The sequence below is a fragment of the Mycobacterium sp. M23085 genome (assembly GCF_045343915.1).
Lineage (GTDB): Bacteria > Actinomycetota > Actinomycetes > Mycobacteriales > Mycobacteriaceae > Mycobacterium.
The window spans coordinates 3,873,744-3,986,433 of sequence record NZ_CP174280.1 but is presented as its reverse complement, the minus strand read 5'-3'; the positions used below and the strand labels follow the sequence as shown (position 1 = coordinate 3,986,433).

Annotated in this window: 115 protein-coding genes, 4 tRNA genes and 3 pseudogenes (2 of these 122 only partly in view); 57 read left to right on the top strand and 65 right to left on the bottom strand. The window is 66.8% G+C overall.

Annotated features, from left to right (window positions below; genetic code table 11):
- Both ACIUM1_RS18765 and ACIUM1_RS18760 read right to left on the bottom strand, forming a co-directional pair.
- A protein-coding gene (locus ACIUM1_RS18765; RefSeq protein ID WP_406814112.1) for a TetR/AcrR family transcriptional regulator crosses the window boundary here: on the bottom strand, nt 1-301 show its beginning. The gene continues 365 nt to the left of window position 1, outside the view; the window shows 301 of its 666 coding nt (coding positions 1-301); its start codon is at nt 299-301; the stop codon falls past the left edge of the window.
- A gap of 91 nt (nt 302-392) precedes the next feature.
- Entirely contained in the window at nt 393-1,199 is an 807-nt protein-coding gene (locus ACIUM1_RS18760) for an SDR family NAD(P)-dependent oxidoreductase (RefSeq protein ID WP_406814111.1), read from the bottom strand.
- 171 nt (nt 1,200-1,370) lie between these two features.
- On the opposite strand from ACIUM1_RS18760, the pseudogene ACIUM1_RS18755 reads away from it, so the two are divergent.
- Nucleotides 1,371-2,137: pseudogene (locus ACIUM1_RS18755) on the top strand (SDR family oxidoreductase).
- Nucleotides 2,138-2,345: 208 nt separating this feature from the next.
- Nucleotides 2,346-3,968 carry a multicopper oxidase family protein gene (locus ACIUM1_RS18750; RefSeq protein ID WP_406814110.1) on the top strand — a complete coding sequence of 541 codons (1,623 nt, stop codon included), beginning with the start codon at nt 2,346-2,348 and terminating at the stop codon, nt 3,966-3,968.
- Between the two features lie 3 nt (nt 3,969-3,971).
- Here ACIUM1_RS18750 and ACIUM1_RS18745 read toward each other — a convergent pair whose 3' ends face one another.
- Genes ACIUM1_RS18745 through ACIUM1_RS18710 form a run of 8 tightly spaced genes read right to left on the bottom strand, consistent with a single transcriptional unit; the run spans nt 3,972 to nt 13,125 of the window.
- A complete protein-coding gene (locus ACIUM1_RS18745) occupies nt 3,972-4,790 on the bottom strand; it encodes an alpha/beta fold hydrolase (RefSeq protein ID WP_406814109.1) in 819 nt (272 codons plus the stop codon).
- On the bottom strand, nt 4,787-5,776 hold the full coding sequence (locus tag ACIUM1_RS18740; RefSeq protein ID WP_406814108.1) for a cyclase family protein: 990 nt from the start codon (nt 5,774-5,776) through the stop codon (nt 4,787-4,789). The genes ACIUM1_RS18745 and ACIUM1_RS18740 overlap by 4 nt, the downstream gene beginning before the upstream one ends.
- Nucleotides 5,764-6,591: a coniferyl-alcohol dehydrogenase gene (locus tag ACIUM1_RS18735; RefSeq protein WP_406814107.1), complete on the bottom strand. Its 828-nt coding sequence runs from the start codon at nt 6,589-6,591 to the stop codon at nt 5,764-5,766. Before ACIUM1_RS18735 ends, ACIUM1_RS18740 begins: the two co-directional genes overlap by 13 nt.
- Before the next feature lie 41 nt (nt 6,592-6,632).
- Nucleotides 6,633-7,934, bottom strand: a complete 1,302-nt coding sequence (locus ACIUM1_RS18730; protein ID WP_406814106.1) for an LLM class flavin-dependent oxidoreductase — start codon at nt 7,932-7,934, stop codon at nt 6,633-6,635.
- 2 nt (nt 7,935-7,936) lie between these two features.
- Nucleotides 7,937-9,664 (bottom strand): FAD-binding protein, encoded by a 1,728-nt coding sequence (locus ACIUM1_RS18725; RefSeq protein ID WP_406817742.1) that lies wholly within the window; start codon nt 9,662-9,664, stop codon nt 7,937-7,939.
- 8 nt (nt 9,665-9,672) lie between these two features.
- Nucleotides 9,673-10,590 (bottom strand): 3-carboxyethylcatechol 2,3-dioxygenase, encoded by a 918-nt coding sequence (locus ACIUM1_RS18720; protein WP_406814105.1) that lies wholly within the window; start codon nt 10,588-10,590, stop codon nt 9,673-9,675.
- On the bottom strand, nt 10,538-12,262 hold the full coding sequence (locus ACIUM1_RS18715; RefSeq protein WP_406814104.1) for a bifunctional 3-(3-hydroxy-phenyl)propionate/3-hydroxycinnamic acid hydroxylase: 1,725 nt from the start codon (nt 12,260-12,262) through the stop codon (nt 10,538-10,540). The genes ACIUM1_RS18720 and ACIUM1_RS18715 overlap by 53 nt, the downstream gene beginning before the upstream one ends.
- A complete protein-coding gene (locus ACIUM1_RS18710) occupies nt 12,262-13,125 on the bottom strand; it encodes an alpha/beta fold hydrolase (RefSeq protein WP_406814103.1) in 864 nt (287 codons plus the stop codon). The genes ACIUM1_RS18715 and ACIUM1_RS18710 overlap by 1 nt, the downstream gene beginning before the upstream one ends.
- Before the next feature lie 126 nt (nt 13,126-13,251).
- On the opposite strand from ACIUM1_RS18710, the gene ACIUM1_RS18705 reads away from it, so the two are divergent.
- Entirely contained in the window at nt 13,252-13,929 is a 678-nt protein-coding gene (locus ACIUM1_RS18705; protein ID WP_406814102.1) for an IclR family transcriptional regulator, read from the top strand.
- Between the two features lie 14 nt (nt 13,930-13,943).
- Nucleotides 13,944-15,560, top strand: coding sequence for an FAD-dependent oxidoreductase (locus ACIUM1_RS18700; RefSeq protein WP_406814101.1), 1,617 nt, complete (start codon nt 13,944-13,946; stop codon nt 15,558-15,560).
- Between the two features lie 100 nt (nt 15,561-15,660).
- Here ACIUM1_RS18700 and ACIUM1_RS18695 read toward each other — a convergent pair whose 3' ends face one another.
- Entirely contained in the window at nt 15,661-16,881 is a 1,221-nt protein-coding gene (locus tag ACIUM1_RS18695) for an ATP-binding protein (RefSeq protein WP_406814100.1), read from the bottom strand.
- A 113-nt stretch (nt 16,882-16,994) separates the two neighbouring features.
- On the opposite strand from ACIUM1_RS18695, the gene ACIUM1_RS18690 reads away from it, so the two are divergent.
- Complete coding sequence (locus ACIUM1_RS18690; protein ID WP_406814099.1) at nt 16,995-17,648, top strand: response regulator; 654 nt, start codon at nt 16,995-16,997, stop codon at nt 17,646-17,648.
- Here the strand turns inward: ACIUM1_RS18690 and ACIUM1_RS18685 are convergent.
- The 4 genes from ACIUM1_RS18685 to ACIUM1_RS18670 all read right to left on the bottom strand — a co-directional run bounded on the left by ACIUM1_RS18685 (nt 17,641) and on the right by ACIUM1_RS18670 (nt 21,367).
- Nucleotides 17,641-18,534: a thiamine pyrophosphate-dependent enzyme gene (locus ACIUM1_RS18685; RefSeq protein WP_406814098.1), complete on the bottom strand. Its 894-nt coding sequence runs from the start codon at nt 18,532-18,534 to the stop codon at nt 17,641-17,643. The two genes, ACIUM1_RS18690 and ACIUM1_RS18685, sit on opposite strands and share 8 nt — an antisense overlap.
- A 146-nt stretch (nt 18,535-18,680) precedes the next feature.
- Entirely contained in the window at nt 18,681-19,565 is an 885-nt protein-coding gene (gene meaB / locus ACIUM1_RS18680; RefSeq protein ID WP_406814097.1) for a methylmalonyl Co-A mutase-associated GTPase MeaB, read from the bottom strand.
- 7 nt (nt 19,566-19,572) lie between these two features.
- Nucleotides 19,573-20,712 carry a thiolase family protein gene (locus tag ACIUM1_RS18675; protein ID WP_406814096.1) on the bottom strand — a complete coding sequence of 380 codons (1,140 nt, stop codon included), beginning with the start codon at nt 20,710-20,712 and terminating at the stop codon, nt 19,573-19,575.
- Between the two features lie 136 nt (nt 20,713-20,848).
- Nucleotides 20,849-21,367: a phenolic acid decarboxylase gene (locus tag ACIUM1_RS18670; protein WP_406814095.1), complete on the bottom strand. Its 519-nt coding sequence runs from the start codon at nt 21,365-21,367 to the stop codon at nt 20,849-20,851.
- A gap of 201 nt (nt 21,368-21,568) precedes the next feature.
- Here ACIUM1_RS18670 and ACIUM1_RS18665 point away from each other — a divergent pair, with 201 nt between their 5' ends.
- Nucleotides 21,569-22,435 carry a proline iminopeptidase-family hydrolase gene (locus ACIUM1_RS18665; protein WP_406814094.1) on the top strand — a complete coding sequence of 289 codons (867 nt, stop codon included), beginning with the start codon at nt 21,569-21,571 and terminating at the stop codon, nt 22,433-22,435.
- A gap of 21 nt (nt 22,436-22,456) precedes the next feature.
- Here the strand turns inward: ACIUM1_RS18665 and ACIUM1_RS18660 are convergent, their stop codons facing one another.
- Genes ACIUM1_RS18660 through ACIUM1_RS18640 form a run of 5 tightly spaced genes read right to left on the bottom strand, consistent with a single transcriptional unit; the run spans nt 22,457 to nt 26,883 of the window.
- Nucleotides 22,457-23,227, bottom strand: coding sequence for an enoyl-CoA hydratase/isomerase family protein (locus ACIUM1_RS18660; protein WP_406814093.1), 771 nt, complete (start codon nt 23,225-23,227; stop codon nt 22,457-22,459).
- A 1-nt stretch (nt 23,228) separates the two neighbouring features.
- Nucleotides 23,229-23,498: a hypothetical protein gene (locus ACIUM1_RS18655; protein ID WP_406814092.1), complete on the bottom strand. Its 270-nt coding sequence runs from the start codon at nt 23,496-23,498 to the stop codon at nt 23,229-23,231.
- A gap of 29 nt (nt 23,499-23,527) precedes the next feature.
- Nucleotides 23,528-24,610, bottom strand: coding sequence for an acyl-CoA dehydrogenase family protein (locus ACIUM1_RS18650; RefSeq protein ID WP_406814091.1), 1,083 nt, complete (start codon nt 24,608-24,610; stop codon nt 23,528-23,530).
- Entirely contained in the window at nt 24,597-25,502 is a 906-nt protein-coding gene (locus ACIUM1_RS18645; RefSeq protein ID WP_406814090.1) for an acyl-CoA dehydrogenase family protein, read from the bottom strand. Before ACIUM1_RS18645 ends, ACIUM1_RS18650 begins: the two co-directional genes overlap by 14 nt.
- On the bottom strand, nt 25,480-26,883 hold the full coding sequence (locus ACIUM1_RS18640; RefSeq protein ID WP_406814089.1) for a class I adenylate-forming enzyme family protein: 1,404 nt from the start codon (nt 26,881-26,883) through the stop codon (nt 25,480-25,482). Before ACIUM1_RS18640 ends, ACIUM1_RS18645 begins: the two co-directional genes overlap by 23 nt.
- Before the next feature lie 126 nt (nt 26,884-27,009).
- Between ACIUM1_RS18640 and ACIUM1_RS18635 the strand changes: the two genes are divergently transcribed.
- From ACIUM1_RS18635 to ACIUM1_RS18625, 3 genes and pseudogenes are all read left to right on the top strand, one after another.
- On the top strand, nt 27,010-27,348 hold the full coding sequence (locus ACIUM1_RS18635; RefSeq protein WP_406814088.1) for a 2Fe-2S iron-sulfur cluster-binding protein: 339 nt from the start codon (nt 27,010-27,012) through the stop codon (nt 27,346-27,348).
- Between the two features lie 20 nt (nt 27,349-27,368).
- Complete coding sequence (locus ACIUM1_RS18630) at nt 27,369-27,725, top strand: hypothetical protein (protein ID WP_406814087.1); 357 nt, start codon at nt 27,369-27,371, stop codon at nt 27,723-27,725.
- Nucleotides 27,725-28,992, top strand: a pseudogene (locus ACIUM1_RS18625) (amidohydrolase family protein). The gene ACIUM1_RS18630 and the pseudogene ACIUM1_RS18625 overlap by 1 nt, the downstream one beginning before the upstream one ends.
- A gap of 16 nt (nt 28,993-29,008) precedes the next feature.
- Here the strand turns inward: ACIUM1_RS18625 and ACIUM1_RS18620 are convergent.
- Both ACIUM1_RS18620 and ACIUM1_RS18615 read right to left on the bottom strand, forming a co-directional pair.
- The gene (locus ACIUM1_RS18620) at nt 29,009-29,896 is read right to left on the bottom strand and encodes an LLM class flavin-dependent oxidoreductase (protein WP_406817741.1); all 888 of its coding nucleotides are present in this window, start codon (nt 29,894-29,896) and stop codon (nt 29,009-29,011) included.
- A 20-nt stretch (nt 29,897-29,916) separates the two neighbouring features.
- Entirely contained in the window at nt 29,917-30,807 is an 891-nt protein-coding gene (locus tag ACIUM1_RS18615) for an SDR family oxidoreductase (RefSeq protein ID WP_406814086.1), read from the bottom strand.
- Between the two features lie 164 nt (nt 30,808-30,971).
- On the opposite strand from ACIUM1_RS18615, the gene ACIUM1_RS18610 reads away from it, so the two are divergent.
- Nucleotides 30,972-31,874: a LysR substrate-binding domain-containing protein gene (locus tag ACIUM1_RS18610; RefSeq protein ID WP_406814085.1), complete on the top strand. Its 903-nt coding sequence runs from the start codon at nt 30,972-30,974 to the stop codon at nt 31,872-31,874.
- 46 nt (nt 31,875-31,920) lie between these two features.
- Here the strand turns inward: ACIUM1_RS18610 and ACIUM1_RS18605 are convergent, their stop codons facing one another.
- The 7 genes from ACIUM1_RS18605 to ACIUM1_RS18575 all read right to left on the bottom strand — a co-directional run bounded on the left by ACIUM1_RS18605 (nt 31,921) and on the right by ACIUM1_RS18575 (nt 38,026).
- Complete coding sequence (locus ACIUM1_RS18605) at nt 31,921-32,958, bottom strand: CaiB/BaiF CoA transferase family protein (RefSeq protein ID WP_406814084.1); 1,038 nt, start codon at nt 32,956-32,958, stop codon at nt 31,921-31,923.
- On the bottom strand, nt 32,955-33,911 hold the full coding sequence (locus ACIUM1_RS18600) for an LLM class F420-dependent oxidoreductase (protein ID WP_406814083.1): 957 nt from the start codon (nt 33,909-33,911) through the stop codon (nt 32,955-32,957). The genes ACIUM1_RS18605 and ACIUM1_RS18600 overlap by 4 nt, the downstream gene beginning before the upstream one ends.
- On the bottom strand, nt 33,896-34,336 hold the full coding sequence (locus tag ACIUM1_RS18595; RefSeq protein WP_406814082.1) for a cobalamin-dependent protein: 441 nt from the start codon (nt 34,334-34,336) through the stop codon (nt 33,896-33,898). The genes ACIUM1_RS18600 and ACIUM1_RS18595 overlap by 16 nt, the downstream gene beginning before the upstream one ends.
- Complete coding sequence (locus ACIUM1_RS18590; RefSeq protein WP_406814081.1) at nt 34,337-35,914, bottom strand: methylmalonyl-CoA mutase family protein; 1,578 nt, start codon at nt 35,912-35,914, stop codon at nt 34,337-34,339.
- A 154-nt stretch (nt 35,915-36,068) separates the two neighbouring features.
- A complete protein-coding gene (locus tag ACIUM1_RS18585; protein WP_406814080.1) occupies nt 36,069-36,881 on the bottom strand; it encodes a class I SAM-dependent methyltransferase in 813 nt (270 codons plus the stop codon).
- Nucleotides 36,882-36,968: 87 nt separating this feature from the next.
- Complete coding sequence (locus ACIUM1_RS18580) at nt 36,969-37,643, bottom strand: M15 family metallopeptidase (protein WP_406817740.1); 675 nt, start codon at nt 37,641-37,643, stop codon at nt 36,969-36,971.
- Between the two features lie 179 nt (nt 37,644-37,822).
- Nucleotides 37,823-38,026 (bottom strand): cold-shock protein, encoded by a 204-nt coding sequence (locus ACIUM1_RS18575; RefSeq protein WP_406814079.1) that lies wholly within the window; start codon nt 38,024-38,026, stop codon nt 37,823-37,825.
- 387 nt (nt 38,027-38,413) lie between these two features.
- Here ACIUM1_RS18575 and ACIUM1_RS18570 point away from each other — a divergent pair, with 387 nt between their 5' ends.
- Nucleotides 38,414-38,557, top strand: a complete 144-nt coding sequence (locus ACIUM1_RS18570; protein ID WP_406814078.1) for a hypothetical protein — start codon at nt 38,414-38,416, stop codon at nt 38,555-38,557.
- 22 nt (nt 38,558-38,579) lie between these two features.
- On the opposite strand, the gene ACIUM1_RS18565 is transcribed toward ACIUM1_RS18570, so the two are convergent.
- Nucleotides 38,580-38,813 carry a hypothetical protein gene (locus ACIUM1_RS18565; protein WP_406814077.1) on the bottom strand — a complete coding sequence of 78 codons (234 nt, stop codon included), beginning with the start codon at nt 38,811-38,813 and terminating at the stop codon, nt 38,580-38,582.
- A 465-nt stretch (nt 38,814-39,278) separates the two neighbouring features.
- On the opposite strand from ACIUM1_RS18565, the gene ACIUM1_RS18560 reads away from it, so the two are divergent.
- Nucleotides 39,279-39,728, top strand: coding sequence for a DUF5994 family protein (locus ACIUM1_RS18560; RefSeq protein WP_406814076.1), 450 nt, complete (start codon nt 39,279-39,281; stop codon nt 39,726-39,728).
- Between the two features lie 101 nt (nt 39,729-39,829).
- Here ACIUM1_RS18560 and ACIUM1_RS18555 read toward each other — a convergent pair whose 3' ends face one another.
- Together ACIUM1_RS18555 and ACIUM1_RS18550 are read right to left on the bottom strand one after the other, a co-directional pair.
- Nucleotides 39,830-40,570, bottom strand: a complete 741-nt coding sequence (locus tag ACIUM1_RS18555; RefSeq protein WP_406814075.1) for a glucose 1-dehydrogenase — start codon at nt 40,568-40,570, stop codon at nt 39,830-39,832.
- Nucleotides 40,571-40,576: 6 nt separating this feature from the next.
- Nucleotides 40,577-41,101, bottom strand: a complete 525-nt coding sequence (locus ACIUM1_RS18550; protein ID WP_406814074.1) for a TetR/AcrR family transcriptional regulator — start codon at nt 41,099-41,101, stop codon at nt 40,577-40,579.
- Nucleotides 41,102-41,147: 46 nt separating this feature from the next.
- On the opposite strand from ACIUM1_RS18550, the gene ACIUM1_RS18545 reads away from it, so the two are divergent.
- Together ACIUM1_RS18545 and ACIUM1_RS18540 are read left to right on the top strand one after the other, a co-directional pair.
- Nucleotides 41,148-42,431, top strand: coding sequence for a cytochrome P450 (locus ACIUM1_RS18545; protein ID WP_406814073.1), 1,284 nt, complete (start codon nt 41,148-41,150; stop codon nt 42,429-42,431).
- A 434-nt stretch (nt 42,432-42,865) separates the two neighbouring features.
- Nucleotides 42,866-44,196, top strand: a pseudogene (locus ACIUM1_RS18540) (TIGR00366 family protein).
- 28 nt (nt 44,197-44,224) lie between these two features.
- On the opposite strand, the gene ACIUM1_RS18535 reads toward ACIUM1_RS18540, so the two are convergent.
- From ACIUM1_RS18535 to ACIUM1_RS18525, 3 genes are all read right to left on the bottom strand, one after another.
- Nucleotides 44,225-44,301 (bottom strand) — tRNA-Phe (locus ACIUM1_RS18535).
- Between the two features lie 27 nt (nt 44,302-44,328).
- A tRNA-Asp gene (locus tag ACIUM1_RS18530) sits at nt 44,329-44,405 on the bottom strand.
- A gap of 29 nt (nt 44,406-44,434) precedes the next feature.
- Nucleotides 44,435-44,507, bottom strand: a tRNA-Glu gene (locus tag ACIUM1_RS18525).
- Between the two features lie 124 nt (nt 44,508-44,631).
- On the opposite strand from ACIUM1_RS18525, the gene ACIUM1_RS18520 reads away from it, so the two are divergent.
- Nucleotides 44,632-44,707: transfer RNA gene (locus ACIUM1_RS18520), tRNA-Lys, on the top strand.
- Nucleotides 44,708-44,747: 40 nt separating this feature from the next.
- Here ACIUM1_RS18520 and ACIUM1_RS18515 read toward each other — a convergent pair.
- Nucleotides 44,748-45,647, bottom strand: coding sequence for a class I SAM-dependent methyltransferase (locus tag ACIUM1_RS18515; RefSeq protein WP_406814072.1), 900 nt, complete (start codon nt 45,645-45,647; stop codon nt 44,748-44,750).
- 121 nt (nt 45,648-45,768) lie between these two features.
- Between ACIUM1_RS18515 and ACIUM1_RS18510 the strand changes: the two genes are divergently transcribed.
- From ACIUM1_RS18510 to ACIUM1_RS18500, 3 genes are read left to right on the top strand one after another with little or no spacing between them, the layout of a single operon-like run.
- Nucleotides 45,769-46,266 carry a nucleoside deaminase gene (locus ACIUM1_RS18510; RefSeq protein WP_406814071.1) on the top strand — a complete coding sequence of 166 codons (498 nt, stop codon included), beginning with the start codon at nt 45,769-45,771 and terminating at the stop codon, nt 46,264-46,266.
- Between the two features lie 45 nt (nt 46,267-46,311).
- Complete coding sequence (locus tag ACIUM1_RS18505; protein ID WP_406814070.1) at nt 46,312-46,719, top strand: ArsR/SmtB family transcription factor; 408 nt, start codon at nt 46,312-46,314, stop codon at nt 46,717-46,719.
- Nucleotides 46,720-46,762: 43 nt separating this feature from the next.
- Complete coding sequence (locus tag ACIUM1_RS18500) at nt 46,763-46,966, top strand: zinc transporter Slc39a7 (protein WP_406814069.1); 204 nt, start codon at nt 46,763-46,765, stop codon at nt 46,964-46,966.
- 21 nt (nt 46,967-46,987) lie between these two features.
- Here ACIUM1_RS18500 and ACIUM1_RS18495 read toward each other — a convergent pair whose 3' ends face one another.
- Nucleotides 46,988-47,989, bottom strand: a complete 1,002-nt coding sequence (locus ACIUM1_RS18495) for an oxygenase MpaB family protein (protein ID WP_406814068.1) — start codon at nt 47,987-47,989, stop codon at nt 46,988-46,990.
- Nucleotides 47,990-48,057: 68 nt separating this feature from the next.
- Here ACIUM1_RS18495 and ACIUM1_RS18490 point away from each other — a divergent pair, with 68 nt between their 5' ends.
- The 5 genes from ACIUM1_RS18490 to phoU all read left to right on the top strand — a co-directional run bounded on the left by ACIUM1_RS18490 (nt 48,058) and on the right by phoU (nt 54,035).
- On the top strand, nt 48,058-48,672 hold the full coding sequence (locus ACIUM1_RS18490) for a TetR/AcrR family transcriptional regulator (protein WP_406814067.1): 615 nt from the start codon (nt 48,058-48,060) through the stop codon (nt 48,670-48,672).
- 166 nt (nt 48,673-48,838) lie between these two features.
- A complete protein-coding gene (locus ACIUM1_RS18485) occupies nt 48,839-49,861 on the top strand; it encodes an acyl-ACP desaturase (protein ID WP_406814066.1) in 1,023 nt (340 codons plus the stop codon).
- A 55-nt stretch (nt 49,862-49,916) separates the two neighbouring features.
- Nucleotides 49,917-51,002, top strand: a complete 1,086-nt coding sequence (gene dusB / locus ACIUM1_RS18480) for a tRNA dihydrouridine synthase DusB (RefSeq protein WP_406817739.1) — start codon at nt 49,917-49,919, stop codon at nt 51,000-51,002.
- 300 nt (nt 51,003-51,302) lie between these two features.
- Nucleotides 51,303-53,309, top strand: coding sequence for an LCP family protein (locus tag ACIUM1_RS18475; RefSeq protein WP_406817738.1), 2,007 nt, complete (start codon nt 51,303-51,305; stop codon nt 53,307-53,309).
- A gap of 57 nt (nt 53,310-53,366) precedes the next feature.
- On the top strand, nt 53,367-54,035 hold the full coding sequence (phoU, locus tag ACIUM1_RS18470) for a phosphate signaling complex protein PhoU (protein ID WP_406814065.1): 669 nt from the start codon (nt 53,367-53,369) through the stop codon (nt 54,033-54,035).
- A 20-nt stretch (nt 54,036-54,055) separates the two neighbouring features.
- Here the strand turns inward: phoU and pstB are convergent, their stop codons facing one another.
- From pstB to ACIUM1_RS18440, 6 genes are all read right to left on the bottom strand, one after another.
- Nucleotides 54,056-54,832, bottom strand: a complete 777-nt coding sequence (gene pstB / locus ACIUM1_RS18465) for a phosphate ABC transporter ATP-binding protein PstB (RefSeq protein WP_406814064.1) — start codon at nt 54,830-54,832, stop codon at nt 54,056-54,058.
- A 13-nt stretch (nt 54,833-54,845) separates the two neighbouring features.
- On the bottom strand, nt 54,846-55,760 hold the full coding sequence (pstA, locus tag ACIUM1_RS18460) for a phosphate ABC transporter permease PstA (protein ID WP_406814063.1): 915 nt from the start codon (nt 55,758-55,760) through the stop codon (nt 54,846-54,848).
- Nucleotides 55,757-56,800 carry a phosphate ABC transporter permease subunit PstC gene (pstC, locus tag ACIUM1_RS18455; protein WP_406814062.1) on the bottom strand — a complete coding sequence of 348 codons (1,044 nt, stop codon included), beginning with the start codon at nt 56,798-56,800 and terminating at the stop codon, nt 55,757-55,759. The genes pstA and pstC overlap by 4 nt, the downstream gene beginning before the upstream one ends.
- A gap of 50 nt (nt 56,801-56,850) precedes the next feature.
- Complete coding sequence (pstS, locus tag ACIUM1_RS18450) at nt 56,851-57,972, bottom strand: phosphate ABC transporter substrate-binding protein PstS (protein WP_406814061.1); 1,122 nt, start codon at nt 57,970-57,972, stop codon at nt 56,851-56,853.
- Between the two features lie 166 nt (nt 57,973-58,138).
- Entirely contained in the window at nt 58,139-59,086 is a 948-nt protein-coding gene (gene mshD / locus ACIUM1_RS18445) for a mycothiol synthase (protein ID WP_406814060.1), read from the bottom strand.
- Nucleotides 59,083-59,862, bottom strand: coding sequence for a winged-helix domain-containing protein (locus tag ACIUM1_RS18440; protein ID WP_406814059.1), 780 nt, complete (start codon nt 59,860-59,862; stop codon nt 59,083-59,085). The genes mshD and ACIUM1_RS18440 overlap by 4 nt, the downstream gene beginning before the upstream one ends.
- Before the next feature lie 177 nt (nt 59,863-60,039).
- Here ACIUM1_RS18440 and lmeA point away from each other — a divergent pair, with 177 nt between their 5' ends.
- From lmeA to ACIUM1_RS18405, 7 genes are all read left to right on the top strand, one after another.
- Entirely contained in the window at nt 60,040-60,852 is an 813-nt protein-coding gene (gene lmeA, locus ACIUM1_RS18435) for a mannan chain length control protein LmeA (protein ID WP_406817737.1), read from the top strand.
- Between the two features lie 91 nt (nt 60,853-60,943).
- Nucleotides 60,944-61,363: a thioredoxin family protein gene (locus tag ACIUM1_RS18430; RefSeq protein ID WP_406814058.1), complete on the top strand. Its 420-nt coding sequence runs from the start codon at nt 60,944-60,946 to the stop codon at nt 61,361-61,363.
- A 50-nt stretch (nt 61,364-61,413) separates the two neighbouring features.
- Nucleotides 61,414-61,482 (top strand): putative leader peptide, encoded by a 69-nt coding sequence (locus ACIUM1_RS18425; RefSeq protein ID WP_406817736.1) that lies wholly within the window; start codon nt 61,414-61,416, stop codon nt 61,480-61,482.
- Nucleotides 61,483-61,587: 105 nt separating this feature from the next.
- Complete coding sequence (locus ACIUM1_RS18420; RefSeq protein WP_406814057.1) at nt 61,588-62,058, top strand: DUF4395 domain-containing protein; 471 nt, start codon at nt 61,588-61,590, stop codon at nt 62,056-62,058.
- 36 nt (nt 62,059-62,094) lie between these two features.
- Entirely contained in the window at nt 62,095-62,928 is an 834-nt protein-coding gene (locus ACIUM1_RS18415) for a sulfurtransferase (protein ID WP_406814056.1), read from the top strand.
- A 1-nt stretch (nt 62,929) separates the two neighbouring features.
- The gene (locus tag ACIUM1_RS18410) at nt 62,930-63,232 is read left to right on the top strand and encodes a DUF1416 domain-containing protein (protein ID WP_406814055.1); all 303 of its coding nucleotides are present in this window, start codon (nt 62,930-62,932) and stop codon (nt 63,230-63,232) included.
- 146 nt (nt 63,233-63,378) lie between these two features.
- Entirely contained in the window at nt 63,379-64,041 is a 663-nt protein-coding gene (locus ACIUM1_RS18405; RefSeq protein WP_406814054.1) for an FABP family protein, read from the top strand.
- 268 nt (nt 64,042-64,309) lie between these two features.
- Here the strand turns inward: ACIUM1_RS18405 and ACIUM1_RS18400 are convergent, their stop codons facing one another.
- Nucleotides 64,310-65,179: an aminodeoxychorismate lyase gene (locus tag ACIUM1_RS18400; protein ID WP_406817735.1), complete on the bottom strand. Its 870-nt coding sequence runs from the start codon at nt 65,177-65,179 to the stop codon at nt 64,310-64,312.
- 109 nt (nt 65,180-65,288) lie between these two features.
- Between ACIUM1_RS18400 and ACIUM1_RS18395 the strand changes: the two genes are divergently transcribed.
- Together ACIUM1_RS18395 and ACIUM1_RS18390 are read left to right on the top strand one after the other, a co-directional pair.
- The gene (locus ACIUM1_RS18395) at nt 65,289-66,383 is read left to right on the top strand and encodes a YgfZ/GcvT domain-containing protein (protein WP_406814053.1); all 1,095 of its coding nucleotides are present in this window, start codon (nt 65,289-65,291) and stop codon (nt 66,381-66,383) included.
- A 146-nt stretch (nt 66,384-66,529) separates the two neighbouring features.
- Nucleotides 66,530-66,715: a DUF3073 domain-containing protein gene (locus tag ACIUM1_RS18390; RefSeq protein WP_406814052.1), complete on the top strand. Its 186-nt coding sequence runs from the start codon at nt 66,530-66,532 to the stop codon at nt 66,713-66,715.
- Between the two features lie 68 nt (nt 66,716-66,783).
- Here ACIUM1_RS18390 and purM read toward each other — a convergent pair whose 3' ends face one another.
- The gene (gene purM, locus ACIUM1_RS18385; RefSeq protein WP_406814051.1) at nt 66,784-67,878 is read right to left on the bottom strand and encodes a phosphoribosylformylglycinamidine cyclo-ligase; all 1,095 of its coding nucleotides are present in this window, start codon (nt 67,876-67,878) and stop codon (nt 66,784-66,786) included.
- Nucleotides 67,879-68,191: 313 nt separating this feature from the next.
- Here purM and ACIUM1_RS18380 point away from each other — a divergent pair, with 313 nt between their 5' ends.
- On the top strand, nt 68,192-69,244 hold the full coding sequence (locus ACIUM1_RS18380) for an IS30 family transposase (RefSeq protein WP_406814050.1): 1,053 nt from the start codon (nt 68,192-68,194) through the stop codon (nt 69,242-69,244).
- A gap of 23 nt (nt 69,245-69,267) precedes the next feature.
- Here ACIUM1_RS18380 and purF read toward each other — a convergent pair whose 3' ends face one another.
- Together purF and ACIUM1_RS18370 are read right to left on the bottom strand one after the other, a co-directional pair.
- A complete protein-coding gene (gene purF / locus ACIUM1_RS18375) occupies nt 69,268-70,794 on the bottom strand; it encodes an amidophosphoribosyltransferase (RefSeq protein ID WP_406814049.1) in 1,527 nt (508 codons plus the stop codon).
- A 131-nt stretch (nt 70,795-70,925) separates the two neighbouring features.
- Nucleotides 70,926-71,321: a sterol carrier family protein gene (locus ACIUM1_RS18370; protein WP_406814048.1), complete on the bottom strand. Its 396-nt coding sequence runs from the start codon at nt 71,319-71,321 to the stop codon at nt 70,926-70,928.
- 19 nt (nt 71,322-71,340) lie between these two features.
- Here ACIUM1_RS18370 and ACIUM1_RS18365 point away from each other — a divergent pair, with 19 nt between their 5' ends.
- A complete protein-coding gene (locus tag ACIUM1_RS18365; RefSeq protein WP_406814047.1) occupies nt 71,341-72,555 on the top strand; it encodes an MCE family protein in 1,215 nt (404 codons plus the stop codon).
- 6 nt (nt 72,556-72,561) lie between these two features.
- Here ACIUM1_RS18365 and ACIUM1_RS18360 read toward each other — a convergent pair whose 3' ends face one another.
- The 3 genes from ACIUM1_RS18360 to ACIUM1_RS18350 form a co-directional block, all read right to left on the bottom strand.
- Nucleotides 72,562-73,191, bottom strand: coding sequence for a CPBP family intramembrane glutamic endopeptidase (locus ACIUM1_RS18360; RefSeq protein WP_406814046.1), 630 nt, complete (start codon nt 73,189-73,191; stop codon nt 72,562-72,564).
- 19 nt (nt 73,192-73,210) lie between these two features.
- Entirely contained in the window at nt 73,211-75,508 is a 2,298-nt protein-coding gene (gene purL, locus ACIUM1_RS18355) for a phosphoribosylformylglycinamidine synthase subunit PurL (RefSeq protein ID WP_406814045.1), read from the bottom strand.
- A gap of 64 nt (nt 75,509-75,572) precedes the next feature.
- On the bottom strand, nt 75,573-76,361 hold the full coding sequence (locus ACIUM1_RS18350; protein WP_406814044.1) for a helix-turn-helix domain-containing protein: 789 nt from the start codon (nt 76,359-76,361) through the stop codon (nt 75,573-75,575).
- Between the two features lie 125 nt (nt 76,362-76,486).
- Here ACIUM1_RS18350 and ACIUM1_RS18345 point away from each other — a divergent pair, with 125 nt between their 5' ends.
- Nucleotides 76,487-76,882 carry a nuclear transport factor 2 family protein gene (locus ACIUM1_RS18345; RefSeq protein ID WP_406814043.1) on the top strand — a complete coding sequence of 132 codons (396 nt, stop codon included), beginning with the start codon at nt 76,487-76,489 and terminating at the stop codon, nt 76,880-76,882.
- A 1-nt stretch (nt 76,883) separates the two neighbouring features.
- On the opposite strand, the gene ACIUM1_RS18340 is transcribed toward ACIUM1_RS18345, so the two are convergent.
- Both ACIUM1_RS18340 and ACIUM1_RS18335 read right to left on the bottom strand, forming a co-directional pair.
- Nucleotides 76,884-77,237 carry a VOC family protein gene (locus ACIUM1_RS18340; protein ID WP_406814042.1) on the bottom strand — a complete coding sequence of 118 codons (354 nt, stop codon included), beginning with the start codon at nt 77,235-77,237 and terminating at the stop codon, nt 76,884-76,886.
- A gap of 19 nt (nt 77,238-77,256) precedes the next feature.
- Entirely contained in the window at nt 77,257-78,564 is a 1,308-nt protein-coding gene (locus ACIUM1_RS18335; RefSeq protein WP_406817734.1) for a M18 family aminopeptidase, read from the bottom strand.
- A gap of 157 nt (nt 78,565-78,721) precedes the next feature.
- Between ACIUM1_RS18335 and ACIUM1_RS18330 the strand changes: the two genes are divergently transcribed.
- From ACIUM1_RS18330 to ACIUM1_RS18320, 3 genes are all read left to right on the top strand, one after another.
- Nucleotides 78,722-79,732: a Dyp-type peroxidase gene (locus tag ACIUM1_RS18330; RefSeq protein WP_406814041.1), complete on the top strand. Its 1,011-nt coding sequence runs from the start codon at nt 78,722-78,724 to the stop codon at nt 79,730-79,732.
- Complete coding sequence (locus ACIUM1_RS18325; protein ID WP_406814040.1) at nt 79,729-80,526, top strand: family 1 encapsulin nanocompartment shell protein; 798 nt, start codon at nt 79,729-79,731, stop codon at nt 80,524-80,526. Before ACIUM1_RS18330 ends, ACIUM1_RS18325 begins: the two co-directional genes overlap by 4 nt.
- 69 nt (nt 80,527-80,595) lie before the next feature.
- On the top strand, nt 80,596-81,336 hold the full coding sequence (locus tag ACIUM1_RS18320; RefSeq protein ID WP_406814039.1) for an SDR family NAD(P)-dependent oxidoreductase: 741 nt from the start codon (nt 80,596-80,598) through the stop codon (nt 81,334-81,336).
- A gap of 4 nt (nt 81,337-81,340) precedes the next feature.
- Here the strand turns inward: ACIUM1_RS18320 and ACIUM1_RS18315 are convergent, their stop codons facing one another.
- Entirely contained in the window at nt 81,341-83,044 is a 1,704-nt protein-coding gene (locus ACIUM1_RS18315) for an MOSC domain-containing protein (RefSeq protein ID WP_406814038.1), read from the bottom strand.
- Between the two features lie 233 nt (nt 83,045-83,277).
- Between ACIUM1_RS18315 and ACIUM1_RS18310 the strand changes: the two genes are divergently transcribed.
- From ACIUM1_RS18310 to ACIUM1_RS18270, 9 genes are all read left to right on the top strand, one after another.
- Nucleotides 83,278-84,147: an alpha/beta fold hydrolase gene (locus ACIUM1_RS18310; RefSeq protein ID WP_406814037.1), complete on the top strand. Its 870-nt coding sequence runs from the start codon at nt 83,278-83,280 to the stop codon at nt 84,145-84,147.
- 58 nt (nt 84,148-84,205) lie between these two features.
- Nucleotides 84,206-84,901, top strand: a complete 696-nt coding sequence (locus tag ACIUM1_RS18305; RefSeq protein ID WP_406814036.1) for a TetR/AcrR family transcriptional regulator — start codon at nt 84,206-84,208, stop codon at nt 84,899-84,901.
- Nucleotides 84,902-84,920: 19 nt separating this feature from the next.
- Entirely contained in the window at nt 84,921-85,592 is a 672-nt protein-coding gene (locus ACIUM1_RS18300; RefSeq protein WP_406814035.1) for a TetR/AcrR family transcriptional regulator, read from the top strand.
- A gap of 141 nt (nt 85,593-85,733) precedes the next feature.
- A complete protein-coding gene (locus tag ACIUM1_RS18295; protein WP_406814034.1) occupies nt 85,734-86,780 on the top strand; it encodes a zinc-binding dehydrogenase in 1,047 nt (348 codons plus the stop codon).
- A gap of 56 nt (nt 86,781-86,836) precedes the next feature.
- Nucleotides 86,837-87,700: a DUF427 domain-containing protein gene (locus ACIUM1_RS18290; protein WP_406814033.1), complete on the top strand. Its 864-nt coding sequence runs from the start codon at nt 86,837-86,839 to the stop codon at nt 87,698-87,700.
- 1 nt (nt 87,701) lies between these two features.
- On the top strand, nt 87,702-88,295 hold the full coding sequence (locus tag ACIUM1_RS18285; RefSeq protein ID WP_406814032.1) for a TMEM175 family protein: 594 nt from the start codon (nt 87,702-87,704) through the stop codon (nt 88,293-88,295).
- 2 nt (nt 88,296-88,297) lie between these two features.
- The gene (locus ACIUM1_RS18280; protein WP_406814031.1) at nt 88,298-88,981 is read left to right on the top strand and encodes a haloacid dehalogenase type II; all 684 of its coding nucleotides are present in this window, start codon (nt 88,298-88,300) and stop codon (nt 88,979-88,981) included.
- Nucleotides 88,982-89,035: 54 nt separating this feature from the next.
- Nucleotides 89,036-90,493: a dihydrolipoyl dehydrogenase family protein gene (locus tag ACIUM1_RS18275; protein ID WP_406814030.1), complete on the top strand. Its 1,458-nt coding sequence runs from the start codon at nt 89,036-89,038 to the stop codon at nt 90,491-90,493.
- 3 nt (nt 90,494-90,496) lie between these two features.
- A complete protein-coding gene (locus tag ACIUM1_RS18270) occupies nt 90,497-90,964 on the top strand; it encodes a cupin domain-containing protein (protein WP_406814029.1) in 468 nt (155 codons plus the stop codon).
- Here ACIUM1_RS18270 and ACIUM1_RS18265 read toward each other — a convergent pair.
- Nucleotides 90,958-91,356 (bottom strand): VOC family protein, encoded by a 399-nt coding sequence (locus ACIUM1_RS18265; protein WP_406814028.1) that lies wholly within the window; start codon nt 91,354-91,356, stop codon nt 90,958-90,960. The genes ACIUM1_RS18270 and ACIUM1_RS18265 overlap by 7 nt on opposite strands.
- 204 nt (nt 91,357-91,560) lie before the next feature.
- Between ACIUM1_RS18265 and ACIUM1_RS18260 the strand changes: the two genes are divergently transcribed.
- Nucleotides 91,561-92,028, top strand: a complete 468-nt coding sequence (locus ACIUM1_RS18260) for a hypothetical protein (protein WP_406814027.1) — start codon at nt 91,561-91,563, stop codon at nt 92,026-92,028.
- Between the two features lie 12 nt (nt 92,029-92,040).
- Here the strand turns inward: ACIUM1_RS18260 and ACIUM1_RS18255 are convergent, their stop codons facing one another.
- Complete coding sequence (locus tag ACIUM1_RS18255; protein ID WP_406814026.1) at nt 92,041-93,114, bottom strand: NAD-dependent epimerase/dehydratase family protein; 1,074 nt, start codon at nt 93,112-93,114, stop codon at nt 92,041-92,043.
- A 144-nt stretch (nt 93,115-93,258) separates the two neighbouring features.
- On the opposite strand from ACIUM1_RS18255, the gene ACIUM1_RS18250 reads away from it, so the two are divergent.
- A complete protein-coding gene (locus ACIUM1_RS18250) occupies nt 93,259-94,074 on the top strand; it encodes a lysophospholipid acyltransferase family protein (RefSeq protein ID WP_406814025.1) in 816 nt (271 codons plus the stop codon).
- A gap of 28 nt (nt 94,075-94,102) precedes the next feature.
- Entirely contained in the window at nt 94,103-95,518 is a 1,416-nt protein-coding gene (locus tag ACIUM1_RS18245) for a WS/DGAT/MGAT family O-acyltransferase (RefSeq protein ID WP_406814024.1), read from the top strand.
- On the opposite strand, the gene purQ is transcribed toward ACIUM1_RS18245, so the two are convergent.
- From purQ to ACIUM1_RS18230, 3 genes are all read right to left on the bottom strand, one after another.
- Nucleotides 95,485-96,159: a phosphoribosylformylglycinamidine synthase subunit PurQ gene (gene purQ, locus ACIUM1_RS18240; RefSeq protein WP_406814023.1), complete on the bottom strand. Its 675-nt coding sequence runs from the start codon at nt 96,157-96,159 to the stop codon at nt 95,485-95,487. The genes ACIUM1_RS18245 and purQ overlap by 34 nt on opposite strands.
- A complete protein-coding gene (gene purS, locus ACIUM1_RS18235) occupies nt 96,156-96,395 on the bottom strand; it encodes a phosphoribosylformylglycinamidine synthase subunit PurS (RefSeq protein WP_067121781.1) in 240 nt (79 codons plus the stop codon). Before purS ends, purQ begins: the two co-directional genes overlap by 4 nt.
- A gap of 61 nt (nt 96,396-96,456) precedes the next feature.
- Nucleotides 96,457-97,191 carry an ATPase gene (locus ACIUM1_RS18230; protein WP_406814022.1) on the bottom strand — a complete coding sequence of 245 codons (735 nt, stop codon included), beginning with the start codon at nt 97,189-97,191 and terminating at the stop codon, nt 96,457-96,459.
- On the opposite strand from ACIUM1_RS18230, the gene ACIUM1_RS18225 reads away from it, so the two are divergent.
- Nucleotides 97,168-97,806: an MBL fold metallo-hydrolase gene (locus ACIUM1_RS18225; protein ID WP_406814021.1), complete on the top strand. Its 639-nt coding sequence runs from the start codon at nt 97,168-97,170 to the stop codon at nt 97,804-97,806. The genes ACIUM1_RS18230 and ACIUM1_RS18225 overlap by 24 nt on opposite strands.
- Before the next feature lie 27 nt (nt 97,807-97,833).
- On the opposite strand, the gene ACIUM1_RS18220 is transcribed toward ACIUM1_RS18225, so the two are convergent.
- The gene (locus ACIUM1_RS18220) at nt 97,834-99,501 is read right to left on the bottom strand and encodes an FAD-binding dehydrogenase (protein ID WP_406814020.1); all 1,668 of its coding nucleotides are present in this window, start codon (nt 99,499-99,501) and stop codon (nt 97,834-97,836) included.
- A gap of 47 nt (nt 99,502-99,548) precedes the next feature.
- Nucleotides 99,549-100,253, bottom strand: a complete 705-nt coding sequence (locus ACIUM1_RS18215; RefSeq protein WP_406814019.1) for a DUF2334 domain-containing protein — start codon at nt 100,251-100,253, stop codon at nt 99,549-99,551.
- A gap of 147 nt (nt 100,254-100,400) precedes the next feature.
- On the opposite strand from ACIUM1_RS18215, the gene ACIUM1_RS18210 reads away from it, so the two are divergent.
- Together ACIUM1_RS18210 and ACIUM1_RS18205 are read left to right on the top strand one after the other, a co-directional pair.
- Nucleotides 100,401-102,020: a DHA2 family efflux MFS transporter permease subunit gene (locus tag ACIUM1_RS18210; RefSeq protein WP_406814018.1), complete on the top strand. Its 1,620-nt coding sequence runs from the start codon at nt 100,401-100,403 to the stop codon at nt 102,018-102,020.
- 142 nt (nt 102,021-102,162) lie between these two features.
- Nucleotides 102,163-103,722, top strand: a complete 1,560-nt coding sequence (locus ACIUM1_RS18205) for a DHA2 family efflux MFS transporter permease subunit (protein WP_406817733.1) — start codon at nt 102,163-102,165, stop codon at nt 103,720-103,722.
- A gap of 54 nt (nt 103,723-103,776) precedes the next feature.
- Here ACIUM1_RS18205 and ACIUM1_RS18200 read toward each other — a convergent pair whose 3' ends face one another.
- Together ACIUM1_RS18200 and ACIUM1_RS18195 are read right to left on the bottom strand one after the other, a co-directional pair.
- Entirely contained in the window at nt 103,777-105,933 is a 2,157-nt protein-coding gene (locus tag ACIUM1_RS18200; protein WP_406814017.1) for a S9 family peptidase, read from the bottom strand.
- On the bottom strand, nt 105,930-106,820 hold the full coding sequence (locus ACIUM1_RS18195) for a phosphoribosylaminoimidazolesuccinocarboxamide synthase (protein WP_406814016.1): 891 nt from the start codon (nt 106,818-106,820) through the stop codon (nt 105,930-105,932). Before ACIUM1_RS18195 ends, ACIUM1_RS18200 begins: the two co-directional genes overlap by 4 nt.
- A gap of 52 nt (nt 106,821-106,872) precedes the next feature.
- Between ACIUM1_RS18195 and ACIUM1_RS18190 the strand changes: the two genes are divergently transcribed.
- Nucleotides 106,873-107,493, top strand: coding sequence for a hypothetical protein (locus ACIUM1_RS18190; RefSeq protein ID WP_406814015.1), 621 nt, complete (start codon nt 106,873-106,875; stop codon nt 107,491-107,493).
- A 65-nt stretch (nt 107,494-107,558) separates the two neighbouring features.
- Here the strand turns inward: ACIUM1_RS18190 and ACIUM1_RS18185 are convergent, their stop codons facing one another.
- The gene (locus ACIUM1_RS18185; protein ID WP_406814014.1) at nt 107,559-108,818 is read right to left on the bottom strand and encodes a cytochrome P450; all 1,260 of its coding nucleotides are present in this window, start codon (nt 108,816-108,818) and stop codon (nt 107,559-107,561) included.
- Nucleotides 108,815-110,233: an adenylosuccinate lyase gene (gene purB, locus ACIUM1_RS18180; RefSeq protein WP_406814013.1), complete on the bottom strand. Its 1,419-nt coding sequence runs from the start codon at nt 110,231-110,233 to the stop codon at nt 108,815-108,817. The genes ACIUM1_RS18185 and purB overlap by 4 nt, the downstream gene beginning before the upstream one ends.
- A 49-nt stretch (nt 110,234-110,282) precedes the next feature.
- Between purB and ACIUM1_RS18175 the strand changes: the two genes are divergently transcribed.
- On the top strand, nt 110,283-111,029 hold the full coding sequence (locus ACIUM1_RS18175) for a DUF429 domain-containing protein (RefSeq protein ID WP_406814012.1): 747 nt from the start codon (nt 110,283-110,285) through the stop codon (nt 111,027-111,029).
- A gap of 7 nt (nt 111,030-111,036) precedes the next feature.
- Here ACIUM1_RS18175 and ACIUM1_RS18170 read toward each other — a convergent pair whose 3' ends face one another.
- A complete protein-coding gene (locus ACIUM1_RS18170; protein WP_406814011.1) occupies nt 111,037-111,654 on the bottom strand; it encodes a TetR/AcrR family transcriptional regulator in 618 nt (205 codons plus the stop codon).
- A 61-nt stretch (nt 111,655-111,715) separates the two neighbouring features.
- Between ACIUM1_RS18170 and ACIUM1_RS18165 the strand changes: the two genes are divergently transcribed.
- Entirely contained in the window at nt 111,716-112,633 is a 918-nt protein-coding gene (locus ACIUM1_RS18165; RefSeq protein ID WP_406817732.1) for an alpha/beta hydrolase-fold protein, read from the top strand.
- Nucleotides 112,634-112,651: 18 nt separating this feature from the next.
- Nucleotides 112,652-112,690 carry the beginning of a gamma-glutamyltransferase family protein gene (locus ACIUM1_RS18160; protein WP_406814009.1) on the top strand. 1,545 nt of this gene lie beyond the right edge of the window, so 39 of the gene's 1,584 nt are visible here — the first part of the coding sequence; the start codon lies at nt 112,652-112,654; its stop codon lies off the right edge, out of view.

The following is a 112,690-nucleotide window of genomic DNA, read 5'->3' as shown; positions in this document are numbered from 1 at the left end:
AGGCCACCCAGTTGCGCATTTCGCTGGAACCACCCGTGTCGAGCAACTCGGTCACCATCTGTTCGCGTAGCTGCTCGACGGGACCGCGGTGCTTCTGCTCGATCGCCCGCACCAGGTCGGCCTTGGTGCCGAAGTGGTAACCGACGGCCGCGTTGTTGCCCTGGCCGGCGGCCTCGCTGACCTGCCGGTTGGACACCGCGAACATGCCGTGTTCGGCGTACAGGCGCTCGGCCGCCACCAGGATCGCCTCTTGGGTGGAACTGGCCCGCTCGGTGCGAACGGTCCGGCCGGCGGTGGTCATTGGATCAGTCAACCCCCTGCCCCGGTTTAAGTCAAGTGATTGATTTAAATATGGAGTGCCGGCGTTCGCCGCCGGCGGCCGTTCGGCGATATCAGTTGTGTTTTCCGGATCGCATCGGCTTGCCCGCCACCGTGCCGCCGTCGACCGGCAGCACCGTCCCGGTGACATAACGCGAGCGGTCGGTGGCGAAATAGAGCGCGGCTTCGGCGACGTCATCGGGGGTGCCCTCGCGCTTCAGCGGCCGATCCTCCCGCATCGTCTCGCGGATACGCGCTTCGAACCGCTTCAGCTGTTCGGGGTCCATGCCCGTCCCCGACTTCCCCAGGATCGGCGTCGGTATATTGCCGGGCGCAATGGCGTTGACCCGAATCTCGTGGTGCGCCAACTCGATTGCCGCGGCCTTGGTGAATTGGATGACGGCCGCTTTCGAGGCGCGATAGATCATCACGCCGCCGCCGGCCTGGATGCCGCCGATCGAGGTGATGTTGATGATCGAGCCGCCCCCGTGTTCGGCCATGTGCCGCGCGGCATCTCGGGTACCCGCCATCACACCCAGCACGTTGACCCCCATCACGCGGTGAAAATCGGCGAGGTCGTCGTCGAGCAGCTTGCGCAGCGGGCTGGAGATCCCGGCGTTGTTCACCATGACGTGCAGGCCGCCGAACTTCTCGACGGCGCCGGACACCAGTGCTCCCACCTGTTCGGGATCGGAGACGTCGGTCCGCCGGAAGACGGCGTTGGCACCGAGCGACGTCACCAGCGCCTCCCCGCGGTCGGTGTCGACGTCGGCGATGACGACCTGCGCGCCCTCGGCCACAAACCGCTCCGCGAGACCCCGGCCGATGCCGGAAGCCGCGCCGGTGACCACGGCGACCTTGCCGTCCAATTCGTTAACCACACGACGAGTTAATCGGCGCATGCCACATTAAGTCAAGCAACTGCTTTAACGCCTGCGACAGGCGTAGTCCGGTGAATCGGTATGACAGCGGGCCGTCCGGGCTTCCGGCGCGTCGGCGGCTGGGCCATGCTGAGATGGCCAGGCTCATTCGGGGAACTGAAAGGCGCCATCATGAAGGTGTTGGTAATCGGCGGCAGCGGGCTGATCGGATCACAGGTCGTCGCCAGGCTCACCGAGTTGGGACACGAAGCGGTCCCGGCCTCCCCGCGCACCGGTGTCAACTCCGTGACCGGGGAAGGCGTTGCCGAGGCCGTCGCTGGAGTCCACACCGTGGTGGACGTGTCCAACTCGCCGTCCTGGGCCGACGACGACGTGCTGAACTTCTTCACCACCTCCACCCGAAACCTGCTCGACGCGGAGCGGTCCGCGGGCGTGCAGCATCACGTCGCGGTGTCGATCGTGGGAGCCGACCGGGCGGCCGAAAGTGGCTACATGCGAGCCAAGGTCGCGCAGGAAAAGCGATCGTGGAATCGGGACAGCCGTATTCGATCGTGCGCGCGACGCAGTTCTTCGAATTCGTTGACGGCATTGCTGATTCGTTCGCCGATGGTGACACCGTCCGCGCCCCGCACGGGGCGTTCCAGCCGATTGCCGCCGCGGATGTGGCCCTGGCCGTCACCCGCGCGGCCACGGGTGCACCGGTCAACGCGGTGATCAACATCGCCGGTCCCGAAAAGCGTGGGATGGACGACTTCATCCGCACGCGGTTTGCGGCCACGGGTGATGCGCGCACTGTGATCACCGATGACGCTGCCCGCTATTACGGTGCGGTTCTCGACGACCGCAGCATCGTTCCCACCGAGGACGAAGACGTGGCCGTCTACCCCACCACATTCGGCGATTGGATGGCCGCGCAGGCGGCGAGCGTCGCCCAGTAGGGCCAGAAGTGGGCGAGTGGCGACATCGAGTATCGCCCACGGGCCCCAGATGCGTTTACGCGGAATCACATTGAAGTGATTGCGTATGATCACCGCGCTCGGCAGTACGCCTTCGCGCAATCATCGGCGGGTCTAGCGCTCGCGGTTGCGCTCCGCCTAGCATCCAAGCACGAGAACGTTGGGGCGAGCCAAGGACGAGGAGCACCGATTGACCGTGCAACCCACCAGCGGTGTCCCCTTCGACCGAACACGGCTCAGCAGGCGCGGTTTCATCACCGCGGGCATCGTCGGCGGATTGGCGCTGACGGCGTGCGGCCAATCCAAACCGGAGTCGACCGGCAATGCCCGGATGACCGCTGCCATCGCCGAAGCCGAGGCCGCCCGGCCGCATAGCGGCCGCACCGTCACCGCCGAACTCACACCCCAGCTGGTTCAGGTCGACCTGGGCGGGCCGGTCGTCCGCACGCTGGCCTTCGGCAACAGCATCCCGGGCCCGGTGATCCGTGCCAACATCGGCGACGAGGTCGTGGTGACCGTGTCGAACCGGCTCGACCATCCGACGTCGGTGCATTGGCACGGCATCGCCTTGCGCAACGACATGGACGGCGCCGAGCCGGCCACACCCGACATCGCGGCCGGCCATGACTTCACCTACCGATTCTCCGTACCCAATTCGGGCACGTACTGGGCCCACCCGCACACCGGCGTGGACGAGGACACCGGTCTGTACCTTCCCGTCATCGTCGACGACCCGACCGAGGGCAACTACGACGCTGAATGGATCGTCGTCCTGGATGATTGGACGGACGGCGTCGGAAAGAGTCCTCAGCAGCTCTACAGCGAACTGAGTAACCCCAACAAGCCCCCGCAGAACACACCCGAAACGACCACCTCGACGACGACCGAGACATCGCCCACCACGACGAGCGAGACGAGCGAGACAAGCGAGACGACGTCGACCACCCCGACAACCTCGACGAGCGCGGCAGCGCCATCTCCGGCGACCGGCGTCGGCACCAGCGACCTGCTCGGTGGTGACGCCGGGGATATCGCCTACCCGTACTACCTGATCAACGGGCGAATCCCCGGTTCGCCCACCACCTTTGATGCCAAGCCCGGCCAGCGCATCCGCATCCGCTTCATCAATACCGCCTCCGACACCACCTTCCGGGTCGCACTCGCCGGTCACACGATGACGGTGACCCACACCGACGGCTACCCGGTGGTCCCCGCCCAGGTCGACGCCCTGCTGATCGGCATGGCGGAACGCTACGACGTCGCGGTGACCGCCGCGGACGGCGTCTTCCCGCTCGTCGCGGTCGCCGAAGGCAAGAACGGCCTGGCGCGCGCGCTGCTGTCCACGGCTTCGGGCAGCGCCCCGGACCCGCAATTCCAGCCGGGCGAACTGACCAAGCTAGTGGGCACCGTCGAGATGTTCACGGCCACAACACCGGTCAACCTAGGACGTCCCGATCCCGGCCTCGACCTGCCAGTGGTCCTCGGCGGCAACATGATGCAGTACAACTGGACGATCAACGGCGAGCCCTACGACAAGACGAATCCGCTGCATGTCCGGCAGGGACAACGGCCCACCATCACGTTCGACAACACCACGATGATGTACCACCCGATTCACTTGCACGGGCACACGTTCCAGGTGATCAGGGCCGACGGCAGCCCAGGCGCGCGCAAGGACACCGTCATGGTGCTGCCCAAGCAGAAGCTGGCCGCCGTCCTCGTCGCGGACAATCCGGGCACCTGGATGATGCACTGCCACAACACCTATCACCAGGTCGCCGGAATGATGACCCGCCTGGATTACGTCTTCTGACGTTCAGAGCGCCGCCAGGAAATCCAGCAGTAATCCATTGACCACGGAGGACTGCTCGATCTGGGGGCAGTGTCCGGCCTCGTCGACCACGACCGAACGGGCCCCGTCTATCTGCTTGGCGATCTCGGCGGCCCAGCCGGCCGGAAGGAGCTTATCGCCCGCCCCCTCGACGAGAAGCGTTGGCACGCCGATGCGTTCGTAGGCTCGGGTGGTAGAGGGCGTCGCGGACGGCGTGGCGCCGGGGCGGCGGAATCTGGCCGCCGCGATGGCTTCCCAGGCTCCCGGCGCGGTGCTCGACTCGTAGCGACGGCGCACGTAGTCGTTGTCGTCGGGATAGCCGGAGTCGAAGAACAGCGCGTGGACGATCCGGCGCATCGCGGGCAGCGTCGCGTCGTAGTTCTGCAGAGCCTCGAAATGCTCGTTCTGCTGAATCTCTCCGCCGCCGCAGATGATCACCAAGCTGCGCACCGGTAGCACCGGTGTGCCCGAGGTGGCGTCGGTGAGCAGGTTGATGGCGCCCATCGAATTACCCACGAAGTGCGCAGAGTCCACGCCGAGCAGCTCACAAAACCGCGCCACATGCCGGATCCGCATGCCGCGGCCGTCGACGAAATCGATGACCTTGGCGGACTCCCCGAATCCCAACTGGTCCGGCGCCAGAACCCGGTACCGCGCCGCGAGCGCATCGATGTTGCGTTCCCAGCCGAGCTCAGCGCCGGCGCCGAATTCACCCCCGTGCAGCAACACCACCGGCTCACCCTCGCCCGCTTCCAGATAACTGGTGGCCAGCCCGTCAACCGATATGGTTTTGCGCAGCATCATTTGATCGCGATCGGATTCACCGGTGAACCCACCGCCCCAACGAATCTCAGGGGTGGTGCGATGAGCTGAAACTCGTACACGCCGTCGGCGGCGCAATCGGCCGCCAAAGCGGTCAGGTCCCAGTATTCGCCGAGCATCAGCCCCATGTCGCGCAGGGTCAGCAGATGGAACGGCAGGAAGACGCCGTCGACCCCGGATACCGGATCTTCGACTTGGAGGTTGTCGGATGCGACCGCGGCGATCTCGTGATCGTGTAGCCACTGCGCGCATCGCCAGTCCAGGCCGGAATACCTCTCGGTCTTGTTTCCGGTCTGCAGATACCGCGTCCACCAGCCGGTTTTGATGAGCAGGATGTCGCCGCGCCCGACCCTCACGCCCTGTGCGCGGACGACATCGTCCAACTCTTCCGGGGTGATCGGGTTTCCGTGCTCCAGAAAGACATCGACGCCGCGATGGCGGACCACATCCAGCAGCACACCCCGCGAGGTGATGCCCTTTCCGTCCACCTTCTCGATGCCGAGGCGGCGGGCTCCCAGGCTGGTTACCGAGCCGGCCGGGATCCCGTTGTAGAGCTGGTCGTCGTAATAGACGTGCGACAGCGCATCCCACTGGGTGGCGGCCTGCAACGGCATGATGATCATGTCATCGTTGAATCGGAACAGGTTGTCGACGAAGTACGGTCCCATCTGCGCCGCGGTCGGATTGCGGTCCCAATCCGGCCCGTACTGAGCCAACGTGCTGGCGTCGCCGCCGTCGACCGTCATCACGTGAATCGGATTGTGCCGAAAACCGAAGGCGCCCTGCGGTCCTGACGAGCCGAAGTCCACGCCGAGCGGGAAGACCTTGCCGTGCCGGACCAGGCTCGCGGCCTGGGCGATCTTCTCCTCGGTGATGAAGTTCAGCGTGCCGAGTTCGTCGTCGTCACCCCACCGGCCCCAGTTGCTGACCTCGCGGGCGACCCGGCGAAAGTCGGTCACACTGGCCACGCAGCCCGCCCTTCCTCGAGTTCGCGCGCGATCGCGGCGCCCACGTTTCCGCCGTCGACCCACAACACCTGACCCGAAATATAGCTGGCGGCATCGCTATTCAGGAACAACAGCACGGAGGCTTGCTCGGCGGGTCCGGAGACGCGGCCCAGCGGCTTGGGAATGTCGTCCAAAAACCCTTGTCCGTAGGCCGTGCGTAATTGGTCCAGGATCGGCGTCTCGGTGACCCCGGGACCGGTGCAGTTGATGCGGATCCCCCGCGCACCGAGCGGTGTGGCGTTGCGCATGGTGTAGAGGATGATCGCTTCCTTGGACAGCTGATAACCGGTGCCCAGCGCCTCGGGATGTTCGGCGCACCAGTCGATACCCTCTTGCATCGTCGCGGTATGCAGCAGCGGCGCCACCTCCCGCAGATGCTCGCGATACGCGGCCGCCGCGAGCGAGGACACGCTGACGATGGACGACCCCGCGGCCATCTTCGCAATCAGCGCCTCAGTGGCGTGGCGCATTCCCAAGAAGTTGATGGTCACGACCAGTTGCGGGTCGCCGACCCCGGAGGACACTCCCGCAACGTTGAACAGCGCGTCGACCCGACCGGTCACCGCGTTGACCGCCGATTCGATCGATGTCTGATCGGCCAGGTCGACCTGATGGAACTCGTCGATCGCGAAGGCCGGTCGCTGTTTGTCCAACCCGATGACTTCGGCGCCCAGCTCGGTGAGCTGACGTACCACGTGTTCGCCGATGCCGGAAGCACATCCGGTCACCACGGCACGGCGGCCGTCATAGCGAAACAGCTCGTCGATCTCTCCCAAGGCTCGCCTCGAAATCCTCCCGACTCAGATGCCGTCCGGCACTACTTCTGCTGTTCCTTTGCGCGCTGCGCCGCCTGCACACGGCCTTCATTGATCTCCGCCATGGCCTCGGGAATCTCGCTGGCGGTGAATTTACCGCCGCGACCAGTCGGGAGTCCACCGAACGAGTAATCCTCGTCGAATTGCGGTGCGGTCGATTCCGGCCGCCGCGACTCCACCTTTTCGATGACCGGTTCCAGCCGCTTCGCCTTTTCCGCCACGGCCTTTGCGTCCCGCTCGATGAATTCGGGGAGCACCTCTTTGCCCATCAGTTCGATGGATTCCATGGTGCCCTCGTGGCTGCGCGGGTTGAGCAGCAAGATGATCTCGTCGACGCCACTTTCCTCGTAGCCGCGCAGGAACTCGCGCACGGTGGCTGGAGAGCCGATGGCGCCCCGGCCGGGCCCGTACGCCAACGTCGGATCCTTTTCCACCTCTTCGAGATACCGCTGCCACACCCCGGTCCGCCCCGGCGTGTGCACCCCTGTCATGTAGTAGTGCATGATTCCGAACGAGAAGAAGCCACCGCCCTGTCCGAGCCGCTGCAACGCCTGCTCGTCGGTCTTGGCCACCATCATGGACAGGTCGCCACCGATGGCCAGGATGTTCGGGTTGATCCGGGGAGTGACCGGTACGCCGTTCTCCTCGAACTCCTTGTAGTAGCCGTTGACCCGCTCGGTCAGCGGCCCGGGCCCGGTGTAGGCGAAACTCAAAGCGCCGATCGCCTTTTGGGCGGCCATCTGCACGCTGGCCGGCCGGGTGCAGGCGACCCAGACCGGCGGATGCGGCTTCTGCAGCGGCTTGGGGACGACATTGCGCGCCGGCATCTGGACGTGTTCGCCGTTGAAGCCGGTGAACGGCTCCTCGATCATGCAGCGGATCGAGACCTCCAGGGATTCCTGCCACTGCGCCCGCTTGTCGGCGGGGTCGATGTTGAAGCCGCCGAGTTCACCGACCGACGACGATTCCCCGGTGCCGAATTCGACACGGCCGTTGGAGAGCAGGTCGAGGGTGGCGATCCGCTCGGCCACCCGGGCTGGGTGATTGACCACCGGCGGCAGGTGCATGATGCCGAACCCCAAGCGAATGTTCTTGGTCCGCTGGCTGGCCGCCGCCAAGAAGATCTCCGGTGCCGTCGAGTGGCAGTACTCCTCGAGGAAGTGGTGCTCGGTCAGCCACACGGTGGAAAAGCCCGCTTTGTCGGCGGCCTCGACCTCATTGAGACAGTCCTGCAGCAAGACGTGTTCGTCATCGGGCGCCCAGGGCCTCGGCAGAGCGAATTCGTAGAACAGTGAGATTTTCATCGTTACCTCCTATGAGTATTAATGGCTCGGTTGGCTGCCTGGGCTGCAAGGTGTTTCGCCGCGACATAGCCGAAGGTCATGGCGGGGCCGATGGTGGCACCGGCACCCGCGTAGCTGCGGCCCATCACCGGGGCGGAGGTGTTGCCCACCGCGTACAGTCCCGGCACGACGGTGCCATCGGGCCGCAGCACGCGGGCGTGTTCGTCGGTCACCAGGCCGCCCGAGGTCCCGAGGTCCCCGAGCACGATCCGGAAGGCGTAGTACGGCGGATCACCAAGCGGATACAAGTTCGGATTCGGCAGGGTGTGGTCGCCGTAGTAGTTGTCGTACACGCTGTCGCCGCGGTTGAAATCGTCGTCGTGACCCGTGCGGGCGAGTGCGTTGAAGCGACTGGCGGTTTCGGCGAGCCGGTCGGCGGGAACGCCGATCTTGGCGGCCATCTCGTCCCACGTCATGGCCGCCTTGACCACGCCCGATTCGAGCCAGGCCGGTGGCATCTTGCGGCCGGTGGGCACCGGCGCTCCCGGGATCTTGGGTATCGGCAGGTGTCCCGCGACAACGTAGCGGTTGAACGATCGGTGGTCGGTGATCAGCCAGCAAGGGATGTGGGTGACGCCCGACCTCTGGCCCTCGATCATCGCGTGACCGAAGTCCATATAGGGGGCCGCCTCGTTGATGAACCGCTCGCCCGCACCGTTGACGATGAACTGCGCCGGCATCATCCGCTCATTCAGCATGAATTGCATGCGGCCGTCCGGCCATTGGATCGCCGGGAACCACCAGGCCTCGTCGAGCAGGTCCGTTGCGGCGCCGACCTTTTGGCCGGCGCGGATGCCGTCGCCCATGGCCGCGGGATTGCCGAAGCTCCAATCCTGGTCCACCTCGGGCAAAAGTTCTTTCCGCCAGGCGAGGTCGTGGTCGAATCCGCCGCATGCCAGGATGACGCCCAGCCGTGCGCCGATGGTCTGCGCATTGCCCTCGCGTTCCACCACCGCGCCGGTGACCGACCCGTCGGGGTCGGTCAGCAGCTGCACCATCGGCGAGTCCAGCCAGAGCGGGATGCCGCGCTCGCGAAGCGCCAACCGGAGCCGGGCCGCCAGCGACTGGCCGATCGCGGCCATCCGCTCGCCGAACACCCTCGCCCGGACCATCCGCATGACCAACTTGAGCAGCACGCCTTTGCCGGCCCACGATTGCCTGATCCCGTAGAACGTGCGCAGGTCCTTGGGCCCCAACCAGATTCCCTTTGGGGCCAGCGCCAGGGGCGCCAGCAGCTTCTGCTCGTCGGGACCCAACTTGCGCAAGTCGATGGCGGGCACGTTGATCGTGCTGCCCAGCTCGGAACCGCCGGGCAGCTCCGGGTAGTAGTCGGCGTAGCCGGGCTTCCAGACGAATTCGAACCATCCGGACAGCTGCTCCAGGAACTGGAGCATCTGCGGCGCGCTCTCGACGTACTGCCGTAGCCGCGCCTCGCTGACCAGTCCTTCGGTGATCTGTTTGAGGTAGCCCACGACGGCGTCGGGCGAGGGCACATAGCCCTCCCGGCGCTGAGCGGGAGCCCCGGGCACCCAGATGCCGCCACCGGACAAGGCGGTGGAACCCCCGAAGTAGGAAGACTTTTCGATCACCAACACGTCGAGACCGGCGGCCTGCGCGCCCAGCGCGGCCGTCATGCCGCCACCACCGGACCCGACGATGAGCACGTCGACGACGTGATCGAAACCATCCACTGCCGTCGTCATTTCGGCAGCGCCGTTCTGATGGCGAAACCGGCGATCAGCTCCGGTGCGGGCTGGTAGTATCGCCCGGTGGTTTTGTAGGGCCCCACCGCTTGCAGTGCCGCGAATGCCGCTACCCAGGTGCGGATCTCGTGTGCGGAGCTGCCGCCCTCATGGGAGACAAACGAATTCGACCACCCGTCCAATTCGCTCAGCCGTCCTCCGTCGATGATTTCCAGGAATCGGTGATCCCACGTCGGGTTCAGCGCCTGCAGCTCGCTGTCGCCGGCGGCGAAGCTTTTGGCCGCGTCGATGACCGCGTCCTGCCGGGCCTGCCGCTGCTCGGGTGTCATCGGCCGGCCATGCACGATCCGCTCCAGTACCGGCGCAGCCGCGGTCGCCAGGGTAGGTACCGGCGGGCTGTGCGAAAGCCCACCGGACCCCAGCAGCAGAACCCGCTTGTCCAGGGTGGCCAGATAGCCGCCGACGGCCCTGCCGAGCGCGCGGCAGCGATGCATCGGGCCCAATGGCACGCCGATGGCGTTGACGAAGATCGGTATCACCTGGCGCGCGGTGGCGTCACCGAAAAGCTTTTCCAGCGGCTGGACCGTGCCGTGGTCGACGTCCATGCTGGCCGAGATCGCGATGTCTACGCCCGCGTCGAGGACCGCCTTCGCGCAGTCGGTCGCAAGCGCTTCCGGCACATTCAGCGGGCCGGCATGGGTGCCGTAGTCGCCCACTCCGCGGGCGCTGGTGCCGATGCAGAAGGGCGGCATCACCTTGTAGAAGAAGCCGTTGTAGTGATCCGGCGAAAAGCTGACGACCAGTTCGGGGTCGTACTCTTCGACGAAACCTCGCGCCTTGGTGATCGCGCCTTCGATGTCGTCAAGCAGATCCCGCGACGGCCCCGGAAGATTCAGGAGCGGGCTGTGCGACATACAGCACAGAGCCAGTGCCACTTTGCAGATCACCCCCTTGCGGCGTGAGCGTGAGTGCGTCAAGGAGCGCGGCGCTCAGGTCGGGTGCGCGCTGAGCGATGCAGGCACCCGCGATGCACCGGTCGGGGCGCAGGAACAGCACCGAGTCGCAGTGGGTATCGAACCAGGATTTGAGGTCACCGTGCCGATCGCCGACGACCACAACATCAGGGTCGTCGTGTCCGGTCCAGTGCAGCTGAGTTACCGGGCGCAACGCAAAAAACTTGGCGCCCAATGCTTTCCAGTTTGCGAACGCTGCATCGCCGAGAATTTTGCGGGGGTTGTTGTTCCAGCAGAGCACGGCGAACCAGGTACCGAGCACGTCGTCGAGCAATACGTTCTGCTGGTCTCGGGTGTCCACACGTGGCTGGATGAACAGCGTTCCCACCGGCGAATCGGTGCGGCCCGGCGCGGCGTGCACGACAGCGCCGTGCTCGTAGCGCGGCATCGGCTTGAACCGCATTTCCAGCACGTACCGCTTGAGCGACGGCACAATTGACGCCGAGCGCACCAGGAGATCCCGCGCGGTCGCCAGCCGGCGATTGGTCGGCGAGATCACCCGGCCCACCATGGTGGACAGGTCGATCATCGCGCGGGCGTGCTTGCGGCGCTCCACGTCATAGGTGTCCAGCAGCTTGTCGTCGGCCCGGCCGCTCACCACCGCGGCGAGCTTCCAGCCCAGGTTCGCCGCGTCACGGATGCCGCTGTTGTACCCCTGCCCCTGCCACACCGGCATCAGGTGGGCGGCGTCGCCGGCCAGCAGCAGCCGGCCGCGGCGGAACGCGCCGGCGATCCGCGAATGATGGGTATACACCCGGCGCCGGATCACGTCGACCCGGTCGGGGTGGGGCACCATGCGGGCCAGCATCTGGGTCAGGAAGGCGGGATCTTCGGCCTGCTCATCGGTCTCGTCGGCGTGAATCATGAACTCGAACCGGCGAATTCCGTGAGCGATCGAGATCGAGGCGTACGGGCGTTCGGGGTCGGCGCCGACCTCACTGTTCGGGTGCCCGAGCGGGTCGTTGGCGATGTCAACCACCAGCCACCGGGTCGACGACGTCGTCCCGTCGAACGACACGCCCATCACCCGGCGGGTCATGCTGCGGCCGCCGTCGCACCCGACCACATAGCGTGCCCGCACCCGTGCGGCGTCACCGTCGTTGTCGGCGACCCCACCGAGTTCGACGGTCACCCCGTCGCCGCCTTCACGGCACGCCGTCATCGGCCGTCCCCACCACACCTGGACGTGCTCGAATCGGTCCAGCCCAGCCAGCAGTTCGGCGTCGACGAGTGGTTGCACAAACCCGTTTCGTTTCGGCCACCCGAAACGCGCGTCCGGTGGGGCCATTTCGGCGAGCACTCGGCGCTTGGCGTCGACGAAGCGCAGGATCTGGTTGGGCACGGTGTGCGGTAGCACGCGGTCGGCAAGCCCGATCGACTGGAAGGTGCGCAGCGCTTCGTCGTCCAGGCCGACGCCGCGGGGGTAGTCGATGAGGTTGTCCCGCTCGTCGACCACCACCGTGCGGATGCCTTGCAGGCCAAGGATGTTGGCCAGGGTCAGGCCGACCGGGCCCGCGCCCACCACGAGCACGTCGGTCTCGATGTCAGGTACCTGCTGCCCCGGTGCGACCATCACCGGCCCAGCAGGAAGTCGAGGTGCAACTGGTTGAAGGTCTTGGCGTCTTCGTATTGCGGCCAATGACCGCAGCCGGGCATCACCTCGAAGCGCGCGCCCGGAATCATCGAGGCCATGCGACGTCCCTCCGTCACGTCGGCGGTGGGGTCGTCACTGGTCCACAGCACCAGCGTCGGGGCGATGATCGACCCGTAGTCGTCCGGGCCCAGGATGTTGCGAGCGCGGATCTCCGGATCCTGCAACGCCATGATGTCGCTCATCGCGGAGACGAATCCCGGTTGGCGATATACCCGTTGGCGGCTGGCAACCAGATCGTCGTAACCCTTCGACTTGTCTGCCATCAGCCATTTGATGCGCGCTTGCACCGTTTCCCAGGTCGGGTCCTCGGCGGCCGCCATCGACAAGGTGATGATCCGTTGCATCACCACGGGATCGGCCTGCGAACCGCCGGCGGTGTTGAGCACCAGCCGCTCAACCACATCGGGATGGTCGATCGCGGTGCGGGCGGCCACCCAGCCGCCGAGCGATTCGCCGCTGAGGTAGGCGCGGTCCGCGCCGATGGTGCGCAGCACCGCCATCAGATGCTCGACGTAATGGGCGATTTCCAGTGGATGACCGGGCTTGTCGGTGTACCCGTGGCCCAGCATGTCGATCGACCAGGTCCAGAAATGCTCGGCGTGCGCGCCGAGGTTACGCACGTAAGCCTCGGCGTGGCCGCCGGATCCGTGCAGCAGCACCAGCACCGGCTTGCCCGGATCACCGGCGCGCAGGTACCGGGTCCGTATTCCTCCGGCGTTCAGGTAGCCCTGCTCAAACGCGACGCCCTGGAGATCGCTCCAGATGCTCTCGAACTCCGCCACGGTGCTGTCCGGCCTCCAAATCGGGAAAATCTCGTTCTCGTTTTCGACCTATGTTGTGTGCTAATATCGCACAGTCATGTGCGTTATATATAGAGCTTCGCTCTCGCGGCAAGGTCTGTCAAGGCTGTGACGGGGTCCGGTACCGGTTCACAGACGCTGGCCAGGGGCCTGACCGCGTTACAGATGGTGGCCGACTCACCCGCTGGGCTGACGGTGCAACAGCTCGCCGACCAGGTGGGAGTGCACCGCACCATCGCGTATCGATTGCTGACGACGTTGGCCGAATTCCGGCTGGTGGCCAAGGGGGAGGACGGCCGGTACCGGCCGGCAGCGGGCCTGGCCGTGCTCGGCGCTTCCTTCGATCGCAACGTGCGCCAGGTCAGCCTGCCGACGCTGCGCGCGCTGGCCGACGAGCTCGGCACGACCGTGTCCCTGCTCATCGCAGAAGGCGACCAGCAGGTGGCGATCGCGGTGATCGTGCCCAGCCATGTCGCCTACCAGCTGTCGTTCCACGAAGGCAGCCGATACCCGCTGGATCGCGGCGCGGCCGGGATCGCCTTGCTCGCGTGCATGCCGCCGCGCCCGGGCGAACGCGAGCTGGTTTCGCGTGCGCGCGAACGTGGTTGGGTGACGACCTACGGTGAGATCGAACCGAATACCTACGGCCTGGCCGTCGGGGTTCACCGCCCGGCGCCGTCCCCGCCGACCTGCATCAACGTCATCTCACACCGAGAAGACATGGTGATGCGCGGCAAAGATGCGGTCATCAAGGCCGCCAAGCAGTTGTCGGAGCTACTGAGCTGAAGGGACACCAGTCCATGGCATGGGACCACGAAGTCGACGTCGTCGTGCTCGGCAGTGGCGGCGCCGGCCTCACCGCCGCGCTGACCGCGGCCGTCACGGGCGCCTCGGTGGAGGTCTACGAAAAAGCCGCGACCGTCGGCGGGACAACCGCCGTGTCCGGTGGCATCGTGTGGATCCCCGCCCATAACCGTTCTCCCGAAGGGGAATTGACAACCGCAGACGCGTTGCAGTACCTGCGGGCCCAGTCGCTCGGTTCGATGGACGACGAGTTGGTCGAGACGTTCGTGCGCACCGGCCCGACGATGCTCGACTTCATCGAGGCACACAGCGGTCTTCAGTTCGAGATCGCGACCGGCTTTCCCGACTACCGTCCCGAGTTACCGGGAGGGCGGCCGGCCGGTGGCAGGTCGCTGAGCGCGGCCCCTTTCGATCTTGCTCAACTCGGCGAATGGGCTACGCGGATCACGTCTTTCCCGGCCGACTGGTCCAACGTCGGTTTTGATGCCGAGACCAGGGCGCGCCTGCACGCCGCGATCGACGAACGAACCAGCCATCTGTGTGTGGCGGGCACCGCGCTGATCGCCGGGCTGCTCAAAGGCCTGCTGGATGCCGGCGTCACCCCGCATACCGGCACCCGGGCAGAGCGACTCATCGCCGAAAACGGAGAAGTCACCGGGGTGCGCCTCGCCCTGGTTGACCGGACGATCAGTGTTCGTGCCCGGCACGGGGTCATCCTGGGAACCGGCGGCTTCGAGTGGGATTCGGCTCGGACACAAGCCTTTCTGCGCGGGCCCATGCACGGGGCGGTGTCACCGCCCAACAACACCGGTGACGGTCTGCGCATGGCGATGGAGCACGGCGCCGACCTGGCCAACATGGGTGAAGCGTGGTGGGTGCCGATCGTGCAGATCCCGGGCGACACCATCGAGGGCAGGCCGCGCAGCCGCAGCGTGCGGCTGGAGAGAACGCGGCCGCGCAGCATCATCGTCAACTCGGCCGGCCGGCGCTTCGTCAACGAGGCGTGCGATTACAACTCGATGGCGGGCGCCTTCCATTACCTGGATCCTCGCGGCGGCTACGTCAACGATCGCGGATGGATGGTGTTCGATTCGATTCACCTGCAGCGGTATGGATTTCTTGGTGTCGAACCGGGACAACCCGTCCCGGACTGGTTCTGCGAGTCGGCCGACCTCACCGAGTTGGCCGCCAAGACCGGTATCGACCCCGACGGCCTGACCCGCACCGTCGAAAATTGGAACCGCCATGTGGCCGCCGGCGCGGATCCCGACTTCGGCCGGGGGTCCAGTGCCTACGACGGTTACTGGGGTGACGACAGTGCGACCACACCGGCCGGTAAGACGCTGGGCCCGATCGACACCGCGCCGTTCTACGCGGTGCCGGTGAGCGTCGGTGCGATGGGCACCAAAGGGGGACCGCGCACCGATCACGATGCCCGCGTTCTGCATGTCGGCGGCGAGCCGATACCGGGTCTGTTCGCGGCGGGCAATGCGATGGGCGGCGTGACCGGGCGCGCCTACGGCGGCGCCGGCGGAACCCTCGGCCCGGCAATGGTTTTCGGCTACCGTGCGGGCTACGCGGCCGCCACCGGCAAGTCCGTCGATTTGCAGTAGCCGGGTACGTACTGGCGGAATCGGACGCGCCAGACGCGATGACGGAAACCAGGCCGACGGCACTCCACATGGCTCGTGCAGTCTTCCAACGCGTCGGTCGCTAATTCTTCAACGGCATTTCGACGCAGACATGGGTGCCCACCGCGGCGTCGAGAAACGTCAAGGCTCCCCCGGCGGCCTCCACGCGGGCGCGGTGCGACGCCAGGCCGATGTGTCCCTCCGCCAGGCGGCGCGCCACCGTCTCCTGGCTGACGCCCACGCCATCGTCGAGCACGTGCAAGACGCAGGTCTGGTCGCTGATCCCGAGCATGACCGTCGCATGCCGGGCCGCAGCATGCCGCACGACATTGGACAACAACTCACGCACCACGCCGAACACGACGGGATCGATGTCGCTGCGCGCCGAATAATCGATGTCGGTGGTGACGTCGATGCCGCTACGACGTGCGGTGAACTCCGCGAGTTGCTGCACCGCGGCGCCCAGCCCGACCTGCTCGAGAACCGCCGGATGTAGCTCGAAAGTGGCCTGCCGCAGTCGTTCCGAGGCCAGCTGCAGCCCGGCCAACGCCCGGCCGACGCGCTGGTCACCGTCGAACTCCGCATCCAATTCGACGAGCTCTTGGCGCACCGCCAGGATGTCCTGCAGGGGTCCGTCGTGAATGAATTCCGAGATCCGGCGCGCCGCCTCATCCGAGGCGTTCATCGTTTGGGCCAGCAGTTCCTCTCGCAGGGCGCTCAGTCCGGCCACCGAACGGGTATGCCGCTCCTCGATGCGGACCACCAGGAAGGCCGCGCAACACAGAAATGCATAGAGCAGGAACCGAAATCCCGCCTCTGGCAACCGGACCGCGCTCGACATCACCGGATCTTGCAGCACGGCAATGGCGAACCCGAGCATTGAGAAGATCAGCACCACCGCCGCCCGGCGCGACGAGACGTCAAGTCCCAACAGCACCGGCAACATCGCCATGATCAGCAGCGGATATATCCCATTGGTGGACAACAGCTGGAAGACGGTCAACGCGATGATGTCGATGACGGTGAACGCGAAGGGCTCGAGCCGGCCGATCGCGACCAGCCGTCCCATCCCGAGCCATCGACGGAACGGCGCGAAAGCCAATCCGAAAGCGCAGAGGGCGACCAGTGCGTAGAGCAGGATCAGCACGCTTTCCTGCGGCCACTCCGACCGACTGGTGCCGATGATCATGGCCGCGGCCATGAGGCCGACCACACCGATCCGCAGCACCGAGCCGATGCGGTAGGAGCGCAACTGGTGAACCGTGCGCACCCGTTCCAGTTCTGCGTCACCGGCTACCGACACGCGATAACCGTACTCATCCGCGTCTGCGAGCCCGAAGCAGACTGGAAAATGTTTCATCGTGCCGCCCGGTGAATGCGAACGGCGCTGTCGGGCAAGCCGCTACACTCGTCGCCATGGTCGGCGCGGCTACCCCCGAACTGGTGCGGGTGGTTGTCGGTGACGATCACCCGCTTTTTCGTGAGGGCGTGGTGCGCGCGCTTTCGTCGAGCGGTTCGGTCGACGTCGTCGCTGAGGCGGAAGACGGCTCTGCGGCACTGGAATTGATCAAGTCGCACGTACCGGACGTCGCACTGCTCGACTACCGGATGCCCGGGATGGACGGCGCCCAGGTGGCGGCGGCGGTGCGCACGCAGGGGCTGGCCACCCGGGTGTTGCTGATCTCGGCGCACGACGAGTCGGCGATCGTGTACCAGGCTCTGCAGCAGGGCGCGGCCGGGTTCGTGCTGAAGGATTCGACGCGCAGCGAGATCGTCAAGGCCGTGCTCGAGTGCGCGCAGGGCCGCGACGTGGTGGCGCCCGCGCTCATCGGTGGCCTTGCCGCCGAGATCCGGCAGCGTGCGGAGCCGTCGGCGCCGGTGCTGAGCGCGCGCGAGCGTGAGGTGCTCAATAGGATCGCCCGTGGTCAAAGCATCCCTGCGATCGCGGGTGAGCTCTTTGTGGCCCCGTCGACGGTCAAAACCCATGTGCAACGCCTCTACGAGAAACTCGGCGTCAGCGATCGCGCGTCCGCCGTCGCCGAGGCAATGCGACAAGGCCTGCTCAGCTAGCGGCCGACCAGGGCTTCGAGTCTGGCACGGCCGGATTCCCCTGCGCCCGCGCCAATGCTTTTGCCGAAGCCACCGCCTCAGCCACCAGATGGCGTGCCCCGCTTTCCACCTCGTAGACCCCCTCGCTGCCGGCGGCGACCAGTTGCCGGCGCGCGAAGACCAACGGGTCAACGGCAGCGGGGTGATTCGTGTGGTAGGTGATCGCCTCCACCAGGGCCGGGCCGTCGCCGGCGCTCGCCAGGTACACCGCCTCGGCGACCGCGTCGGCCACCGCGACAACGTCCCTGCCGTCGACCGGAAGCATGGGCATCGCGTCGGTTTGGTATGCGTGCCGGCGGGCGTTGGATGCGCCGCGGATGTTTTCCACGACGAACACCACCGGTAGCCGCCATTGCACGGCGATCTTTGCGGCCGTTGCGAACTCGACCGAGTGCGTGTCGCGGCCACCGATGGCACACACACTGACTTTGCCCTCCCCGGTCAGTCGCTGGGTGTTGGCGTCACCCAGCGCAAACAGGGTCGATTGGCACAGAGCCGTCTCGTTGGCCAGTGAGCGTTTCCAGTCGGCGGCCCCGGCGCCGGCCCGGCGCCTGGGCCCGATCATTTCGGCGATGGCCGGGCCCAGCGGGAGGGCCAGCCCGACCTGCTGAGCGTGCCGGAACTGCGGGGTGGCGGCGTTGACCAGATCGCCCGGCCGCAGCGCCGCGACCGTGCCTGTGGCCACCGCCTCCTGCCCGAATTCCACGCGCGCGCTATCAGCAATCAAACCGTCGACGCGCAGCTCCTCCAAGGCCATGTCGAGCAGTCGCAAAACCCACATTCGGCGATACAGCTCCAACCGGTCGTCACCGACCAGCGCTGACGAAGTCTCGGGTGTGTGAGTCATGTGCGGGATCTCCTACTCGTTGGCTGAGGTGCCGGCGCGTTGGACACAAGCTCAAAGTAGGGCGATTACCCGGCTGGCACCTCCGCCGATCGGGCCGCAATGGTGATGAATGCGGGTGTCCCCCAATCGGGGGACGCCCGCGTCGGTCAGTCCGTCTGCGGCGGCGGTGCGATCAGCTGATCGGCGGCCGTGTAGGGGTCCTGGTCACCGTCGACGACCGCCTCGGCCAGCCGGTGGAGATCGGGACGGGCCCGCAGCCGGGTTTGCGCCAGCGACAGAATCTGCGCTCGGGCGCGGGCCAGCCGGCGGGCACGACTGTCGGTGCGGCGATGGTCCTCGATGGCGGCCATCAGGTCTTCGATGCCCTCACCCCGCGCGGCGACCAGCGAAACGATGGGGGCGCTGGTTTCGGCCCGCAGATCCCGAACGGTCTGTTCAGCACCGTCCCGGTCCGCCTTATTGACCGCCACGATGTCGGCGACTTCCAGCACACCTGCCTTGGCCGCCTGAACCGCGTCCCCCGCGCCGGGGTTGAGAATGACGACGGTCGGGTCGGCGACGGCGGCGATCTCGATCTCGGACTGTCCCACCCCGACCGTCTCCAGCAGGACCACGTCGTAACCGATCGCGCCGAGCAGCCGGATGGCCGCCGGAACCGCCGCCGCCAAGCCGCCCAGATGCCCACGGGTGGCTACCGAACGGATCAGCACGCCGGAGTCGTTGATATGCGCGGCCATTCGGATTCGATCACCAAGCAGCGCACCGCCACTGAACGGGGACGACGGGTCCACCGCCAGCACCGCAACCCGGCAGCCGCGCTCACGGTAGGCGCTGACGAGCGCGGCCACCGTCGTCGACTTCCCCGCGCCTGGCGGTCCGGTGATGCCGACGACCGGACCCATTCCCTGCGGCGGGGGTCCGAGAGCCGCCAAAACCTGGTCGCGCTGCTCGCCCTCGATAAGGCTGAGCAACCGACCGACCGCCCGGGGAGATCCGTTGCGCGCGCGGGCAATCAGATCAGCGATGATCATGTACGCATTATGGAGCCGCGACCTCGATCATCGTCGCCGAGCCCATTCCGCCGCCCGCGCACATCGCCGCGACGCCGATACCACCGCCGCGGCGGCGTAATTCGTGCACCAGGGTGACCAACATGCGGGCTCCGGTTGCCGCGACCGGATGCCCCAGCGAGCAGCCGCTACCGCTGACGTTGACCTTGTCGGGGTCGAGCTCGAGCATCTTGATGGTGGCCACGCACATCGCCGCGAAGGCTTCGTTGATCTCGAACAGGTCCACGTCGGATGTCGAAAGACCAGCCCGCTTAAGGGCTTTCGGGATGGCCTCGACGGGGGCCAAGCCAGTGATCGCCGGGTCGACGCCGACGGACGCCCAGGACCGGATGGTGGCCAGCGCAGGCGACCCCAGCCGATCGCTGGCGATGACCAACGCGGCCGCACCGTCGTTGGCACCGCACGCGTTACCGGCGGTGATCGAAAAGCCCTCGATCTCGGGGTGCAGCGGCTTGAGCGCGGCCAGCTTCTCCATGGTGGTGTCGCGACGCGGGTGCTCGTCGACCGAGAACAGGCCATGCGGCGTCTCGATCGGGACGATCTCCTCCTTGAAGCGGCCCTCGTCGATCGCGGCGACGGCGTTGCGGTGTGACCGCAGCGCCCAAGCGTCCATCTCCTCGCGACTCACGCCGGCCTTGACCGCGGCGTTCCAGCCCACCGTGATCGACATGTCCATGTTCGGCGCGTCGGGCCGGTCCGGGTGGGTCGGGGGGAACCAGTCGATCCACTCGCCGTCCACCTGGATACGGGAGCGCGGCGACGTCGACGCCGCATTCACGCCGCCGGCGATGATCAGCTCGTCCATCCCGGCGCGCACGCTGGCCGCCGCGCTCTGCACAGCCGCCTGGCCTGCAGCGCAGTGCCGGTTGTTGGCCAGACCGGGGACGTGGGACAGCCCGGCCATGATGGCCGCGTGCCGGGCGATCACACCGCCCCCGTAGAGGCCTTCACCCAGGATCACATCGTCGACCTGGGCCGGATCCAGGTCCTTCGCCGCTTCGCTGACGACATGCTGCGCCAGATCGAACGCGCTGGTGTCGCGCAGTGTCCCCTTGCGGGCGGTGCCGATGGGGGTGCGCAGGGCGGACACGATGACAGCTTCAGACACGAGCCTTCTCCAGTTCGACCGGCGGGCGCGGAACGCCGAGAGCCATCCACGCATTCATGAGAATCATATTCTCTCATTGGGAGAGCATGAGTCGCAACAAGCGCGCGTCGGCGGTGACCCAGAGGTGGAAGTGCCGCTAGTTCGTCCGGTCCGACCACCCGGGAGGGAGGTGTTCGGGACCGGTGTCGATGATGCTCTCGTCGTCGACACCGACGTATTCGAACAGGGTGATGTAGGCGAACTCCGGGACTTCGTAAATCGGGTAGGTCGGCCCTTGGTCCCGGTAGGCCCGCATCTCATCCAGGTGTTGGTTCTGGAAGCAGACCGTGCGCTCACCGTGCATCCGGATCCATTGCGGAAAGAAGATGACTCCGTGGACCCGGCGTTTGGCGGGCAGGACATTGACGGCCACGCAGGTGCCCGTGGGTTCGCACCACGATAGTTTGAAACTGTCATCGTCGAGTTGGACGAGGTTGACCTCCTGGCCCTTGACCCAACGTCCCCCGACATGTCCGGAGTGAATACGGTAGTCGATGGTGGTGGCGTTCTTGACGTACATTTCGTACTGCCAACCGTTGGCGTAGGTGTAGATGAAGCGGTGTCCGACGATTCCTGAAAGATCTTGCGCGGGAATCGGATTGTCGACACTCGTCATTGCCGTACCTCCAGGTTAGGCCGCAGTTGCGTCGGCTGCCACGACGGATTGTTGCGCCCGTCGGAGCGGGCGGTTCGCTCACCGCTCCATCGGGAATCCTGCCAGCACCGGCGCTGCTCCGACAGCAGGCTACGAGGCGGCCTGCTGATGGCAGGCGGCGGCAGAACTGCGGAAACCACGCTGATTTGCGATGGTGGGTGAATGACTGAGGGAATCGTCGCGGTCCCGGGCGGCCAGGTCTGGTTCAAGCGGAGCGGTGGCGGCGCGGGGCTTCCCCTGCTCGTCATTCACGGCGGCCCGGGGTTACCGCACAACTACTTGCGGTCGTTGGGGCGGTTGGCTACCGAGCGCGAGGTGATCTTCTGGGACCAGCTCGGTTGCGGAAACTCCAAGTGCCCGCCCAACCGCGACCTTTGGACGATGGACCGCTCGGTGGCCGAGGTGGATGCCGTGGTGCGAGGCCTGGGATTGGATCGCTTCCACCTCTTCGGCAACTCCTGGGGTGGGATGTTGGCCCAGCAGTACATGCTCGACACGGCGCCCGCCGGCGCCGCCAGCCTGACCATTTCCAACAGCATCGCATCCATCCCGGAATTCGCGAACATGGTGGCGGGCTTGAAGTCCGAGCTTGATCTGGCCACCCAAGCCGCCATCGACCGGCACGAGGCCGCCGGCAGCACGCACGCGCCGGAGTATCAGGCCGCCATCCGGACCTGGAACGAGACCTACCTGTGCCGCGTGCGCCCCTGGCCGCGCGAGCTCGAGGATGCCTTCCGCAACATGGGCGCCGAAGTCTTCGAAACCATGTTCGGCCCCAGCGACTTTCACATCGTCGGGACGATCCGGAACTGGGATGTGGTCGACCGGCTCCACGAGATCGCCGTGCCGACACTGGTGCTCGCGGGCAAGTACGACGAATGTGTGCCCGAACATATGTGGGAGATGCACCAGCGGATACCGAACTCGCGGTTCGAGTTGTTCGAGTCCAGCGCTCACATGCCGTTCATCGAGGAGCCGGACAAGTTCGATGCGGTGATGCGTGACTTCCTGCGCCGGCACGACGCCTGAGGCCGTCGGGTAGCAGCACTGTCAGTTTTTCTTGGCTGCGTTGAACTTCGCCACGTTGGCCCGGAAGTCCTCGGTCAGGAACGACTGGCTCTCGGCCGACAGCGCATAGTCCAGACTGGCGAGCACGGCCCGCTCCAGATGAATGTTGAGCACCCGCTTGGTGCTCTCCACCGCCTGCTGGGGCAGCTCCAAAATCTTCTTGGCGCTGGCGATCGCCTCGGCAACCGGATCCTCCGCAATATGATTGGCCAAGCCGAGTTCGACGGCCCGCTGCGCGCTGATGCGGGTGCCGGTGAGGGCGAATTCCTTTGCCAGCAGCAGGCTGATGTGCAGCGGCCAGGTCAGCGGCCCACCGTCGGCGGCCACCAGCCCCACCTGTACGTGCGGGTCGGCCAGATAGGCGCTTTCGGCGATGTAGACGATGTCGCTGAGCGCCACCAGGCTGCAGCCCAGCCCGACGGCGGGGCCGTTGACCGCCGCCACCACCGGAATTCGGCAGCGGGCCATCCCCAGCACGATCTCGCGCCCGTCCCGGATGGTTTTGGCCCGCAGCGCCGCGTCGTTCGCCAGCTCCTCGAGATACGTGAAATCACCGCCGGCCGAAAACGCCCGGCCGGCACCGGTGATCACCGCGGCACGGGCCGTCGGGTCGTCGGTCAGTCGCTGCCACAGCCGCGCGAGTCCGACGTGCAGGTTGTCGTTGACCGAGTTGAGCGAATCCGGCCGATTGAGCGTGATGATGCGCAGGGCACCGTCGGCCTGCACGTCGATTTCGGTAGGCATGTCGTACACGTCAGACTCCTTCGATGGTCGCGATCACTCCTACAACGGTCGTGACCCGCTTCACCCGGGCTTCGCCCGCGTTCGCGATCACTCCTACAACGGTCGTGACCCGCTTCACCCGGGCTTCGCCCGCGTTCGCGATCACTCCTACAACGGTCGTGACCCGCTTCACCCGGGCTTCGCCCGCGTTCGCGATCACTCCTACAACGGTCGTGACCCGCTTCACCCGGGCTTCGCCCGCGTTCGCGATCACTCCTACAACGGTCGTGACCCGCTTCACCCGGGCTTCGCCCGCGTTCGCGATCACTCCTACAACCCCAAGATTCGTGAAGCGATGATGTTCTTCTGTATCTGTGACGTTCCGCCCATCACGCTTTGCGCCCGGCTGTACAGGTAGGCGCTGAGCAGGTCGGGATCGCGCGTTCCCGCGACCGCCAGGGCCGCATGCCCAACGGATTGTTCCACCCACGTCATCAACAGCTTGTCCAGCGATCCTTCCGAGCCGTGTGACACCCCGTCGAGCTGTTCGGACAGCCGCCGCCGCACGTGATGGGTCAGCATGTCCGACTGGACCGCGGCCCACGCCAGCTCCTCGGGTACCTCACCCTCGTTGCGTGACAACAACTCTCGAACGAGCTTGCCGTAGCGGGCCGCGTAGCCGAGCGTGGACGGCTCGCGTTCGTGCCCGACGACCGTCATGGCCACGGCCCAGCCATCGCCGGGAGCTCCGACCATCCGGTCCGCCGGCACGGTGGCGTCATCGAAGAACACCTGACCGAACTCGTTGGTGACGCCGTTGATCATCTGCAGCGGGCGCTGTTGCACACCAGGCTGTTTCATGTCCAGGATGAACGCGGACAGGCCGCGGTGGCGCTTGGCCTCGGGGTCGGTGCGCGCCAGCAACAGACACCGGTCCGCCACGTCGGAGTAGCTGGTCCAGATCTTGTGCCCGTTCACCACGTAGTTGTCGCCTTGGAGGCGAGCGGTGGTGGTCAGCGACGCCAGATCCGAACCGGCGCCCGGTTCGCTGAATCCCTGGCACCAGCGCTCGGTGCCATTGATGATGCCGGGCAGGAAGCGCTTTCGCAGCTCGTCGCTCCCGTGCGCGCCGATCCCGTAGACCAGGTAGCCGACGCTGGGGCGCGGCGGCGCACCGGCCCGCACCAGCTCCTCATCCACGATGACGTCATACACCGGCGCCAGGTCCTGGCCGCCCCACTCGCGTGGCCAGGACAGGCCGAAAAAGCCGTTCTCGTATAGGGCGCGGTGCCAATCGGCCATCCGCACCCAATATTCGTCGCCCGAGCCGGAAAACTCCTTGGCGTGTGCGGCAAGCCATGTGCGCAGCCGGTCCCGGAAGGCGGCTTCGTCGGGTGAGTCACGAAAGTCCAAGGTCGATCTCCTTCAGCGCGACCGGCCACAGCTCGGTCGATGTGAGGGCGCGGCGCAGGTAGACGTGCGCCACGCAGTCCCAGGTGTTGCCGATACCGCCGTGCACCTGGATGGCGGTCTCGCAGACGGTGCGCGTGGCGCGCGCGCAGTAGACCTTTGCGATTTGGGCGGCCCGAATGGCCTCGGCGGGCGCAAGTTCATCGACGGCCCACGCGGCGTGCCGCAACACGCTGATCGAACCTTCAATCAGCGCAAGGCTTTCGGCCAGCAAGTGGGCGATGGCCTGGTACGAGCCGATCTGCTTGCCATATTGTTCACGGATCTTGGCGTAGTCACACGCGACGGCGTGGGCACCCCGCGCGACGCCCACCAGGTCCGCCGTCGTGGCGACCAGTGCGAGGGCCCGCCATTGCCCGGCAACCTCGGCGGACACGTCGCCCAGCCTCTCCGGTGCTCCCCCGAGCGTCGCGTCGGCCCGGGTCAGATCGACGCTCTGCGGCGAGATCCGCACCTCGGCGGCGACGACGGTGCCACCGGACAGCGACAGGGCGCGCGCGGCGCCGCGCGCATCGATCACCCGTTCGTCGACGGCCACCGTCGTCGCCGAGACGTCGGCGCCGACGTGCCGTCCGAGATCGTCGGCGAGCACGGGCCCGAGGAACGGCGTGTCGACCAGTCGACGGCCGAATTCCTCGGCCACGATGGCCACTTCCACACCGGTAGCCCCATCGGAACGCAACGACCGCCAGCCGGTGTTCTCGATCTGCTTGTCCAGCCGGGCAATTCGAGTCTGGTCGTCGAGATCCTGCACCGCCGCCGGCCCCAGATCGTCGGCCAGCTTGGCGGCGGCGTCGCGTAATTGCTGTTGTTCAGCTGTCAGACGTACATCCATAGCGCTCCCTCAGCACTCGGCGTAGCACCTTGCCGGAAGGCAGGCGAGGAATGTCGGGGACGAACACCACCCGGCTCAAACGTTTGTATGACGCCAGTCTTTCGTCCACCATGGCGGTCAGGTGGGCCGCATCGACGGGTGCGGATGTCGCGACGGCGGCGACCACGGCTTCACCGTTGAGGCCGTCGGGAACCCCGAACACCGCGCAGTCTTTGACGGCGGGATGAGCCTGCAACACCGTCTCGATTTCGGCGGGCGCGACCTGGAAGCCGCGCACCTTGATCATCTCTTTGAGGCGGTCGGTGATTCGCAGCCAACCGCCGGTGTCCAGCCAGCCGACATCGCCGGTGCGGTACCACCCGTCGTGGATCACCCCGTCGGTCGCTTCGGCCGGAAGGTATCCGGCCATCAGCGACGCCGAGCGGGCCTGAATCTCACCGACCTCGCCCGGCCCGGCCGGCTCGCTCGTCTCGAGGGAAACGATCCGCAGGTCCACACCGGGCACCGCCCGTCCGACAGTATCCAGCCGCGGACTCTCGATCGGATTGCAGGTTAGGACAGGCAATTCGGTGGTCCCGTAGGCCGGAAGCCAGCGCACTCCGGTGCGCCGGGTCACCGTCTCCGCGACGTGGGCGGTAACCGGTGTGGCCCCCCACATGATGTAACGCAGCGACGACAGGTCGTAGGACTCGAGGTCGGGATGCGAGGCGATGGCCAACGCGATCGGCGCGACCGCCATTTCCACGGTGATGCGGTCACTTTCGATGTGCCGCAGCACCTGGTCGATGTCGAAACGTGGATGCAGCCGCACGCAGACACCGGTCTGCCACGCGGTCAGCAGGTTCAACAATCCGAGAATGTGTGACGGCGGCGTCGCAACCTGGATCCGGTCGTGGCGCGTCAGTTGCAACGCATTGCGCCAGTGCCGCACCGCTTCATCCAGCGACGCGTGGGTGTGCCGCACGGCCTTCGGCAGGCCGGTGGTGCCGGAACTGAACACCAGCGCCGCGTCGTTCGTGGGCGGCGGTGAACCGGCCATCGGCGCCGCGGGCGGGACCGACTCGTCCAGGTGCAGCATCGGCATCAGACCGGCCAGCACCGGGTGGTCCCCGACGGCGTGCCCGGGGTCGGTCAGCCCCAGCGCGTGGTCGACTTCATCGCGCTTCCACGCGGGGCTGATGAGCACCGCGGTGGCGGCCAGTCGCCAGATCGCGAGTACCACGGCGAGGAACTCCGGCCGATTGGAGGCCATGACGGCGACGCGCTGGCCGGCGCGGACACCGTCTTTTGCCAGGGTCGCGGCCCACCCGTCGGCCAACGCGTCGAGTTCGGGCGCGCTGAATCGCCGTTCCTCGAACACGAGCGCCGCCGGCTCGGTCACGTCCCGTCCTTCCCTGACAGACCGGGCTGACCCGACATCCATACAGTATTGAGAAGATGCTATCGCTTCGTGAGAATAGTATTCTCTATACTGAAGAATGCAAATACGGGAGAGGGGGCGGTCGCAGTGACGGTCACCCGGATCATCGAGGAGACCTCACGGGTGACAGATCCGGCAACAAACGGCTCCAGCGCCGGCACGGTGACGATTCATCTCGACCGCAAAAAGGTCTCGGTGCCCATAGTTCCCGGCGAGACTCTGCTGGAGACCGCGCGGCGGGCCGGGCTGGAACCGCCGTTCAGCTGCGAGGCCGGCAACTGCGGTACCTGCATGGCCCGGCTCGAAGAGGGCCATGCCACCATGCGGGTCAACGACGCTCTGGAACCCGACGAGGTCGCCGAGGGCTACATTCTGACGTGCCAGGGCGTTCCGGATACGGACTCGGTCACGGTGCGCTACGAGTAGCAGCCAGAGAGGTGGCGACGATGGCCAAGGGCATCATCCTGGTGGAGAGCCGACCCAGCTCGCCCGAGCGCGAACAGGAGTACAACACCTGGTACGACGAGGTGCACCTGGGTGAACTGGTGGCGCTGGATGGATTCGTATCCGCGCGCCGCCTGCGACCCGTTGCGGCCGACGGACCCTACGTCGCCATTTACGAGATCGAGGGCGACGACCTGCAGGCGATCCTGGACAACATGCTCGCCAATGCCGGGCAGCTGCACATGTCGGACGCGCTGCAACTGGACCCGGCGCCGATTCCACGACTGCTCGAAACCACCACGGAGTACGGCGGCCAACCGAGTTCGGCCCGAGTCGGGACGCCGGAGAGGACTGCTTGATGAATGTCGACGACCTGATCTTGGTGAGCATTGACGACCATGTGGTCGAACCGCCGGACATGTTCCTGCGGCACGTGCCCGCCAAATACAGGGACGAGGCACCCGTCGTCGTCACCGACGACAAGGGCGTGGACCAGTGGATGTACCAGGGCAGGCCGCAGGGCGTGAGCGGCCTCAACGCGGTGGTGTCCTGGCCGGCCGAGGAGTGGGGCCGCGATCCCGCCGGCTTTGCGGAAATGCGCCCCGGCGTCTACGACGTCCACGAACGCGTCCGCGACATGGACCGCAACGGCATCCTCGCGTCGATGTGTTTCCCGACGTTCACCGGCTTTTCGGCCCGGCACCTCAACATGACGCGTGAAGACGTCACCTTGGTGATGGTGTCGGCGTACAACGACTGGCACATCGACGAATGGGCCGGAGCCTACCCGGACCGCTTCATTCCCATCGCCATCCTGCCGACTTGGACCCCCGAGGGTATGTGCGCGGAGATCCGCCGCGTTGCCGCGAAGGGCTGCCGAGCGGTCACCATGCCGGAATTGCCGCACCTGGAAGGACTTCCGAGCTACCACGACGAGAACTACTGGGGTCCGGTGTTCCGCACGCTGTCCGAGGAGAACGTGGTGATGTGTCTGCACATCGGCACCGGCTTCGGGGCGATCAGCATGGCACCCAACGCGCCGATCGACACATGATCATTCTGGCCACCCAGGTCTCGGCGATGTGCGCCCAGGATCTGTTGTGGGGCCCCGCCATGCGGAACTATCCCGATCTGAAATTCGCCTTCTCCGAAGGCGGTATCGGCTGGATTCCGTTCTACCTGGACCGCAGCGACCGCCATTACACCAACCAGAAGTGGCTGCGCCGCGACTTCGGCGACAAACTGCCCAGTGATGTCTTCCGGGAACACTCGCTGGCCTGTTACGTCACCGACAAGACGTCGCTGAAGCTGCGCCACGAGATCGGCATCGACATCATCGCCTGGGAGTGCGACTACCCCCACTCGGACTGCTTCTGGCCGGACGCGCCCGAGCAGGTACTGGCCGAACTCAACGCCGCCGGCGCCGACGACTCCGACATCGACAAGATCACCTGGGGCAACGCCTGCCGGTTCTTCGGCTGGGACCCGTTCGCCCGGACCCCCCGCGAGCAGGCGACCGTCAAAGCGCTGCGCGCCAAGGGAATTGACGTGGACGTGTCGATCCGGTCGCGCGCCGAGTGGGCCCGCCGCTATCAGGAAAAACAGCTGGCGAAGCTCTCCTCTTGACGCCGAACGTGACGGGCTAGCGGGCTGATTCCGCCAACGCCGGAGCCAGCTCTTCGAATTGGTCAATACCGGCGCCGAATTCACCACCAATTGGCGGAAGCAGCACGACATGATCCGCACCCGCCGCCAGATGCTCGCTCACCTTGGCCGCGATGTTCGCCGGATCCCCATGCGCGACAAGCGCATTGACCAGACGATCGGTCACCTCGTCGATGTCACCGACCGAGTACCCCAGCTCCACCAGCCTCGACGCATAAGACGGCGCGCCGAGCCTGGCCGACACCGACTCGCGCGCGGCCTGGCTGCCGCGCGCGAGGGACAGGCCAACGGCCAGGAGCTTGTCCGGTCCGAGCGATCGACGGGCCCGGGCGGTGAACTCGGGAGGCAGCCCGGCGGGAAATGCCCCGTCGGCGAACTTTTCCGCCAGCGCAAGCATTTTCGGGCCGTTGGCGGCGACGACGCGGACATAAGCCGTGTCCGGCGCCGGCGGCCACGTCGGGCCGTCCATTGCCTGCAGATAGTCACGCATGGTGACCACCGGGCTGCCGTATTCGCGGCCGACGCTGGCCGCCTGCTCCGGATAGCCGACGCCTAACCCGAGCACGATTCTGCCCGGATAAGCCTGGGCCAGTTGGGCTGCCGCGGCGTGCATGGTCTGGGCCGGCCGGGCCCAGACGTTGGCGATGCACGTGCCGAAGGTTATCCGGTCGGTGGCGGCCAACAGTAACGCGAGCTGCACCAGGGCGTCCTTGCCGATGACCTCGTTGGTCCACACGGCACGGTATCCGGCGCGTTCCAACCGTCCCACCGCCACGCGTTGCAGGTCGGTGGACGGCGCGCTGGTGAATGAGACGGGCAGGCACACGCCAACCGGCCCAAGCGCCTGGCGTGCCGCGGCGATCACCGAGTCAGTCACGGTTCCGCTCACTCGGCGAAGTAATGGCCGGCGTTGAGATCCTCGAGTAGCCCCGGCCGCTGCGGCCGCCAGTCCAGCACCTTTCGCGTCAGCGCGTTCGACGTCGGGTTGTCCAACGACGCGAACAGCGCGAGGAAGCCGAAGTGACCGGCCTCTTCGGCGGGAATGCTGACGGTCGGCACATCGAGATGCCGGCCGATCACCGCGGCGATGTCGCGGAACGGCACCCCCTCGTCGGCCACCCCGTGCAAACGCGTTCCGGCGGGCGCCTTTTCGAGCGCAAGCCGGTACAGGTGCGCGGCGTCGAGTGTGTGGATGCCCGGCCAACGGTTGGAGCCGTCGCCGATGTAGCCGGACTTGCCGGTCTCGCGGGCGGTGTTGATCAGGTGGTGGGCGAAGCCGTGGTGGTCGAGGTCGCTATGCACCAACGGGGACAGCCGGATGACCGACGACCGCACCCCGCGGTCGGCCAGCGCGATCACCGCATTCTCGGAGTCGACGCGCGGGCCGCCGGGCACCACGTCCTGTTCGGTCGCGAGATCCCGTCCCAACATGGCAAGCAGGAGCGTCCCCGACGTGCTGACAAACGGCCGATCGGAGCCGACAAGCGCCTCCCCCATTGCCGTTACCGCACGCAGATCGGTCTCTGCCGCGCCGGCGAAGTCGTCGAAGTCGTGTTTGAAGGCGAGGTGAATGACGCCGTCGGCCGCCGCCGCCGCATCCCGCAGGCCGTTGAGGTCGTCGAGATCGCCGCGGCGGGGTATTGCTCCCACGGCCCGCAGGGCCGCGGCGCCCGCATCCGACCGCGCCAAACCGGTGACTTGATGTCCAGCGTCGAGGAGTTCGGTGACGACGGCGGAACCGATGTGACCGGTCGCGCCCGTGACGAAAACGTGCATGGAATTTTCCTTCTGGTCGCCTGGGAGGTATGCGATCAAGTCAATGACCGGGTGGAAGCCGTGTCCAAGTCCTGTTTCATATGACGCGATGCGATTCAGGCATCACGGCATGTCAAGCCTATTTCTGGGTCTGCGACGGGTCAGCGCACGATTACACTGAGCGCATGACGGAGTCGGCATCGCCGGTAGTGGATCTGGACCTGCGGCTGGTGGGGTACTTCGTCGTGGTGGCCGAGCACCGACACTTCGGCCGGGCCGCCGCAGTGCTGCGCGTCGCGCAGCCATCGTTGAGCCGCCAGATTCGCCGGCTCGAACAGCAACTCGGCGTCCGCTTGTTCGACCGCACCCCGCAGGGCACCCGGCTCACGGAGGCGGGCGAGGTGTTCCTGCCCCGAGCCAAGGCGCTGCTACGTTCGGCCGCCCAAGCCGCGGCGCAGGCGCGGGCGGCCGCGCAGCCCACCCGCATCACCATCGGCTACACGATGGGAATGATCGTCACGCCCGCGGTGCGAGAGATGCGGCGCGAGCATCCCGAAGCCGATGTCCAAGTCACGCATTTGGATTGGGATCGGGCACTCGATGCGTTGCTCGGCCATCGGGTGGACGCGGTGGTTACCCGCCTACCGTTTCCGACTGAAGGCTTGCACGTGACGATCCTGTACGACGAACCGCGGATGCTGGCGATACCCATCGACCATCGCCTGGCGGGCCGGAAATCGGTCACCCTCGACGACATCGCCGACGAACCCATGCCGCAGGTGCGTCATTCGGACCCGGCGTGGAGTGCCTTCTGGCGCATCGATCCGCGGCCCGATGGGCGTCGAGCACCAGACGGGCCGTTCATCGAAGCGCTCGAGGATAAGTTCGAGCTCATCGCCTCCGGCCAGGCCGTCGCGATCACGGCCGGCGTCCACGGCAACAGCTTACGGCCCGACATCACCACGGTCCCTTTGGAAAACGTAGAGCCCAGTCATGTCGTGCTGGCGACACGGGCCGGGGACCGCGGCCGGCTGGTGACGGCATTCCGGAAGCTCGCCGAGGCTCACCTCACCGGGCCGGCTGCCTGACGCCGATCGTGGCGTCGCTGTCACGCAACGGAACCCGGCAGGCCAGCTACCCGGGCAACCTTGGCGGGGGCCGATACTCGGGCTGATAGCCGGAGACGTGGATCGGGCTTCCCACCAAACGGAATTCACCCGCTGTGACAATCACTTCCGGAGTGGCCTCGAGCGCCTCGGGCAGCGTCCTGACGGCGGCTGCCGGAACTCCGAGCGGGCGCAGTCGTCGTTCCCAGCCGGCGGCGCTGTCGGTGGCCAGCATCGCGGTGACGACCGCCAGCACTTCGTCGCAGCGGGCGACTCGCTCGGCCATCGTTTCAAAGCCTCCGATTCCCGCTTCGGCGGCGAATGACTTCCAGAATCCGTCGTGCGTGATGAACAGCGCCAGATATCCGTCGGCGGTCGGAAAGAGCTGAGCCGGAACATAATAGGAGTGGGCGCCGTAGGGGCGCCGCTGCGGCTCGATGCCACTGTTGAGATAGGCCGACGCATGGTAGTTCAGCTGGGAGAGCATGACGTCGCGCAGCGACACATCCACCTGGCCGCCGGTGCCGGAGATGATCTTCGCCAATAGCCCCAGCGCAGCGGTCATTCCGGTGGAGTTGTCGGCCGAGGAGTAGCCGGGCAGCGTCGGCGGCCCGTCCGGGTCACCGGTCAAGGCAGCGGTGCCGACGCCCGCCTGCACCACGTAGTCGAACGCCGGGTCGTCGCCGCCGTAGAGTCCGAATCCGGTGATCGCCACGCAGACGATCCGCTCGTTGTGCCGGCGCAACTCGTCGTAGGTCAGGCCCAGCCGGCGGATCGCCGACGGCTTCAGGTTCACCAGCAGAGCGTGCGATTCGGCGACCAGCTCACCCAACCGCTGTTGTCCCGCATCGGAATTCAGCTCCAGGGTGATGCTGGCTTTGTTGCGGTTGAGGCTGGCGAAGTAGGTGGCACCGACGGTGCGGGAGATCTCGCCACCGGCCGGTTCGATCTTGGTGACCTCGGCGCCGAGATCGGCGAGCAGCATGGTCGCATACGGACCGGCCAGCATGGTGCCCACCTCGAGGATGCGTATCCCGGCCAGCGGCCCGGTGTTGCTTGCGGTCAACGCAATTCCGCGGCGAGTGAGGAGATCATTTCTCGGGTTCGGCGCTTGGAGGCGATCAGTTCGTCGCGGTTGTCGCCGATCGGCAGCAGCCGCACCGACAGATCCGTCACACCGGCGTCGGCGAAGGAGCGGAATCGCGACAGAATCTGTTCCGAGTCGCCGGCCGCGCACAGGTCGCCGACGTCACGGGCATCGCCGCGCTCGAGCAGGCGCTGGTAGTTCGGCGACACTTCGGCCTCGCCCAGGATGCGGTTGGCGCGCTCCTTGGCCTCGTCGACCTGCCCAGGCGCACACAGGCATACCGGGATTCCCGCGACGATCCGCGGTGCGGGTCGTCCGGCGTCCGCAGCGGCCTTGGTGATCTTCGGCGCGATGTGGTCCCCGATCGCGCGCTCGTCGGCCATCCACAGCACGGTGCCGTCGGCGAGTTCACCGGCGATCTGCAGCATCACCGGCCCCAGTGCGGCGACGAGCACCGGCATCGGAGTATCGGCCCCGATCGCCAACGGATTGTGCACCGTGAACGAATCGTTCTCGACGTCAACCGATCCCGGCCCGGCGATGGCGGCATTGAGCACCTGCAGGTAGTCGCGGGTGTAGGCGGCCGGCTTCTCGTACGGCAAGCCGAGCATGTCCCGGATGATCCAGTGGTGCGACGGCCCGACACCCAGCGCCAGCCGTCCGGCGGCCACCGCGTGCGTCGAGAGGGCCTGGCGGGCAAGGGCAATGGGGTGCTGGGCCTGCAGCGGCACCACGGCGGTGCCCAGCTCGATGCGCGAGCTGTGGGCGGCCATCAGCGACACCATGGTCAGGCAGTCGAAGTCGTTGGGCACCTGCGGCATCCATGCGGTGTCCAGGCCCGCGGATTCGGCCCATTCGATATCGGAGGCCAGCTTGTCCACCTTGCGGGCCATGTCACCACGCTCGGCGCCGATCATTACTCCGACGCGCATGGTTCCTCCGTGACGGGTACCTTCGGTCCGATGTCAGCCGTGCCGGTCAGTGCGCGGATGTCGCGCACCAGGTCCTCCAGCGGTGTCCCGGTGGGGAATACCGCTGCGGCGCCGGCGGAGAGCAGCTTGGGCACATCGGCAGCCGGGATGGTGCCCCCGACGACGACGGCGATGTCGGCGGCATCGGCGGCGCGCAGCGCCTCCACGGTGCGCGCGGTGAGGGCCAGATGCGCACCCGACAGGATGCTCAACCCCACCACCGCCACGTCCTCTTGGACGGCGATCGAGGCAATGTCCTCGATGCGCTGGCGGATGCCGGTATAGATGACCTCGAACCCGGCGTCACGCAGGGTGCGGGCGACGATCTTGGCGCCGCGATCGTGCCCGTCCAGGCCGGGCTTGGCGACGAGGACGCGCACGGCCATCTAGAACACCACCGGTTGCTGGAATTCGCCCCACACCGCCTTGAGCGCGGAAACCATTTCCCCGACCGTGCAGTAGGCGTTGGCGCAGTCGATCAGCTTGTGCATCAGATTGTCGTCTCCCTCGGCTGACTTCGACAGCGCAGCCAACGTGGATTTTACTGCGGCCGAATCTCTTTCGGTCTTGATCTTGGACAGCCGCTTGAGTTGCAGATCGCGTCCCTCGGCGTCGAGTTCGTAAGTGTCGACATCGTGTGCCGGCTCCTCCGTCACGAAGCGGTTGACCCCGACGACGGGCCGGGTGCCGGCTTCGACCTCCTGATGCAGGTTGAAGGCCTCGTCGGCGATCAGGCCCTGCAGGTAGCCGTCCTCGATGGCCTGCACCATTCCGCCATGCCGCTCGAGGTCGGACATGATGTCGATGATGCGTTCCTCGGTCGCATCGGTCAGCGCCTCCACGAAGTACGAGCCGCCCAGCGGGTCGGCGACGCTGGCCACCCCGGTCTCGTGCGCCAGGATCTGCTGGGTGCGCAGCGCCAGCGTGGTGGTCTCCTCGGTGGGCAGCGCGAACGGTTCGTCCCAGGCCGCCGTGAACATCGACTGCACACCGCCCAGCACCGCGGCCATCGCCTCGTAGGCCACCCGGACGATGTTGTTGTGGGCCTGCGGCGCGTACAGCGACGCGCCACCGCAGACGCAGCCGAAGCGGAACATTGCCGCCTTCGCCGTTTTCGCCCCGTAGCGCTCCCGCACGATGGTCGCCCAACGCCGGCGTCCCGCACGGTATTTGGCGATCTCCTCGAAGAAGTCGCCGTGGGTGTAGAAGAAGAACGAGATCTGCGGTGCGAACTGGTCGATCGTCATGCGGCCGCGCTCCACCACGGTGTCGCAATACGTCACGCCGTCGGCCAGGGTGAACGCCATCTCCTGCACCGCGTTGGCTCCGGCATCGCGGAAGTGCGCTCCGGCCACCGAAATCGCGTTGAACCGGGGAACCTCGGCCGCACAGAACTCGATGGTGTCGGCGATCAGTCGCAACGAGGGCTCCGGCGGCCAGATCCAGGTACCGCGCGAGGCGTACTCCTTGAGGATGTCGTTCTGGATGGTCCCGGTGAGCTTGGCCCGCGGGATGCCCTTCTTCTCGGCGGCGGCGACGTAGAACGCGAGCAGGATCGCCGCCGTGCCGTTGATCGTCATGCTCGTGCTGAGTTTGTCCAACGGGATGCCGTCGAACAGGATCTCGAAGTCGGCCAGGGTGTCCACCGCAACGCCGACCCGGCCGACCTCCTCGCCGAATTCGGGGTCGTCGGAGTCGTAACCGCATTGGGTGGGCAGGTCGAGCGCCACCGACAACCCGGTCCCGCCTTGCTCCAGCAGGTAGCGGTAACGGCGGTTGGATTCCTCGGCGGTGCCGAATCCCGAGTACTGGCGGAAGGTCCAGAGCTTGCCGCGATACCCGGACGCGAAGTTTCCCCGGGTGAAGGGGAACTCCCCCGGCGGCGGAGGCTCCGCGCCTACGTCCGCCGGGCCGTATACGGGCTGCAGCGGGATACCAGACGGAGTGTGGGCCGTATTATCCATCGGTGAATAACGTACTTGCAAAAAAAGAGAATGCCAATACCGCACATTGACCAGGTAAAAGAACACTTAGCGGCCAGCGGTTCGCCTGCCGAGGACCTGTCCCGCTACGGCGGCGGCGACCAACCGATTCCGGACCTGTTTTTGGATTGAGGGATTAAGCGCGGCAGATGACCTCGCCGTGCGGGATGGCGATCCAGCCGTCCGGGGTTTCGGCCCATTCCAGCCAGGCGGAAGAGATCTCGTCGAGCTGCGCGGTGGTCGCCAGCTCGAGATTCACCAGGTCGCGGGCGATCGCGGAGTGCAGGATCCGGTCGGCCCACATCCCGCCCCACCAGTCGCGGGCCGCGGGCGTGGCGTAGCACCACAGGCTGCCCGTGGGCGCGATGTCGTCGAATCCCGCCTGCTGCGCCCACGACAGCAGTCGCCGGCCGGCATCCGGCTCGCCGCGATTGGCGCGCGCGACGCGGTGGTAGAGGTCTCGCCACAGGTCGAGCGCCGGTAGCTCGGGATACCAGATGAATCCCGAGTAGTCGGCGTCGCGGGCCGCCACGATGCCGCCCGGCGCGCACACCCGCCGCATCTCCCGCAGAGCGGCAACAGGATCGGCGACGTGCTGTAACACCTGATGCGCGTGGACGACGTCGAACATGCGGTCGGGAAAGTCGAGGTTGTGCACGTCGGCGGTCGCGAACGAGACGTTGGACAGTTTCCGTCGCTCGACTTCAGCGCGGGCAACATCGAGCACCTCGGCGACCTGGTCGACCGCGGTGACCGATCCGGGCGCGACGACGGCGGCCAGGTCTGCGGTGATGGTGCCGGGTCCGCATCCGACGTCGAGCACGGAGAGCCCCGGCTGCAGGTAGGGCAGCAGATATGCCGCGGAGTCCGCGGCGGTGCGGCGCTGATGAGAGCGCAACACCGACTCGTGGTGTCCGTGCGTGTAGGTCGCTCGATGGTTGTCGTTCACTGAGGCTCCTTGCCTGCCGTGTCTCGTCTGGCAGACTACGCCCCGCGATCACATTATGAAATTTTTATCTCATATTATGAGACATCACTAGTCGACGGGCACGTTGAGAATCGGTTGGTCGATTCCGGCTCCCGGGCCGTCGAAATGCCACCACTCCCCCGAATACACCTTCAACCCGCCATAGTTCATGGCGTCCCGCAGCGCGGCTCGGTTCGCCACCGCGTCGGGGCTGATGCCCTCGGTGTTGAAAGCCGTTGCCCGAGTAGTGAAGTCATCGAAGTCGGTGCCCATGTCGGCCAGGCACAGGCCGCTCGCGTGCAGCCCGGACGAGCACGGCTGCTGCGTCGTTGTGAAGGTCACGTCGACCGAGCGCCCCGACTCGTGGCTGTGCGCATACGGGCCCGGGCGTGCCACCCACGCAGGGTTGGGGACCAGGTTGAACATCTTGACCTGCACGTCGTGGGGCCGATAGCAGTCCCAGAACACCAGCAGGTGGCCCTGCGGGCGCAACGCGCCGGCGGCGGCGGCCAGGCCGGGCGCCATCGACTGGTGCACAAGGCATCTGGCGTCGGACGGATACAGCTGAGTGTGGGTGAAGTTGTTCGTCGTCGCGTACCGCAGGTCCAGTATCGCGTCGGGAACCACAGTCCGGATGTCCACGAACCCGGCCGCTCGCGCGGCGTCGCTGACCGGCGGTACGTCGGGGTCGGCGTGCGCGGTGACAGCCCAGCGCACCGAGACGAGCACCACCGCGACGGCCAACCGCGACACCCAAGCGAGACGCACGCCTCCATCATCCCGGTGGTCGGCGGCTATCGGGTCAATTTCCCGGTGATGTGTCGCCTGCGGAAGAAACCTTTGCTCGCGGTGGTGTGGGTCCGAAACACCAATGGGCTGGTGCGAAGCAACCGCACCAGCCCACCGTGACGTATGTGAGTTTCTTAGACGGCAGTGACTCCTACTGCCTGGGGTCCTTTGGCTCCTTGCTCAACCTCGAACTGAACACGCTGGTTTTCGTCGAGCGAGCGATAGCCGCTTCCCTGGATCTCGGAGTAGTGGACGAAGAGGTCCTTCGCGCCGTCGTCAGGGGTGATGAAGCCGAAGCCCTTTTCACCGTTGAACCATTTCACAGTTCCCTGTGCCATTTACTTACTTCTCTCATTCGAATGCGGGTGTACCAAACACACCCATGCGGGTTGAGAGTAGCACGAAGCCGACCGGATTTTGAAACCTGTTGTGGCGCTGCGTGCTCCGCGTTGCAAGCTGCACGTACGGTGGTCACGACCGTGGCCGGCGCAACCCCAGCGACCCGGCTGAGCAGCAGTCGGTATGTTCGGCACAGATGCAGCACAGGACGCCACCTCACCGCCTACGACTTGCATGGCGTTGGGGACCTGTACAGTGAAGATGAACCGCGTTCTAGCGGTCATCGCCAATCGCGAACGAAATTACGAATGAGATCGCCGTGCGATTCGCTCGTCGCCCCGACGCCAGCGCCTATCGGCCGAACTCTTCATTCGGAAGGACAGCCCATGGACCAGTCGAACCTGTTTTCCCACCCCGAAGCGCCTAAATACGTCGCTTCGGGCGAAACCTCCGCGAAACCGGTCGAGAACCCCACGTTTTCGGATCGGCCCGACCCCGACGCTCAAGGTTCTGCAACACAACGTTCCTGATCGGCGTTCGAGTTCTCGGACGTCACGATGCTTTGGCGTACCTGCGAACCAATTCGTCTTCTCCGAATGTGCTGGTGCGCTGCTGGCCATTGCCGTCCCGGCTGAAAAAAGTCCACTGCCGCGGACCGCTCTGCGGACCACTGATCATCTTGACCGTCAGACGCAATTCGGTGGGATGCCGCGTGCCGATGACGTCACCCACCCGGACCTGCGACGGATGGATCTCGGCCGCGTCGCACCAGTTCTCTATTGCCATGTAATCCGTTCTCGCGGTTGCCACCACCCTACCCGTAGTCGCGCTGCACAAGACAGACGCCGAGCGTTGGCGCCGCATCCCCTGCACCGCAAGGGATTTGCGGCGGCACCCATGGCAAGCCTCATCTGGCGGTGCGCGATTCCTCCGGCGCGGTCAGGCAACCCGTACCGGGCTTAGGCTCTGTCGCCGGCCACCCCACCACTCGAGTGGATCGCTGGAGGCGTAGCGTCGAAAGCGAGCCGTTCGTTGTCAGGGTGGTCGTGCGCTGTCGGCGCGGACGACACCACCGGCAATAGGATTCCTCCGTCTATCCCACGTCCGTGGGCCGACGACGCTGAGCGCGAAGGAACCTGCCATGGGTTATGCAGCCCCGGCTATCCCCCAACACCGGAAAACTCCGACGGCTTCTGCGGAAGACCGCGCCACCGTGATCAGGTGCGCCAACTGCGAGCTGCGGTACCCCCGATGAGCTATGCGGTCAGGACCCGACGCCAAGCGACTCCCATCCGGCTATCGGTGGCCCGCGAGCTCGGCCGCGATATCGACGGCGCCTGGTGGCCGCGCGCAGACCGCATCACCAACGAAATGCCCGAGCTTGTTGCGGTCCTGACTCCGTTACTCGGAGACGTCGCCTCCATCAACGTGAATTGGTCATCGCTGCAACGACCACCCGACCTCAACTGGCCGGGCTGGGAAGGCAAACGTCAGCACATCATCACCGTCACCGGCGCGCACGCTTGCGCTAACCTGCTGATCGTCTCGTACGCGACACACAGCGCGTTGGCACTGATGGTGCTGCGCCGCGCCGCAAACCTGCCCATTGATGTTGCTGACCGCGCCAAACCCGCGTTCATAGTCGCGGACTCGATCCTGCGCGCCGCACAACAACAATGCGGACGTCCTTCCGGTCTCTAGCCGGTCGTGAGGCACGGCAGTCATCGCGACGGACGTCAGGCCCCGCATTACCAGGAAAGTGAAAGGCCTTGCGGCACAGGGCCAATCCGGTTGCGGGTAGTTTAAATTTTCACGGGTACATAACTGGTCAGTCCGCCGTCGACGACGAACTCCGCTCCGGTGGCGTACGCCGACTCGTCGCTGACCAGGAGCACGACAAAGGTGGAGACCTCGGCGGGTGCGGCGCCTCGGCGCAGCGGAATGGGTCGCATGAAGTCGTCGGTAACACCCTCGCTCAGCGGTGTAAGCACCAGTCCGGGGTGAATGGAGTTGACCCGGATGTTGTACCGGGCAAGCTCGACTGCGGCCGATTTGGTGATGCCGCGCAAGCCGAACTTGGCGGCCACGTAGCTATGCAGGTGTGCGCTGCCGGCCAGTCCCTCCACAGACGAGATGTTGACGATCGATCCTCCGCCGCCGGCGATCATCGGTTCGACCGCGGCCCGCATGCCGAGATAGGCTCCGGTCAGGTTGACGTCGAGGACCCGTTGCCAATCGGACACCGAGGAACCGCGCAGCGGTCCCACTTTGACGATCCCAGCGTTGTTGACCAGCGCGTCGAGGCGACCGAATGTGTTCAGCGCGGCATCGATCGCCCTCTGCCACCCGTCCGGATCCGTAACATCGAGAGCCTCGAAACGGGCTGATTCACCTAACTTTTCAGCAACTGCACGGCCGTCCTCCTCAAGGACATCGCCGATCACCACCTGCGCACCCTCGGATACCAGCGTCTGCGCATGCACGGCACCCATGCCGCGCGCGCCGCCGGTGACCAGTACAACCTTCCCGTCGACTCGTCCCATGGCCGGCTACCGTACGCCCGCCACGAGTCGAAGTTGGTCAAGCAACCGGCCCTGGTCGTAGCCGGGAACTAGATAGTGACAAATGGATAGCCGTACCAGCGCCATCGCCACCGCTTCCGGGTCCGAGACCTGCCCTTCCAGCGCCGGCGCGACCAGGGCGACCAGCTCGGGCATCGCCCTGCTCATCTGATCGAGCACCAGGTTCGGTTCGATCTCAACGAGGCCGCGCATCTGGTACGAGCCGTAGAAGCCGACCAGGAACTGCAGCAGCGCGTCAACCCTGCCGCGGCCGGTCCGCCCGTCGGTTGAGCGTGCCAATTCCTCACCCAGTAAACGCAATTCGAACCCACTGAAGGCGGCCAGCAGGTCGTCTTTGGACGAGAAGGACTTGTACAAGGTGGGGCGCGAAATCCCCGCCTCGGCCGCCACATCAGTGAGGCTCAGCTTGCCGTAGCCATGGCGGCAGAGCACCTTAAAAGCGGCCTGCAGGATCCGTTCGCGCATCGGGTCGTCCGCGACAACGTCGTCCATAGTTTACAGACTTTACAGTATTTGTAAGCGATGTTAGCGTCGCCGGATGACGGACTTCGCCGAGGTTGACTTCTTCAGCGATCCCGGGCTGGTCGCCGATCCCTACCCGTACTACGAATATCTGCGTGATCAGTGTCCGGTTGCCCACCTACGGCGCGGCAGGATGGTCGCGGTCACCGGATACGACGAGCTGACTCAGGTATATCGCGACAGCGCGACCTTCTCAGCGGTGAATTCCTCCCTGGGCCCCTTTCCGCTGCCGTTCGACGTCACCGACGACGATATTTCGGAACAGATCGACGTCCACCGTGACCAGTTCCCGATGAGCGAGCACCTCGTCTCATTCGACCCGCCGCGACATAGTGAGCACCGCGCACTGCTCAACGGACTGTTCACTCCCAAGCGGCTCAAGGAGAATGAGGAGTTCATGTGGTGTCTCGCCGATCAACTGATCGACGAGTTCATCGCCGACGAACATTGCGAATTCGCCTCCGCCTATGCTCAGCCCTTCCCGCTGCTGGTGATCGCGAACCTGCTCGGCGTGCCCGAGGCAGACCATTCGATGTTCCGCGAACTGTTGGCCGGACAGGGGCCCGCCGAGGATCCGTCGTGGGCCCAGCGTCACGATGACGGTTCGGTTAACATGAATCCCCTTGCCTATCTGGACAAGTGGTTCAGCACCTACATCAGCGACCGGCGTGATCAGCCCGCGCAGGACATCCTGACCGAGATGGCTACCCAGCGGTTTGCCGATGGCACGCTGCCCGAGGTGGTGGACCTGGTGCGGATCGCGACGTTCTTGTTCATCGCCGGCCACGAGACGACGGCCCGGCTGTTGTCCAGCACGCTGCGTGTCCTGGCCGAGGATCCGGAATTGCAGGACACGTTGCGCCGCAACCGAGATCGCATCCCCAATTTCGTCGAGGAGATGCTAAGGCTGGAAAGCCCGATCAAAAGCGATTTCCGGTTGACCCGAGTTGCTACGACGCTCGGCGGCGTGGAATTGCCTGCCGGCACAACGGTGATGCTGCTGCTCGGCGCCGCCAATCGGGATCCGCGGCACTTCGAGTGTCCGGCCGAACTGCGGGTGGAACGGCCGAACGCACGCCAGAATGTGGCGTTCGCCCGCGGAGCACATAGTTGCCCCGGGGGCCCGCTGGCCCGCATTGAGGGCCGGGTGTCGATCGAGCGGATCTTGGACAGGCTCAAGGACATTCGGCTCGATGCAGCACAGCACGGGCCGCCGGGAAATCGTCGTTTCGAATACGTGCCGCTTTACATCCTGCGCGGGCTGGAAGCACTACACATCGAGTTCACCGCAACGCCGTAATCAGCGACGGTGGTCGATCTGGCCGCGACTAGCGTAGATCGCAGCGGTAATCGATACTGGGCGAGCCGTCGATGACGCAGAGATTGCAAAGGAAGCGGCCCTCGGCAAGGTCCACTAGGATCAGCCAGGCGCGCGGTGTGACGCGAGCCGATCACACAACCAAAGGGGTCGATCTACTAACTGTGGCCGCTGGGCGATGGCGGTGGACGCGCTTCGAACGCGAACCCCTAGGGCGTTAGAGATCCCGCCGAATCCGCAGTGGTAGCGATCAGAGGACGCGAAGCAGGTCGATGACGACGAGCGAAGAACCCAAGGCCGCCACTGAGGCCCCCGAGCCCGAACGGCCAGGCGCGTCAGAAGAAGAACGTAAACCCGGGCACCGCGGCATCATCCAGGCTTTCACCGCGCTGTGTGTCCGGTATGTCGAACGGCTGATGCCCGACCCCTACCTGTTCGCGGTCATCCTCACCGTCATCGTCGCCGCGCTGGTGGCCACGCTGGTGAAGGGCGCCTCGGCGAGCGGGATGCTCAAGGCGTGGTACGGGGGCTTGTGGGGATCACAGAACATCTTCACTTTCGCCTTCCAGATGGTATTGATCCTGGTGACCGGTTACACGCTCGCCGAGGCGCGGTCCTGAAGCGGGCCATCGTCTACATCGCGGGCAAGCCGCGAAACCAGGTGCAGGGAGCCCTGCTGTGTTTTGGCGTCAGCGCCGCACTGTCCCTGCTGAATTGGGGACTCGGGCTGGTCGCGGGTGCGCTGATCGCCCGCCAGGTCGCGAAGCGGTTCACCGACACCCATTTCGGCTACCTCATCGCGGCGGCGTTCATGGGGTTCATCGTGTGGACGCAGGGACTGTCGTCGTCGATCGCCCTGGCGAACACGGACGACGGCAGCCCAATCAACGTGATCCACAAGATGACTGGCGCCACGGTGCCGCTCAAGCTGACGATCTTCGAGCCCTACAGCTGGCTGTCGGTGATCGTCGTGCTGGTGTTGCTCGCGCTTGCCATCTGGCGCATGCAGCCAACGCAGAGCCTCATGCCCGATCCGGCGGTGTTCGAGGACGAGGACCCGTCCGAGGCCAAGGCCGACGGCAACCGATCGTTCGCCGAATGGCTGGAAAACCAGTGGATTCTCAATGTCCTCGTGTTCGCCGCCGGCATCGGCTACTTCTGCCTCAGCGGCTTTGCGCTGAACATCTCGTCGATGATCATGTTGTTCACGATCACCAGTGCGCTGCTGCACCGTACGCCGATCCGGTTCATCCGGGCATTCACCGGCGCCGCGAAGGTTTCTGGCCCGCTGCTGCTGCAGTACCCGCTCTACGGTGGCCTGGTCGCTCTGCTCGGCTACGCGCCCTCGCACGCAGGCGGCAAGGCCGTGCCCCTGCAGACGCTGCTGGCCCATGGGCTGGTGAGCGGCGCGACGCAGTACACGCTGCCGTTCCTGACCTTCATCGGCTCGTTGATCATCAGCTTGTTCGTGCCGTCCGGCGGCGGCCACTGGGCCGTGCAGGGCCCGATCGCGGTCGACTCGGCGCGCGCGGTCGGCCAGACCTCGCCGGCCTACCTCGGGTTGATGTCCATGGCGGTCGCCGTCGGCGAAGGGGTCGCGAACATGATTCAGCCGTTCTGGCTGCTGCCCCTACTCGCTATCGCGAAACTCAATGTCCGTCAGGTGATGGGCTTCACGATCGTCGCGTTCCTGATCGGGCTGGTGGTGTTGGGTGCCACCACTCTGATTGCGCCTTACCTGGTTTGACGCCGCTGCGCCGAGAACTGACAGATCTTGGTGGCCAGGGGCGGGATCGAACCGCCGACCTTCCGCTTTTCAGGCGGACGCTCGTACCGACTGAGCTACCTGGCCGGAAGGCAGCGAGTGCCTCGCCGCGCTTGGCGACCCTGACGGGACTCGAACCCGCGACCTCCGCCGTGACAGGGCGGCGCGCTAACCAACTGCGCCACAGGGCCTTGCTGCTGCTCCGCGTCACCGCGTCGCGTACCCCCAACGGGATTCGAACCCGTGCTACCGCCGTGAAAGGGCGGCGTCCTAGGCCACTAGACGATGGGGGCCAGAACCGAATCACTCCGGGGTACTCGCAACGTGGTTTCGTTGGGAGCCAAGTCAGCTTAGGTCACGGTGTGCCCAATCCTCAAACGAGCCTCGTTTTCGGTCCAAGTATCCTGAATCTCCGCGGCCCCTATAGCTCAGTTGGTAGAGCTACGGACTTTTAATCCGCAGGTCCTAGGTTCGAGTCCTAGTGGGGGCACCACAACGCGCACGGCCTTGGCTGTGCACGCCGGAACGACGGCTCATCGCCCGAGCACCGCGCTGCTGTAGGTGATATCGGCGAAGGCCGCCGCGACGTCGTCGTCGGCGTAGGCGAACCCATTGGCCGCATACAGCTGCGCAATGGTCTGGGAGCTGGTCTGCCAGCCGCGCTGGCTCAGGTGATCGACGATGTGGCTGCGTCGGCCGTGGTAGACGAGATCGTTGAAGTCGATCTCGAACCCGAGTTCGCTCATCCGGTCGTGGTGGGCGCGCCACCGGGGGTCGGTGAAAACGGCAGTGTCAGGCACGAATTCAAAGGCGAGGCGGCTGCCGGGGGCACTCAGCGTCGTGATGTTGTCGAACAGCGCGTCCTGTGCTTCGTCGGGCAGGTAGACCAGCAGACCCTCGGCGCTCCATGCCGAGGGGGCCTGCGGATCGAATCCGGCCGCCCGCAGCGCCGACGCCCAATCCTCCCGCAGATCGATGGCGACGGTGCGCCGCTCGGCGGTCGGCTCGGCTCCCAGGTCGCGCAGCGTCAGGGTCTTGAATTCGATCACCTCCGGCATGTCGACCTCGTAGACGACCGTGCCCGCCGGCCAGGGCAGCCGGTAGGCGCGGGAATCGAGGCCCGACGCGAGGATCACCGCCTGGCCGATGCCGCCGCGGGTCGCATCCAGGAAGAATTGGTCGTAGAACCGGGTTCGGCAGGCCATCCCCTGCGCCATCCGCTGCGGATCGAACTCGGTGTTTCCGCCGGCCGCGATCTCGCCGTTCACCAGCCGGACGTAGACGTCGATCCCGACCGCACGCACCAGTGGCGCGGCGTACGGGTCGTCGATCAACTTCGCGTCCGACGACAGTGCCCGCTGCGCGGCAACCATCGTCGCCGTCGCCCCGACACTCGTCGCCAGGTTCCAACGATCACGTTCGGCGCGTGCCATGGTGCCCCCTTAACCGGGTCCAGAAAAAACATAGACAATCTAGTTAGTAGCACAGGGTCGCGTACCGGCCGGCGAGACTACCCTCCGAGCTATCTACTCCCGTTCTACGTCCGGAGGACCCGTGACCGATTTCGCCCAGCGGACGATCGACCTGGCCCGCCGAAACGTGACGGAGGGTGGCCGCCCGTTCGCGACGGTGATCGTCCAGGACGGGGTGGTGCTGGCCGAGAGCGCCAACAAGGTGGCCCAGACCAACGACCCCACCGCCCACGCGGAAATCCTGGCGATCCGCGAGGGCTGCAGGAAGCTGGGCACCGAGCATCTCGTCGACGCCACCATCTATGTGCTGGCCCATCCATGCCCGATGTGCCTGGGCTCGCTGTACTACTGCTCACCCAAGGAAGTCGTGTTCCTGACCACCCGGGACGCCTACGGGCAGTACTACGTCGATGACCGCAAGTACTTCGAGTTGTCCACGTTCTACGACGAATTCGCGAAGGAATGGGACCAGCGTCGCCTGCCGATGCGTTACCAGCCCAGAGATGACGCCGTGGAGGTCTACCGGCTCTGGAACGAGCGCAACGGCGGCCCCCGGTCGACGGTCGTCCCGTCGGCCTGAATCGCGCCCTTGGCAGCAGAACCGGCCGCGGACTAATATTTGCGTATGCATGCAGATAATGGCAGAGGCCGGCTGCCTGACGACCAGGCCAACCTGGTGGTCGAGGTGTTCCGGATGCTGGCCGATGCCACGCGTGTGCAGGTGCTCTGGTCGTTGACCGATCACGAGATGTCGGTGAACGAACTCGCCGAGCACGTGGGCAAGCCGGCTCCGTCGGTTTCCCAGCACCTCGCGAAGTTGCGGATGGCACGCCTGGTCCGCACCCGCCGGGAGGGCACGACGATTTTCTACAGCCTGGAAAACGACCACGTCCGCCAGCTCGTCACCGATGCGGTCTTCAACGCCGAGCACGCCGGCCCCGGGATGCCCGGTCACCACCGCGGCGACCGCGGGCTCAAGGCCGTCGCCGACTCGTCCCGTCCGCCGAATCGGCGGCGCAGCTCCGGCCGCTGAGCGATGAACAGCCACAAGGAATTTCACGAAGGAGAGAACACCCATGAGCGAACAGCACACCCACGATGAGCCGCACGCGCACCAGCATCAGCACGGCGATGTGACGCACGCTCATCCGCACACCACCCACGAGCACGACCACGTCGAGCACGAACACTCGCATGCGCATGCCGACGGGACCGAACACAGCCATCAGCACGTGCATCAGGCGGGCCTGGAAGAAGTTCACGGTCACGCCCACGCGTAACGCGACCGGCGCCCGGCTGGTTCAGGACACTATCGGGCAGTAATGCTTGGGGTTGCCGCGTTCGTCTTCGGGCGGCAGGTTGCGCGCCGGGGTTTGCACCAGTGGCGTATCCAGCGGGATCCGCCCGCTGGCGCGGTCCAAGCCGGCCCGGGCCCGCGGATGCTTGCGGAATCGGCTGGGCACCAGGGCGAACACCCCGCGAACGAGGTCGCCGAAGCGCCGGTGCAGCCATTCGTCGCGGCCTGACCAGCGGTAGCCCATCAGCTCCCGCACCGGCGGGTCATAGAGGCCGACCGTCACCCAGACGAAGAACGGCGCCAGCAGTTTGCGTTGCGCCGCCCAGAGCGGATCCGGAATCCATTGCGCGAAAGGCGGTTTCGGCAGTTCGCTCAGATCGAGTACGGCCCGGGCCGCCCAGTTGTTCTCCAGCACGTTGCGGCACATGTGGTCCCAATAGACCTGGAATTCCTCCCAGGAAGCCGGCACCGGCCGCATGCTCATGCCGTACATCCGGTACCACTCGACGTGTTCGTCGAACAGCTGCCGCTTCTGCTCCTCGGTGATGCCCCCGCAGAATCGTTCGGCCACATGGATGGTGCCCATAAAGAAGGTGGAGTGCGCCCAGTAGAAGACGTCGGGGTTCAACGCGTGGTAGCGCCGGCCCTGTTCGTCGACCCCCTTGATATCGGTGTGGTAGTCGCGGACCTCGGCACCGGTGGTTGGGGCGCGGTCCCCGTCGAACACGACTCCCCCGATGGGGTACAGCGAACGCAGCAGCCGCGGCCAGCGCTCGCGGAAGAAGGTGGAGTGATCGATGACCGCCGCGCCCAACTGCGGGTGCATGTTCTGCATCGAACCCGCCCACGGTCCCTGCAGCATGCCCCGCCAGTCCCCGAAATATCGCCAGGTCAGGGAGTCGGGCCCCAGCGGCGCCGGCGGCGCGTCGTACCCCGCCGGTGAGACTGGACAGCCGGCCGCGACGTCGCTGGTCAGCGGGCGCGATGCGGACGTATCTTGAGTCACTATCGGATCCCTGTAGGTATCGTGAAATTTTGACTACAACCGTTGTCAACTCAGAGCTTAGGAGCGATGTGCAGACGGGTCAACGACGGGGACGCTGGACCGGCGTCCCGCTGGAGAGTCGCCTCGCGCTTCGCCGTGACAACCTCATCGGCGCCGGCGTGCAGTTACTCGGCAGCCCCGGCGGCCCGGCCCTGACCGTGCGCGCGGTCTGCCGTGCGGCCGCGCTGACCGAACGCTATTTCTACGAAAGCTTCGCCGACCGTGACGACTTCGTGCGCGCGGTCTATGACGATGTCTGCACGCGCGCCATGACCACCCTGACGTCGGCGACGACCCCGCGGGAAGCCGTCGAGCGCTTCGTCGAGCTGATGGTCGACGACCCGGTCCGGGGACGCGTGCTGTTGCTGGCGCCGGCGGTGGAGCCGGTTCTGACCCGCTCCGGCGCGGAGTGGATGCCCAATTTCATCGATCTCTTGCAGCGCAAGCTGTCCCGGATCGGCGATGCCGTCCTGCAGAAGATGATCGCCACCAGCCTGGTGGGCGGGCTGTCCAGCCTGTTCACCGCCTATCTGCACGGACAGCTGGGCGCCACTCGCAAACAGTTCATCGATTACTGCATCAACATGCTCTACATCACCGCCGCGCCCTACGTCTCCGCCGGCGAACTCGGCAACTCGCAGTAGCGAGTGCGTTTCCAATCTCGCCGCATCGGCAAGCCGTACAGCTAGACCTCTCAACCGCGATACCGGCATCAAAACGTCACCTGGCGCGCCGGGCGAGAAACTTGATGCTACTGAAGTACACAGATATATTGACTGCTACCCATCGACACAGATAACTGGAGGACGTATGTCAGCCGAGCTGACAAACCTACAGCTGCTGCACGAACTCGAGCCGTTCGTCGAGAAATACCTGAACCGGCACGAGAGTATGCACAAGGACTGGAACCCGCACGACTACATCCCGTGGTCGGACGGAAAGAACTTCTACGCGCTCGGTGGGCAGGACTGGGAGCCCGGCCAGTCCAAGCTCTCCGACGTCGCCCAGGTAGCGATGGTGCAGAACCTGATGACGGAGGACAACCTGCCGTCGTATCACCGCGAGATCGCGATGAACTTCGGCCTGGACGGCGCCTGGGGCCAGTGGGTCAACCGGTGGACCGCCGAGGAGAACCGGCACGGCATCGCGCTGCGCGACTACCTGGTGGTGACCCGCGCCGTCGACCCGGTCGAGCTGGAGAAGCTGCGCATCGAGGTGGTGAACCGCGGCTTCAGCCCCGGCCAGAACCACCAGGTTCGGGCCGACCTGTTCGCCGAGAGCCTGTTCGACTCGGTCATCTACGTGACGTTCCAGGAGCTGGCCACCCGGATTTCGCACCGCAACACCGGCAAGGCCTGCAACGAGACGATCGCCGATCAGCTGCTGGCCAAGATCTCGGCCGACGAGAACCTGCACATGATCTTCTACCGGGATGTCAGCGAAGCCGGCTTCGAGGCTTCGCCGAATCAGGCGATGAGGTCGCTGCACAAGGTGCTGCGCAACTTTCAGATGCCCGGCTACCAGGTCCCCGAGTTCCGCCGCAAGGCCGTCGTCATCGCCGTGGGCGGCGTGTACGACCCGCGCATTCACCTCGACGACGTGGTCATGCCGGTGTTGAAGAAATGGCGCATCTTCGAGCGCGAAGACTTCACCGGCGAAGCCGCCGCGATGCGCGACGACCTGGGCGTGCTGATCAAGGAGCTCGAGCAGACCTGCGAGAAGTTCGAGGTCTCCAAGCAGCGTCAGCTCGACCGGGAAGCCCGCACCGGCAAGCGGACCACCGCATTTGAGCTGCACCAGACCGCGGGCACGCTGACCATGAGCCGGCGGTAACCAAGCGGTGCGCATCGGTTCCATCGAGCTCGCCAGCCCGGTGGTGTTGGCGCCGATGGCGGGGGTGACAAACGTCGCGTTCCGGACGCTGTGCCGCGAACTGGAGCAAGCCACGGTCGGTACCGTCAGCGGGCTCTACGTCTGCGAGATGGTCACGGCGCGAGCGCTCGTCGAGCGTCATCCGGCAACCATGCACATGACCACATTCGCCCCCGACGAGTCGCCGCGGTCGCTGCAGCTCTACACCGTCGACCCCGCCACCACGTACGCGGCCGCGAAGATGATCGCCGACGAAGGCCTGGCCGACCACATCGACATGAACTTCGGCTGCCCGGTGCCCAAGGTGACCAAGCGCGGCGGCGGATCGGCGCTGCCGTACAAGCGGCGGCTGTTCGGTCAGATCGTCGCCGCGGCGGTGCGTGGCACCGAGGGCACCCCGATACCGGTGACCGTCAAGTTCCGCATCGGCATCGACGACGAGCACCACACCCACCTCGACGCCGGCCGCATCGCCGAGGCCGAGGGCGCCGCCGCGGTCGCGTTGCACGCCCGCACGGCGGCGCAGCGCTACTCCGGCACCGCCGACTGGGACCAGATCGGCGCGCTCAAGCAGCACGTGACGACCATCCCGGTCCTGGGCAACGGCGACATCTATGACGCCAGCGACGCCCTGGCGATGATGGCGAAGACCGGCTGCGACGGCGTCGTCATCGGCCGCGGCTGCCTGGGCCGGCCCTGGCTGTTCGCCGAGCTGTCGGCCGCGTTCACCGGCAGCCCCGCGCCCACGCCGCCGACGCTGGGCGAGGTCGCCGACATCGTCCGGCGGCACGGGCAGCTGCTGGCCGCGCACTTCGGCGAGGACAAGGGCATGCGCGACATCCGCAAGCACATCGGCTGGTACCTGCACGGCTTTCCGGCCGGATCCGAGCTGCGCCGGGCGCTGGCGATGGTCAAGACGCTCGACGAGCTGGACTCGCTACTCGACCGGCTGGATGGCGCGGTGCCGTTCCCGGACGAGGCGGCGGGCCCCCGCGGCCGGCAGGGTTCACCGGCCCGGGTGGTGCTGCCGGAAGGTTGGCTGACCGACCCGGATGACTGCACAGTGCCCGCCGGCGCCGACGTTATGCACTCCGGGGGCTGAGTCGACGACTCCAAATCGCGTCTGGACCAATAACTCAGTACGATGTGGGCTTTGTTGCATGGCTTGGTTGGCGGATGGATATTGGTGCCGCTGTACCGGCTGCAACAGGAAGTGGTTGGCACCAGCCGCAGCGCCCGCATCGCGGCGCTGCGCTGACATTACGCACGGACACGCTGACGTCTGCAGCAGAGCTTCGGAGGCCGGTACGACATGAGTGACGCCGAGAGCGACGCCACTCGTAACGGTAGGCACGGCCCGGGCGGGGCGCACGCCCGCCCCATCGCGCCGGAACCGACGCCGTTGGGCGCCGCTCCCTGGGAGCGGTTCTTCGAACCCCCGGCCGGCGACAACCTCCACCGGTGGCAGCCCGACGTCGAGATCGAGCCCGTCGCGCCACCTGAGGACGAACCCGAACAGGGCGGGTCCCACACCGGCGGCGGCATCAGCGTCGCCGACCTGATCGCCAAGATCGGTGCCCCCAGCCGGCCCGTCCACCATCGTGCGGCTCCGGAGGAGGATCCGGAGGTCGAGCCGTTCGACGCCGAGCCGGGCCTGCCGATCGAGCTGCAACAAACGCAGGTGATCGACGACCTGGCCTACTCCCTGGACGCGGTCGCCGAGCTCCGGGCCCTCGAGGCCGCCGACTATCCGACCAACGACTATCCGACCGACGACGACCCGAACGACGGGCGCCCCGACGACCTGGCGCAAGGCACCCGCGCCGAAGAACCCGAACGCCGGCGCCGCCGACCGCTGCTGGTGGCCGCGCGGTCGACGGCTGCCCTGGCCGCCGTGCTGGCCCTGGCCATGACCGGCGCGGCATGGCAATGGAGCGCGTCGAAGAACGCGCGGCTCAACAACGTCAGCGCGCTGGACCGCAACTCCAGCGACATCCGCGACCCGGGCGGGCAGTACGGCGACGAGGACTTCTTGATCGTCGGCCTCGACTCGCGCTCGGGTGACAACGCCAACATGGGTGCCGGCACCACCGACGACGCCGACGGAGAACGGTCGGACTCGGTGATGCTGGTCAACATTCCGGCCAACCGCAAACGTGTGGTGGCCGTGTCGTTTCCCCGCGACCTGGCCATCACCCCGATGCAATGCGAAGCGTGGAACTCCGACACCGGCAAGTACGGGCCCCTCTACGACCCGAAGACCAAGACCTACGGTCCGAAGATGGTCTACACCGAGACCAAACTGAACTCCGCCTTCGCCTTCGGCGGCCCCAAATGCCTGGTGAAGGAAATCCAGAAACTTTCCGGCTTGAGCATCAACCACTTCATCGCCGTCGATTTCTCCGGCTTCGCGAAAATGGTCGACGCCCTCGGCGGCGTCGAGGTGTGCTCGAGCACCCCGCTGCACGACTACGAGCTCGGCACCGTCCTAGAGCACGGCGGACGCCAAGTCCTCGACGGCGCCACCGCCTTAAACTACGTGCGAGCCCGCCAGGTCACCACCGAAGTCAACGGCGACTACGGCCGGATCAAGCGCCAGCAGCTGTTCGTGTCGTCGCTGCTGCGGTCGCTGATCTCCGAGGACACCCTGCTCGACCTCAACAAGCTCAACAACGTGGTCAACATGATCATCGCCAACACCGTCGTCGACAACGTGAAGTCCAAGGACCTCGTCCAGCTGGGCCAGTCGTTGCAGGGCATGGCGGCCGGGCACGTCACGTTCGTGACCGTGCCGACCGGTGTGACCGACCAGAACGGCGACGAGCCGCCACGGATGGCCGATATGCGGGCGCTCTTCGACGCCATCATCAACGACGATCCGCTGCCCGAGGAAAACGACCAGAACGCACAGAATTTGAGCGCGTCGCCGACCACGGGGCCGTCGAGGGCGCCGACGACCAAGAAGTCGCCCGCACCGGCGCCCGAAGCGCAACACGAGCAGATCACCACGACCTCACCCAGCGGTGTGACGGTGCGGGTTTCCAACGCGACCACGCAAAGCGGCCTGGCGGCCACCGCGACCAGCCAGCTCAAGCGCGACGGCTTCAACGTGATGTCACCCGACGACTACCCGAGTTCGGTGAACACGACGACGGTGCTGTTCTCGCCGGGCAACGAAGAGGCCGCCGCAACCGTCGCCTCGTCGTTCGCCAACGCGAAAGTGCAGCGGGTTTCCGGCTACGGGCAGGTTGTGCAGGTCGTCTTGGGCCCCGACTTCAAGTCGGTGAGCTCTCCTTCGCCCAGCGGCTCATCGCTGAGCCTGCAAATCGAACGCGGTTCGAGCAATGCACCGGCCAAGCTGCCCGAGGACCTCACCGTCACCAACGCGGCCGACACCACCTGCGAGTAACCACTTTCGACGGCGCTCCGCCGCCCGTTTCGCGCGCCGAGACCGTACGCTTGGTGCATGCGAACCGCCTACCACGAGCAGCTCGCGGAGTTGTCCGAGCGCCTCGGCGAGATGTGCGGCTTGGCAGGAATCGCCATGGAGCGGGCCACCCAGGCGCTGCTGCAGGCCGACTTGGTGCTGGCCGAACAAGTCATCTCCGATCACGAAGCCATCGCCGCGCTGAGCGCGCAGGCCGAAGAAAGCGCCTTTGTGCTGCTGGCATTACAGGCACCGGTCGCCGGCGATCTGCGGGCCATTGTGAGTGCCATTCAGATGGTGGCCGACATCGACCGGATGGGTGCGCTGGCGCTGCACGTCGCCAAGATCGCCCGTCGCCGCCATCCTCAACACGCGCTGCCCGAAGAGGTCAATGGCTATTTCGCCGAAATGGGCAGCATCGCAGTCGAATTGGGCAACAGCGCCCAAGAGGTGGTGTTGTCGCGCGACCCGGAGAAGGCCGCCCGGATTCGCGAAGAAGACGACGCCATGGACGATTTGCACCGGCATCTGTTCTCGGTGCTGATGGACCGCGAATGGAAGCACGGCGTCGCCGCGGCAGTCGACGTGACGTTGCTGGGCCGGTTCTACGAGCGATTCGCCGACCACGCCGTCGAGGTGGCCCGGCGGGTCATCTTCCAGGCCACCGGCCGGCTGCCCGACGAAGACGCGAAACCCGCCTCGCACTAAGCGCTTCGCGTGGCGTCGGGCTAGCCGAAGCGGCCGGAGATGTAGTCCTCGGTCGCCTTCTGGCTCGGGTTGGAGAAGATCTTCTCGGTGTCGTCGACTTCGATCAACCGCCCCGGTTTCCCGACCGCTTCCAGGTTGAAAAACGCCGTGTAGTCGCTGACCCGGGCCGCCTGCTGCATGTTGTGGGTGACGATGACGATGGTGTAGTCCTGCTTGAGTTCGCTGATCAACTCCTCGATGGCCATCGTCGAGATCGGGTCGAGCGCCGAACACGGCTCATCCATCAGCAGCACATCGGGCTGCACGGCGATGGCCCGGGCGATGCACAGGCGCTGCTGTTGCCCGCCGGACAGTCCGCCGCCGGGCCTGTCCAGCCGGTTCTTGACCTCATCCCACAGGTTGGCCCCGCGCAGCGAATACTCGGCCGTCTCATCGAGAACCTTGCGATTGCGCACGCCCTGCAACTTCAGGCCGGCCACCACATTGTCACGGATTGACATGGCGGGGAACGGGTTCGGCCGCTGAAATACCATCCCGATGGCCCGGCGCACGCCGACCGGGTCGACGCCGGCGCCATAGATGTCTTCGTCGTCGAGCAGCACGCTGCCCTCGACCCGCCCGCCGGGCACCACCTCGTGCATCCGGTTGAGCGTGCGCAACACCGTCGTTTTGCCGCAGCCCGACGGGCCGATGAACGCCGTCACGCTGCGGGGCAGAACCGATAGCGTCACATCCGCGACCGCGTGAAACGATCCGTAGTAGATGTTGACGCCCTTGAGGTCCAACCGTTTGGCCACTTAGTGCTCCTGCCTATGACTTCCCGACGCCCATGAATTTCGCTATGACCCGGGCCGCGATGTTGATGGTGGCGATCACCAGGATGAGGGTTAGTGCCGCACCCCACAACCGCTCCGTGGGGATGGGGTTGAGGCCGGCGCCGGCCGTCGTCTGGTTGAACATCATGCCGGGCAACGTCCCCATGAACCCGCTGAAGATATTGAAGTTCATCGATTGCGCGTAACCGACCAGGATCAGCAGCGGCGCCGTCTCCCCCATCACTCTGGCCATCGCCAGCAGTATCCCGGTGACGATGCCGGACAGCCCGGTGGGGATGACCACCCGGGCAATGGTTTTCCACTTGGTGATGCCCAGCGCGTAGCTGGCCTCGCGAAGATCCACCGGGACGATCCGCAGCATCTCCTCGGTGGCGCGCACGATCACCGGCAGCATCAGCAAGACCAGCGCCAGCGACACCGCGAACTCCGACCGGGGAAGGCCCAGCGTGGCCACGCACAACGCATAGATGAACAGCGCCGCCACAATTGACGGCACACCGCTGAGGATGTCGACCATGAACGAGGCCAATCTGCCCAGCGCCGTGCCGCCGCCGTACTCGACCAGATAGATCGCCACCATCAGCCCGAGCGGAACCGAGATGAGGGCGCATACCAGTCCCTGCAGCACTGTGCCGACCAGCGCGTGGTAGGCGCCACCCCCGGTCACGAACGCCGTCATCCCGGCTTGCGAGTGCCACCACCATACCGTTGACGTAACCGCTTTGAAGCCCTTGACGACCACCGACCACAACACCATCACCAACGGGGTCACCGCGACCAGCAACGACACTGAAACTAGCAGTGTCGCAACATAATTCGACATGCGACGGCGCCAGCTGACCGGCGAGAACGTCCGCGGCTTGAGCGGGCGGTCCAGCATCGAGGTCATCGGGCTCCCTTTCGCCCCGCCCCGGCGACGGTGCCTCGCGCCAGGGCGTCGACCAGGAAGGTGAGCACGAAAAGCGTCAGTCCCGCGGCGATGTAGGCGCCGGCCTTGTACCGGTCATCGAATTCGGCCGCGGCTCCGGCGATCTTGGTCGCGAAGGTGGAGCCGCCATCGAACAGCGACCAGCCGAACGCTGACTGGGTGCCCCGCAGGATGATCAGCAGCGCCACCGTCTCTCCGAGGGCGCGGCCCAGCCCCAGCATCGAGCCGCTGATGTAGCCGGACCGCCCGAACGGCAGCGTGACCGTCTTGACCACTTCCCAACGCGTGGCGCCGAGGGCCAGCATCGCCTCGATCTGATCCTGCGGTGTCTGTACGAACACTTCGCGCGTGACCGCGGTGATGATCGGCAGGATCATCACCGCCAGGACGATGCCGCCGGTGAAGATGGTGCCGCCGCCGGCGGGCGACGCATCGCCGCTAGCGAACAGAAAACACCAGCCCAGGGAACGATTGAGCCAGGTGGCGACGGGCAGCAGCTGCGGCGCCAACACGTACAAACCCCACGCCCCGTAGATGATCGACGGCACCGCGGCCAGCAGATCGACCGAGTAGGCCAGCGGAGTGGCGACCCGCCGCGGCGCGTACTGGGTGATGAAGATGGCCACGCCCAGCGCGACCGGCATCGCCAGAATCAACGCGAACAGCGACACGAACAGGGTGACCGGCACCAGGCTGGCGATGCCGAAATGCATCGCCGAGGTGTCCGTAGTGACCCATACACCGCCGTAGCTGAAGAAGTTCTCCTGATTACGGTGCAGCGCCGGTATCGCGCGTCCGAGCAGGAACGCGGCGATCGCGGCGATGACCACGACGATGAACACGCCCGACGACCGCGCGAGCCAGCGGAAGATCCGGTCCGCCACATGGGGCCGCCCCTCCCCCCAGGGGCTGGTGGGCAGGGCCTGCTTCTCCGGGAACGGCGCGGCGACAACCGCACCCGAACCCGCGTCGATGGGATTTGGTCCCGACAACCCCGTCACTGTGATCCCGTCACAGTTCTGCTGCGCTCCTTGAAACCCGATTCACTCACTTACTGCATCGCATCGATAGCCGTAACCAGTCGTTCCCTGACCCTAGCGGGCAGCGGGACGTAGCCCGCCTTGGCAAGTTCGCCCTGCGCGCTGCCGGCGGATATGGCCAGGAACGATTTCACCGCCGCGGACGTCTGGGCGTCGTAACCCTTCGAGCACACGATCTCATAACTGACCAGCACCAACGGGTATACGCCCGGCTCCTCGGAGCTGTACATGGCGTTGAGGTCAAGCACCAGGTCATCACCCTCGGCCAGGAATTTGGCTGCATTCACGGCGTTTCCGGCCGTGTCGTCGGTCAGCGGAATCACACCACCGCGGGTAGCTATTTTGGCGTAGGGCATGCCGGCCTGGTCGGCGAAGCCCTTCTCGACGTAACCGACGGCACCCGGGGTGGCCCGCACCGCCTGTACGACGCCTGCCGACTTCGCGGCGCCCTCGCCGACGCCGCCCTGAAACTCCGTGCCGACCCCTTTCGACCAGCTCTGCGGAGCGGCCGCGGTCAGATACTTCTGGACGTTGTCGGTGGTGCCCGACGAGTCGGTCCGGTAGATCGGCGTGATCTTGGTGTCGGGCAGCGCCGTACCCGGATTCAGGGCGGCCAGGATCGGGTCGTTCCAGGCGGTGATCCTGCCGGTGAAGATCTTGGCCAGTGCGTCACTGTTGACCACCAGCGGCGGATTGCCGGGCAGGTTGTAGACCATCCCGATGGGGCCGAACACCAGCGGCAGGTCCCACGCCGGGTTCCCGTCGCAGCGCTTGGTGGCGGGGCCGATCTGGTCGGCGAGCAACGGAGAGTCCGCACCCGCGAAATCGACATGGCCGGCGATGAACTGCTCGCGGCCGGCGCCCGACCCGGTCGGGTTATAGGCCAGTGCCTTGCCCGGGCAGTACTGGCCCCACACCTGGTTGAAGACGGTGATCGCGTTTTGCTGAGCGGTCGAGCCCTCCGCAGTCAGCTTGTCCTTGCCGCCGCAGCCCGCCGTTCCGGTGATGCCGGAGCTGGGCGCGGGGGCGCCGCGGGGGTTTTCGTCGCTACCGCAGGCGGTCAGCGCCCCAGCCCCGAGCACCGCCACCAACGCGGTGGCGGCCAGCGCCCTGCCGTGCCTGTGCAACCTCACCGATCTCGCTTTCCTGACCCGTTCCGGACGCATGTCGGCGCCGCTGCCCGTCTGTGATGTGAGGTGGCCAGGTGGCGGCGCAACATGCGCCGACGCAGCCCACTGCACCGTCTTGGCGGCCAGGACCCAGATTAACGATCTGGGTAGATGCGGCTTGTAGGAGCGGTCAGTTGGCCGCGGGAACGACCGCGTATGCGGTGTCGACGCTGTAGGTGGTGAAGCCCAGGCGCTGGTAGGTGCGCACCGCGGCGACGTTGTCCGATTCCACGTAGAGCAGCACGGTCGGGTCGGCGGCGTCGGCCAGCCGCCGCCCCAGCCAGTCGATGCCGACGGCGGTCAACGCCTGCCCCAGGCCGCGGCCCTGCGCAGCGGGGTCGACGCCCACGACGTACACCTCGCCGAGCCCGGGCCGATCGAGGTGCACCTTGGTCCAGTGGAATCCGAGCAGCGCGCCGGGCCGATCACTGCCGGCGTCGGCGAAAGCGAGGAACAGGCCCGCCGGGTCGAACCAAGGTTCGTTGCGGCGCTCCGCCAGCTCGACCTCCGTCCAACCACCCTGTTCGGGATGGTAGGCGAACGCTGCATTGTTGACCCGCAGCAGCTCGGCGTCGTCGGCGGCGCCCGCATACGTGCGGATCGTCACCCCGGGCACCGGCGGCACCGTGTCGGGCAGACCGCGCAGCGAGCGTCGCATCTGGATCAGCTCCCGCACCGGGGCCAGGCCCAGCGCGGATGCGGTCGCGCGGGCCGGCTCAAGCGTGCCGTGCGCCCAAAACCGGTTGCCTGCACCGGTTTTGGCTAACGCCGCGCGCGCCAGCATGGTCCCGACACCGCGCCGACGCGCCCGCGGGTGCACCACCAGCTCAGCCATCCCGGTCTGCCCGTCGCGCGGCGGGCTCAAGTTGAGGTATCCGACGATCGCGTTGGCGGACGTGGTGGCCCCCAAGGTCGTTTCCGTGATGAGCAGATGCTCGGTACGGCCGTGCCCCAGCTCGCGCAGTACCTGCTCGCCAACCGGCGCGACTCCGTCGGATTCGGTTGCCGCAGCGACAAGTTCGCGCACGCCCTGCTGCTCTTCGAGGGTCAGCGTCCGGCGCCAGTCAGGCGACGTCACTGCGTGTGCAACGGATCGACCAACGGATCTTGGGCGTCCTGCGATTCGGTTTCGGATTCGGATTCCGCGCCGTCGGCGTCGTCGGGCTCGGCGACCGGGGTGCGGCCCCGCGCCGGGCGGACGGCCTTGTAGCCCACGTTGCGTACCGTGCCGATCAGCGCCTCGTACTCGGGACCGAGTTTGGCCCGCAGGCGGCGCACGTGCACGTCGACCGTGCGGGTGCCGCCGAAGAAGTCGTATCCCCACACCTCGTGCAGCAGCTGCGCGCGGGTGAACACCCGCCCGGCGTGCTGAGCCAGGTATTTCAGCAACTCGAATTCTTTGTAGGTGAGATCCAGCGGGCGGCCCCGCAGCCGAGCCGTGTAGGTGCCTTCGTCGATCACCAACTCGCCCAGGCTGACCTTGCCGGCGCTCTCCTGGTCCGCGAGTCCGCCGCGGCGGCCGACCACCAGCCGCAGCCGCGCGTCGACCTCCGCGGGGCCGGTGGTGGGCAGCAGTATTTCGTCCAGGCCCCAGTCCGAGCTGACGGCCACCAGGCCGCCCTCGCTCACCACCGCCAGCACCGGAACCGACCGGCCCGCCGTGCTCAACAGGCGGCACAGTCCGCGCGCCGACGACAAGTCGGTGCGGGCATCGACGATCACGGCGTCCGCGGTCCCGGCCTCGAGCAACGAAGAGGGTTCCGATGGCGCCGTCCGGACGCTATGCGGAAGCAGGGACAACGACGGCAGGACCGGGTCGGGATGAAGCTCCGAGGTCAGCAGTAGTAGCTCCAACTAGCCCCTCCAGGTCGGGGGAACGGCATCTCCCAATTTCACGACGCCATTAAGCGTTTGTTACCAGGTCATCTAACGATAACGTGTCACCTGGCTTTTTCGCGTGGCGGAGGAGCCGGTGTGAGCCTCGGCACGACCTATCCGGCGGTGACCCGCTCCGCGGCATTGGGCCACAATATGCGGGTGCGCAAGGTGCTGATCGCTCTGACCGCGACGGCGATCCTGGTTGCGGTGATCGCCCTCGGCGCGGTCGGCTTCGACTACGGGACCAGCATCTATGCCGAATACCGGCTGTCGTCCAGCGTCCGTAAAGCGGCCAAGCTGGGCACCGACCCGTTCGTGGCCATCGTGGCGTTTCCTTTCATTCCGCAGGCGCTGCGGGGCAACTACAGCCAGGTGGAGATCAAGGCCAACGCCGTCAGCCACGCGATGACGGGCCGGGCCACCCTGGAAGCCACGATGTATTCGGTGGACCTCACCCAGGCGTCGTGGCTGATCAGTCCGGACGCCAAGCTCGCGGTGGGCAAGCTGGAGAGCCGCATCATCGTCGACTCGACGCACCTGGGCCGGTTCATGGGCATCAGCGACCTGATGGTCGAGGCACCGGCCAAGGAAACCAACACCTCCACCGGCGGTGTTACCGCGTCGGGCATATCGGACAGCCACGGGCTGGTGTTCACCGGGACACCCAAATCGGCGGGCTTCGATCGCAGGGTCAGCGTCTCGGTCGACCTCTCCATCGCCCCGGACGACCCGGCGACGCTGGTGTTCACGCCGACCGGCGTGCTCACCGGGTCGGACACCGCCAACCAGACCGTGCCGCCGGACAAGCGCGACGCCGTGCTGCACGCATTCAGCGGGCGGCTGCCCAATCAGCGGCTGCCGTTCGGTGTCGCGCCGACCACCGAGGGGGCCCGGGGATCCGACGTCATCATCGAGGGCATCACCCGCGGAGTAACCGTGACCCTCGAGGGGTTTAAGCAGTCATGACCCGCGCCGACGACGATGCAGTGGGGGCACGCCCCCTCGCCGCTACGCGGCTGGTGGTACCCCCACCCGCTTGCGGGGGAGAGCGGCGCAGATGACCATCGTCGTCGTGACCGTCGCCGTGCTCGCCGCGGCAGCCCTTGCCGGGTGGCTGTTGACCCGGCGCTCCGGGCGCATCCGGGAAATCGGTCCCCGGCCGGATCAGGACACCGACGCCGACATCGAGGCCCTGGGGCTGTCCCGCAGCGGCCCGACCGTGGTGCATTTCAGCGCCCCGTGGTGCGGTCCGTGCGATCGGGTTCGCCGGGTGGTGCAGCAGGTCTGCGACGACCTGGGGAATGTCGCGCACGTCGAGGTCGACCTGGACGCCAATCCGCAGACCGCGCGGCGATATTCGGTTCTGTCCCTGCCCACCACGCTGATCTTCGACGCCGACGGCCGGCAGCGCTTTCGGACGTCGGGAGTGCCGACCACCGCCGACCTGCGGTCCGCGCTGAAACCGCTGTTGGCCTGACCAGGGGGTCATTGGGTAAGCTGACCGACGTGTCAGCCCGCCTCGAGCCCATGCTCACCCAGCGCCGCACAGTTGACCTGTGCCGCACCGCGGGCTGTTGTTGTTGCTGTTGCTGCTGAGTAGCCGCGCGTTCGCGTAGCACTCGGAGCGGCCCGGGATCCAACACCGAGGCGCGTCTCCATTCGTCGTTTCCGTCAGCAATAGGGGTATCGAGGAGTAGTACCTTGCCGAGCAGCAACACCATCACGCAGCCTGACCTGGTCGACGTGCGTGGCCCGCGATTCGCCGCTTGGGTCACCACCGCAGTCTTGGTGGTGGCGCTCGTCGTGTCGGCGGTGAGTGCGACGGCCGCCGCGGTGATCCTGGCCGTCCAGGCCGTCATCTTCGCGATCGGCGCGGTGGGCGGGCCGCGCAGGCATCCCTACGGGCGGATCTTCGCCGCCGTGGTCGCGCCCCGACTGAGCCCGGTGCAGGATCGGGAACCGACCGCGCCGCTGAAGTTCGCCCAGCTCGTCGGCCTGATCTTTGCCGTGCTGGGAACCGCCGGGTTCGCCGCGGGCGCCGTCCCGGTCGGCGTCATCGCCACCGCGGCCGCTCTGGCGGCCGCGTTCCTCAACGCGGCCTTCGGCATCTGCCTGGGCTGCCAGCTCTACCCGCTGGTGGCCCGTTTCCGACGGCATGCCCGTCCAACCTGACCTGCTGTAACAAAAGCGATTGAAAGGATCCACTTCATGGCACGCTCCGACGTCCTGGTCTCCACCGACTGGGCTGAGAGCAATCTCGACGCCTCGGGCGTCGTCTTCGTCGAAGTCGACGAAGACACCAGCGCGTACGACGCCGGCCACATCCCGGGCGCGATCAAGCTGGACTGGCGCTCCGATTTGCAGGACCCGGTCAAACGCGACTTCGTCGACGCCCAGCAGTTCTCCAAACTGCTCAGCGAGCGGGGCATCTCCAATGACGACACCGTGATCCTCTACGGCGGAAACAACAACTGGTTCGCCGCGTACGCCTACTGGTATTTCAAGCTGTACGGCCACGACAAGGTCAAGCTGCTCGACGGCGGCCGCAAGAAGTGGGAGCTCGACGGCCGCGCGTTGTCCAGCGACACCGTCAGCAGGGCGGCGACGTCGTACACGGCGGCAGCGCCGGACAACAGCATCCGGGCGTTCCGCGACGATGTGATCGCGGCCATCAACGTCAAGAACCTGGTCGACGTGCGCTCCCCCGACGAGTTCTCCGGCAAGATCCTGGCGCCCGCGCATCTGCCGCAGGAGCAGAGCCAGCGGCCCGGTCACATCCCCGGCGCCATCAACGTGCCGTGGAGCAAGGCCGCCAACGAGGACGGCACCTTCAAGTCGGACGATGAGCTGGCCAAGCTCTACGCCGCCGCCGGCCTGGACGGAGAGAAGGAAACGATCGCCTATTGCCGCATCGGCGAGCGGTCGTCGCACACGTGGTTCGTTCTTTATGAATTGCTCGGGCATCGGAATGTGAAGAACTACGACGGCAGTTGGACGGAATACGGCTCCCTGGTGGGTGCCCCGATCGAGTTGGGAAGCTGATATGTGCTCTGCACCGAAGCAAGGACTGACGTTGCCTGCCAGCGTCGACCTGGAGAAGGAAACAGTGATCACCGGCCGCGTCGTGGACGGCGAGGGTCAGGCGGTGGGCGGCGCGTTCGTCCGCCTGCTGGACTCCTCGGACGAGTTCACCGCCGAGGTGGTGGCGTCGGCCACCGGCGACTTCCGGTTCTTCGCCGCACCGGGATCCTGGACCCTGCGCGCGCTGTCGAAGGTCGGCAACGGCGACGCGGTGGTGGCGCCGTCCGGTGCGGGCATCCACGAGGTCGACGTCAAGATCGCCTGACCCGCCAGCCGCGCCCGACGGCGTCGCCGCGGGACGAATAGACTTGTTCCCGTGGTGCTGTTCTTCGAGATCATGCTGGTGGTGGCGGTCGTGGTGATTTCATGGTTCGCCCTGTACACCCTCTATCGGCTCATCACCGACGAGTCGTGAACCCCGTCGGCGACGAACCGTTGCGTGCCGCCGGCTCGGGCGACAGGGCGGTGGCCGCAGCCGCCGAGCGCGCCAAGCTGACCGCCGGCCGCAACATCCCCTCCTACGACGACCTGCCCCTGCCCGCCGACACCGCGAACCTGCGCGAAGGCGCCAACCTGAGCGACGACTTGCTGGCGCTGCTGCCGCTGGTCGGCGTCTGGCGGGGCGAAGGCGAAGGCCGGGGACACGATGGCGACTACCGGTTCGGCCAGCAGATCGTGGTCTCGCACGACGGTGGCGACTACCTGAATTGGGAAGCCCGCTCGTGGCGGCTGAGCGAGACGGGCGAATACGAAGAACGCGGCCTGCGGGAGACGGGTTTCTGGCGTTTCGTCACCGATCCCGACGACCCCGGCGAATCCCACGCGATCGAACTGTTGTTGGCCCATTCGGCGGGCTACGTCGAACTGTTCTACGGCCGCCCGCTGAACCAGTCGTCCTGGGAGCTGGTCACCGACGCGCTGGCCCGCAGCAGGTCGGGTGTGCTGGTCGGCGGGGCCAAGCGCCTCTACGGCATCGTCGAAGGCGGCGACCTGGCCTACGTCGAGGAGCGGGTGGACGCCGACGGCGGTCTGGTGCCGCACCTTTCGGCGCGGCTGTCCCGGTTCGCGGGCTAGCCACAGGCCCTAGCCTCGCGACCTCGGAGTCCAGACATGGAGCGGCCCCCGAGCCGTATTCCTGGTTGGACAAAACCGGAAGCTCGGGGGCCGGGTGACTGCGTGGGATTCGCTAGCGCACGCATGACGCCAGCTCGTCGCAGGCAGGTGCTGCTAGCGCGCAGCCACCTCACATGTCCATGAAGCTATCAATTTCGCGGACCACCTCCTTCCTTGTGTACGACCGACCGTACCGGCGAATGAGCCAGCCGACAACAGAATTCAGCGCTCAGCGATCGCTGACGATGGCGGCGTCGACCAGTTCGGCGAATTCCGCCGCCATCGGTGACGGACGCAGGGGGCGACCATCGAGGGTGTGCACGCGGGCCGCCAACGTCATGCTGGAGATCAGCCAAACACCTTGCGCAGCAGTCAGATCCGCGACACGAAGCGCCCGGTAGTCGCAGTCATAGCCCTTGTCCCGGGCCACCTCGAACAGGGCCTGCTGGGTGGTGCCGCGCAGGATCGGATACCACGGCGGAGGTGTCAGCAGGCACGGGTGACCGTCCGGCGTCTCGGCGGCGGTGGCGATCACCACCGTCGAGCGCGGGCCCTCCAGGATGTAGCCGTCGGTGCTGACGAAGATCACGTCGCCGGCGTCCCGGCGGGCGGCATGGCGCAGGGCCGCCATGTTGACCGCGTAGGACAGGGTCTTGGCGCCGGCCAGCAGCCACGGCATCGCGTCGACCCCGGCGGCGGGTAGCCCGCGATCGAGCGTGATCGCCGCCAGCCCGCCCCGCCGGACCGCCGTCACCCGTTGTGGAACGGCGCTGACCATGACGAATGCCGTCGGCGCCGAACCGCCCTCGCGCCCGCGGCTGTAGATCAACCGCATCGCGCCCTCGTCGGCGCCGGCGGCGCACCACTGCCTGGTGGCTGCCTCGATCGCGCTTCGCCACCGCGGCAGCTCCGGTTCGGGCAGATCGGTCAACGCGGCCGACTGGGTCAGCCGCTGCAGATGCGACTCGATCAGGCAGGCTCTGCCGTCGCGGACCAACAGCGTCTCGAAGACGCCGTCGCCGCGGACCGCCGCCAGGTCGTCGGCGTGCAGCAGGGGCGCGTCCGGCGAATGCAGTTCGCCGTCCAGCGTGACGATCACACCCGTCTGGCCGGCCATGGTCGAGAAGCCTATCCAATGTCCCGCGTCCCGCGACGGTGAGCGCGGCGACGCCGGGCCGCCGGCGTGCGCCGGTCGTTAGAGTTGACTCGTGACCCGCGCTGTTCCCGCACCCGAGACCGGACCTGACGCCGGCGCCGTCTGGCATTACGGCGATCCGCTGGGCGAGCAGCGTGCCGCGGAAACCGAAGCGATTGTGGTCGACCGCTCGCACCGCGGCGTGCTCACCCTGACCGGCAACGACCGGCAGACCTGGTTGCACAGCATTTCGACGCAATTCGTCAGCGATCTCCCCGACGGCGCCAGCACGCAGAACCTCAGCCTGGACGGCCAGGGCCGCGTCGAGGATCACTGGATCCAGACCGAGCTGGCCGGCACCACCTACCTCGACACCGAACCGTGGCGGGCCGAGCCGCTGCTGGCCTACCTGCGCAAGATGGTGTTCTGGTCCGAGGTCACCCCGGCCGGAGCGGATCTGGCCGCGCTGTCGTTGCTCGGCCCGAAGCTGACGGACCAGCCGGTTCTCGATGCGCTCGGGGTGGCCGCGCTGCCCGCCGAGCTGACCGCGGTGCCGGCGGGTGAGGGCTTCGTGCGGCGCATGCCCGGCACCCCGGGCGGTCCCATCGAGCTGGACCTGCTGGTTCCGCGCGCCGCGGTCGACGACTGGCGAAATCGGTTGGCGCGGGCCGGGGTACGGCCCGGCGGGGTGTGGGCCTATGAAGCTCATCGGGTCGCGGCCGTGCGGCCCCGCCTCGGCGTCGACACCGATGAGCGCACGATTCCGCACGAGGTCGGGTGGATCGGTGGCCCCGGCGCCGGGGCCGTCCACCTGGACAAGGGCTGCTATCGCGGGCAGGAAACCGTCGCGCGGGTGCACAACCTGGGCAGGCCACCCCGGATGCTGGTGCTGCTGCACCTCGACGGGTCGGTGGATCGCCCCTCGACCGGTGATCCGGTGCTGGCGGGCGGCCGTACGGTCGGTCGCCTCGGCACGGTCGTCGACCACGTGGATCTGGGACCGATCGCGCTGGCGCTGCTCAAGCGCGGCCTGCCCGCCGACACGGAATTGGCGACCGGACCGGAAGCCGCGGTGGCTGCGGTGATCGATGTCGATTCCCTGCCTCCAACCGAACAGATCGGCGCCGGGCGGTTAGCTGTTGAACGGTTGCGGGGCGGTACGGGATAATGAACGGTAACGTCCGCCACAGCAAGCAGGGGGCGCCAACGCCCGGTGGCGGGGCACGGTAAACTGTTGGCAGGACAATACGACACCAGGAGATCGGAGCCGCCTACTTGTTAGGCCGCTCCGTTATTGCGCGAGGGGGTTCCCCCATGGGCCGCGGCCGGGCTAAGGCAAAGCAGACCAAGGTTGCTCGAGAACTCAAATACAGTTCTCCGCAGACCGACTTCCAGCGGCTTCAGCAAGAGCTGTCCGGGACGGGTTCGGACGAGTCCAGCGACCTGGACAGCGACGGATCCGACGAACCCTGGGACGATCAAGACAGCTGGCGGCGTTAGAACCCCGCGCCGGCGCCGATGCGTAAGCACGCCGGCGCCGCGTTAGTTCCGCGAAAAATCCGAGCTTTCTAAAACCTCGGGTGCTGACCGACCATCTTGGCCCGCGGGCCCTCTTTTCCGCCTTTGCCGACGGTGCCCAACACCCAGCAGTCCAGGTGCCGCGCGGTCAGGATGGCCAGGGCGCGGTCGGTGTCTTCGGGAGCGACGATGGCGATCATGCCGACGCCCATGTTGAACGTCTTTTCCATCTCTTCGCGTGTCACCCGGCCGCGCTGGGCGATCATGGCGAACACCGGCGCGGGGGTCCAGGTGCCGCGGTCCATCTCGGCGACAAGTCCCTGCGGAATGACGCGTTGCAGGTTGCCGGCCAGTCCACCGCCGGTGACGTGGCAGAAGGTGCGGACGTGGGTTTCGGCCGCGAGCGCCAGGCAGTCCTTGGCGTAGATGCGGGTGGGTTCGAGGAGCTCTTCACCGAGGGTGCGGCCGAATTCCTCCACATAGCCCTCGAGGTTCATCCGGTCGATCTCCAGGAGCACCGCGCGCGCTAGCGAATATCCGTTGGAATGCAGGCCGGACGACCCCATCGCGATGATGACGTCGCCGGGTTTGACGCGGTCGGGGCCCAGCACGTCGTCGGCCTCCACGACGCCGATGCCGGTGGCCGAGATGTCGTAGTGGTCGGGTTCCATCAAGCCGGGGTGTTCGGCCGTCTCGCCGCCCAGCAGCGCGCAGCCGGCCCGCACACACCCTTCGGCGATGCCGCTGACGATGGCGCTCAAGCGTTCCGGCACCGTGCGGCCGACCGCGATGTAGTCCTGCAGGAACAGCGGCTCGGCGCCGCACACCACCAGGTCGTCGACGACCATCGCGACCAGGTCCAGCCCGACGGTGTCGTGCTTGTCCATCGCCTGCGCGACCGCCAGCTTGGTGCCGACGCCGTCCGTGGACGCCGCGAGCAGCGGTTCGCGGTAGTCACCGCGTAGCGCGAACAGGCCGGCGAAGCCGCCCAGGCCGCCCCGCACCTCGGGTCGGGTGGCTTTGGTGGCCAGCGGCTTGAACAATTCGACGGCGCGATCGCCGGCTTCAATGTCCACCCCGGCCGACGCGTAGGTGATGCCGTGACTGCCTTGGTGGCGTCCGGGGTTCTTTCCGGGATCCGTCATCGCGATAAAGGCTACCGGGCGGCGTTGACGGCCGGTATTAAACGTCGCTGTAGGGGTGGGCGGTTTCCAGGGATCGATGCAACACATCGTCTGTGTGAGGAGTGTTGTGGGATCTCGTTTGTATCCGCCGTCGACGGTTTCTGCGTTTTGGGATCAGGTTCGCGCTGGTGTCAGTGTTGCTGAAGCCGCTGCGGTCGTGGGCGTGTCGGAGCACGCCGGGTGTTGTTGGGTCGCTCAACGTGGAGGTGTGAAGCCACGATTGAGCAAACGAGTCACTGCGGGGCCCAGGCCACGGCTAACCCAGCGTGAGCGAGTGGAGATCCAGGTCGGCGTGGGCCGCAACGAGTCGTTGCGTTCGATCGGCCGGCGGTTGGGTCGGGCGGCGTCGACGATCAAGCGGGAGCTGGACCGTACCGTGCGCAACCGCTATGACGGTCGCAAGTCGGGGTATCGGCGCAAGCAGCGCTTCGGGGCCCGCCAAAGCGGCACCACGGCCACGGTGCACTACGACGCGCTGGCCGCTGAGCGGTTGGCCGGGCAGCGGGCGCGTCGGCCCAAACCCGGCAAGCTCGGTACAGATGTCCGGTTGCGCCGGGAGGTGCAGACTCGATTGCGGTTGCGCCACAGCCCGCAGCAGATCGCGCGGCGGTTGCGGTGTGACTTTCCCGACGATCCGGAGATGTGGGTGTCACACGAGGCGATCTATCAGGCGATCTACGTACAGGGGCGGGGTGCGCTGCGCCGCGAGTTACACCAGTGCCTGCGCACCAAACGCGCACTGCGCCGCCCCCAGCATCAGCCCGGCACTCGCCGTGGCCGCATCCCAGGCATGGTCAACATCAGCCAGCGCCCACCCGAGGTCGCCGACCGCGCCGTGCCCGGGCACTGGGAAGGCGACTTGATCCTGGGCAGCACCGAATCCGGCTCGGCGATCGGCACTCTCGTGGAACGTTCCACCCGGTTTGTGATGCTGCTGTATCTGCCCGACAACCACGGCGCCCTGGCCGTGCAGAACGCCATAGTCGAAAAGATGACGGAACTGCCCGAGCACCTGCGCCGCTCGTTGACCTGGGATCAGGGCAGCGAAATGGCCAACCACATCGCCATCGCCAAAGCCACCGACATCGACATCTACTTCTGCGACCCGCACTCTCCCTGGCAACGCGGCAGCAACGAAAACACTAACGGCCTGCTGCGCCAGTACTTCCCCAAAGGCACCGACCTGTCCCTGCACGGCCCGGGCATCCTCGACAACGTCGCCGCCGAACTCAACGGCCGACCCCGCCAAACATTGGACTGGAAAACACCAGCCGAAGCACTCAACGAACTACTGTCAAAAAATCCACCTGTTGCAACGACCGCTTGAAGTCGCCGTGCAACCGAGTTCCCTCAGCGCACGACCGGCACTTCGGCGGCCGCGAGATCGTCGAGGCCGGCGCCGCGGGCGGCGTTGGCGAGCATGTGCTCGATAACGTTCTTGCCCAACGCGGTCTCCCCGGGCAGTTCGATCGGGTACTGGCCGTCGAAGCAGGCGGTGCACAGCCGCGACGCGGGCTGCTCGGAGGCGGCGATCAGGCCGCGCAGCGAGATGTAGCCCAGTGAGTCGGCGCCGATGGCGTGCCGGACCGCCTCGAGCATCTCCTTCTTGTCTTCGACCGCGTTGGCGATCAGTTCGGCCGGCGACGGGAAGTCGATGCCGTAGAAGCAGGGCCATTTGACCGGGGGCGAGGCGATCCGCACGTGCACTTCGACGGCGCCTGCCTCGCGCAGCATCCGCAGCAGCGCGCGCTGGGTGTTGCCGCGCACGATCGAGTCGTCGACGACGATCAGTCGCTTACCCCGGATCACCTCGCGAAGCGGGTTGAGCTTCAGCCGGATACCGAGCTGGCGGATGGTCTGCGAGGGCTGGATGAAGGTGCGCCCGACGTAGGCGTTCTTCATCAACCCCTGCCCGTAGGGGATGCCCGATTCCTGCGCGTATCCGACGGCGGCGGGGGTGCCCGACTCGGGGACACCGATCACCAGGTCGGCGTCGACGGGACGCTCACGGGCCAACCGGCGGCCGATGTCCACCCGGGTCGCATGCACCGACCGGCCGGCGATGGTGCTGTCCGGACGCGCCAGGTAGACGTACTCGAAGACGCAGCCCTTCGGGGTGGGGTTGGCGAACCGCGTGGAGCGGACGCCGTCGGCGTCGATCGCCAGCAGCTCGCCCGGTTCGATATCACGCACGAACGAGGCGCCGACGATGTCGAGCGCCGCCGTCTCGGAGGCCACCACCCAGCCGCGGTCCAGCCGCCCGAGCGAAAGGGGCCGGACGCCATGCGGATCGCGGCACGCGTACAGGGTGTTCTCGTCCATGAAGGTCAGGCAGAAGGCGCCGCGCACGGTCGGCAGCAGGTCCAGCGCCGCCTGCTCCAGGGTGGCGTCCGCCGCGCCGTGGGCCAGCAGCGCGCCCAAGATGTCGGAGTCCGTCGTCGCCGGCGCCGGGGCCCGCTTGGCGATCAGCCCCTCGTCGCGGGCGCGGGCGGCGAGCTCGGCGGTGTTGACCAGGTTCCCGTTGTGTCCCAACGCGACCCCGGTGCCGGCCGCGGTGTTGCGAAACACCGGCTGGGCGTTCTCCCAGGTGGTGTCGCCGGTGGTCGAATAGCGGCAGTGGCCGATGGCGACGTGGCCCTGCATGGCGCCCAGCGTCTGCTCGTCGAATACCTGGCTGACCAGGCCGAGGTCCTTGAAGACCAGCACCTGGGATCCGTCGGCGACCGCGATGCCGGCGGCTTCCTGGCCGCGATGCTGTAGCGCGTACAAGCCGTAATAGGTGAGTTTGGCGACGTCCTCGCCCGGGGCCCAGACCCCGAATACACCGCATTCTTCACGGGGCGCGTTGAAGTCCTCTTCGGGTTCGTGGACGGTCACGATTAGGCAGCTCCCCGGGGAACGGTTGGTGACGTAACGGAGTCTACGGGCACCGGGGACGCGCCGACGAATCCGCCGGGCGTGTTGGCCGATGAATTCGCCCGGCACATGCCTAAACCTGCAGTTCAGGCTTATGTTTCGCTGACATCGAACAGGGGCAGGCAGTGTTCAATCTCACCGGCTCGCGCGCCGGAAAGGCGCAGGGCACCGGTGCGCCGAGCGTCGGCGAAGGACAGCTTGCCGGTGGCCAGCAGCAGCCAGGTCCGCGGTTCGGTTTCCACCACGTTGGGCGGCGTGCCCCGGGTGTGGGTGGGTCCGGCGATGCACTGCACCGCGACGAACGGCGGGATGCGCAGCTCCACGCTGCGCCCGGGCGCCACGGCGGCCAGGGTGCGGGCGGTCAGCCGCACGGCCGTCGCCAATTCCTGCCGGTCGGGCGCCGGATGGGATTCGTCACGCAGCCAGTCCGCCACGGCCAACACGGCCTGCCGAGTCTTCGCCGGATCGGCTTTGTCGCGGGCGGGCATACCCTAGGGTCTCAAAATCATGGAGCCCCGTCGGCCAAGGGCGCGGCCGCGGTACACGATCGCCGGCCTGGTGACGATCGTGGTCACGGGATTGATCGGGTTGCTTCTTTATCTGCAATTTCGGGGCGAGCTCACGCCGAACACGAAGTTGACGATGGTGGCTCCGCGGGCGGGTCTGGTGATGGATCCCGGCTCCAAGGTCACCTACAACGGGGTGCAGATCGGCCGGGTGGCGAGCATTTCGGAGACGACGCATGACGGCAAGCCGGCCGCCCAGATCGTCCTGGGCATCACCCCGAAATACGTCAGGCAGATTCCGGCCAATGTGGTGGCCGCCGTCAAGGCCACCACGGTGTTCGGCAACAAATACGTGGCGCTCGTCGCGCCGAACATCCCTGCGCCGCAATCCATCACGCCGGCAATGGTGATCGATGCGACGTCGGTGACCACCGAGTTCAACACGCTCTTCGAGACGGTCGCCTCGATCGCGGAGAAAATCGATCCGGTCAAGGTGAACCTCACGCTCGGCGCGGCCGCGCAGGCACTGACCGGGCTGGGCGAGAAGTTCGGCGCTTCGCTGGTCAACGGCAACGCCGTCCTCGATGACCTGAACCCCCGAATGCCGGCCCTGCGCACCGACATTCGGCGGCTGGCGGCCCTGGGTGACATCTATGCGCAGGCATCACCCGACCTGTGGGACGCGCTCGACCACGCGGTGACCACCGCGCGCACCCTGGACTCCCAGCAGCGCGATCTGGACGCCGCGCTGCTGGCGGCCGCCGGATTGGGCGACGCCGGCGCCGCCGTCTTCGGCCGCAGCGGGCCGTTCTTCGTCCGGGGCGCCGCCGACCTGGTTCCCAGCAGCCAACTGTTGGACGAGTACAGCCCGGAAATCTACTGCACCATCCACAATTTCGATGAAGTCGCGCCGAGAATCCACAACGCGCTGGGCGATAACGGGTACTCGCTGGGCGCCCACGCCTCCGGCGCCATCGCGGGCGCCCCCAACCCTTACATCTGGCCGGAAAACCTGCCACGCACCAACGCCAGGGGCGGCCCCGGCGGACGAGCGGGCTGCTGGCAGAAGATCACCCGAGAACTGTGGCCCGCTCCGTTCCTGGTGATGGACACCGGCGCCAGCATGGCGCCCTACAACCACTTCGACGTCGGCTCGCCGCTCGCGGTCGATTTCGTGTGGGGCCGCCAACTCGGCGACTACACCATCAATCCGTGATCGCGGTCAGCGGTTGGACGGGTTCAGCGCCAGCACGGCGATCGCCCCGGCTTCGTTGATGGCCAGGTGCGCCAGCATGGGTGCGGCCAGGCTGCCGGAACGGTCGGCCAGCCAACCGAAGAGCCAGCCCGCGATTCCGGTGGCCAGCACGGTGGGGGCCACCGGCTCACCCGTGGCGCGCGCATCGGCGATGTGCGACAGGCCAAAAGCGCTGGCCTGCAACAACCGTCCACCGCTTTCGCCGAACGCAGCGCGTCCGGCGGCGGCCAGCGCCCCGCGGTAGGTGGACTCCTCCGACCACACGGTGCCTACCGGTATGCGCAGCAGCAGCCAGTCCGCCGCCGCCGCGGGCGGCTCGCGGTCGGCCATCGATCGGCGCACCGGCGTCAGCAGGGTCGTGGCGGCGACGGCACCCGCGGTCGAGATCGCGGCCAGCGACCCCAGCCGCAGGCCGGCCGGTAACCGGGACGGGCCCAGCCCTAAGGGCGCACGGGTTATCAACACCGACAGGCCGCCCACGCCGGCCTGCACCACCGTCCGCCACCGGGCCGGCAACCGCGGACCGACGAAACTCCAGCCGACCAGAGCGGCGGCCAACGACAACGCACCAGCCTGACGGAAAGGCCTGGCGGACATCAGGATTCGCTGCGAGCACTCACCCGAAGAGCCGCGGCAGCACCGTCTCGGAGGTCTCCCGCAGTTCGGCCAGGGAAACCGTGAACAGGCCCTGGACCTCCACCGCGTCGGAGGCTTGGTCGACGACGCCGATGCGCACCGCCGGCAGTCCGCGCGCCTCGCACATCGAACGGAACCGGCTTTCCTCGGTGCGGGGCACGGCCACCAACACTCGGCCCGCCGACTCGGAGAACAACGCCACAAACGGATCGACGTCCTCGGGAAGCACTATGCGACAACCGGTTTCACCGGCCAGCGCGGCTTCGACGACGGCCTGCGCGAGGCCGCCTTCGGACAGGTCGTGCGCCGCGGACACCAGGCCGTCGCGCGATGCCGAACGCAGCACCTCGGCGAGCAGCTTTTCGCGGGCCAGGTCGACTCGGGGCGGTAGCCCGCCCAGATGGTCGGCGGTCACCTGCGCCCAGATCGAACCGTCGAACTCGTCGCGGGTCTCCCCCAGCAGCATCAGGGTCTCCCCGGGTTCGGTGCCCAGGCCGGTGGGAATGCGCCGGCCGACGTCATCGATGACGCCGAGCACCCCTACCACCGGGGTGGGCAGGATCGCCGCAGAACCGGTTTGGTTGTAGAAGCTGACGTTGCCGCCCGTCACCGGAATGCCCAGCGCCACACAGCCATCCGCCAGGCCGCGAACCGCCTGGGAGAACTGCCACATCACTCCGGGGTCCTCGGGGGAGCCGAAATTCAGGCAATTGGTCACCGCGACGGGGGCCGCCCCGGTGACGGCGACGTTGCGGTAGGCCTCGGCCAGGGCGAGCTGGGCACCGGCGTAGGGATCGAGCTTCGTGTAGCGGCCGGAGGCGTCGGTTGACAGGGCGATGCCGCGGCCGGTGGTCTCGTCGACGCGCAGCACGCCGCCGTCGGCGTGCTCGGCCAGCACGGTGTTGCCCCGCACGTAGCGGTCGTACTGCTCGGTGATGAACGCGCGGCTACACAGGTGCGGACTGCCCAGCAGGGCAAGCAAAGTGGCGCGTAGTTCGTCACCGGTGGCCGGTCGTGGCAGCCGCGCCGAACTGTCTGCGTTGAGGGCGTCCTGAGTGTCGGGGCGGGCGACGGGACGCTGGTAGACCGGGCCTTCGTGGGCGACGGTGCGCGGCGGGACGTCGACGACCGTCTGGCCGTGCCAGGTGATCCGCAACCGGTCGCCGTCGGTCACCTCGCCGATCACCGTGGCCAGCACGTCCCATTTGCGGCATACCGCCAAGAAGGCGTCGACGTTGTCCGGGGTGACCACGGCGCACATCCGCTCCTGGGACTCGCTGCACAGGATCTCCGCGGGCGTCATCTGCGCGGTGCGCAGCGGCACGGTCTCGAGCTGGATCGCCATTCCGCCGTCGCCGGCCGACGCCAATTCCGAAGTGGCGCAAGACAATCCAGCACCACCCAGGTCCTGGATGCCGACCACCAGGTGCCCGGCGTACAACTCGAGACAGCACTCGATGAGCACCTTCTCCATGAACGGGTCGCCGACCTGAACCGAGGGCAGCTTCTTGCGCGACCCCTCGCTGTCGAAGGTGTCGGACGCCAGTACCGACACCCCGCCGATGCCGTCCAGTCCGGTGCGGGCACCGAACAGGATGATCTTGTTGCCGGTGCCGGAGGCGAAGGCCAGGTGCAGGTCCTCCTGGCGCAGCACACCGACGCACATGGCGTTCACCAGCGGGTTGCCGGCGTAACACGCGTCGAAGACGGTCTCGCCGCCGATGTTGGGCAGGCCCAACGAGTTGCCGTAGCCGCCGATGCCGCGCACCACGCCGTCGAGCACGCGTCGGGTGTCCGGCGCGTCGGCCGCGCCGAACCGCAGCTGGTCCATCACGGCCACCGGTCGCGCGCCCATCGCCATGATGTCGCGGACGATGCCGCCGACGCCGGTGGCCGCACCCTGGTAGGGCTCGACGTAGGAGGGGTGGTTGTGCGACTCGACTTTGAAGGTGACGGCCCAGCCGTCGCCGATGTCGACGACGCCGGCGTTCTCGCCGATGCCGGCCAGCATGCCGGCGCGCATTTCGTCGGTGGTCGTCGCGCCGAAGTAGCGCAGGTGCACCTTGGACGACTTGTAGGAGCAGTGCTCGCTCCACATCACCGAGTACATCGCCAGCTCGGTGTCGGTGGGCCGGCGACCGAGGATCTCGCGGATGCGCTGGTACTCGTCGTCTTTGAGGCCCAGCTCGGCGAAAGGTTGCGGTTCGTCGGGAGTGGTGGCGGCGTGCTCGACGGTGTCGATGGCCTGGGTGCGCGCACTCGTCCCGGAGACAGTCACGCCAGACAGTCTAGGGCGGGCCGGCGTGCAGGCGCTTTCGCTGCCCCATCAGGCAAGGCGGGACCTATCCGCCGCGCAGCAGATCCGCGCTTTCGGCGTCGGCCGGGTAGAACAATTCGACGGCCAGTTCGGCGAGGGTGACCTCCAGCGGCGTCCCGAACGTCGTCAGCGTCGTGAACATCGACAACCGTCGCCCCCCGCCGACGTCGAGGACGAACGGAATGAGCAGCGAGGCGCTATCCGGGGACGTGCGGCGGGCTTCGGCCGCCGCCGCCACCCCCGGGTAGTCGCGTACCTCCTTGTCGAGCGCCGCCAATCCCGGGTCGCCGGTGAGCGCGACGGTGCGCCGCAACTGGTGCAGCAGGTAGCCCGCCCAGTCCGGGAAATTCAGGGTTCGTCCGGCCAGGCCGTCGGGGTGCAGGCACAGCCGGTAGACGTTGGCCGGCGGACCCAGCAGCTCCTCGGGCAGGCCGGCGGTCAGCGCGGAGGCTGCGGCGTTGGTGCCCATGATGTTCCAGCACCGGTCGATGAGGATGCCCGGGTAGGGGTCATGCGCATCGAGCAGGCGTTGCACCGCGTCGCGAGCCGGGGAGAGTGCGGGATCCTCGAGCGGGCGCGATTGGTAACGCGGCGCGAAACCGGCGGCGAGCAGCAGCGTGTTGCGTTCCCGCAGCGGTATGTCGAGTCCGTCGGCGAGGGTGAGCACCATTTCCGGACTGGGGCGCGAGCGTCCCGTCTCGATGAAACTGAGGTGCCGCGCCGAGACGCCGACACTCAGTGAGAGATCCAGCTGACTCAGGCGCCGCCGCATCCGCCATTCGCGCAACAAGGCACCAACCGCCGCATGGCTCACCAGGCAACGGTAACCAGGCCCGGGCGGCGGCGGCGATGACCTCGCAGGTAATTGTCTTGCCCCGTGCCGTCCAGACACGCTTGCTGCGACGCGCTCGACCGAAGCGCCCGACGCAAGGAGGCACCATGACCGACATCCAATCCGCGCCGAAGTTCAGCGCCGAGGTGTTCGCCGCGTATTGGGCGGCGCCAACCATGTCGCGCGGTTTCGACATCCTGGCCGACGACATCGTCGGCTACTGGCCGGGCGACCCCGAGCCAGTCCGAGGCATCGAGCCGTACACGGCGAAGATAGCCGAATTGCTGGACGCCGCACCGGATTTGCGGCTTGAGGTGGTGGACAGCGCGACGGTTCCCGGCGCCGCCGAGAACGAGAAACTGGTGTTCTTGCACTATGTGGGTCACGGCACCGGCCCGGACGGACCTTTCCAGATCCGGGGCCTCGACCGGGTTCGCACCCGTGACGGGATCGTCGTGGAGAACGTCATCCGCTACGACCCGGTTTTTGTGGGCCGAGACTGAGCTACGGCTGCTGACGCACCACGCAGAACACGTTGCCCTCGGGGTCGGCCAGCACCACCCAGCGGAAGCTGTCGCCGAACTGGTGCCGGCCGACCTCGCCCGCTCCGGGCGCCGTCAGCCGAGACGCCTCGGCGTCAACGTCGGCCGCACATAGATCGAGGTGCAAACGGTTCTTCCCGGGCGTCGGGTCGGGCACCTTCTGGAATCCGAGCCGCAACCCTTCCGGGAAGGCCACCGCGGTGAACTCGTCGGCGAGCACCTCGTGTGTCGTCCCGCCGAACTGTTCGGCCCACCAGCCGGCCAGCTTCACCGGGTTGTCGCAGTCGAAGGTCAGCATCTCCACGTTGAGCGCCATACCGGCAGACCCTATGCGCCTAGCCGGCGGAAAGGAACGCGCGCATCGCCGCGGAGTAGCCGGCCACGTCGTGTGCGCCCATCAACTCGCGTGCGGAGTGCATCGCCAGCTGCGCGGCGCCGACGTCCACGGTCGGAATGCCGGTCCGCGCCGAGGTCAACGGTCCGATCGTCGATCCGCAGGGCAGGTCGGCCCGGTGTTCGTAGCGCTGCAATGTCACCCCGGCCTGCCGGCAAGCCAGCTCGAACGCCGCGGCGGTGCGGCCGTCGGTGGCGTAGCGCAGGTTCGGATGCACCTTGAGCACCGGCCCGGCGTTGACCGCGATCGGGTGACCGGGCTCGTGCCGCTCCGGGTAGTTGGGGTGGGTGGCGTGCGCCATGTCCGCCGAGGCCAGCAACGAGACCGGCAGCCGGCGCAGATAGTCCTCGCGGCTACCGCCCGCCGCCAGCACGATCCGCTCCAGCACCGTTGACAGCAGATCGGATTGCGCGCCGTGGTCGGACGACGACCCGACCTCTTCGTGATCGAAGAGCACCAGTACCGGCAGATAGGCGCCGGCCCGTGGCACGGCCAGCAGCGCCTCCAGCCCCGCATAGCAACTGGCCTGGTTGTCCAGCCGCGGCGCACTCAGCAGGTCGGCGTCGGCGCCGACCACGGTGGCGGGAGTCAGGTCGTGGGTCATCAAGTCGGCGGCCAGCACGTCGGCCGCCGCCACTCCGGCGCGCTCCGCGACGTAATCGACGAATGATCGCGCCGTCTCCCCGACGCCCCATACCGCGTTGACGTGCCGCTGCGGATCCAGCGTCAGCGACTTGCGGTCCTCGGCCAGATGGATGGCCAGCTGCGGCACCCGGAGGATCGGCTCGTCGATGCGCACCAGCCGGTGCGCGATGCCACCGTCTTCATCGTCCGCCCGAACCGATAGGCGCCCACTGATTCCCAGATCGCGGTCCAGCCACGAGTTGAGCCACGCACCCCCAAAAGGTTCCAGCGCCACCACCCGCCAGCCGGCGACCACCCGGTCGGGATGCTGCTTGACCCTCAGATTGGGACTGTCGGTGTGCGCACCGACAATACGGAACGGCCCGTCGGCCCCTTCCGAATTCCAGGCGACCAGCGAGCCCGTCCGCACAGTGAAGTAGCGCCCCGGCTCGGACGGCCAGGGTTTAGCCTCGCGCAGTTCGGTGTATCCGGCAGCGACCAGCCGAGCGGCCACCGTGGCGCAAACGTGAAACGGCGACGGAGAGGCGTCGATGAAATCGCAGAGTCCCTGCGCATTCGCTGAGGACTTCGCATGGTTTCGAGGCCCGCCGGACATGCTGAACATCATCGCTGTCCGCCGTCATGCGGTTCACGCGGGGCTGGATTGCGCGCTCCTTACTCGCGCCGCTTCCGGCGCTCGCCGTCGCCACGCGGGGCTGGATTGCGCGCTCCTTACTCGCGCCGCTTCCGGCGCTCGCCGTCGCCACGCTAGGGTCCTCAGAGTGCCCCCCGTCCAGCCGCAACCCATCCTGGCGCCGCTGACCCCCGCGGCGATCTTCCTGGTGGTGACCATCGACGACGGCGGGGAGGCGACGGTGCACGACGCGCTGCCCGAGATACCCGGGCTGGTGCGCGCGATCGGCTTCCGCGAACCACAGAAGCGGTTGTCGGTGATCGCCTCGATCGGCTCCGACGCCTGGGATCGACTGTTCTCCGGACCGCGCCCCGCCGAACTGCATCGCTTCCCCGAGTTGAGGGGACCGCGGCACACCGCTCCCGCCACCCCCGGGGACTTGTTGTTCCACATCAGGGCCGAGAGCTTGGATGTGTGCTTCGAGCTGGCCGACCGGATCCTCAAATCGATGTCCGGTGCGGTCACCGTGGTCGACGAGGTGCACGGTTTCCGCTACTTCGACAACCGTGACTTGCTGGGATTCGTTGACGGCACCGAGAACCCGGACGGCGCGCTGGCCGTCAGTGCCACCGCGGTAGGCGACGAGGACCCCGACTTCGCCGGCTCTTGTTACGTGCACGTGCAGAAGTACCTGCACGACATGTCGGCGTGGAATGCGATCTCGGTCACCGAGCAGGAGCGCGTGATCGGACGCACCAAGCTGGACGACATCGAGCTCGACGACGACGCCAAGCCGGCCGACGCCCACATCGCCCTCAACGTGATCACCGACGACGACGGCACCGAACTGAAGATCGTGCGGCACAACATGCCGTTCGGCGAGCTCGCCAAGAGCGAATACGGCACGTACTTCATCGGCTATTCGCGTACACCGAGAGTCACCGAGCAGATGTTGCGCAACATGTTTCTCGGGGATCCGCCCGGCAACACCGACCGCATCCTCGACTTCTCCACGGCCGTCACCGGCGGCTTGTTCTTCTCCCCCACCCTCGACTTCTTGGACGATCCACCGCCTCTGCCCGCAGCGCCGGCGGCGGAAACGCCTGTTGCACAGAACGGCTCACTTTCGATCGGCAGCCTGAAAGGAACCACCTCATGAACAACCTCTACCGCGACCTGGCACCGGTCACCGAAGCCGCTTGGAAAGACATCGAATTGGAGGCGACGCGGACCTTCAAACGCCACATAGCCGGTCGTCGGGTCGTCGACGTCAGCGAGCCCGGCGGCCCGGTCACCGCCGCGGTGAGCACCGGCCGACTCGCCAACGTTGCCTCACCCACCGACGGCGTGGAGGCTCATCTGCGGGAAAGCAAACCCCTTGTCCGACTGCGGGTTCCGTTCACCCTGTCACGTTACGAGATCGACAACGTCGAGCGCGGCGCCAACGACTCCGACTGGGACCCGGTCAAGGAAGCCGCCAAGAAGCTGGCCTTCGTCGAAGACCGGGCCATTTTCGAAGGTTACGCCGCGGCGTCCATCGAGGGCATCCGGTCGGCCAGCTCGAACAAGTCGCTGACCTTGCCGGCCGATCCGCGTGAGATTCCCGACGTGATCACCCAGGCGATCTCCGAACTGCGGCTGGCCGGTGTCGACGGCCCCTACTCGGTGCTGCTGTCCGCCGACGTGTACACGAGGGTCAGCGAGACGACCGAACACGGCTATCCGATCCTCGAGCACATCGACCGCCTGGTCCCCGGGGACATCATCTGGGCGCCGGCCATCGACGGCGCGTTCGTGCTGACCACCCGCGGCGGCGACTTCGATCTGCAGCTCGGCACCGACGTGTCGATCGGGTACACCAGCCATGACGCGGACACCGTGCAGCTCTACCTTCAGGAGACGTTGACCTTCCTGTGCTACACGGCCGAGGCGTCCGTCCCGCTCAGCCCGTAGGAATAATTACCGGCGAGCCACTGCTTACCCGGGGAGAAAACGAACTTCTCTCTTGGAGGCAGGGTTTCGATGGCAACGACATTGGCCGGCTCGACCGCATTGGTGACCGGCGCGACATCAGGGATCGGCCGGGAAATAGCACTGCAGCTCGCCGCTCGCGGGGCCGAGGTAGTGGTGCAGGGCCGCAACGCCGAACGCGGCGCCAAAACCGTTCGTGACATTGAGAACGCAGGTGGGAAGGCGCGTTTCGTCGCCGCCGACCTCAACATCGCCGACGACGTCCGGCGGTTGGCCGCCGAGGCGGGACCGGTGGACATCCTGATCAACAATGCCGGAATCTACGCGTTCGGCCCCACGGCGGACACCGACGACGCGACCTTCGACGAACACGTGAACGTCAACCTGCGGGCACCGTACATCCTGGTACAGCAACTGGTGCCGGGCATGGCCGCCCGGGGCCACGGCGCAGTGGTCAACGTGAGCACGCTGGCCGCGTCGGTAGCGACGCGCGGGGCGGGTATCTACGGGGCCACCAAAGCCGGCGTGGATCAGCTGACGCGTGTCTGGGCCGATGAATTCGGCGAGTCGGGCGTGCGGGTGAACGCGGTGGCCGCGGGGCCGACCGACACGCCCGGGGCCAACGCGCTTCCCGGTGTGCTCGACACGATCGCGGCGATCACCACGCTCCGGCGTGTGGCCGACGCGAGCGAAATCGCAAGCGCCGTAGTGTTTCTCGCCTCGCCGGAGTCCAGCTATGTGAACGGCGCCATTCTGCACGCCACCGGGGGCCAGCGGGCGATTGCCGCGTGACGACCTAAAGGTCTAGCACCACATCGGTTTCCGGGGCAGCCGAGCAGATGAGGACCGACCCGTCACCGGGCGGATCCAGCGGCTGCTGAAGGTAAGCCGCTGTGCCCGCGACAACTCCGGTAACGCAGATGTGACACACTCCGCTTCGGCAGGAAAAGCGGGTGGGGACGTCGCAGGCCTCGGCCAGGTCGAGGATGCTCCGATAGCGTGGTGACCAGTCGACCGTTAATCCGCTGCGCGCGAAGGTGACCGCGGGGCCGATGCCCGGCGGGCCGACCGGCCGGTGCGGCGGTTTGCGCTCCGCGCCCTCGACGATGCCCGGGTTGATCACCGGCAGCGCGCCGAACAGCTCGCTGTGGATGCGGGCGGGGTCGAATCCGATGGCGGTCAAGTGGTTACGCATATCGGCCATGAATTGTGTTGGACCGCACAGGTACACGGTGGCATGTGTGGGCAGGCCCAATGCCGCAATGGAGTCCCCGCCCAGCCGGCCCTGCGTTGCGGTGTAGAAGACGCGCTGCTCGGCGTGTGGCAGCGACGCGATGAGCGCCGTGACTTCGTCTGCGAAGGACTGGGATTCGCGATTACGCGTGGTGTGCAGCCACCAGATGTCGCGGCGACTCGCCGCCGCCGACAACGCGTGCAGCATCGCCAGGACCGGCGTCGCCCCGATGCCGGCGGAGAACAGGACGACCGGGCCGGTGTCATCGGCGAGGTAGAAGTCGCCGCGCGGGGCGGCCGCCGCTAGCACCGACCCCGGCTGGATGTGGGCGTGCAGCCAGCGGCTCACCACACCGTGATCCTCGCGCTTGACGCTGATCCGGTAGGAGCCGGCCGTGGAATCATCGGACAGGGAGTAACTGCGCAACGGCGCGGGCTTGCCGGCACCCGTGACCTTGACCGTCAGGTATTGGCCCGGACGGGCCGACGGCAGTGGGCTCCGGTCGTCGGTCTCGAGCCTGATCGAGAGCACTTGCGAACTCTCTCGGCGGGTTTCGGTGACGCGTAAGTCGCGGAATCCTTCCCATCCCGGTTGGTCTGGTGCCATTTCGGATGCGGTGCCGTCGCGTTCGGCCAGCAGGTCGTGAAAAGACTGTTGCCAGCCCGGGCTGAGCGCCGGAACGTCGACGGCCCTGCGCAGAGTTTCGACGCTGCGGTCGGGCAGGTAGAGCAGGGCGTCGACGTCGGCGACGGTGAGTTCGTGGCGGCCACGGCGGGTGCGCACGATGTCGTCGCCGGCCCGCACGTGGCCCTCGGTGATCACCCGGAAGTAAAAGCCCGGGCGATGCTGAGAGACAAGCAGATTGGGCATGTCGGGCTCGTCGAGGCGAACGCCGACCCGGAAGCAGGTGACACGCGGCTGGGTGACCTCGAACTCGGCGTCGCCGATCCGATAGCGATCCCCGATGCACACGTCGTCGTCGGCAAGCCCGGTGACGGTGAAGTTCTCGCCGAAGTGTCCGGGTTGCAGGTCGTCGCGACCCAGGTAGGTCTTCCAGAAGGTGTAGGACTCGCTCTGATACACCATGACGGCGCGTTGCTCGCCACCATGCCCGGCCAGATCGCCCTGGCCGTCGCCCTCGATGTTCAGCCGGCGCACCATGACCGGTCCCTTGACGGGGGTCTTCCAGATCCCGGTGTAGATGACTTTATCCCGCCAGTGCACGTGTTTGGGCAAGCCCACGTTCACCGAAACGAGCCTGCCCACTGCGTCACCTCGAACTGGCCCGCATCGAGCGAGCCATCAACTGGGATCGTCCGCCCAGAATATGGCAGCCCGGCGCGCTCGGCAACATGTCTGTTTCGCGGACTATTGCGCGATGCCTATTCCGTGCATACTGGGTCGTACAACCCATAAATCTGCACTCTGTGCTCCGCGCACCTCCATCGGACGTCACCGCGGCGCACGATGCTGAAATGCATTGAGTCAGGAGGAATGCCATGCCTGCCGTTCATCACCGATACGCCACCATCGACGGCCATCGGCTCTTCTACCGGGAGGCCGGGGACCCCGCCGCCCCCGCGGTGGTTCTCCTGCACGGGTTTCCCACCAGCTCGTACATGTTCCGCCACCTGATTCCGGCCCTCGCAGACCAGTACCACGTCGTTGCGCCGGATCACCTCGGTTTCGGGCTGTCCGACGCTCCACCCGTCGGCGAGTTCGACTACACATTCGACGCGCTGACCGACCTCACGGCGGGCCTGCTGGGGACGCTGGGCGTCGACAGCTACGCCATGTACGTCCATGACTACGGCGCACCGATCGGCTGGCGGCTTGCGCTGCGCGACCCGGCCGCCATTACAGCGATCATCAGCCAGAACGGCAACGGCTATGACGCGGGATTCGTCGAGAGCTTCTGGAAGGTCGTGCAGGCGTACCAACAGGAGCAGACGCCGGCCACCGAGGCGCCGGTGCGGCAGTTCCTCACCCTCGACGCCACCCGCTGGCAGTACGTCACCGGCGTGGCCGACGAGACCCTGGTCGATCCCGAATCCTGGCATCACGACTACGCATTGCTCTCCCGGCCCGGTAACGACCTGGTGCAGCTGCAACTGTTTCGCGATTACGCCACCAACGTTCCCCTGTATCCCCGCCTGCACGAATACTTCCGCGCCAGCCGGGTGCCGCTGCTCGCAGTGTGGGGCCGCGGCGACGAGATCTTCGGCCCGGCCGGCGCCGAGGCGTTCGCCGACGACCTCCCCGATGCCGAGATCCATCTGCTCGACGGCGGCCACTTCCTCCTGGAGTCCGCGGGCGACGAGGTCGCCCGGCTGATCCGGGGCTTCCTCGCCGAACGAGTCGCGGCCTGACCTGATGTATGGGCTGGAGATCCCAAAAATGGGGGCGCTCCCGGGTTAGCCTGGCGCGATGGCCCATCCCGATGTTCACGACGAACAACGGTTGACCGTCAAGGGGCGGGCCACCCGCGACCGGATCGTGCAGGCAGCTGCCCAGCTGATCGTCACCGAGGGACTGTCCGCGTCCAACATGGACAACGTGCGCCGCGCGGCGTCGGTCAGCGGCTCACAGCTCGCCCACTATTTCGCCGACAAGGCGGCGCTGATCCGCGCGGTGATCCGGCGCCAGATCGGCGTGGTCCTGGACTTTCACCGCCAGCCCACGCTTCGGGACCTGAGTTCGTTCGACGACTTCGAGCGATGGATCGACCTCAACATGCGCTACCTGCGGCGCATCGGCTATTTCGGCACTCCCACCTATCACGCACTCACCGCCCAGCTGGCGAAGACCGACGACACCACCCGCGACGCGCTGGCCGCCGGTTACCGCCAGTGGATCGAGTTGTTAGAGCAGGCAATTCAGCAGATGAAGGATGCCGGGCTGCTTGTTCGCGATGCCGATCCGCGCCGGCTCGCCCTCGTCATCGTAGCCGCGCACCAGGGAGGTGGCGTGCTGACCTTCACCTATCAACAGGAGTGGCCGCACGCCGACGCGATCCGCTTCGCGGTGAACTACCTGCGCCTGTTCGCCACCGACAGCGCCGAACGAGTGCCCCGCCCAACGCGCCGGTCGCGGGGACGCCGGCCGGCGCGACGAGCAGGCTGAGGCCGTCGGAGGTGACGACGTGACTGACCGGCCGGCACCGCGGTTCACCCGCAAGGGACTGGCGACGCGCGCGCGGATCATCGAGGTCGCCGCCCGGCTGATGTTCGAGCGGGGCGTCGCCAACACGAGCGTCGACCAGGTAAGGCGCACCGCCGGGGTGGGCGGATCCCAGATCTCGCACTACTTCACCGACAAGCGCGACCTGACCAGGCACGTCGTCGAGGCGCGCCGTAATGACGTGCGGGCCTTCCACACTCAGCCACAATTCGCGCAACTCGACAGCTTCGACGCCCTGCAGGCGTGGGCCGATGCCTGCGTGTCCGACATCGACGCCGTGTACCTGGTCGGGGGTTGTGTGTATGGGTCGTTGGCCGGCGAGCTGATCGAGGCCGACCGCGAAATACACGACGACCTCGCCGCCGGATACGACCAATGGATTGAGCTGTTTCGGTCCGGCCTCGAGTCGATGCGCGAGCGCGGCGAGCTGCGCCCCGACGCCGACCCGCGGCACCTGGCGGTGTCGCTGGTCACCGCACACCAGGGCGGCGCGATGCTCACCCATGTCACGGGCGATCCGGAACCGTTGCGGGCCGCCGTCAATGCCGCCGTCGACTACGTGCGCTCCTTCAGAACTCGACCGCCGCCCCGCAATCGGCGATCCGCGCCGCCTCGTGGTCGGCGCAAAGCCTGATCGCCGTGTTCCACTGGACACAGTGGGTAGGCCCGCCCATAATAATGGGTCATGCGGCCCAAAATATTGCGGTTGCACTTAGCTCGTTGCCACGGTTCGGCTGCGTCCAGCGATACCCCTGTCAGCGATTGAGGAGACAGGATGTCCACAATCGAATCACCCCGATTGCCGAGCGCACCGGCGGTCGTTCGCGAGCAATCCGGCGGTCCGACCATGCGGGCGATCGTCTTGGAGAAGTTCGGTGGTCTGGACAGCCTGGTTTACACCGACATCCCCAAGCCGCTGCCCAAAGACGGCGAAGTCGTGATCGCGGTCAAGGGTTTTGGCATCAATCACGCCGAGATCCACATGCGCCGCGGGGAATGGGCGGAGGCGGCCGAGGTCAGCGGGATCGAATGTGTGGGCGTCGTCGACTCGTGTCCGGGAGGCGAATTCCCGGTCGGGGCCAAGGTCGTGGCGCTGATGGGCGGTCTCGGGCGCACCATCAACGGTAGCTACGCCGAATACACCCGTGTCCGCGCCGCCAACGTCGCGCTGATCGAATCCGATTTGCCGTGGTCGCAGCTGGCGGCGCTGCCGGAAACCTATGCGACGGCGTGGACGTGCCTGTACCGCAACCTGAAGTTGACCGCGGGACAAACATTGGTGATCCGCGGCGCGACGTCGGCCTTGGGTCAGGCTGCACTGAAGATGGCGGTGATCACCGGCGCGACGGTCATCGCCACCGCACGCAGCCGTGAACGCTTCGGCATGCTCGAAGAGCTGGGCGCCACCCGTGTCGAGGTGGAGCGGGGCGACCTCGCCGCCCACATCGCCGAAGCCAACCGCATCGACGCCGTCCTCGACCTGGTCGGCAACAGCACCATCCTCGACTCCCTGGACATGCTGCGCCGCGGCGGCACCGCCTGCCTGGCCGGATGGCTGGGGGGCCTGGCACCTATCGGCGACTTCAACCCGCTCGCGCGAATGGCCAGCGGCGTGAGCTTCAGCTTCTTCGCCAGCCCCGTGTTCGGCAATCCCGGATTCCCGGTATCCGATGTGCCATTCGGTGAAATCGCCCAGCAGATTGCCGATGGCACGCTCCACGCGGCACCGGCACGGGTGTTCTCGTTCGACGACATCCGCGAAGCGCACCGCGTCGCCGAGACGGGCGAAGCCCCGGGAAAACTCGTCGTCGTCATGCAGTGATGCACCTCCGCGCACCACCCACCCGCGCAGGGGAATCCGAAAGGGGAGGCCACATCATGGGTCTGGCATGGCAACAAGGCCCGCTCGCGGCCGGATCGCTTGGACACTTCCTCACCGAACAGCCGATGCCACCGCGGCTACTGTTCGCCGAGCCGTTGCGTCGCCGGATGCGGGTCCGCTTCGCGGATCGGTGGATCGCCGACAGCGAGGATGTGATCCTCTTACACGAACCGGGCCGCTATCCGGTCGCCTACTTCCCCCGAGGCGACATTGACGAGAAGACGTTGCTCGCCGAGGATCGGGTGACCCAGCACCGCGACCTCGGGGCCACACAGTGGTTCACCGTCAAGGCACCAGAACGCGAGACCAACCACGGCGCCTGGGAACACACCAGCCCGCCGGCCCATGCAGCGGTGCTGGACGGCAGGGTGGCGTTTGCGTGGCGTGCCATGGACGCATTCTACGAAGAAGAGGAACGGATCGTCGGACACGCCGCGGACGCTTACCATCGCATCGACATACGTTCTACTGCACGGCATCTCGCGGTCCGAGACGGTGAGCGGGTGATTGCCGATACACATCGCCCGCTGGCGCTGTACGAATCCGGCTTTGCGCCCAGATGGTATGTCCCGCGGGAGGACGTCGACGCGTCGGCTCTCAAACTCGTTGCTATCCAGACGTTTTGCCCCTACAAGGGAATATGCTCCTACTACGACATCGGCGGCCATCAGCGCGCGGCGTGGTCCTATGTCGACGCTTGGACCGAAGTCGCGCGGGTGCGCAACCTGGTGTCCTTCGAACCGGACAAAATCGACGTGTACCTCGACGGCAAGCAACTCCAGCTGGAACCGGGGCAGACTGTCATTCCGCACGGCGTGGATCGTGGGCTCGACACCGATGAGGTGCTGGGAAGGAGCTAGCGTGGCGGCACGCGACACCAGCCCCGAGCGGGTGCGGGGGTTCTCGGACGGCGTGTTCGCCGTGCTCATCACGATCCTGGTGCTGGAGCTCAGGCCGCCTGGCGCGCACGGGTTTCGTGCCCTGCTGCCGCTGTGGCCCACCGGGTTGAGCTATGTGGTCAGCTATCTGTTCATCGCGATCGTCTGGGTCAACCATCATCACCTGTTCAACTACGCCCAGGTTGCGACGCCGCGGTTGGTGTGGTCGAACTTCGCGCACCTGTTCTCGGTGTCGTTGATCCCCTTCACCACCGAGTGGATCGCCGACAGCAGGCTGGCCGCAGCGCCGGTGTCGCTCTACGCCGCGGTCTTCGTCCTGGTCAACATCACCTACCTCGCCCTGTGTTGGGAGGCGGTCGATCGACCCAGCCACGAAGACGTCTCAGCGCGGATGCGAAAGCTGCTGCAGATGAGGTCGTTCATCACCCTCGGGGTGTTCGTGACGGCGGCGCTGGTCGCCCTGCGGTGGCCGGTGGCCGCGATGGTGCTGATTGTGTTGTGCCTCGTGGGGTATCTACGACCGGACATTCCCCAACGAAACAATGACGAGCACTAGCCATGGCAACACCGTCCGTCCTCGTCTTCGACGTCAACGAAACGTTGCTCGATATCGATTCCCTCGCACCGCTTTTCGGCGAACTTTTCGGTGACGAGCAGATGCTGCGCGAATGGTTCGCGCAGCTCGTCATGTACTCGATGACCGTCACCCTGGCCGGCAACTACGTGCCCTTCCCGGTGCTGGGCCAGGGCATCCTGCGCATGCTGGGCGACATCCACCAGGTGGACGTCTCCGACGGCGACACGGCGCGCCTGAGGGCGGCGCTGCTCACCATGCCGGCCCACCCCGACGCCGCCGATGGCCTTGCCGCGCTGCGGGACAACGGGTTTCGGCTGGCGACCCTGAGCAACTCCCCACCCAATCCGGATGGCCCCACGGCACTGCAAAACTCCGGGCTGGCGGGCTTTTTCGAACACCAGCTCAGCGTCGACGCCCGCAGCGTCTTCAAGCCTGCACCGGCCGTCTATCGATACGCGTGCGAGACGCTCGGGGTGGCTCCGGCGGACTGCATGATGGTCGCCGCCCACGTCTGGGACACCATCGGAGCGCAGAACGTCGGATTCAGTGGGGCTCTGATCACCCGGCGCGGCAACGCCCTGCTGCCGGTCGACGGGCTGCCGCAGCCGAACATCGTCGCCAGGGATCTGTGCGGGCTCGCCGAGCAGCTCATCAAGCTCCGATGAAAACACAGCGCGCGCCCTCAGCGCCGTGGCCACCAAGCGAAAGGATCAACCGCCATGGCATCAGCCGGTGAAAGAAACGTCGACGTCGTGGTGCTCGGTGCCGGACCGGTCGGCCAAAACACGGCCGAGCGCGCCCGCGCCGCGGGACTGGGTGTCGCCCTGGTCGAGCGTGAGCTCGTGGGCGGCGAATGCTCGTATTGGGCGTGCGTGCCCAGTAAAGCGTTGCTGCGCCCGGTGATCGCGCTTTCCGATGCCCGCCGCGTCGACGGTGCGCGGGATGCGGTCACCGGGTCCATCAACGCCCACGGTGTGTTCGGCCGCCGCAACCGCTACGTCAGCGACTGGGACGACAGCGGCCAGGCCGATTGGGTCGACGGGATCGGCGCGACCCTGATCCGGGGGCATGGGCGGTTGGACGGCCCGCGCCGAGTGGTCGTCACCAAAAGCGACGGCGAGCAGGTGACCTTGACCGCACGGCATGCGGTGGTCATCTGCACCGGAAGTCGCTCAGCATTGCCCGATCTGCCCGGCATGGCCGAGGCGAGGCCATGGACCAATCGGCAAGCCACCGATAGCAGTGCGGTCCCGGAGCGGCTGGCCGTGGTGGGCGCCGGCGGCGTGGGTGTCGAAATGGCCACCGCGTGGCAGGGTTTGGGCGCGCGAGTGACACTGCTGGCGCGCGGACGGGGACTGCTGCCCCGGATGGAGCCCTTTGTGGGTGAATTCATCAAGCACGGGCTCATTGAAGCGGGCGTCGACGTGCGGGTGGGGGTATCGGTTCGAGCGCTGCGCCGCCCAAACGATTCCCACGTGCTACTCGACCTGGACGACGGCACCGAGTTGTCGGTCAGCGAGGTACTTTTCGCCACGGGCCGCGCACCGCTGACCGACGACATCGGCCTGGAAACAGTCGGATTGACGCCGGGCAACTGGCTCGAGGTGGACGACACATGCCTGGTACGCGGCGCGCTCGAAGACGGCTGGCTCTACGCGGCGGGTGACGTCAATCACCGGGCGCTGCTCACCCACCAAGGCAAGTATCAGGGCCGCATCGCCGGTGCGGCGATCGGAGCACGCGCGGCGGGAAAACCGTTGGACACCAAATCGTGGGGCGCGCATGCGACGACCGCGGACCATCACGCGGTACCGCAAGCCTTCTTCACCGACCCCGAAGCCGCCGCCGTCGGACTGACGGCTCAACAAGCCCAGCACGCCGGACACCGCGTCCGTACGGTCGACATCGAGATCGGCGACGTCGTGACGGGGGCCAAGCTTTATGCCGACGGCTACATGGGCCGCGCGCGCATGGTGGTCGACCAGGACCGGGGCCACCTGCTCGGTGTCACCATGGTCGGCCCCGGTGTGACCGAACTGCTGCACTCGGCCACCGTTGCCATCGCCGGGCAGGTGCCCGTCGACCGGTTGTGGCACGCCGTGCCGTGCTTTCCCACTATCAGCGAGCTGTGGCTCAGATTGCTCGAAGCGTATCGGGAAGCCTCGGACGATACTTGACCCATGGCCACCACAGACGGATTCCATCCAGACTTCGACGACACGGCGGCGCCCGCCGCGCGCAACCGGGTGCGCCACATCAAGGCGTCGGAGATCAGCTCCGACACAGCACAATCGGAGGGGTTACGACGCTTCGCCGCCCTGTCCGGCAGCTCGGTCGGCGCGGAGAAGCTGTGGATGGGCGAGACGCACGCGTCGCCGCAATCGGCTTCGGACAATCACCATCACGGTGACTCGGAAACCGCCATCTATGTACGAAGCGGCAATCCGGAGTTCGTGTTTCATGACGGGACCGGAGAGGTGCGCATCGCCGCCGCGCCCGGCGATTACGTCTTCATCCCGCCGTACCTGCCGCACCGGGAGGAGAACCCCGATCCCGACACCACCGCCGAGGTGGTGATCGCCCGCAGCAGCCAAGAGGCCATCGTGATCAACCTTCCAGCTCTGTATCCGCTGACCGATCCTCAGTAAACGGCGATCTCGATCAGGTTCCCGTCGATGTCCCGGCAGTAGTGCGAGGTCATCTCGCCCAGCGCGCCCATCTTGGTCACCGGCCCCGCGATCACGTCCACGCCACACGCCGCGAGGTGGGCGCGAACGTCATCCGGACTGGCGCGGGTGATGAAGCACAGGTCTTCGGAACCGGCGGCCTCGACCGCCCCGGTGAACCAATCGGGATCGCCGGCCAAGGCGCCGACAGGTCGCAGGTTGATCTTCTGATCCCCGAAGCGCAACGCCGTTCGCTGCGACGGCCCGAACGTCTCGCGCCGCATGCCCAGCACCCGCTCGTACCACGCGGCGGTGGCCTCGACGTCGCGACAATTCAGGACAATGTGGTCGAACCGTTCCACGGTGAGCGCCACCTTCGGTCCTCCTGACCCGCGCAACCCGCCACCAGCCCGTTCACCGGACTACGAAATGCGCGAAATGCATTCGGTGCCAGAGTAATCGGGTCGTCGGGGTCGCCCGCAAGGGGGCGCACGCTCAGCGAATTCTCACCAGATTCTTCGGCTCCGCTTCGCTCGGCTCCAAGCATTCCCCAAGCCATAGGCCGCACCATCAAACTCATGACGAATGAGCAGCTGTGCGCGAACCTGGTTGAACGTTACCTGCGCACCCGCGGGCGGCGATATTTCCGCGGCCACCACGACAGCGAATACTTCTTCGTCACCAACGCTCCGCGGCGCTTGCATGCTCACTTCGAGATCTCTCCCGCGCACGACGACGTGCTGATTATCCGCATCGCTCCCGGATGCTATTTCCCGGCGGCCGACCGCTCCTGGCTGACGTACTTCTGCGACAGGTGGAACCGTCTTGACCGCCAAGTCACCGCGATCGTGCACGGTTCGTCCGACCCGCAGCGCATCGGGGTGGTGGCCCGCAAGTCGCAGTGGATCCGGAAGGACGTCTCCTTCAACGATTTCGCATCTTCCGTCGACCGGACCCTCGCGGACGCCACCGAACTCTTCGATGAGCTGAGCCCCACCGCCGAATTGCCTTCCACGGAACGACCCTTGCTGCGCGATGCCGGCTGACGGCCCCGCGGGCTATCTGCCAACCGGTGAGTCCGGTCGCGGCTCGCCCAGCCTGGCTCGGATCGCCCCCCACGGATCGGCGTAACGTCCGGGCGTGTCCCGATAGGCCGCACGGCTTTTGAGGAACCGGCGCGCCAGTGGCGAGATCAGCCGCATCGGGTAGCGCCGCCAGCTGGCGGCGGCTCGCATCTCGGCGAGCATGTCCGGCCACGAGTGGCGTTGGAATCGCAGAGCCTGCTGGGCACGAACGGTATCCATCCAGTCCGTGACAAACCAGTCGTCGTCGCTGTCCGGATCACCGGGCCGCCCGCCGGGCAAGACGTCAACCAGGCCGCGCGCGGCGGCGAGCGCCTTGCCGACCTCCCCCTGGCGGAGCAGGTGCGACTCGTCGCCGGCGATCAGCAGCGTCTCACCAGCGACGTCGGCGGTGACCGCAGCGGCGAACGCGCGCGCGACGTCGCGGACATCGACGGTGTGAATGCGGCCATCGGTAGGCAGCGCGCTTTCGAAGAACAACGCATCGACGCTGAACGGCATCGCGTCCGGCTCGACGCTGATCACCCCGGCCAGGCGCAGGATGACCCACTCGAGATCCGAGGACCGCAGGTGCTGTTCGGCTTCGGCCTTGTGCGCACCGTACAGATCGGCCGGGTTGATCGGGGAGTCGGGGCGTAACAGCTCGTGGTGCCGGTGGGGGTTGCGCGCGCCGTACACGGCGTTGCTCGACGCCTGGACGAACCGCACCGGATGCGGGCGTGACCGCGCCGCCCGCAACAAGTCGACGGTCGCGTCGACGTTGACCCGGCGCCCCAACGCGGGCTGGCGATAGATCGTCGGCGGGATCACCGCGGCCAGGTGGACGATCGCCGACGGCGACGTCTCGGCAAGCAGCCGGTCCACCTGACCCGGGTCGGTCAGATCCGCCCAGTGCGCCTCGGCACCGGCCGGCAGCGCCCGCGCGGCTTTGCGCTGAGCGGCGGTACCCAGGTCAGTCGCGACGACGCTATGCCCGTCGGCAACCAGCCGGCGCACCGTTTGCGAACCGACGAGACCGAACGCCCCGGTAACCAGCACCTTTTCGGACATGATCCCCCGCCGCACGTTTGCACTAGCAAACGAATATGCCATTCTCTTAAAAAGAGAGTAGCATATGTCGCTCGGGGCCAGGTTTGAGATCGGCGTCACACCGGCAACAACTAGCAAAGCGCAGCGAACGAACAGCGGGGAGCCATGACGGGCAGCGGTGTGGACGCGGCGGACAACCAGGAAACCGCCAAATGGGATCCGGCCTTCACCGAGCAGGTCACCAGACTGCTCGGTCCGGCGATTAAACGGTATTACCGGGCCGAGGTGCGAAATATCGACAACGTCCCGGCCTCCGGCGGCGCCCTGGTGGTGTCCAACCACTCCGGCGGCATGCTGACCCCGGACGTGCTGATCTTCTCGCCCGCCTTCTACAACAGGTTCGGCTACGACCGCCCGGTCTACACGTTGGGTCACTACGGTCTGTTCATCGGGCCGTTGGACGGTTGGCTGCGCCGTCTCGGGGTCATCGAGGCCAGCCGGGAAAACGCCGCCGCCGCCTTGCATTCCGGCGCGGTGGTGCTCGTATTCCCCGGCGGCGACTACGACTCCTACCGGCCGACCTTCAGCGCGAACACGATCGACTTCAACGGCCGCACCGGCTATGTGCGGACCGCCATCGAAGCCGGGGTGCCCATCGTGCCGACCGTATCCATCGGCGCCCAGGAGACCCAGCTCTTCCTGACCAGGGGCAACTGGCTGGCCCGCAAGCTGGGCCTCACGAAGGCACGGATGGACATTCTGCCGATCAGTATCGGGTTCCCCTTCGGGCTGAGCGTCATCTTCCCGCCCAACGTGCCCCTGCCGGCAAAGGTCGTCACCGAGGTTCTCGAGCCTATCGACGTCACCGCCCGGTTCGGCGACGACCCCGACGTCGACCAGGTCGACGCGCACGTACGCAGTGTCATGGAAGCCGCGCTGAAGCGGCTCGCCGCTCAGCGCCGGCTCCCGATCCTGGGCTGACGGCATCCGGGGCCGCTGGAGGTGGCGTGTGAAAAGACTCAACGGCATGGACGCGATGCTGCTCTACAGCGAGACGCCCAACCTGCACACGCACACGTTGAAGGTGGCCATCATCGACCCGACCGACTTCGACGGCGAGTTTGGTTTCGAGGTGTTCTGCCGCCATGTGCGTCGTCGGCTCCATCTGCTAGAACCGTTGCGCTACAAGCTCGTTGACATTCCCTGGCACTTGCACCACCCCATGTGGCAGGAGAATTGCGAGGTCGACCTCGACTATCACCTGCGGCGGGTGCAGGTGCCCGCACCGGGGGGCCGGCGCGAGCTCGATCGAGTGATCGGCGAGGTGGCGTCCACTCCCCTGGACCGCAGCCGGCCACTGTGGGAGTTTCACTTCGCCGAAGGGCTGTCCGGGGGCCGCTTCGCCTTGATCGGCAAGGTCCACCACGCGCTGGCCGACGGTGTCGCGTCGGTCAACCTGCTGGCCCGCGCGATGGATCTGCGCGATGGGCGCGTCGACGAGCGCGACAACGACGAAGCCGGCCTGACAATGTCCAACGCCGACCTGGTGCGTGCGGCGGCACGCGATCATGTCCGGCAGATCGGCGAACTGCCCGGGCTGATCAGGGACGCGGCCGTCGGAATGATGCGCGTCCGCCGCCGGTCCCGGGAGCGCGGAAATCACCCCGACCTGGCCGAGGCGTTCGACGCTCCGGCGACCTTCCTCAACCATGTCGTGTCGCCGCGGCGCTGGTTCGCCAGCACGTCGTTGTCGCTGCCGGACGTCAAGGCGACCGCAAAGGCGTTGGGCGTCACGGTGAACGACGTGGTGTTGGCGATGGCGACGGGCGGGTTGCGGACACTGTTGCTGGCGTATGACGGCGCGGCCGAACGGCCGATCATCGCCTCGGTGCCGACGGCGACCGACAAGTCGGACCGAATCACCGGCAATGAGATCAGCGGGTTGATGATCTCGCTGCCGGTCCATGTCGCCGACCCGATGGAACGGGCTCGATTGGTGGCGCTGGCCACCAAGATCGCCAAAGAGGACCACGAAGTCCTCGGGCCGGAGCTGTACGGGAAGATGATGGCCTATCTTCCGGCCGCCTTCGCCCCCGGCGCATTTCGGTGGCTGGGCAAGCGCGATGCGCCGAACAAGCTGATGAACGTCGCGGTTTCCAGCGTGGTGGGGCCGCGCGAGCGCGGCCACTTCGGCGGCGCGGCCGTCACCGAGATCTATTCCACCGGCGTGTTGTCACCCGGCGCCCCGGTCAACATCACCGTGTGGAGTTACGTGGACCGACTCGGCGTCGCGGTGCTCACCGACGACAAGACCTTCACCGACCCACACGAGGCGACGGACGCCATCGCCGCATCCTTCGCCGAATTACGCAGCGCCGCAGGTGTTTCCGCTCAGCCGGCGAGCACGCCGTCCAGCACCGAATAGAACAGGCCCAGGCCGTCATCGGACGGCCCGGTCAGCGCTTCGATAGCGTGCTCGGGATGCGGCATCAGGCCCACCACGCGGCCGTTTGCCGAGCTGACCCCGGCGATGTCGTGCATCGAGCCGTTGACGTTCTCGTGATACCGGAACACCACCCGACCCTCACCCTCGAGCTCCTCCATCACCTCGGCGGGCGCCACGTAGCGTCCCTCGCCGGATTTCAGCGGCACCAACAGATCCGCGTCAGGCTCGAACCGAGACGTCCACGCCGTCGACGTCGAGGCCACTCGCAGCCACACGTCGCGACAGATGAAGTGCAGACCCACGTTGCGAGTCAGCGCACCGGGTAACAGCCCTGCCTCGCAGAGCACCTGAAAACCGTTGCAAATGCCCAACACTGGCATGCCGCGCCGGGCGGCCTGGACCACCTCGGTCATCACCGGGGCGAACCTGGCGATCGCACCGGCCCGCAGGTAGTCACCGTAGGAGAAGCCGCCGGGCACCACCACGGCATCAACGCTCTTCAGGTCGGCGTCGGCGTGCCACAGGTTGACCGCCTCGGCACCGACCCGGCGCGCCGCGCGGGCTGCGTCCACGTCGTCGAGCGTGCCGGGAAAGGTGATGATTCCGATGCGTGCGGTCACTGCTTCTCCCGGCTGATCGTCCAGTCTTCGATCACGGTATTCGCCAGCAACGATTCCGCGATCTCGGCGAGCGCCGAATCGTCGACACTGTCGTCCACTTCGAGCTCAAACCGCTTGCCTTGCCGCACCTCTGAGATTCCCGAATGTCCGAGGCGGCCCAGCGCACCCACAATTGCTTGACCTTGCGGGTCGAGAATCTCCGCTTTGGGCATCACGCTTACGATCACCCGGGCCACCGGCGCTCCTCCTCAGTTGGCGTTTCCGGCGCCACTCTACCGGCGAAAACGCGGCTCGGGGCTACGGGCACGAGGCAATGTAGGCCTCGCAGAGGGGTGCGCTCATGGCATTGAGCACCGGATCGTCCGCCATCGCCGGCCATGCCGCCTGCGGCGGTGCCGTCGACCACAGCGTGACCTCGCTGATCGTGCTGCTGGCCGGGTGGGCGAACAGGTAAGTGTGCATTACCACCGGGCCGCTGATCACGGCGGCCATCCGATCCGCTCCGTCGCTGGTCAGCGACGGTGACTCCAGCGGTGCGCGCTGCTGGCAGGCCCGCAGGGCGCTGACGGCATTGCCGAAGGCCGTGGTCGCGACGGCCCCACCGCGGGCGGTGTCACCGCGCCAATGCAGCACCTGGACCTGCAGTTGCCACTGCCCGTCGGGGTGCTGCACGGTCGAGCGCGCCGCGACGGCCGAGTCGCGGGGGTCCTGGGGTACCGCCGGCGCGGCGCACAGCTCCTCGAACCGGAACCGCGGGCCGGGCGCCGAACCGGTCGTCTGCACGGCCTGACCCGCCAGCGCCGGCCAGTGATACACGGTGTCCAGCGGCACAGCGTGCGGATCGATCCACGCGGTGTTCGGGATCCGGTCGCACACGGCCGGGCAGGTCTCCGGCTCGGCGTGGGCGGGAATGACCACGACCAGGGCAACGACAAAACTGCCGGCGACCAGCACCCAGGCCAGGATCACGCGCATCGGCAGCTTGTGCATCAAGGCACAATCGTAGATATGCAACTGACGCATTTCGGCCATTCGTGCCTACTTGCCGAGTTTGATCACACCCGGATTCTCTTCGACCCCGGTAGCTTCGCGCACGGTTTCGAGGGAATCACCGGCTTGACCGCCATCTTGATCACCCATCAGCATCCCGACCATGTCGACGCCAAACGGCTGCCGGCGTTGCTCGAGGGGAACCCGGATGCGGCGTTGTACGCGGACCCGCAGACCACCGCTCAACTCGGCGCGCCCTGCCGCGAGGTCCATGTCGGCGACGAGCTGCACATCGGTGAACTGACGGTTCGCGCCCTCGGCGGTAAGCATGCGGTCATTCACCCGGAAATCCCTGTGATAGAGAACATTTCGTTTCTGGTGGGCGATGCCGGCCATCGCGCCCGGTTGATGCATCCCGGTGACGCGCTCTTTGTGCCGGACGAGCCGGTGGACGTGTTGGCCACGCCGGCGGCCGCGCCGTGGATGAAGGTGTCCGAGGCGGTCGACTACCTGCGGGCGGTGGCTCCCGAGCGTGCCGTTCCCATTCACCAGGGGATCATCGCCCCGGATGCGCGGGGCATCTACTACGGCCGGCTCACCGAGATGACCAGCACCGACTTTCAGGTGCTGCCCGAAGAAGACGCCGTCACGTTCTAGCCGGCGTGGCTGTCGCGTCCGCCCCGGCTAGGTGATGTCGTCGGCTGCGCCGCGGCCGGCGGCGCGGCCAGAGAAGATGCAGCCGCCCAGGAACGTGCCCTCCAGCGCGCGGTAGCCGTGCACGCCGCCGCCGCCGAAGCCGGCTACCTCCCCGGCGGCGTACAGACCGGTCAGCGGCGTGCCGTCGGCCTTCAGCACCCGTGCGGAGAGGTCGGTTTCGATGCCGCCCAACGTCTTTCTGGTCAGGATATGCAGCTTGACCGCGATCATCGGTCCGGCCTTCGGGTCGGTCAGCCGGTGCGGCGCCACCACCCGGCCCAGCCGGTCGCCCAGATAGTTGCGGGCGCCGTGGATCGCCGTGATCTGCCCGTCCTTACTGAACTTGTTGGCCACCTCCCGATCCCGGGCGGTGACCTCGGCCTCCACCGTGGCGTAGTCCAGCGGCTGCACGTCGGGCAGCTTGTTCATCGCACTGACCAAGTCGCGCAACGAATCCGCGCTGACGAAGTCCACACCCCTGTCGACGAAAGCCTGCACCGGCCCCGGCGGCCCGGAGCGCGCCCGGTTTCGCACCAGCTCGCGGACGCTCTGTCCGGTCAAATCGGGGTTCTGCTCCTGGCCGGAGAGTGCGAACTCCTTCTCGATGATCTTGGCGTTCAACACAAACCAGGTGTAGTCGAAACCCGATTTGGTGATGTACTCCAACGTGCCCAGCGTGTCGAAACCGGGATAGAGCGGGACGGGCAACCGCTTGCCGTTCGCGTCCAGCCACAGCGACGACGGGCCCGGAATGATCCGGATCCCGTGCAGCGGCCAGATCGGGTCGTAGTTGGTGATGCCCTCGGTGTAGTGCCACATCCGGTCGGGATTGATCACCCGCGCGCCGGCCCGCTGCGAAATGGCGATCATCCGGCCGTCGACATGGGCCGGCACCCCGCTCAGCAGTTGCTCGGGGACGCGGCCCATGCGCTTCGGCCAATTCTTGCGCACCAGGTCGTGATTGGCGCCGATGCCGCCGCTGGTCACGATCACCGCATCGGCACGAAACTCAAACTGCCCGATCGGTTTTCGCGACGAAGCAACTCCCCTCGGCGTGGCCGACGGCTCCAATACCGTGCCACGGACACCGGTCACCGCCGCGCCCTCGACGATCAGCTCGTCGACCTGGTGACGATGCGCGAACCGCACCGATGAGCGGTCGCGCAATTGACGGGCGAAGATCTCGACCAGCGCGGGCCCGGTACCCCAGGTGATGTGGAAGCGGGGAACCGAATTGCCGTGCCCCTGTGCGTCATAACCACCGCGCTCCGCCCAGCCAACCAGCGGGAAAAGCTTGAGCCCCCGGGCCCGCAGCCAACTGCGTTTCTCCCCCGCCGCGAAATCGACGTAGGCGTGCGCCCATTGCCGGGGCCAATAGTCCTCGGGACGGTCAAAGGCCGCCGTGCCCAGCCAGTCCTGCAGCGCGAGTTCGTGGCTGTCGCGGATACCCAACCGGCGCTGCTCGGGGCTGTCGACGAAGAACAGGCCGCCGAAAGACCAGAAGGCCTGCCCGCCGAGGTTGGCGCTGTTCTCCTGATCCAGGATGAGTACCCGCAAACCGCGATCCACCAGTTCGCAGGCGGCGACCAGGCCGGCCAGGCCCGCCCCGACGACGATGGCATCAGCATCGAACCCCGCAACCGAAGAATCGCTCATGTCGGACCAGGGTAATGCCCCGGCGAGCTGGTCAGGCAGTCGCTTCGTCAGGCAGCGTCGAGCACGGCCCTGGGCGGCTGCCAGCGATACACGGCGGGTGTGCAGCCGTGCATCAACGCGAGGTCGACCGCGTCCATCATGGCCTGCAGCGGTCCCGGTTTCCGAAGGTGGCGAGCCGCGACCGCGACCCGCACGACACCGCCGCGCCGAGCGATCCGTTCGGCGGACAGCACCACCATCCGGCACCACCACGGCTCGGTCAGGAAACCTTCGCCGATGCCGAGGACGCGCGCGCGGACGGTGGTGTGGCGGACCAGGTCGGTGATCCCATGCAAATCGGCCAGCAAGCGGAATCCATTGTCCGGCAATGCTTTAACAACGCCGGGCGACACCACCCAGCCGGGCGCCGCGAACAGTCGGGTGCGCAGCCCCAGGTGCTCGAGCACCCGGTCGGCGGCCATCAATCGCAGATTGGCCTCGTGGGCCCGCAGGATCGCGAATTCGCCGCGGCGCTTCTTGGTGGCCGCATCGTCGTAGCCGTGCAGCACGATGGCGTCACCGCCGGCCCGGCGGCCGGTCAGCCATTCGACGGTGCCCGGGTCGTGGTCGAGCCGGTAATCGCCGGACAGGCGCGGCGCCACCAGTAGCGACACCGGCACCTTGCGGGCATCCATTTGTGCGCAGAACGCCTCGACGTCGGGCAGCGTGCGTTCGCCGATCCCCGAGACCGAGACGATCAATTTTCCAGACACACCAGCAGTTTGCCGATCCCAAGTGTCGGAATGGTGAAGGACACGCAGACAGCAGGCGTATATGCCCTCGCCGGAGCGCGTTAAGTGATTTCGAGGCCTGCGCAGACCACGACCGCCGCGAGCGTCAGCCGATGCGATCAGTTCGATATGCTAAGCAACGCCATGGATGAGGCCTCGTACGCAGCGGCCAAAACGCCGCCGCCCCACGCCCGAACCGGGCAGCCGGGTGTCGAGGAACGGGAATACCCGGACAAGCTCGACGCCGCGCTGTTGCGGATCTCGGGTGTGTGCATCCTGGCCACGGTAATGGCGATCCTGGATGTCACGGTCGTCAGCGTCGCGCAGCGCACCTTCATCGACCAGTTCGCGTCCTCGCAGGCCGTCGTGGCCTGGACGATGACCGGCTACACCCTCGCCCTGGCGACCGTGATCCCGATTACCGGATGGGCCGCCGACCGGTTCGGCACCAAACGACTCTTCATGGGTTCGGTGGTGGCCTTCATACTGGGTTCGTTGCTGTGCGCGATTGCCGCAAACATCCTGCAGCTCATCGTCTTTCGCGTGCTGCAGGGAATCGGCGGCGGCATGCTGCTGCCCTTGGGATTCATGATCTTGACCCGCGAAGCGGGTCCGGGCCGGCTCGGACGCCTGATGTCGATCCTGAGCATACCGATGCTGCTCGCCCCGATCGGCGGGCCGATTCTGGGCGGCTGGCTGATCGGCACCTCGAGCTGGCGGTGGATCTTTCTGATCAACGTGCCGATCGGGCTCCTCACCATCGCCCTGGCCGCCATCATCTTTCCCAGGGATCATCCGGCGCGGTCGGAGACCTTCGACGCCGTCGGTGTGCTGCTGCTCTCGCCAGGCCTGGCGATGTTCCTGTTCGCGGTGTCCTCCATCCCGGGGCGCGGCACCGTCGCCGACCGCCACGTGGTGGTACCGGCGGCGATCGGGCTGGCATTGATCGCGGGCTTCGTCGCGCACGCGTGGCATCACGCCGACCATCCGCTGATAGATCTGCGGCTGTTCCGCAATCCCGTACTCACCCACGCCAACGTGACGATGCTGGTCTTCGCCGGCGCATTCTTCGGCGCCGGGCTGCTGCTACCGAGCTATTTCCAGCAGGTGCTGCACCAAACGCCGATGCAGGCGGGCGTGCACATGATCCCTCAGGGGCTGGGCGCCATGCTGACCATGCGGCTGACCGGACCGCTGGTGGACAGGCAGGGCCCGGGCAAGATCGTGCTGGTCGGGATCGCGCTGATCACCGCCGGCCTGAGCGCCTTCGCCTACGGCGTGGCCACCCAGGCCCACTATCTACCCACGCTGCTGGTGGGGCTGGCCATCATGGGGCTGGGCATGGGTTGCACGATGATGCCGCTGTCGGTCGCCTCGGTGCAGGCGCTGGCGCCCCATCAGATCGCCCGGGGAACGACGCTGATGAGCGTCAGCCACCAGGTGGGCGGCTCGATGGGCACCGCGCTGATGTCGATGATCCTGACCAACCAGTTCAATCGGAGCCCTGACATCGTGGCGGCAAACAAGCTCGCCGCCCTGCGTCAGAAGGCGGCCGTCGACGGGGTGCCGGTCGACCAGTCCGCGATACCGCGGCAGACGCTCGCGCCGGGCTTTTCAAGCAATGTGGTGCACGACCTTTCACACGCCTATACCGCGGTATTCGTGATTGCCGTAGTGCTGGTGGTGTGCACGTTCATTCCGGCATGGTTCTTGCCCAAAAAGCCGGCCAGCGAAACGGCCGGCGAATGATCCAGTCGCCCGGGTAACCGACGCGACCAGCCCGTTTGCTGGTTGGGCGAGGATCCGAGGCGCGATCTCCGCGGTACGAATTACACGCGTGGCGATAAGCGGATACGAGTAAAAACCCTTCTGCCGGGGCAACCCTGTGGATATGCTCAGCGGCGCCATGCAGAAGACCCGCTCCGCAGCTCTCAGTGTGCCGTTGCCCACCGCAGCGGGATCGTCGGTGCGCTCCGTCGACTACCCGGAAAAGCTGGATGCGGCGCTGTTCCGGATCGCCGGGGTGTGTGGGCTGGCCTGCATCATGGCGGTGCTGGACAGCACCGTCGTCGCCGTCGCACAGCGCACCTTCATCGCGCAGTTCGGATCCACCCAGGCGATCGTCTCGTGGACGGTAGCCGGCTACATGCTCGCGTTCGCCACCGTGATCCCGATCACCGGATGGGCCGCGGATCGGTTCGGCACCAAACGCCTCTTCATGGGCTCGGTCCTGATTTTCACGCTGGGATCGCTGCTGTGCGCGATTGCGCCGAACATATTGCTGCTCATCGTGTTCCGGGTAGTTCAGGGAGTCGGCGGCGGGATGTTGCTACCGCTGAGCTTCGTGATCCTGACCCGCCAGGCAGGACCGAAGCGGGTCGGCCGCCTGATGGCGGTGGGCGGAATCCCGATTCTGCTCGGTCCCATCGGCGGGCCCATCCTGGGTGGCTGGCTGATCGGTGCCTACGGCTGGAAGTGGATCTTCCTGATCAACCTGCCGATCGGGCTGACCGCCTTCGCGCTCGCGGCGGTCCTGTTCCCCAAGGATCGCTCGGCCCCGTCGGAGGCCCTGGACATCACCGGCGCGCTGCTGCTGTCGCCCGGCGTGGCGATCTTCCTGTGCGGGGTGTGTTCCATCCCGGGGCGGCACGCGGTCGCCGACCGCTACGTGTTGGCGCCGGCCCTCATCGGCCTGGGTCTGATCGCCGGGTTCATCCTGCACGCCTGGTATCGCACCGACCACCCGCTGATCGACCTGCGCCTGTTCCGGAACCCGGTGGTCACCCAGGTCAATGTGACGCTGCTGGTGTTCGCGGCCGCCTCGGTCGGAACCGGGCTGCTGGTGCCCAGTTTCTTCCAGATCGTCGGCCACCAGACCCCGATGCAGGCCGGTTTGCACATGCTGCCGATCGGAATCGGCGCGGTGCTGACCATGCCGCTCGGCGGAGCCTTCATGGACAGGCGCGGCCCCGGCAACATCGTGTTGATCGGGCTGTCGCTCCTGACGGTGGGCCTGGGAGTCTTCACCTACGGGGTGGCCAGGCAGGCCGCCTACGCCCCGGTCCTGGTGACCGGGCTCGCGATCATGGGCCTGGGTATCGGTCTGACCACCACGCCGCTCTCCGCGGCGCTCATGCAGGCGCTGGCCCCGCATCAGGTCGCCCGCGGTACGACGCTGATCAGTGTGAACCAGCAGATTAGCGGGTCGATCGGGGCGTCGCTCATGGCGGTGATCCTGACCAATCAGTTCAACCGCAACGAGGCCCTGATGGCGGCGAACGAGATGGCCGGGGTGCGGCCGGGGCCCCCCGACGTGGCCAGCCACGTGTCACACCACCTGGCGCACGCCTACGCGGCGGTGTTCGTGCTGGCCGTCATCCTGGTGGCGTTCACCATCATCCCGGCATCGTTTCTGCCGAAGAAGCCGCCGCCCCAGCCGGCCGCCGACTAGCTCGATCACCCCGGGCAGCCGCAGTGTCAACGGGTCCCGGAAGCCCGGACCCGGCTACGGCTGCGGATCGGCCCGGTCGGTTTGGCGGCCGCCTTCGTGGCCGCCCGCTGCGGCGGCTAACAGCCATGCGTATTGGAAGGCGGCTTCCTCCCAGCCTTTGTAGCGGCCGCTGACCCCACCGTGCCCGGCGTTCATCTGGGTCTTCAACAGGACCTGGCTGCCGTCACCGTTGGCGTGGCGCAGCGCCGCAACCCACTTGGCCGGCTCAACGTAGTAGACCCTCGTGTCGTTCAGCGACGTCATCGCCAAAATCGCCGGATACTTCTTGGCCTCGACGTTCTCATACGGCGAGTAGGACTTCATGTAGTCGTAAACATCCTTGTCCGCCACGGGATTTCCCCATTCGTCCCACTCGGTGACGGTCAGCGGCAACGAGGGATCCAAGATGGTGGTCAACGGGTCGACGAACGGGACCTGCGCGAGAATGCCGGCGAAGAGCTCCGGCGCCAGGTTGGCCACCGCACCCATCAGCAACCCGCCGGCGCTGCCCCCCAACGCCACCAGCTGACGCGGCCGGGTGACCGCCGAATCCACCAGATGCCGCGCCACCGCCACGAAGTCGGTGAAGGTGTTCTTCTTCTCCAAGAGCTTGCCGTGCTCGTACCACAGCCGGCCCATCTCACCGCCGCCACGCACGTGGGCGATCGCGAACACCATGCCACGGTCCAGCAGCGACAACCGGGCGATGGAGAAGCTCGGGTCGGTGCACAGCTCGTAGGCGCCATATCCGTAAAGCAGTGCGGGTGCCGGGAATTCGATATCGGCGCGGTGCACGATGGACACCGGGATGCGGGTGCCGTCGTCGGCGGTGGCCCAGTCACGCCGCTCCACATAGTCGTCGGGCCGGTAATCGCCGAGCACGGGCTGCTCGCGCAGCAAGGTTCGTTCGCCGGTGGCGAGGTCGATGTCGTAGACCCGTGCCGGCGTGACCAGCGATCCCGCCCTGATCCGCAGCTTGGGTGCGTCCCAGTTGGGGTTACCGGCCGGACCGGCGGTCATCAGCTCGGAGTCGAACGAAATCTCTTCGGGCTGTGCATAAGTGCCGTCGGCGTTGATCGGCCACAGCTGCATCCGGGGCAGCGCCTCGCGCCGGTAGCTGACCACCAGAAGGCCGGCGAAAGCATCCACCGCATCGAGCCGGACGTCGTCGCGGTGTGGGATCAGGGTGCGCTGTTGCGTCGGATCGCTGACCGGCGCCTCGGTGAGAGTGAAGTTGATCGCGCCATCGTTGTGCAGGATCAAGAACCGGTCCTGCCCGCCGATGACCGCGTGCTCGATCGCGTACTCGACGCCCTCGCGGCGCGGCAGCACCACGGTGAACTGTGCCTGCGGATCGGCGGCGTCGGCATAGCGGTATTCGGAGGTGATCGACGATCCGGACGCGATGAAGACATAGGCCTCGCTGCGGGTGAGGCCCACGCCAAGCCAGAACTTTTCGTCTGCCTCGTGGTAGACCAGCTCCGGCTCCGCTCCGGAGCCCACCTGATATCGCCACACTTTGTCGGGACGGTGGGCGTCGTCCAGGGTCAGGTAGTACACGGTGCGGTTGTCGGCGGCCCAGGTCGCACCCGCCGCGATATCGGCGATCTCGTCGGGATACAGCTCATTGGTGCGTAAATCCTTGAACCGCAATGTGTATCGCTCATCGCCGAGAACATCGACCGAGTAGGCCAGCAGGTTTCCGTCCAGGCTCACCGTCGCGGCGCCCAGCGAGAAGAACTCGTGACCCTGCGCTTCGGCATTGGAATCGAGCAGGATCTGCTCGCCCGGGATCGCGGTGCTCTCGTCCAGAGTCGGCGGGTCCCAGTCGTCGGCCGCACTGATCGGACAACGGCATTGGACGCGGTACTGCTTGCCTTCGTAGGTGCGCGCGTAGTACCACCACTCGCCCCGCCGGGTGGGTACCGACAGATCCGTCTCCTTGGTGCGTGCCTTGATCTCGTCGAAGATTTGCTGCCGCAGCGGTTCCAGATGGGCGGTCATCTGATCGGCGTAGGCGTTTTCCGCCTCGAGGTAGGCGATGACCTCTGGGTTGCTCTTTTCGCGCAGCCATTCGTATGGGTCGATGAAGACGTCGCCATGATGCTCACGCCGGCTCTCCACCCGCTTTGCGACAGGTGGGACGGGCCCGTCCAGGTGCGTTTCGGTCATGCCCTGGGGCCGATCCAGTCGTCGAAGCTCAGGCCGGAAATGCGTTCGTAGGCATCGATATAGCGGTCGCGGGTGGCCTGGATGATGTGCTGGGGTAGCGGCGGCGGGGGCTGCGAGCCGTGGCGGTCCCAGCCGGACTCGGGGCCGGTCAGCCAATTACGGACGAACTGCTTGTCGAAGCTGTTCTGCACGACACCGACCTGGTACTCCTCGGCCGGCCAGTACCGCGACGAATCCGGCGTGAAGATCTCGTCGGCCAGCAGCAGGTTGCCGTCGCGATCGGTGCCGAACTCAAACTTGGTGTCCGCGATGATGATTCCTTTCTGGAGCGCGTGTTCGGCGGCCTGCACGTAGATCTGTAACGTGCGGTCGCGCAGTTGGTTGGCGGGGACGGCCCCGACCATCTCAATCACCCGCGTGAAGGGGATGTTTTCGTCGTGGTCGCCCAGTGCGGCTTTCGTCGCGGGGGTGAACAGCGGTTCGGCGAACCTGCTGGCTTCGACCAGTCCCGGCGGCAGAGCGATGCCGCAGACCGTTCCGGTCGCCTGGTAGTCCAGCAATCCCGAGCCGGTCAGGTAACCGCGTGCCACACATTCCACCGGAAGCATGTCCAGCTCGCGCACCACCAGCGCACGACCCAGGACCTCGTCGGGAATGCGTGGATCGTCCGGCGGCCCGGCCAAATGGTTGGGGGCGTCGACGAGGCCGAAGAAGAAGACGCTCATCGCGGTGAGGATGCGGCCCTTGTCCGGGATGGTGCTGTCCAGGACGAAGTCGTACGCCGAGATCCGGTCGGTGGCGACGAGCAGCAGGTGCTCGTCGTCGACGCGATACAGCTCACGGACCTTGCCGCTGGCCAGATGCTGGTAGTCGGACAGTGCGGGCATCCGGTCAGCCTATCGGGCACCTGCAAACCGGCTTTGTGCTGGGATCGGGGCTATGACACCGCGGTTTCTGCCCTACTCCACCAGGCCCGGCCGGCTGGCTGCCCAGCTGTTCAGCGACTTCGCCGTCGTCGTGTGGACGGTGCTCTGGCTGCTCGTCGGGCTGGCCGTCTACGACGCCATCGCCACCATCGCCGACGCCGGCCGGCAAGTCGAGAGCGGCGCGAACGGCATCGCCGGCAACCTCGCCTCGGCCGGGCACAGCGCCCAGCACATCCCGGTGGTGGGCGACACCGTCAGCAAGCCGCTCAACTCCGCCAGCCATGCCGCGCTGGATATCGCGGGTGCGGGCCATGACCTGGACAGCGCGGCGAGCTGGCTGGCCGTGTTGCTCGCGATGGCCGTCATCGCGGTCCCCATCCTCATCGCGGTGCTGCCCTGGTTTTTTCTGCGGCTTCGGTTCTTTCGGCGCAAGTTGACGGTGACCGCGTTGGCCGCCACCCCGGCCGGTGCGCAATTGCTTGCGCTGCGCGCGCTCACCAACCGGCCGCCGCGGAAGTTGATCGCCGTCAGCGCGGACCCGGTCGGTGGGTGGCGCCGCGAGGATCCGGCCACCATCGGGGCCCTGGCCGCACTCGAACTACGGTCGGCCGGCATCGCGATTCGCGGCGGTTAGCAGGACCGCCAAGACAACCAGCAGCCACCTGAGTGTGGCGATGACACCCATGGTGTCGCTGATCCTCACGATTCTTCGCGGAGCTCGACGACGAGGTGCCGAATGCCGGTGTGCCGATTGCTGCGGGCCCATTCGACCGGCCGGACGACCTGCACCCCGCCGAATCGCGACAGCAGCTCTTCGAACAACACCCGTAGCTCCAGCCGGGCCAGATTGGCCCCTAGGCAATAGTGCACACCCTGGCCGAATCCCATATGCGGGTTGGGCTTTCGGGCGATATTGAATTCGTCGGCGTTCTCGAACACGCCGGCGTCGCGATTCGCCGAACCTTCCCAGATTTGTATCTTCTGCCCCGCCTCGATCGACTGCCCGCCCAGCGTGACGTCGCGGGTGGCGGTGCGGCGCTTGGAGGGCGACGGCGACGTCCAGCGCACCATCTCCTCGACCGCCGTGGGCAGCGCGTCCAAATCGTCACGCAGGGAACGCAATTGGTGCGGATGGTGGGCCAGCGCCAGCAGACCGCCCGCGACCGCGTTGCGGGTGGTCTCCGCACCGGCGCTGAACAACAGGCTGAAGAAGAGGTACAGCTCGAGATCGGACAGCGCCGATGCGTCGGCGTCGTCGAGCGTCGCGTTCGCCACCACCGACAGCATGTCGTCGGTGGGGTTTTCCCGCTTGGACGCGATCAACTGCTGCCCGTACTCATACATCCGCGACCCGGCCGCTGCGTCTCTTTCGGAGACCGACAGCTGCGACAGTGCCGCCTTGCGCGAACCGCCGAAGTCGAATTGCGGCTCGATGGCCTCGAACAACCAATGCCGTTCGGATTCAGGGACTCCCAGCAGGATGCAGATCATCTGCATCGGCAGCTCCGCGGCGATGTCGACCAGAAAGTCGAACGGCTCGCCGGGCACCACGGCATCCAGCAGCCGGCGCGCCCTGGCCCGCAGGTCGTCCTCGACAGCGGAGATCATCCGCGGCGTCAGCCCGGAGCTGACCAGCCGCCGAATCTGCGAATGCCGTGGATCGTCCATCATGTTGAGCACCTGACCGGCGATCGCCAGATCCTGCAGCAGCGTGCCGCCGTACGGGCGCGAGCCACCGGTGACCGATGAATACGTCAGCGGATCCTTGAGCACCTCAAGCGTTTCCGCGTACGTTGCCACCGACCAGAACCCCTCACCGTCCGGGGTATTGTCGGTCGGTGAGTGCCAGTACACCGGCGCCTCGCGACGATGGATCGCGAACAGGTCGTGCGGGAACCCGTCAGCGAAGTTGTCCAGATCGGTGAAGTCGATCTCCGCGAGCGCGCCGGCCAGTGTCACAGGATTGCACCCGGGGCGTACTTGGCCGCTTCCGGGTAGCGGTTCACCAGCGCGTCCACCTGCGCCGCCACCTCGTCCACCTGGTCACCGGCGGCGCCGGTGAACGCCTTCTTGTCGGAAAGCGCGGCGTCCAGCGCCGCCCGGTCGAGCGGCAGCCGCTCGTCGGCGGCCAGCCGCTCCAGCAGATCGGGCTCGGCTCCGTGTTCGCGCATGGCCAGCGCGGTCGCGACCGCGTGTTCGCGGATCACGTGGTGCGCGGCCTCGCGGCCCATGCCGGCGCGCACCGCGGCGATCAACACCTTGGTGGTGGCCAGGAACGGCAGGTAGCGGTCCAGCTCGCGGCTGATGACCGCCGGATAGGCGCCGAATTCGTCGAGCACCGTGAGGAACGTCTCGATCTGCCCGTCGATGGCAAAGAAGCTGTCCGGCAACGCCACTCGGCGCACCACCGAGCAGAACACGTCACCCTCGTTCCATTGCGCACCCGCCAGCTCGGCGGTCATCGAGGCGTAGCCGCGCAGCACCACCTGCAGCCCGTTGACCCGTTCGCAGCTGCGGGTGTTCATCTTGTGCGGCATGGCCGACGAGCCGACCTGGCCGGGCGCGAACCCCTCGGTGACCAGTTCGTGCCCGGCCATCAGCCGGATGGTGTGGGCCAGCGACGACGGCCCGGCGCCCAACTGCACCAGCGCCGAAACCACGTCGTGGTCCAGCGACCGGGGATACACCTGCCCGACACTGGTCAAAACCGTTGCGAAACCAAGGAATTCAGCGACACGACGTTCGAGCTCGGTCAGCTTCGCCGCGTCGCCGTCCAGCAGGTCGAGCATGTCCTGCGCGGTGCCCATCGGGCCCTTGATGCCGCGCAACGGATAACGGTCGATCAGCTCGCGCAGCCGAGTCAACGCGATCAGCGTTTCCTGGGCCGCCGACGCGAACCTCTTGCCCAGCGTGGTGGCCTGCGCGGCGACGTTGTGGCTGCGTCCGGCCATCACCAGATCGCGGTAGGCCACCGCCCGCTCGGCGAGCCGCGCGGCCACCGCGACGCCGTGACCGAAGACCAGTTCCAGTGAGCGCCGGATCTGCAGCTGCTCCACGTTTTCGGTCAGATCGCGACTGGTCATGCCCTTGTGCACGTGTTCGTGACCGGCGAGGTCGTTGAATTCCTCGATGCGCGCCTTGACGTCGTGGCGCAGCGCCCGCTCGCGGTCCGCAATCGACGCCAGGTCGACGTCCTCGAACACCCGCTCGTAGTCGGCGATGGCGTCCGCGGGCACCGCAACACCCAGTTCCGCCTGCGCGCGCAGCACCGCCAGCCATAGCCGTCGCTCGGCAACGACCTTGGCCTGCGGCGACCAGATCGCGACCATCTCGGCACTGGCGTACCGGGTGGCCAGCACATTCGGAATGCTCACTTGGTCCTCACGAACACACAGCTTACGGTCGCGGCCATAGCCTATGCGGATGTACTTCGCCGGCGTCGACCTCGCCTGGGCCGCTCGCAACCCGACCGGTGTCGCCGTGGTCGACGCCGGCGGCGCCCTGCTGAACGTGTGTGCGGTCCGCGACGATGACCAGATCCTGGCCGCGCTGCACCCCTATGTGCAAGGCGATTGCCTGGTCGCCTTCGACGCACCGCTGGTGGTGAACAATCCGACCGGCCAGCGTCCCGCCGAGACCGCCCTGAACCGCGATTTCCGCAGGTATGAGGCCGGCACGCACCCCTGCAACACCGGAAGACCCGAATTCGCCGACGGCCCGCGGGCAGGCCGGCTGGCCGCGGCGCTGGGCCTGAGTGTCGACCCGCGATCGCCGGCCGCCCGGCGCGCCATCGAGGTCTACCCCCACGCGGCGACGGTCGCACTGTTCCGGCTGGAACGGACGCTGAAATACAAGGCGAAGCCCGGGCGCACCGTCGACCGGCTCCGATCCGAGCTGTTGCTGCTGATGGACGGCGTCGAACGGCTGGCGCAGGCCCCGGTGCCGCTGCGGGTAGCCGGGCACGACGGCTGGGTCGCGCTGCGCCGGGCCGTCGTTACCGCGCAGCGCAAAAGTGAGCTGCGCCGGGCGGAGGACCCGGTCGACGCCGTGGTCTGCGCTTACGTGGCGTTGTACGCGCAGCGCAGCCCGGCGGACGTGACGATCTACGGTGACCTGGACACCGGCTACATCGTGACGCCGTCGCTGCCGGCGGATCCGAGCCACGGGTAGCGGTCGGTCAGATCTGCACGGGCCGCTGATCGATGGGCGCGAGTACCTCGATCAGGTCGACCACCGCGCCCTGCGCCGCCGCGCGCGGATCCCGACCCTCCACCAGGGCCGACACCACCGAACCATCGACCGCGCAGATCAACGTGCACACCAGGTCGATGTGCACGGAACGGCCCGAGCGCTCGATGGCCTCGGCCACCGCCTCGGCGCGCTGGCGCAGGCTGCGGCGCATGGTCTCGCGTAGCGCGGGCAGTCGCGTGCAGGCGATGTGCCGCTCGTAGCGCGAGATCAGCTGTTCGGTCAGGCCCGGCCCGGATACGTCGCCCACGAGCAGATCTGCCAGCACCTCGGCGATGGTCTCCGGTCCCCGGCGGCGCCGCGACATGGCGCTGACCCGCGACCGCAACTGCGCCACCTCGATCATGGCGATGTGTTCGACGGCGCGTGCGATCAGATCGTCCAGAGATGAGAAGTAATAAGTGGTGGACGCCAGCGGCAAGCCGGCCCGCCGCGCAACCGCCCGGTGCCGCACCGCTTCGAAGCCACCCTCGGACAGCAGCTCGGCGGCGGCGCTGACGAGGGCATACCGCCGGCGTTCTCCTTTTGGAGTAACCGCTGCAGTCACGAGTAGCCATCGTGCCAGCCAAAGTGGTACTGCATTGCCATTTCGGCCAAACGGCCCGGGCATAATGGCCCGCATGCCCGACTTGAGCCGACGCACCCTGTTCGGCCTCGGCGCCAGCGCGGCTCTGGGCGCGGTGGGCGCCTACGGGCTCGACATCCTGTTAGAGCCCCGCACGTCTCGCGCCACGCCGGTATCGGCGGTCGGCACCCAGATGCCGCTCGCGCCGGCGCCCAACCCGCCCCGCGATCCGGCTCCGCCGGCGGCGCCCGCGCCCACCATGGTGACCGGTTCCTTCGTTTCCGCGGCGCGCGGCGGGATGAGCACCAACTGGGCCATCGCCCGTCCACCCGGCCAGACGAAGCCGCTGCGACCGGTGATCGCGCTGCACGGCAAGGGCAGTGACGCGTCCACCGTGATGGCCGGCGGCGTCGAACACGGCCTGGCACAGGCCGTCGATGCCGGGCTGCCACCGTTCGCGGTGGTCGCCGTCGACGGCGGCGGCGGCTATTGGCACAAGCGGTCTTCCGGTGAGGACAGCGGTGCCATGGTGCTCGACGAGCTGATCCCGATGCTGGGCAACCAGAATCTGGACACCTCACGGGTGGCGTTCTTGGGCTGGTCGATGGGCGGCTATGGCGCCTTATTGCTGGGCGGCCGGCTGGGACCGGCCCGCACCGCGGCGATCTGCGCGGTGAGCCCGGCGCTGTGGATGTCCTCGGGGGCGGCCGCACCGGGCGCCTTCGACGGCCCGGACGACTTCGCGGCGAACTCGGTGTTCGGCATGCCCGCCCTGGCCTCGATCCCGATCCGGATCGATTGCGGCGACAGCGATCCGTTTTACGCCGCGACAAAGCAGTTCATCGCGCAACTGCCCAATCCGCCGGCCGGCGGCTTCTCACCCGGTGGACACGACGGGGCCTTCTGGAGCTCGCAGCTACCCGCCGAGCTGACCTGGATGGCACCGCTGCTGACGGCGTAACGAGTTACGCTCGCGGAGGTGACCGGACCTTTCGACTGGACCTTCCCGTACGCCTGG

Coding starts and splice junctions, on each gene's coding strand:
- ACIUM1_RS18720 (WP_406814105.1), bottom strand. CDS start 10,590: ATGTCGCACAGCCCGCTCCTGAATCTTCCGGGGCCGTCGCGGGATCTG.
- ACIUM1_RS18365 (WP_406814047.1), top strand. CDS start 71,341: ATGGAGCCCCGTCGGCCAAGGGCGCGGCCGCGGTACACGATCGCCGGC.
- ACIUM1_RS18610 (WP_406814085.1), top strand. CDS start 30,972: ATGACGGAGTCGGCATCGCCGGTAGTGGATCTGGACCTGCGGCTGGTG.
- ACIUM1_RS18415 (WP_406814056.1), top strand. CDS start 62,095: ATGGCACGCTCCGACGTCCTGGTCTCCACCGACTGGGCTGAGAGCAAT.
- ACIUM1_RS18210 (WP_406814018.1), top strand. CDS start 100,401: ATGCTAAGCAACGCCATGGATGAGGCCTCGTACGCAGCGGCCAAAACG.
- ACIUM1_RS18325 (WP_406814040.1), top strand. CDS start 79,729: ATGAACAACCTCTACCGCGACCTGGCACCGGTCACCGAAGCCGCTTGG.
- meaB (WP_406814097.1), bottom strand. CDS start 19,565: ATGATCATCGCTGATCTGATTGCCCGCGCGCGCAACGGATCTCCCCGG.
- ACIUM1_RS18410 (WP_406814055.1), top strand. CDS start 62,930: ATGTGCTCTGCACCGAAGCAAGGACTGACGTTGCCTGCCAGCGTCGAC.
- ACIUM1_RS18570 (WP_406814078.1), top strand. CDS start 38,414: ATGGACCAGTCGAACCTGTTTTCCCACCCCGAAGCGCCTAAATACGTC.
- ACIUM1_RS18195 (WP_406814016.1), bottom strand. CDS start 106,820: ATGCCCGCACTGTCCGACTACCAGCATCTGGCCAGCGGCAAGGTCCGT.
- ACIUM1_RS18730 (WP_406814106.1), bottom strand. CDS start 7,934: ATGAAAATCTCACTGTTCTACGAATTCGCTCTGCCGAGGCCCTGGGCG.
- ACIUM1_RS18545 (WP_406814073.1), top strand. CDS start 41,148: ATGACGGACTTCGCCGAGGTTGACTTCTTCAGCGATCCCGGGCTGGTC.
- ACIUM1_RS18505 (WP_406814070.1), top strand. CDS start 46,312: ATGCATGCAGATAATGGCAGAGGCCGGCTGCCTGACGACCAGGCCAAC.
- ACIUM1_RS18575 (WP_406814079.1), bottom strand. CDS start 38,026: ATGGCACAGGGAACTGTGAAATGGTTCAACGGTGAAAAGGGCTTCGGC.
- ACIUM1_RS18515 (WP_406814072.1), bottom strand. CDS start 45,647: ATGGCACGCGCCGAACGTGATCGTTGGAACCTGGCGACGAGTGTCGGG.
- ACIUM1_RS18690 (WP_406814099.1), top strand. CDS start 16,995: ATGGTCGGCGCGGCTACCCCCGAACTGGTGCGGGTGGTTGTCGGTGAC.
- ACIUM1_RS18270 (WP_406814029.1), top strand. CDS start 90,497: ATGGCCACCACAGACGGATTCCATCCAGACTTCGACGACACGGCGGCG.
- purM (WP_406814051.1), bottom strand. CDS start 67,878: ATGACGGATCCCGGAAAGAACCCCGGACGCCACCAAGGCAGTCACGGC.
- dusB (WP_406817739.1), top strand. CDS start 49,917: ATGGCGGGGGTGACAAACGTCGCGTTCCGGACGCTGTGCCGCGAACTG.
- ACIUM1_RS18340 (WP_406814042.1), bottom strand. CDS start 77,237: ATGGCGCTCAACGTGGAGATGCTGACCTTCGACTGCGACAACCCGGTG.
- ACIUM1_RS18630 (WP_406814087.1), top strand. CDS start 27,369: ATGGCCAAGGGCATCATCCTGGTGGAGAGCCGACCCAGCTCGCCCGAG.
- ACIUM1_RS18230 (WP_406814022.1), bottom strand. CDS start 97,191: ATGGCCGAAATGCGTCAGTTGCATATCTACGATTGTGCCTTGATGCAC.
- ACIUM1_RS18550 (WP_406814074.1), bottom strand. CDS start 41,101: ATGGACGACGTTGTCGCGGACGACCCGATGCGCGAACGGATCCTGCAG.
- ACIUM1_RS18295 (WP_406814034.1), top strand. CDS start 85,734: ATGTCCACAATCGAATCACCCCGATTGCCGAGCGCACCGGCGGTCGTT.
- ACIUM1_RS18305 (WP_406814036.1), top strand. CDS start 84,206: ATGGCCCATCCCGATGTTCACGACGAACAACGGTTGACCGTCAAGGGG.
- ACIUM1_RS18685 (WP_406814098.1), bottom strand. CDS start 18,534: ATGACTCACACACCCGAGACTTCGTCAGCGCTGGTCGGTGACGACCGG.
- ACIUM1_RS18255 (WP_406814026.1), bottom strand. CDS start 93,114: ATGTCCGAAAAGGTGCTGGTTACCGGGGCGTTCGGTCTCGTCGGTTCG.
- ACIUM1_RS18485 (WP_406814066.1), top strand. CDS start 48,839: ATGTCAGCCGAGCTGACAAACCTACAGCTGCTGCACGAACTCGAGCCG.
- ACIUM1_RS18275 (WP_406814030.1), top strand. CDS start 89,036: ATGGCATCAGCCGGTGAAAGAAACGTCGACGTCGTGGTGCTCGGTGCC.
- ACIUM1_RS18225 (WP_406814021.1), top strand. CDS start 97,168: ATGCAACTGACGCATTTCGGCCATTCGTGCCTACTTGCCGAGTTTGAT.
- ACIUM1_RS18565 (WP_406814077.1), bottom strand. CDS start 38,813: ATGGCAATAGAGAACTGGTGCGACGCGGCCGAGATCCATCCGTCGCAG.
- ACIUM1_RS18715 (WP_406814104.1), bottom strand. CDS start 12,262: ATGGTCGCACCGGGGCAGCAGGTACCTGACATCGAGACCGACGTGCTC.
- ACIUM1_RS18260 (WP_406814027.1), top strand. CDS start 91,561: ATGACGAATGAGCAGCTGTGCGCGAACCTGGTTGAACGTTACCTGCGC.
- ACIUM1_RS18670 (WP_406814095.1), bottom strand. CDS start 21,367: ATGACGAGTGTCGACAATCCGATTCCCGCGCAAGATCTTTCAGGAATC.
- ACIUM1_RS18555 (WP_406814075.1), bottom strand. CDS start 40,570: ATGGGACGAGTCGACGGGAAGGTTGTACTGGTCACCGGCGGCGCGCGC.
- ACIUM1_RS18290 (WP_406814033.1), top strand. CDS start 86,837: ATGGGTCTGGCATGGCAACAAGGCCCGCTCGCGGCCGGATCGCTTGGA.
- ACIUM1_RS18645 (WP_406814090.1), bottom strand. CDS start 25,502: ATGGATGTACGTCTGACAGCTGAACAACAGCAATTACGCGACGCCGCC.
- phoU (WP_406814065.1), top strand. CDS start 53,367: ATGCGAACCGCCTACCACGAGCAGCTCGCGGAGTTGTCCGAGCGCCTC.
- ACIUM1_RS18700 (WP_406814101.1), top strand. CDS start 13,944: ATGGCATGGGACCACGAAGTCGACGTCGTCGTGCTCGGCAGTGGCGGC.
- ACIUM1_RS18615 (WP_406814086.1), bottom strand. CDS start 30,807: ATGCACGTTTTCGTCACGGGCGCGACCGGTCACATCGGTTCCGCCGTC.
- ACIUM1_RS18370 (WP_406814048.1), bottom strand. CDS start 71,321: ATGCCCGCCCGCGACAAAGCCGATCCGGCGAAGACTCGGCAGGCCGTG.
- ACIUM1_RS18560 (WP_406814076.1), top strand. CDS start 39,279: ATGAGCTATGCGGTCAGGACCCGACGCCAAGCGACTCCCATCCGGCTA.
- ACIUM1_RS18390 (WP_406814052.1), top strand. CDS start 66,530: ATGGGCCGCGGCCGGGCTAAGGCAAAGCAGACCAAGGTTGCTCGAGAA.
- ACIUM1_RS18665 (WP_406814094.1), top strand. CDS start 21,569: ATGACTGAGGGAATCGTCGCGGTCCCGGGCGGCCAGGTCTGGTTCAAG.
- ACIUM1_RS18360 (WP_406814046.1), bottom strand. CDS start 73,191: ATGTCCGCCAGGCCTTTCCGTCAGGCTGGTGCGTTGTCGTTGGCCGCC.
- ACIUM1_RS18175 (WP_406814012.1), top strand. CDS start 110,283: ATGTACTTCGCCGGCGTCGACCTCGCCTGGGCCGCTCGCAACCCGACC.
- ACIUM1_RS18430 (WP_406814058.1), top strand. CDS start 60,944: ATGACCATCGTCGTCGTGACCGTCGCCGTGCTCGCCGCGGCAGCCCTT.
- ACIUM1_RS18310 (WP_406814037.1), top strand. CDS start 83,278: ATGCCTGCCGTTCATCACCGATACGCCACCATCGACGGCCATCGGCTC.
- ACIUM1_RS18345 (WP_406814043.1), top strand. CDS start 76,487: ATGACCGACATCCAATCCGCGCCGAAGTTCAGCGCCGAGGTGTTCGCC.
- ACIUM1_RS18200 (WP_406814017.1), bottom strand. CDS start 105,933: ATGACCGAAACGCACCTGGACGGGCCCGTCCCACCTGTCGCAAAGCGG.
- ACIUM1_RS18280 (WP_406814031.1), top strand. CDS start 88,298: ATGGCAACACCGTCCGTCCTCGTCTTCGACGTCAACGAAACGTTGCTC.
- ACIUM1_RS18220 (WP_406814020.1), bottom strand. CDS start 99,501: ATGAGCGATTCTTCGGTTGCGGGGTTCGATGCTGATGCCATCGTCGTC.
- pstA (WP_406814063.1), bottom strand. CDS start 55,760: ATGACCTCGATGCTGGACCGCCCGCTCAAGCCGCGGACGTTCTCGCCG.
- ACIUM1_RS18590 (WP_406814081.1), bottom strand. CDS start 35,914: ATGGATAATACGGCCCACACTCCGTCTGGTATCCCGCTGCAGCCCGTA.
- ACIUM1_RS18600 (WP_406814083.1), bottom strand. CDS start 33,911: ATGCGCGTCGGAGTAATGATCGGCGCCGAGCGTGGTGACATGGCCCGC.
- ACIUM1_RS18745 (WP_406814109.1), bottom strand. CDS start 4,790: ATGATGCTGCGCAAAACCATATCGGTTGACGGGCTGGCCACCAGTTAT.
- lmeA (WP_406817737.1), top strand. CDS start 60,040: ATGCGGGTGCGCAAGGTGCTGATCGCTCTGACCGCGACGGCGATCCTG.
- ACIUM1_RS18595 (WP_406814082.1), bottom strand. CDS start 34,336: ATGGCCGTGCGCGTCCTCGTCGCCAAGCCCGGCCTGGACGGGCACGAT.
- ACIUM1_RS18320 (WP_406814039.1), top strand. CDS start 80,596: ATGGCAACGACATTGGCCGGCTCGACCGCATTGGTGACCGGCGCGACA.
- ACIUM1_RS18250 (WP_406814025.1), top strand. CDS start 93,259: ATGACGGGCAGCGGTGTGGACGCGGCGGACAACCAGGAAACCGCCAAA.
- ACIUM1_RS18335 (WP_406817734.1), bottom strand. CDS start 78,564: ATGTTCAGCATGTCCGGCGGGCCTCGAAACCATGCGAAGTCCTCAGCG.
- ACIUM1_RS18500 (WP_406814069.1), top strand. CDS start 46,763: ATGAGCGAACAGCACACCCACGATGAGCCGCACGCGCACCAGCATCAG.
- ACIUM1_RS18205 (WP_406817733.1), top strand. CDS start 102,163: ATGCTCAGCGGCGCCATGCAGAAGACCCGCTCCGCAGCTCTCAGTGTG.
- ACIUM1_RS18190 (WP_406814015.1), top strand. CDS start 106,873: ATGACACCGCGGTTTCTGCCCTACTCCACCAGGCCCGGCCGGCTGGCT.